Consider the following 91323-nt stretch of genomic DNA (forward strand, 5'->3'; position numbering starts at 1 on the left):
TATTAACGTATTGAATAGTTATGAACTATTCAATACGTTAATAATGATAAAGTAATAAATAGTGATTAAAATTCTAATGCTTAGCAGAGGTAAATGCTTAGGGAACATTTAAGCTTTGTTCATTCAGTTATTGCACAATAGTTACACGGAAATATAGTATGGATAATAAACAAAGTAATAATGATAAAATAGATAGCCCTATTATCTTTTGGAGTTCAATAGGCGTATGTATTGGCTGCTCTACAGCAGTAACAATGAAACTAGAAAGCTATGCACTTGTTTTATCTGGTGTCGCAGGTTAACTTATTGGTTTAGCTGTTGGCTATAATACAAAAAAAGCCAAAGATAAAAATAATTAAAACTCAACTGTCATACTTTTATTCGTATTTTATTAGACTTCTAATTAACTTCTCGTTATGCCAGATATATACCATAGAGGTACTGAAAATTGCAGGAATACTTTAAAGGATTAAGAAAAATAAAAAAAGATCGGATAATGTTCATGCCTATGAATGGCCGTGTACTTTCATTGTTTTTATTGGACTACTTTAATCACTAGTATATCCACCGATAGGCATAATTGCTTCAATTGGCATATATCTTTGGTTCTATTTATACAAAAAGTGGGATGTGGGCCGTGAGTTGTAATCATTGTTCATTAAAGCTAAGTGAACTTCCTGAAGTAAAGGAAATTAAAAGTGCATCACATACAGATGAATGGCTTGATTAAGTAAACCTCTAATAAATTAAATACATAAAATAAGCTTATGTTATTGGCCAATTCATAGTTTAGCCATCATTTTAAGTTGAGTTTATACGGGTCAGTTAATCTCATTTCACACATATCCTAAAATGGCTTTTAGCATTTGAGGCTTTACTTTTAGTGCATTATTTTTTGATTATAAGTAAACCTTTATAGTCAAATGGATATAAATAAATTTACAATAAAATAGCAGAATATCGAGCACTAAGTTTTGTGCCATTTAAACATACACTATAGAAATAGGTCATTATGCCCAATTATCGGTGGCTTTGTCTTTTTTGTGATAGAGGTAATTCAGAAAAAGTTGAAAATTGTGAGTTTTGCGGGACTAATCCGACAGCTACTGGTTGGGAGATAACTGCTCGAGAATTCGCTGATAAAAATATACTAAATAAAAAAGAATCATTTAGTTGTGAAATTTGTAGTAGCGGCGTTCACGAAGTAAATTATAGTGAGGATCCAGTTGAGTATTTTGAAACTAGAGGTAAGCAGCCTTTATTTAGAACTATGTTTATATTGACCAAGTGCAAAGGCTGTGAACACCAGTTGAAAAAGGAATACTCAACGCCATTACTTCGGAAAATATATAGATTTATATTTGGGCATGATATTAAGAGTGAATACTGGAAAAATAAATAATGTTAATAACCAGCATTTCAATAAAACTTAGCAAATAAACTCATTTTTTAAACTGTATGCCAGCATTGCTACATAAATTAAATAAGCGTTTTTATACTTCAATAAATGTTTGAGCCATGGATGAATTTTTGAATAAAAAATATTTATTAACACCGTTACTTACCCTTCCCTTTTTACTATCAAGTAATGCTCATGCCAATGATCTATTGAGCAAAAAAATTAATTACCAGAATAAATATCAGACCATGTTAAATAATTTAATATCTAAAGATATTCCCGGTGCCGTTCTCTTAGTCAAATCAAAAAATCATCATTTTTTAGGCAGTTCGGGTTATAAAGACTTAGATAAAAAGAATCCGATGACAACAGATGTTGTTATGCCAAATGGCAGCTCAGGTAAAAAATTAACGGCACTGTTAATAGCTATGTTGGCTGATGAAGGCGTCATTAACATTGATATCCCTATAACCAAATATCTTAAAAAGGCATTGTATAGTCAAATTGAATATTCAGAAAAAATGACTTTACGGCAGTTGTTAAATCATACGAGTGGTATTTTTGAATATAATGATGCTGATAATTATGCTTTTTTTAAAGAGCAATTTGCTCACAGAAACAAAGTCACTACAGATATGTTTCCTTTAAAATTCGCTTTAAACCAACCAGCCTACTTTAAACCCGGAGCAGGACATTCATATTCAAACACAGGTTATGCCTTGGCAGGTGTTATTCTAGAACAACTATTACAGCAGCATCCATCAAAATTAATAAGAACCAAAATTTTAACGCCACTAAACATGGCATCCAGCTACTCAAAAGGTGTTGAAGAACATAAACCTGAACTCGCTTCAGGTTATTTTATTAATGATGCTGATCCCGCTTTCCCATTAGAAATGAATGTTTGGATCGATACAAAAAAAATTATAGGAACAACTGCGACCTCTGATGCGCCGCTTGCTTCAAATGTAAATGATATGGCAAAACTTCTGAGATCTATTATAAAAAATAACAAAGTGGTTAATAAAAATGTAAGAGAGCAAATGATAGGAGAAAAGAATTTAATTAAGTCTTGGGGCCAACGTTTTTATCGTTCATCTGAACTTTATTATGGGCTAGGTATTTGGGTAGAAAAAGTTAATGGTCAAAAATTCTATCATCATGGGGGCACAGAGTTTGGCTATTTTACACAGAATATTTATATTCCTGATGGTGATGTTAGCATTACTGCTTTTGCAAACTGTGGGGTAAACGAGCGGTGCGAAAATGACTTTCAGAGTTTTACTTTTGAAGTTTTAGACTCATTTTTAAACATAAAATCAAGTATATGAAATTTAGAAATAAACAGACGCTTGATAGACAACTTGTAAGTAACAGGGTTACTTTATTGAGCTAAAATTTTTAAATATATAAGGCAAAGTAAAATATTAGAAGGTGATGTTTGACATTTTTATAGAATTTACCTTAAAGCTGAAGAAACACAAGATAGCAAAGAAAAAGCTATAAATTCATTTTATTGAGTAACTCATTAAATAAAACACCAATTACAATAGTCAAACACGTCTTCAGAACTCTGGTAAGATGCTCAAGTACTTAGATTACTGCCAATAAAACTTAAGTTAATGATATTAATAAATTAAAGTATGGAATAATAAAAAATGACGTTATACGCTTGGTTAACGCTCATTCACAGCAACAATGAGTCAAGCTAATGCGCCTCTATAATATGCCTTATAAACTTTAAAGGAGTTTAATTTTTATGGATAATTTTTCAATTACAAATATCATTATTGGTTTATGTTTTTTCTTAGTTACGTCTTAGTTATTTGTTAAGCGCGATAAAAATTCGCTCATATAGAAAGGCAACAAAGTTATAATTAGAGGTTCGGGTTTTTCTCCAGTTTTTAGTGCTGAGCATTGAATTCAATATCACGGCCATCTTTCTGATACAGGCGATGATAGCCACTTTTTTAGGTTTGCCTGCCGTAACTAATTTTAGATAATTTGCTTTAAATGCAGGGTTTGATTGTATCACGGACACAATTGCCATGAATTAAACAGTTCGGATCTGATGTCTTCCGCCTTAGGTTTTTTACTTAATAACTCCTCTTAATTGTCTAGAACCTCATTGTTAAAATAAAAAATGATTAAAAAGGTATTTATTTTCAATTGTTTAAATTATTTATTACCAGTACAGTGTTCTGATTATAAAAATAGATTTTAAACGAGTATTTCTTTAGGCTCGTTAGGTATTCAAATAGATAACATATGAATCAAAGTATATTTAGAGTTGGTAGTTACTTTACGGCAAGAATTACTAGGATTGAGCCACCGCTTGAGGCTGCATTCGTAGATTACGGAGCTGAGCGCCATGGCTTTTTGCCATTAAGTGATATTAATGGTTATGATAAATCACTACATAAAGAAGGTTCGATTGTTATTGTTTGCATAAGCAAAGAAGAAAATGGACAAAAAGGTGCTCTAGTATTTTCCCCATTAAATGCAGATTCCAATGTTGTTGTTCATGACCTAATAGGTATCAATACCAAAAGTTCAAGCCCAATCGTTCTGTTTGCACTTTGTTCCATCGCTATCGTTATTATTGCAATTGTAGTGGTCACGAGTACCTAATAAGAAACTATTCCGGTAATAGTTAATTTTAAATAGTGGTTTTATATTTACTTAGTTCATCGCAAGTTATGTTTGATAACTTTAGCGTAAAAGACTTAACTCAAACTTAGTGTCATTTATCAAGTAGAGTTAGCAATGTATTTCCCCCATCTATTAAACATAATGGGGAAAAACCGTATTATAAAATGGACGTAAAACGCTTGGATTACGTTTTTTCGTTAATTAGAGTCATTTATATTGGCTTTTTTGGCAGGTTACCATGCAGATTCCATCATTAGAAGATTGGGAAGGAGTAGCGAATTCAGATGATTTGGATGCAGCATACGCCTATAAGATATTTTTTGGTAAATCGACCTCTGATGTTCAGGTTGATTTCGCTAGAAACCCTATAGAAAGAACTGATGAACTCAGGTTTATGCCTAAAGTACCATTTCAGTATTATATTGTAGCTTTGAGGGATTTTGTACTTGATATTGATGAATTAGATGATTGGAAAAGTGATGCAGCTTCTTGCTTTATTTCATTGGCAGAAGAATTGTTAGAAAGCAAACCCGATTTTATCAACCCTATATATAATAAAATTGAATCTACTCTTGAGTTTATTGCTAACAATCAAAGTCTATATGATGCAGATGAAGATATTTACGGTATATTTAAATCAAAAATGAAAAATATTAGAACGCTTCGAAAACGTGCAATACAACAGATATAGATTGTAGTTCTATGAAATATTTTAGAAAAATGATTGAGCATTATATTCCAGTCCAAGATGATGAATGGGCTGATATTTGCAAAATATTTGACATCAAACATGTTAAAAAAGGAACAACGGTACATCACGCAGGTGAAGTATTTAGTGAAATATGGTTAATTAAAAGTGGTCTTGCCAGATCACATTTTAGTGATATGAATGGCAAAGATCATACTTGGCAACTTTATTTTCGCTGAAAAAGTAAACATGGTTTAAACCATTTTATGGACGATAGTGTAAGCTTTTCTGAAAAAACAGGATCAATGCTTAACTTTGAAATTCTTGAAGATTCAGTTTTTTATGTCACGTCTCTAAACAAGCTTAATAAGTTTATATCACGAGAACAAAAATGGGAGTTTTTAACGAGAATATGGATACACGACACCTATTATTCTGCTACATTTAAGCGTGTTCTATCTCTCATGTCTGAAACTGCCGCACAAAGATATGATCGTTTACTTGATGAATATCCTTTTATATTTAAACAAGTTAAGTCATATCAAATTGCCTCTTTTCTGGGAGTCGCTCCCCAAACATTGAGTAAATTAAAAAATGAATCTAGGTGAATGAATTTTAGTATTCAGTTGTCTACCATGTATTTTTTCAAGTGGAGAATGATAATGAATACCTTTGTAAAACTTAAAAGCCAATACGAACATAGCGACTCTATTAACACTTTAGAAATCAATAATGTAAGCAGTACCAATGAACCAAGTGGTTTGCATACATATATGATAGAAATATCACAAATTGGCGAACAACTGATCTTAATTGGCATTTCCTTTTTTCTTGTTGGTTTAATACAAGGTGCATTAATACCATCGGTAAAAAATTCTAGAATGGCACTTTCTGGTCATATGACTGCTGTTCAGTCCGGTATGGCCCTTGCGATTTTTGGAGTTATCTGGTCGCTAGTTGATCTGCCTTTCACTGTAGAAATATTTGTAGCTTATGCTAGTGCAACGGGATTCATACTTATTTGGCTGGGAATAACGATTGCCTCTGTAACAGGAGCAAGTAAAGCGCTTCCAATCGCCGGAGCTGGATTTTCATCAACTGCCGCTAAGGAGTTAATCGTTACAATTATGGTACGTGGGGGTTCAGTAATATCGCTAATCTCCTGCACTTTGTTAGCTTTTGGATTATTGCCAATTCTTTGGTAAAAGTATAAACAACAAAACTAATCAACCTCCTTGAATTTGATGCTTTGTTTAATCAGCTATCTGATAGGTGCAAACATAAAACAACTTAGCTAGATTAATAGTTTTTTATGATTTTCACTTGTCATGCTTATCAACACCATAGATACTGGAAGCGAATTGGTGCTCTTGAATAATAATTGAGGGTACCTAGCACTTAAACTAATAACATATAGGCACACATGCAAATTAGGTGTTGAGCTTATAGCATTCTATATTTGTTTCCAGGAGGAAATTTAATGCTTAAAGGAATGATCACAATATTCGGCATTTTTCTGTTAACAACATCAGCTCAGGCATCAGAGCCTCTATCAGTAGACCGGGCAGTTACTAACAGTTTAGAACTATCCTTTCCAAACGAAAGTAAAATTCAGCCTGAGATCAGTGATTTTGATGTATTGAACTATATCCTTATGAGTAATGAGGACGGTGAACGTTGGGTGGTGGTTACTATTAGAAACAAAGCAACTGGCACTCGAACTTTAAATCAAAAGCACCTACTTGGCTTATTGGCAAGTGGTGAGAGAGTTCACCCTCACGAGTTTAAGCAAGCATATTTAGGTAATGAAACAATATCTTTAACTCTCAATTTCGGAGAAAGTAAGTTTCCTGTGCTTGAAGTCTATTCAAGAGATAAAATATAAAAAACCTGGGAAGTCTACACATTGAAAAGGAATATTCTACTATCAATTCTAATATTAGTTTCCGTATTTTGTACGATAACACTTTACAATTATCATAATGAGAATACATCGGTAATTGAAATTGCTAGGAGTGATTCTCGCTCGTCGTTTATTGAATCTAAATTAGGCATAACCAGATACAAAGTCTTTGGCAATCAAAATAATCAAACTGTTATCTTAATCCATAGTTTTAACGGCTTTTTAGAATCTTGGGATCACAATGTGCCAGCATTAGTTCGCGCAGGTTATAAAGTCGTTACGTATGATCTTTTTGGCAGAGGGCTTTCTGATCGGCCAAAAGTAGATTACGACCTCGCACTATTTAGAAACCAATTGGATTTAATTGTTAAAAAATCCGGCTCAGGCAACCTACACTTAATTGGTTCATCATTCGGTAGTGTTATCGCAGCTGATTTTGCAAACAAGAATCCTGAACTGGTCAATAGCCTTATAATGCTAGGGCCTGCTGGCTGGCCAGACAAAAAAAATCAAAATAAATTACTCAATATTCCTATAGTCAGTGATTTAGCTTTTCATTATTTTGGCACACAGATCCTCAAGCCTAAAGTTAAAGCATACTTTATTGACCCATCAGAACATCATAATATGGTTAATACATGGAGTCGTTTTGCAAGCTATCCTGGGTTTACACGTTCAGCCCTCTCTACTCTACAGAATTCACCAGTTTTAGATTATACCTCTGGCTACAAAGCGTTAAGTAAACTCGATATACCAACACTGTTCATCTGGGGAAAACAAGATGTTAGTTTTCCTTTCTCTAATACAAAAAAACTTTCAAAATTAATGCCCAAAGCACAAGTGATAGGTATTTATAATGCTGCACATTGGGTAAACATAGAGCAGGCAAATAAAGTTAATAAAGCAATAATCGAATTTTTAAGTGTTAATAAGCATTAATCAAAGCTTTTCAACAGCCCTTGTGACAGCCATACATTAATATATTGAATTAAAACAACTGCGATGTTCTCAGGCGGATGACTTCCAATTAAACTTTGGCATAAATGACTAAAGTTATTTTTTTGATGTATTAATGACAGCAAGTTATATTCTTCTTCAGTCACTTTTTTATATTCAGTTATTTTTTCTGGGCTTCGCCATATCAGCCAAAACCTTGGTGTATTTACTTTTGCATTTGGTGGTGCTAAATCATTTTTTAAAGCTTGAAATGATTCGACCGCAGCAGTATGAAAAGTCACTAAATGCGCACTCGCATGTAAGTTTAGTGTTAGCAGTGGCCAGTCATTTTGTGCTATTGATTCTAATGCTGCACTTGAAAGTACTTTATCATCTGATGCATCAAATGCTTGCAATAACAACCTTTCAAACTGGGCAATATCAGACAAAATATCATGTTCTTTAAAAGGCGACGTTTTTTTCAAAAACTCAGGTAAGTTTTGTGAAAACTCTCTTAACGAATTATTGGTTGACGGGTAAGCTTTTAAATAGCCTAGTACCATCAAATCAAATAGTTCATCTCCAAGGTATTTTCCTAATTGTTCATGATCTTGTTCAATGACTTGGGTGAGCCTAATTTTATACGCACTTTGATATATTGATAAGCGTTCACTTGAGCTAAGCTGCCCTTGCTCTGCAATAATATCAATTAATTCATTCGGTTTATTTTGCAATAAGTGCATAAATTGATTTTGAATATCTGCCAAACTAGCCATGTTTCAATTCACCTTGCTCAAACCAAATATCATTTACTTGGGTTTTTGCTATCTCTAATTCTTTTAATAGGCTTTCTAAGGGCGGAATATTACCATCTCTTTCAATCATAGTACTGACAGGCCCAATTTGCTGTGCGTACTTGCGATACAATTGCCAAACAGGATCGGGGACATCTTCATCATGGGTATCAATTACATGTGTACCAAAATCTTGGTGCCCAGCTAAGTGGATTTGTTGAATACTCGATGCTGGAATCGCATTTAAGTATGCCATAGGATCAAAGTGATGATTTCTCGCACTGACATAAACATTATTAATATCCATTAAGAATTTACAGCCGGTATTTTTAGTTAATTGCGCCAAAAATTCCCATTCAGTCATTTCAGATGTTTTATAGGTGAGATAACTCGATACGTTTTCAAATATCATTTCTCGACCTAAGTAATCTTGCACTTTGGCGATTTGTGAAGATAAATGTGTTAATGACTCTTCTGTATAAGGCATAGGTAATAGATCGTGGCTATTGATCCCACCAACGGAAGTAAAACATAAATGATCTGATATCCATCTCGGTTCCACTTTTTCAGCCAGTTGTTTAAGTTTTTCTAAATATTGCAAATTTAAAGGCGCAACACTGCCAATAGACATTGAAACACCATGCATTACAATCGGGTAATCAGCGCGAATTTTTTCAAGGTAATGCCAAGGTTTACCACCTTCTACCATATAATTTTCAGATATGATTTCAAACCAATCAACCTTAGGCTGTGTTTGAATAATATCTTCAAAATGTGTGCTACGTAAACCGAGACCAAAACCTAAAAACTCTTTCATAATAACAACTTTTGTATGTTTATCTTTTGTCAGTTAACCTAACTTAGGCTAACTGATTTTATTATATCTAATGATTTTTCTATCATTAGCTATCTACAGAACCACCGATATCACCACATGATTTTGCAGGCATAGATACAAAGCCTGTGCCCTTACAAGATGCATGACCACTACAGGCATTATTTGGAGTTTTACAGTCGTTATGTCCGCCACAAATATTCACGTCATTACAATGAACAAGTTCAGATTTTGCTATTTTACCCACCCAAGCATCAGCAATTTTACCACCAACATCAGCACAAGCTTTTGAAGGCATAGCAACAAATCCTGTACCTTTACATGAAGCTTGTCCTGCACATGCATTACTTGCAGTTTTACAATCATTATGTCCGCCACAAACGTTGACATCGTAACAATGTACCAAATCTGTTGTTGCTGCAGAGTTAGCCGCTACAGATGTTGAAGGTGCTGACTCTGTTGCACTACAACCAACTAAACCTGCTACCATTGCAGCCATTGCTGCACCTGTAAATGCTTTCATTGTAATTTCCTCTTGTATTATTAATTTGTTCTCAAACACATATTGTTTAGTTTAAGAAAATACGGTGCTATCGCACGCTTATGATAAAGACCTGTAGCATTACAAATTACTTTCAGATTATTATAGTGTGTTAATAAAGCATGAGGGCATGTGTAGTGGCTAAATATATTTTTTAAAGGTTAAGTTTTTGATATTAAATTAATTTAATTTTTTCACTGCAAATGAGCATTCATTGATAAAAAGCTGAAATAAAATGTTAACCGCTGATATTTTTAATATCAAGGATACGAAATCAATAATTAAAATAACATTTTAATTCAGCGAAAAATGTAAGTGTTATATGCATACTTTTAGATATGAATTACATCGCATTATATCTCAGTTAATTCATTAATTTGCGTATTAGCAAGTTCCGTTATTTGTTCTGCTACTTTTTTAGCATGTTTTTGCACGCCTATAATTGTTGCCGAAGCAAACCCTGACCACTCACCGTAACCTACAAACCATAAGCTTTTATAATCATTTGAGTGAGAATCGTCTGATAATTGGTTTACATCTAAATTTAAGTTTAAACCAGATAAATGATTTAACTGTGTTTTAAACCCTGTGCACCAGATCACGACATCAATAGGTAAAGTATGATTAGCTGTAACTATGGCATTTTCTGTAAAATATTTGATATCTTCTTGCTTTACTAACACATCCCGTGATCGAGCATCTTTAACTGAGTCAACCATTACTATTTTAGAAAAGTCATCAGTATTATCTATTTCTTCCCCTTTAAGCGTTGCATAATAGCGCTTGGTTGAAAGTTCAAATAAATAACGCCCATCTAATTCATCAGCTAAATATTCCAAGGGCCTGTTAGTAAACCAAAATGTATTGGCAACTTGCGACACTTCGGCTAATACCTGAGAACCCGAATTACCACTGCCAATAATTGCAACATTTAATCCTTTTAAAAATTCGTTGTTTGTATATTCACTTGAATGTAATTGCTTACCTTTAAAAGCGGATAAACCTGAAAATTGTGGACTAATTTCACCTGAAAAATTTCCTGTCGCTGACACTAAATACTGTGTTTTAAAAGTACCTTGATCCGTTTCTAGCGTATATATATTATCGCTAAAATGTACATTTAATACACTAACCGGCCGCTTAACTCTAAATTGATATCTTTGTTCGTATTTCCCTAAATAATCAACCATTTCAGCCTTACTTGGGTATGCCTCTTTTGTATTTGGCATCATGTAACCAGATAAAGAACTATAAGCTTTAGGTGAAAATAACTTTAAGCTATCCCAAGCATGCTGCCACGAACCACCAAAGTGAGCGTTTGCATCTAAAATTAATGGATCAAAGCCTTTTCTTTTCAGATAATAAGCAGTTGAAAGACCCGCCTGCCCTGCGCCAATGATAATAACTTGCTCTACCATAACTTATCCTATAACACTGTCAGATTTATTAATAATTATAGTACGCCGCAATATATAAACGGCGTACTCTTTGGAGGAAAAAAACTAGCGCCATTGCTAAAAAATTAACTGATATAAAAATCCAGAACCTATCGCCATAGATAAGATTACAGTCAGAAATGCAATAATCATTTTATTATGGAAAATTGATTTCAGTAATACAACTTCAGTTAAACTGGCACCTGCACTACCAATAATTAGTGCCATAACAGCGCCAAGCCCCATACCTTTTGCAGCTAATGCAGCACTTAAAGGGATCACAGCTTCAGCGCGTATATATAGTGGAATACCAATTACTGCTGCAATAGGAATCGCTAAAGGGTTATTTTCGCTTGCAATACTTGCAACAAATTCAGTTGGCATAAATCCATAAATCATTGATCCTACTGCAATACCACCAATCAAATAAGGCAACACTTTCTTAAAGTCAGACCAAGTGCTGTTCCATATTTTACGCCATTTATTAATTGGTTTGGCATTTGTACCGCAACTTGATGCACAACTAGTTGTTTGAGGTGCAATATATGCCTGCGGTTTAATGTATTTTTCAAAGCCTAGCTTTTCTAATGAATATCCCGCAATAACAGATACACCCATTGCCATTATAAAATAAAATAGAGTAACTTTAAGTCCAAACGTCACAGCAAATAACCCAATAATAATTGGATTTAATAATGGGCTGGCAAATAAAAATACCATCATAGTGCCAAATCCTGCTTTAGCCCTCAATAATCCCTTCAAAAATAGGATCGTAGAGCAAGAACAAAATGGGGTGATTGCACCTAAAAACCCTGCAATTATGTAACCTTTGCCATTTTTACTACTTAAAATACTTTGAATTTTACTTGGTGGAATATATTCCTGTAAAACGCCAACTAGGTAGCTGATCAACAAAAATAATAAAGTTAATTCGACCGCCAAAAAGGCAAACATATTCAAAGCTTCATAAATCATTTCATTTGTAATAGTCATTTTACATATCCACAATTCTAAGTTAATCGAATTATAATATCTAAAATTAATATGTGTCAACATATTTCCATATAATTGGAAATAATGATTTTTGAGCAATGAATTATTAATGAAAGACGTAACTATCAGTTCTGGCTGTCGATTAAAATTAATTAATTAAAATCAGATCGATAAACTTAATATTAACGTATGGACAAACTGTAAAATAATAATTTTATATTGATACGAATAATTCATTATCACTTGATGAGTATAACCATAGGATTTTTGTTAAACCTTTTAACCTAACTGAAGCTAAATAATATGAAAATAAAAGTTCCCCAAATACAAACGTTAAATCACATTCTTCCAGAAGAGCCGTTGCTAATGATGGGCGCAGGTCCAGTGCCAATTCCACAAGCCGTCGCCAACGCCAATGGTATTGTGATTAACCATTTGGGTGAAACTATGGGTAAAATTGTTTATCAAATAAAAGATATGGCAGGTTATATCTTTCAAACCAGTTCACCGTGGATTGTGGGTGTTGCCGGTCCTGGATCTGCTGCAATGGAAATGGCTATTACTAATTTAGTATGGAAAAATACTAAGGTACTGAGTATTTGTAACGGTTTTTTCTCTAATCGTTTGGCTCAAATGGCACAAAGAGCTGGAGCTGAAGTTGAACACACCTCAATTATTGAAGGAAAAAGTGCCGATCCCATCACAATCCGAAAACTAATTGAAGAATTTAACCCTGAAGTGATCACTATCGTACAAGGTGAAACATCTAATACGACTTATAATCACGAACTTGTTGAAATCGGTAAATTAGCAAAAGAGTTTAATTGCTATTTAATCGTTGATGCCGTGTGTACTTTAAGCACTATGCCGTTGCAAATGGATGACTGGCACATAGATGCGGTGATCACTGGCGGTCAAAAAGGTTTAAGTTCAATTCCCGGTGTGTCACTTGTCGCGTTCTCTGATAGAGCATGGCAACGCATTAGTAATCGTGTTACGCAAATTCCTCAATGGACTTTAGATGCAATGTTAGCATCAAATTTTTGGCATCAAGACTCTTATCATTACACTGCACCTGTTTCAGGTTTATTAGCATTGCACGAGGCAATGAGGCTTATTTGCAATGAAACGTTAGAAAAAAGGTTCCAAAGACACTTAACGTGTTCAACAGCACTGCAAAGTGCAATCGAAAGTTTAGGTTTAGAACTGTATATAGAAGGTAAAAGTAGACTCAATTCTGTGGTTGGCATTAGATTACCTGAGCAGTTAGAATCAAAAGCTGTGTGTGAACATATTTCTAAAAACTATCGCGTTGAAATTGCCGGTTCTTTTGGCCCTCCCATTGTAAGAATTGGCCAAATGGGCGAACAATGTAGAGTACATAATTTATTTAGAACGATACATGCTTTTGGCTCTACATTTAAAGACTTAGGTGCAAAAGTTGATGTACCTGCTGGTATGGCCCAGTTAGAAAATATGTTACAAAAACACAAATGTATTTAGATTAAATTCTGAGATTGGGTAAAGAGACCTATTACAGGTCTTTTTATTTTTTTGAATACTACCATAACAGATTTATAGAAATTAAATATGATGTTGAAGCGATATAACTATTAAAAAACATTTTAAAAATGCATTTGAGTTATATCATTGTTAATTAAACTGACTGTGAAAATCGTACCTGTTAAAGAGGATTTAATATAAACAACACTTTAGTTATTTACTAAAATGAGCAAGCAAATAATCAATGGCTAACCGTGCTTTCATCGGTAAAAATCTTCTATCTTGATAAACTATCCAGCTTAGCGCATCTTTACGCCAATATTCATTTAAAACGGGTGTTAATTTTCCGGCCTTTATTGATGATAAAAAATTATGCTGAGGCAAATAAGCAATACCTAAACCTTGTTCACAAGCATTAACCACAACTTGAGCATTATTACTTTTCCACCTGCCTGTTACTTTAATATTTTCTTTATAATCTAAATTTTCAAATTGCCATTGATCGTTATTTGAAATAATACAACTGTGATTTTTTAAATCTTGTGGGTGTTGTGGTGTGCCATGTTCAGTTAAATAAGCATCGCTGGCAATGGCCATCATAGGATGTGTTAATAATTTTCTTGCAACTAAACCTGAATCCTCTAATTTGCCATATCTAATTGCAAAGTCGATACCATCTTCCACAAAATTAACTTTTCGGCTATTAAAGTCTATTTCTACCGATAACCTAGGGTGCTGTGTTGCAAATTCCATTAACACTGGTGCGACTTGTTGCTCTGCAAATGTGCCTGCAGCACTCACACGCAGTGTGCCCACTAACTCAAGTTGCTGTGTATTAACTTGCTCATTTGCTTGTTGTAGCCCAGTAACTAAGTCTCTACATTGGTGGTAATAATTTAGACCTGTTGGCGTTAAGCTTACTAATCGTGTAGTGCGCGCAAATAATGCACAGCCTAAACTTTTTTCTAATTTAGCAATTTGTCGACTCACATGACTTGTACTACAGCCTAGTTGCTTTGCCGCAGCAGAAAAACCTTGGCGTTCAGCAACGCATACAAATTCTACAATACCTTCGAAATTATCCATAAACTCATTAATTATTGCCATACAGCAATAGTAATTTGCCATTTCACCATATTGTTGTCAATTAGAATTAGGTCTATTATCAATGCAAGACAAAATGCCAATGCGGCGTCATTATTAAAGGACATCAATATGCAAAAGATATTAATCCCTGTTACAAATCATGCAGTGTTAGGTACTACAGACCAAGCTAACGGTACTTATTCACCCGAATTAACACACGCTTTAGATGTTTTTTTAGCAGCAGGTTTTGATTACGAAATCGCTTCGATTAATGGTGGTAAAGCTCCGTTATATGGCACTGATATTGAAAATGATTCAATTAACGATAGCATTTTAAGCAATGAAACATTTCAGTCTCGCATCAATAATACAATTGTTGTTTCTCAAATAAATATTGGAGATTATTCAGCAGTTTATTACCCAGGAGGCTTTGGCTTATTATCTGATTTAGCAGAAAATGAAGACTTTGCAAAATTAAGTGCACAACATTATGAAGCTGGCGGCGTTATTTCTGCGGTATGTCATGGCCCTGCTGGTTTATTACCAATTACGTTAAGTAATGGCGAAAAGTTACTGGCAAATAAATCTGTTACTGGTTTTACCCGTGAAGAAGAAATCGATTTTGGAACAATTAATGACATTCCGTTTTTATTAGAAGAATCACTTACGCGCACTGCCGCACGTTTTAGCAAAGTACAACCTTGGGGTGTTTTTGTGATTGAAGATGACCGTGTGATCACTGGTCAAAATCCATCAAGTGCCCACGCAGTTGGTGAAGCTGTTGTAAAACTTTTAACTAAGTAGCCTATTCCAGAAGTCTGCGCATTAATTAGCAATGTGTAAGACGATAAAACAGCATGTTGGTTTTTAAACTAACATGCTGTTTTTAAATCAATAAATTTTAGCCCTATTTATAGTACTTGCTCAAGAATAAGGCGTGTTGCATTTTCTTCACAAAGCGCATTGGTATTAATAGAAATTGTATTTTCATTAGGAATTGCAACAAACTGATTTTCCCCCAATAAGGTATGTAACAAGTCTGGGCATTGCACTTTTTTAGTGCCATTTCGCGAGGGGTTTTCTACTCTTTGTGCTAATACTTCAGCAGAGACATCTAAATAAATAGGCAGCATAGACCCGCCATAATCCGATATTATAGATTCCCACTTTTTCACAACATTTAAATCCGAATTTAAATCAAAACAGAATGTTATGATCAAGCCAGCCATCTTATTTTGACACGCTTTTTCAATTGCTTGCGATCTTAGCGAATCAATAAAATCAAAAAAGTCATCTTGTCCAAATTCAGGATACACCTCTAATGCGAGATCAACACTAAGGTGATTATGTAACACATTATACCCCAAGGCAGATTTTAAGCGTTTTGCTAAAGTAAGCTTTCCTGCACCGGGTGGGCCATGTAATACAATTAATTTCATAATTTATCCTAACGCTATAAAATCTGTTTTTGGTTCTGTTGATTTAGTTAAATTCACATTTTCATAGATTGATATGTAATAAATACGCTACTGCTCATTTAATATTGGCTTGATTTGAGGGTTTTATTGACCTTTTTTAAAGCCATTTTACGCTTTAAAGGTGAGAGGTAGTCAATAAATAGTTTGCCTTTTAAATGATCGATTTCATGTTGTAATACTATTGCCAAAAAATCATCAGTTTCTATAGTGACTTCTTTACCTTCGCGGTCTAAACCTTGCACTTTAACCTGAGTAAACCGTTCAACATCTGCATAATATCCTGGCACTGATAAACAGCCTTCTTGGCCTTTTTCAATGTTTTTACCACTGATCACTTCTGGGTTGATTAATATTAAAGGCTCATTTCGCGCTTGTGAAATATCAATGATAATAATTGCTTCACTGTGACCAACTTGCGTAGCCGCGAGTCCTATACCATCGGGTGTGTCGTACATAGTCTCTAACATGTCGTCTATTAAACCTTGTACTGAATCAATATTACTTATTTTTGTTGCTTGCACTGTTAATTTTTCATTTGGTGCTTTTAAAACTTCTAAAACGGCCATTTTACCTCAGTTGTTAAATCTTAATTGCCTCGCATTTTTTTACGATACGCATATAGGCAGCTAAATCATGCGATATGACCCAAAGAGTACATTTTTATTTATTTAGAAACAATTACATAGAGAACATAATATCGATTTTTTGCTAAAACCAGCCTGATTTATTAAAACACACCTGTTTGGTATCTTTTTTTATCTAAAAATAAGGGTGTTGATAAGCAATTATCAACACCCTTACTATCTTACCAATCACTTAAATTAATGTATGGTAACTTGTACATCTATCCAAGCGTTTGCGGTACCTAAGGTACCTCCTGTTTCTACTGGATAAATGCTAAAGCCATTCCAGGGATCAATAAAAGATTTATTAATTTGTAATGGCGCGTCATTAAAATCTTCTAACGCCCAATTAGAACTTCGCGAATTAGGTGTAGAGTCGAGCAATAATGAATTATGGTTGTACCAAGGCGCAGCATTTTCATCCATATAGTTTTGTAAATTGATTAAAATACCATTTTTTAATAACGGCGTACGTAATTGAAGATCGGGAGACGTATTTACTTCACTTTTTTGCATCGTACGATATTCAACCCAATAGGTTTTATCGCCATCACCCGATTTTATTTTAAGACCAATTGGACCAGGTGCATTGTGCCCTGCAGCTGTGCCATGATTAAACGTATAAATTCGGTATTTTCCAGATGTTGTGACCGTTGGTACATCAGATTCGGTGATCCAGTTGTTAAAATATCCTTTATACATCAGGTTCATTTCTTCTAATGAATGTGCTCCCATGCCCATTAAGCCAAACACATTACCATAGTTTGTAACTGTGTCATTGCTATTACCATTTAAAATGCTGCTACCTGCTTCGATAGACATTGAATGATGTAAACCAAGCGCATGACCAGTTTCGTGCGCAATTGTGCCAGCTTTGTATGTATAAATTTCCATTAATGGTGGACCTGCTTGCGAATTAATAAAGTAACTCGCTTCTGTACCTACTGGCGGAGCAGTTACCATAATAATAGTGCCATCGCCTGGAAAATTAGGATCAACACCCGCATTCACTAGTTGTTCTTTATATCCAGGATTCCATTTCGTTTTATCATAATTATAATAATCATGATTATTAGGCATGGTAATTTTTGACTTGATCTCCCAAGTGAAATCAAATTTACCGTAAGATTGCTGTGTAAAATAATCTTTTGTTTTTTGCATTTCTTCATTAATTTGCGCATTAGTGAAGGCTAGATCTTGATCTGGAAATCTGATTGGATATACCAGTACATGAACACCATTGTAATCATATCCATCATTACCTGGATCAACTGCACCCGGTGTTACACGACAATTGGTTGCGTTAAAATCTGCAACAACACTGGCGCCTTTAAATAGCCCTTCTAAATTAACATTATTCCAACCATTTTTAGGCTGTGTTAAAACTACACATTCAGTGTTGCCAACATGCGATGAACGAATACTGTCATCACCTGCACGAGGCCAACCGTCAGCACTTGCTGCCAATGTTAAATTACCCAATCCATGTGCTGAACTAAATGCGATGCTAGACACGTCTAAATTAAATGTTGAAACACTAAAGCCATACTTTTGTGAAGCAGCAGGGACACACACTGGGACACCATCTGTTAATGAACTTTCTGTTGTTGGTGATTCTGTGGCACAAATATCATTTAATACATCAGGGTTTGGAGTAGGATCAGGATCTGGGTTAGTTGTACCAGAATCAGTTGTTTGCACAGTCACCGTATTGCTCCAGCCCGACTTATGCGTAGTATTTTGTGCAAACATAGTGTAATAATAGGTTGTATTTTCAGCTAGACCACTATCTGTGAAGTTTGTTATGTTTTTGTCAACTGTCGCGATAGCATGCCATGCATTACCGGGGCTAGAGCGTTGAATTTCAAAACTGTCTTCATTATTTGAGTTATCAGCCCAAGTTAAATCAATGTTTGTTCCATTTGATGATGCTGCTAAGTTATTGGGTGCGGTCAAAACACCGGTATTATCACCACCATTACCGGGATCAGCATTATTAGTACGACAAGATGTAGCACCAAAATCAACTGCAAGCGATGCATTGTTACGATCACCTGACACTGCAATCATTAACCAGTGCTGACTTGGATTACTGATAATGACACATTCTTGATTTGTGCCTGAGGTGATAGAACGATATGCAGTACTATTGGAACCCGTATTAGGCCAACGTCCTAAATCTACATATAAACTCAAATCTCCTTCACCATGAGCTGCACTGATTGCAACGCTATTATGTTCACTAGCACCGCTTAAACTTAAATATGCCGTACCATTATTACTGACACAAATAGGCGTGCCATCACTAATTGAAGTAAAAGCACCTTCAATTGCACACATATCTGGTAAATCTGCCGCGAAGGCATTGTGTGATAACAGTATTAAAGAGCCAAAAAGACCTTTGGCTAGTTTTGACGAGGGTCGTATCATATTATTGTCCACCTTAGAGTTTATTATAATTTTTAATGCTTCAGCAATTAGATAAACGCAACAAAAACAAGTAAGTCACATAAATGCTACATAAACATCACAAATAAAACTAATTTGAATACAATATACGGTCAAATTTTTATTGATTATTTTTTGAAGAAAAAGTCAGATTGTAAATTAAACTGTAGTGCCAAATATCAATTTAAGTTAATTCATTTTTTTATACTTTAAAACAGTGTATTACGGTTATTTTTAACAGTAAATATTTCGGTTACATGATATCAAATGACAAAACATGATAACGCATGGTAAACAAATAGGAACAAAGGTTTTAAAAAAGGTATTTATGCTCAAAAATTATTTTTAAACTCGATATCATAACATCGAAATATTTCAGTTTTAGTTATCAAAATACCTAGCGTTGTAGGTCAGGATTTAGCCTGACTATTTAAAAGTGATATTAGACTTATGAAAGTATTAACCAATCCAGAAAAGCTAAAGCTTCTCCTACAAGTATGTGCTAATTATTTAAGAAGTATGTTGAAGTATTGTAAGAGCGAAAATTTATGCTGAGCTATAAAAATAACTAGCGCTGTAGGTCGGGCTTAAGCCTGACTATTTAAAAGTGATATTAGACTTATGAAAGTATTAACCAATCCAGAAAAGCTAAAGCTTCTCCTACAAATACGTGCTTAATATTTAAGATGTATGTTGAAGTGCTGAAAGAACTAAAGTTTATGCTGAGCTATCAGAGTAAAGGCTTTTTAGGCCGGGCTTTATACCTGACTATTTAAATATGATAGTTCAATCATAAAATCATTGATTAATACTGAAAATCTAAAGCTTCTCCTACTAATACGTGCTTATTATTTAAGATGTATGTTGAAGTGCTGAAAGAACTAAAGTTTATGCTGAGCTATAAAAATAACTAGCGCTGTAGGTCGGGCTTTAGCCTGACTATTTAAAAGTGATATTAGACTTATGAAATTATTAATCAATCTGAAAAGCTAAAGCTTCTCCTAAAAATACGTGCTTAATATTTAAGATGTATGTTGAAGTATTGCAAGAACTAAAGTTTATGCTGAGTTATAAAAATAACTAGCGCTGTAGGTCGGGCTTTAGCCTGACTATTTAAAAGTGATATTAGACTTATGAAAGTATTAACCAATCCAGAAAAGCTAAAGCTTCTCCTACAAATACGTGCTTAATATTTAAGATGTATGTTGAAGTACTGAAAGAACTAAAGTTTGTGCTGAGCTATAAAATAACTAGCGTTGTAGGTCGGGCTTTAGCCATAAAAAAAGCTACTTTGTTCACAAAGTAGCTTTGGATTTCATGCTTTGGGGAAGCAAATGAAATTTTATTTAAACTCGATTGTTACAGCCATACCGCTTTGCTGACCAACAATACTAAAGTATCTATTACCCGAACCTGGATTGTTAATTGTAATAGACTCAGTATTACCAACAGTATCTGATTTTTGATGATAGCTGCTTTGTGTCGCCCAATTACTTGAACTGTAATATAAGTTACCATTCCCGCTACCATGCTCTGTTTTAATTACAATGCTATTGGTACCTGATGGTACGTTGATACCATAGTATGCGATGGCATTGTCCCAAGAACCTGCTGGCACACACATATCTTGATCCGCTTGTACCCAACCAGATGTTGGACCTGTTGTAGCACATGCATCAGTTACAGACCCATCACCACCAGATAAAACCGTAGCCGTAGTTGATGCAGTACCAGTTGCCCCTTCACTATCAGTGACGGTTAAAGTAACTGTGTAAGTACCTGCAGTTGAGTATGAATGACTTGGATTCGCTATTGTGCTTGTATTGCCATCACCAAAGTTCCAAAGGTAAGCATTTATTGGCCCTTCGCTATCAGCAGACCCATCACTATTAAAGTTAACCAATGCATTCGCATTACCTGTATATGGACCATTCACTGAAGCAGTCGGAGCAATATTTTGATCACCTCCACCTGTATTACAACCTGCAGTGTCAAATTCAACTAAAATTGAAGCTGTACCATTTGAGTTTGATACTTTTAGATTACCCCAGTAATTAGAGCCACCCGTTACGTGAATACATTCACTATTACCCACATTAATTGAACTACCGTCATCATTATTAGTGCCAGTAGGCCAATTGTTGTTATCGTAATAGAGATTTAAATCACCTGAGCCATTCGCCGTTTTAATTGTCACACTGTCATGGCCACTGATATCGGCGATCCCTAACCAAATAGTATCAGCATCACCTAAACATGCCGCATCACCTGGTGTTAAATTACCACTTGTTATGCCATTTTCTGTCGCACACATATTAGGTACATTTGTAACTGGTGGCACGCCATCTTTAGAAATAGTCGCAGTTGTAGTTGCTGTGTGTGTTGCACCTTCGTTATCAGTAACCGTTAAAGTAACAGTGTAAGTATCGGCCACAGAATATGTATGACTTGGATTAGCTAAGTTGCTTGTTGTGCCATCGCCAAAGTTCCAATTATAAGAGTCAATTACGCCATCATTATCAACAGAGCCTGCACTAGTAAAGCTAATTAACGCATTTTCTTTACCAATGTAAGCACCATTTATATTGGCAACTGGTGCAGCATTTTGTACATCTCCAGAAATAGAATATGTATTATTACCGGCCATTAACGATACAACGCCTTTACAGGTATTTGATGAATCAACAAATATCATTCTATCGCCATCTTTCCACGTAGTACCTGTATAGCTTTCTCCGACATTTAATGTTGAATAAACAGTATCTGAACGCAGACCCGTAACATAGTTTACCCAACGAACTTCCATTGTTTCATTTGAATTATTAGTTACTGTGACATTAGTAGCTGTTGTGGTTTTGAAATAAGGTCTTTCTAGGCTACAAGCACCAATTTCATTCGCTGCTGGTAAAACATCTGCCACAACGTTGGCTACTTGAGCTGACTCAACAGAAAAATTTGCTGTTTGGCCTACAACACCAACACCAACACATTCTCTATTTTCACTCATCATGATAAAGCGATCATTTTCACGCCAAAAATTATTATTATATTCTTGGCCTTGGGTTAATAATGAAATGGCATCAGTTCCTGCGTCGCCAGTTACATTATTAATCCACATTAACCTTAGTGGCACTTGTGTATTATTAGTGACAGATAGGTTTGATGTTGATGCATCATCGACATAACGGACATACTTTTGTTCAAGAGCACACGCACCAAATGTATCATCTGCAGGCACTGTCGTAGGCGTTGCAACAACCGCTGAAGTCAGTGACGTAACATACGCATTGAAACCATCGCCAATGCGGTTAGCAACTTGTTTTAGGGTACTTCTATAATTTTGTGTATTTCCGGCACGTAATGCGTCAATAATCAAATCATATTCACTACGATGATTTGCACTCATATAATGAATCGCCATATAACCCCATTTATAAAGATCGGGATGACTATAGTCGGCACTAATAATATTATAAAAAGGTGGAATATCTTTATCATCAAGACCATTTAAAGTACGCGCATAATCTGTACCATTAGCGAGGAAATCAGCTAAACCTTCAGCTAATCCCGCATTATATGTAAATGTGCCAAAAGGCCCAAAAACATTATAGCGACCATCTAAGTAATGAATATATTCATGTTGTAGGTTGTAAACTTGACCAGTATAAGCACACGAAAAAGGTACCCAGCTATCTTCACAAATATGTGCAATAAATTTAGCCTGATTACCCGCATTAGCAGGCGTACCTTCTAAGTACATACCGCCATTATCAGTGCTTATGCCAAAATGATCGTTACCATTTGCTTTGTATTGTGCGCTAGATAAGTAAATATAAACATCTAAGCTATCATTATTATCATTTGGTAACGATGAATTCGCATTAGTATTAAAGTAATCGTGAAAAGCAGTATCTGTTTGTGTAATTTCATTACAGCTATTAATTAGCTGCTGTTGAGTTACTCCTGTTTGAGCCCGAAGATTAACTGAATTACACTGATAACTTTCAGTAAATGTTTGATCAATGGTTGCTGCATTAACACTTTGCGCTCCTGATAGTGCAAGTGCAACAGCTGTACTTACTGAGCTGATAATTTTAATCATAAACCTTTTCTCTCTATCAATTTTTATTGAAGTGAAGAACAACGACTTTCCTATGTCTGAAACAATTCTTTTTAGTTTTTAGAAAGTGCTTTTATGTACTTTCAATTTTTGCTCAATCACATAATGGTTTAGATAATCCTTCGCAATATAAAGTAGCTATATGCGTTATCAAATCTACGGCAACTATTCTGTGATGACGTCAAAGAATAAAAACCAATTCACATTTTATACAATATGCAAACATAAAATTAACAAGGTGTTAGCTCGGAGTAAACATCATTTAGGGTCAAAAGATATAAAATGATGATTCGTGATATCAATAGATAAACCAATTTAATGAAAATGCCATGTTTGTAGGTTTCAATTAATGTCACAGGATTTTTAATAGAGGATTTAAGTCGAAAACTTCAATACCATGTGCTGTTGTAACTGTATTTACAGATTAGACATCTTAAACATGCAATTTAAGGGTTTGTATACAGATTTAATAGAAGATGATTAGATTGATACGCTAAATAAGATAAGAAAGGACGATATAAACGCATTATATTAAATCTTATAACTGAAGAGGAGTCGCTAACCTGAGCTGCGGATTAGCGGGTTTGCCAATAACGCTATTTTATCGCCTATCTTCGTTGTTCTAACTCCCAATAGCCTGCTATTGGTTCGTTAAAACGCCTTGATAATCACTAAAATTTCGTCACTGGATCGTTTGATAAATAATAAGGTTTTATTTCAAATAGTTACAAAACTCTTATCCAAACCTCAGGTTAGCTAAAAAGTAAGATACCACATTGAATGATATCGGTATTTATAAGATAACAAGCGTGCTTTATTCTATTAATAATAAACTACTGTCATTATCATATGATTGGATTAAATAAATATATTGTTCATCATCGCTTAGGACAATATTAGGATAGTTATCTTTACTGTAGATCACCAATTGCGAAGTCTGCGTTTTAAAATCATAATAATAAATCGCATTTTTCCTAATTTTAACTCTATCCATAAAATAAATACCATTCGTAGTAACCACAAAGTCATTAATAGAATGTGGGCTACTGACATAAGTTCTGGATATGAGTTTAGTATGCTTATCTAGATCTCTATTGTAATGATAAATATCATAACTACCATTTTGACTATAATAAAAATCTTTTTCGCCAATATGCATTATGGTGTTCGCATTGTTTAGTGGCGAAAATTCAGTTAAAGGATAACCAGTATGATTCATATTTACAGCTATAGGCTTGTCATGATGCAAACCTGCTAAATAGATAGATTGGTTATTAAATGAAAAACGACCTGCGAATAGGTTTTCACCCTTAGCGCACAATGGCGTATCTTTACCCGTATTAATGTTTATTAACCGGCATGTATTATTCAAAGAGAGCAATGCGCGGTTACTACCTTGATCCCAGCTTAAACTCAGTGGCGCGCTATACTCTGGTTTTTCATTAAAATCAGATAAAATACTTGCTTGCCCATTTTTATATTGCCACAGTTGAACTTGATAATTAGCTTTAATAGACGCAAAAATTAAATCCCCATTCCCTATGCCTTCAATGGCGCGAATAGACATATTATTTTTTACAATCACTTGCGCAACACCATCCCCACCTTTGAGTGGATTATGATGTTTAATAATTTGTGTAGTGAGCGATGAAAGCCCCCAATCTTGTTGCATAATAAATTGTGATTTCCCTGGCACTTTAAGCGGCCAATAACCTATATATTGTTTGTCAGAAATAACCTCAGTCTGTTTATTTCTTAAATCAAATTGCGACAAGAATCCCTGTTCATTAATAAAATATAGGTGTTGGCTATCATCACTAAAGCTGAACCCCGTTCTCATTTCATTACTAGATACATCTGTGACTTCAATATCTCGCGTATTGGTATTCAGTAGATTTAATCGATAGCCAAATGCACCATCAGAGCGCATTAATGCGAGCCATTTTTTATCTGGCGAAATGGCTCCAGTTAAATCACCAAATGAATTTATCGCAGGCGAACTAATTTGTTCAGAGGTGTTTAAAGCGATATTGTATAAATAAAATCTTAACGGTGCTGTTGGCGTTTCTTTGGCGTTATAAAAGAACTCATTATTATTGAGCCAATTAATTGATGGCGATAAATTATGAACCGATAGTTCAATTCTGCGTGTGGCGTTTTTTGCAGTTAAACTATTTGAATCAAATTCAGCAATGTAAATGCCTCTAGAATCAGCTTGATATCGAATAAAAGCGATATACTTTTTATCTGGCGAAATACTAACAAAATTATCATTACTTAATGGGTCGTCTAACACTTTTGTTGAACTTGCTAAGTTATTCATGTGACTGGCATATAACTGCCATTTTTTATCTCTATTAACCCGATTAGCATAAATTAAAACTTGACCATCTTCACTTAGGGTTGGGCTTTGCTCTCGCCCCTCATGTGCAGTTAATTTTGTGATCTGATGATAATTAATAGGAATGAAAAATTGCAGAGCAACTAAATAAAATATAAAACTAAACACTAAGACACAAGCACTTATTATCATGACGCGATGATGTGTTAATTTAGAAAAATGTGGGGCTTTAGCAGTAACATTTTGCACGCTGTCACTATCTGTAACATTTGCATTATTATCTTGAATGCTTGCTTGCTCAAGTGTTTGACTGATCTGACCATTTAAGCGATATCCATTACCATTAGTACCTGTTACCGTATGAATATACTTATTATCTGGATCAAGTTTTGCCAACGCACGACGTAAACTATAGATATGATTATTGATAGTATGATCAGCTGTGACCTCACTGTTCCAGACATGCATTCGTAATTCATCTCTGGTAACCAACTGACTTTCGTGGCTTGCAAGGTAAGATAAAATTTTCATAGCCATTGATTGAATTTCAATAGATTCAGCTTCTAAACTTAATGTATCAGTCGCTGGTGCAACGGTTAGTTTTGAAAGTTGAAATGTTTTTTGAACATCTATCATTGTGTAATACGATTACCTCTCACAATTTATGAAATACAATATACACACCAAAATAGTGATTTAACACATTTATTTAACAAACTTATTACACTTTTTTCTTATAAGTTATTAGTCAATTTTTGTTTTCAAAAATTGCATATACCTATATCTCAACTAAAATCAGTTATATATTCATTTGGAGGTGTTATGTTTTTAGTCCGTATAGTTTATGCCAGTACTATCAGTGATGATTTCCAGGCCGAAGATATTGATAATATTTTACAAAAATCGAGAATAAATAATGCAAAGAAACATGTCACTGGATTGCTATGCTTTAATAGGAATTTTTTCCTTCAATGCCTGGAAGGCTCGCGTACTGAAGTGAATAAAATCTATCATAGGATCTTAAATGATCCTCGACATAATAATATCACCTTATTGAATTATGAAGACATCACTGAAAGGGAGTTTTCAAATTGGGATATGGCCTATTTACCAATTTCAGACGTTATTTCGCCTTTAATTATCAGATATTCGGGAACGAAGGAGTTTAACCCTTACAAAATGTCTGGTGAAAGTTCACATCGACTTATGATCGATTTACTAAAATATTTACCAAAAGAAGAGTAAAAGGTTATTCTTTTACTTTTAACGCAAGCGCAACGTGATCAGATAAAGATAAAAATACCTTTCTTGCATTTTTATGGTTAAGTTCAGAATAATCTAAGTTTTTTAGTGCTTCGTTCACATTTACAGAAATCATCAATGATAGCGTATTGTGGCTAGGTGGTATGTCTAAATTAATAGGAAAGTTTTTACCAAACGCATAATCTGATTTTGCAATTGTATAAACGATATTTGTATTAGATATATCTTTATTACCTTCGATAAATAAGCTGGAGCTTTTGATTTCTGGCAGTAATCCTAACTTTCCTGGCACTTTACCTAAAGTGTAATTCATCTGGCAGTACTTCGCTTTTGGCAATTTGTATACACCCAAATTAATCACATTATTTACTAATAAATTATGGCGTTGCTGAACGGGAATTTGTGTCGGCTTAGTAAAGCTCACGCCATGATTAGCATTAGCAACAGGTATTAACCAAGATAATAAACTTGTTTTATTATCCATTTGAGGTTTTAAATTAATTTGTGGACAGGCGATTAACTCAAAACTAAATGAAGAGAGATAAGCTTGGGTTAACTTAATAAACTCTCCATTGTGTGTTTTTAATATGTTATTTACTGCAGGGATCTTAAGTGTCACTTCTACTTGTGTAAAGTCATCACCATGCGCGAGTGCTAAATTATTGCTCGCTAAAACCAACCAGATAAAGCTAAGTTTTAACCATATATTTTTAAAAGTTTTTATATTCAAAACTAATTTCCCTAAAGCGAGATCTATTTTTTGAATCCAAGTAATAGATCTGACTTATTAAATTATAAACAGCATTAATTAAGGGTTAAATCTCGCGTTATTATCAGAGACCAAATGGGTAGGCCCTTTGTAGCATGCCATATAATATGGCCATTCATCAGTTGCGTAATAAGCGTAACTTCCATCGGGCCGAGTCATGCCATTACATTCATCTAATGGGCTTAAATCAGCATCATACTCATGGAAGTTCCAAGCATTTTCATTTGAATAATCGCCCGTTCCAATATATCTATAGCTGCTATTAACCTTAACCGTGCTATTACAAGTATCATCAGTACACTCCCAAGGTGACATAATTGGAAAGCCATCTAATGCATAAGCCAACACTACTCCAGGTGTTTGTGCTGGTAATAAAGACTCAGCACCTCCAACGGTTTCCCACTCAAAAAAGCATTTAGCACGCTCGTGAAAATGATATTCCCGAGTATGACCACCACAATAGTTTAATAAACCATCAGTTACAGGGTTTGCATAATTATCTGCTGAATTTTCATTTGGACCAAAAATTTGCAGGCCAGTTACCGTTACTGCAATTGGGCCCAATAATGGTAGTGATACTTGTTGTGATGTTAAGCTAGGGTTTCTTGGAATAGTCCAGTTTTTATTTATTGTTGAAGGAGTTGCACTACCTTGGCCTAAGTTGATCCAATCAAAATTGGTTGCACCGTTACTGCTTACATATAAAACCTCATCATCACATGTCACACTTAAGGTAGGCTTTAATGCATCACCAAAAAGGTCAGCGTTGGAATTACCGTCTAAATTATAATCAATATAATTATCTGGATTATTAGTATCAACAAAATGTATTGCTTCACTACAATTTGCGGTGTCTAATGGCGTATTATTATCATTGTCAGGTATTTGAATCTCTGAAGCTGCACCTGTTAAAAAGGTTTGCCACGTAATGCGTTCTGCACGATAAATAGCTGTATTTTCGACAACCATTTCCCAAACAGTATTTGATGGTAGGTTTGGTGTTACTTCACTGATATGTGCATTATTACTACTTCCAGGGCCCCCTGCATTAATTAGAATATTACCATTTGATAGCTCATCTACATCTCCCAAAGATTGTGTATATTTAGGTATGATGTATTCCCAGTTTTGTTCTGCAGTCATTTCATTGGTATTAAGGTTATAACGCACCGCCCTACTGTTATGAATACTACCAGCCAGTTCAGATTCATTACGATTATCAAAAATTAAAATATCACCCAAACTTGTGAACATAGCCGCATGCTGACTTGCCATCCAGCTACCAGTAGTTAATGCGAAAAAATTAGCAATATAATCAGCTGACGTATCTTTATCATCCCCTAAAATCCAGAGTATACTGCCCGTTTGATGATCAATATTAACCACCCAACTTTGCGAACGACTTGATAATAAAATTGTATCGTCATGAGCATCATAAAAAAGGGCGTTTGAATGGGTCCAATCTTTTTGACTATTATTTACGCGGTTTGCTAATACACCAGGAAACCTCTCCGTATCCATATGCTCTATTGATGACCATTGCCATACGGTATTGCCTTGCTCATCAAGCTCAATAATTTTATCGCCTTTAATTTGTTCATTATTGATAGTGGCAACTTCTGTGGTCAGTACTAATAAATTACCATTACTTAGCAAATTCACATCATGATGATATGTCGGTAAATCATAAGTTTTTAATATCTCACCTTTAGTGTTGATTATCCAAACTGCACGTGTGAGCAATAACATTAATCGACCATCACCGAATGACTTCACAACCGGAGATGTAGACATAGGAATATTATCACCATGTAAATACCATACATATTCGCCGTCTCCATCTACACCATAAAAAGTAGATGCGCCTTCGGTTGCAGCAAAAAAAGTAATGCCATCAAGACTATTTTCTTCATTTGTTAAAACTTCAACTAATGGCGCGTCAGCAGGTATATCACCAGTGGTATGTGTCACTATATCTGATTCAGACACTTGATTATTAGTATCTGTAATAATGGCTTGCAGTTTATATTGGCTATTTGCTCGCATTCCAACAATAGTAAAAATGTGCTCTTTACCTAGCTCGCTTTTAAGGGTCTGTTTAGCTGTTGTATTATCAGAACTAAATTCGATGATGACTTGAGCGTTTTCTTCAGTGGTAACACTCGCGATTGCCATTAAATTATTTTCGCTATGAGCAACAACACTTAAACTATTATCAGAAATTGGCGTTTCATTATCATTGCCAGTGCCATCTCCTGAACCATCATCAACAATTGGGTCAGGTACTATAACAATGTCTTGTTCTGAAGAAGATCCTCCACCACAGCCAGTAATTACAACTAGCAAGATTACATATAGTAATGATCTTCTGTAGTCATTTATCATCTGATTATTAGACTTTTCAAACAAAATACTTCCCCTAAATTACTTTAAATTTGTTCAATTTAAATAAAAAATTCATACAACAAATAATGTGAATACTCGTTAAAATAAATTCACTTGAAGATATAAACGCTTTAAAAGTAATTTGGTTGACACGACACTTTTATTATAAAATTCACTCAAAGGTATGTGTGGTTTGAATGAAAAATCATAACCCCCTTATTCAAACGTCCCATATAAACACAAGTTTGCTACAAGTTAAAAATACTGGTAACTTACTAATATAATGGAAAAAGAATTATAAATAACCGCTGAAAAAGTCAGTTTTATAAGGAAGATTAATGAAAAAGATATTAGGGCTTATACTTTTGCTACCATGTTTGAATGTAAATGCAAAAAATATATATGCGGATGTAAACATTACTCATATCACCCCAATAAAAGAAGATGCAATTTGGACGCGTAAAAAACAAGTTACACCAAAATACCCCATGAAACTCGCTAAATCCGGCATAGCTGGCTGTGGCATATTTAAAGTAGTCGTGGATGAACAAGGAGAAACTGATTCGGTTGAATTGATCTCAAGTATCCCTAAAAAAGTTATTTTTAAACCGAGCAAAAAAGTAATTAAAAAATGGAAATGGATTAAACCTGACAATGCAATTGCTAAAGCAGAAGAAAAAACAATTCGACTAGATTATTGTATGGGTGGAGCAAGTATTGAAGAGGCCCAAAAACGGTGTCAAAGTCATGCAAAGTTGAGTTGTAGTGTGTAAATATGTCAATTAAATTGAAAGAAAGCGATTAACGCTTTCTTTACTCATTATTAATTTTAAAAACTATTATAAATACGTGTAATTGAGCCACATATTTCAGCTCGTCTTGCCCCAGTTACTTGAGGGTCATTACCTGATAATCGATTTATGCACCTATGGGCTAACCAAGCAAACGCCATTGCCTCCATAAAATCACCACTTATACCCACATCATCAGTCACTTTAACTTGCCAATTGGGTAATGAGGTTTGTAAATATTGCATGATTGTTTTATTTTTAGCACCACCGCCGCATACCAAAAGGCTACCGAAAGGTAAGTGATTAATCGCTTCCATTATGGGTTCACAGGTTAAAACTACAAGTGTTGCCATAATATCTGCATCTGATATTTCGTGATTATACTGAGTTAATTTTAGTTCTAACCAGTCTAAATTAAACAGCTCACGCCCAGTACTTTTTGGTGCAGGTAAATCAAAGTAAGGTTCACATTTAAGCAACGCTAACAGTTGATAATTACATTGACCTTTAGATGCTAAACCACCATTTTCATCAAACCTTTTACCTGTCACTTTTGCGACCCAACTATCAAGTAACACATTGCCTGGCCCAGTATCAAATCCCGCTAAGGGAGCAGGATTAACGATTGAAATGTTAGCTATACCACCTATATTTAAAAATACTAAAGACTCATCATTAACTTTTGTCATTTGAGATACTAAACCTTGATGAAATAAAGGCACTAAGGGTGCACCTTGACCACCTAATGCAATATCCATAGATCTGAAATCAGTCACTGTTGTAATATTAGTATTTGCAGCTATTTTAGCGGCATCAACCAATTGCATTGAAAAAGCACTATTTCCTGTAGGTTGATGAAAAACAGTTTGCCCATGACAGCCTATCGCAATTATTTGGCTAGCAGTGATTTTTTGATTTTTTAAAAATAGATTAACGGCTTTAGCATAAGCCAAGCTTAACTCGCTTGTGATCTCACCTAAATTTTGCAGTGATGTATGTTGTGTTTCACATAAAGTGAGTACTTTTTCACGTAAATTGTTATCAAATGGAAATTCAGCCCCTGCAACAAAAGTGGTTTTATTTTCTTTAGAAATTGAAACCAAAGCGACATCTATGCCATCAAGACTAGTCCCTGACATGATGCCTATATAATATTTGTTTGTAGAAGGTTCTGTTGTATTGGTCATTTTCATATAAAATAGCAATCTCAAAGCAAGCGATGAATATAAATCTAATTTAGATTTTAGCCAGTTTATGGTTTTAAAAACAGGACTTTAAATGTCAGTTGTCACTGAAAGTAAAATAAAACAACAAAACGTACCATTAAGAGTACAAATTGCGCAAAAGCTCATGATAGATTTGCGTTTTTTTAATGAGAAACCTGTTTCAAGCAGCAAAGATCGTGCGCCTTTAACACTATTACCAGATTCAATTAAAAATTTAATAAAAAAAACGCACTTAGGTGGCGTAATTTTATTTTCAGAAAACCTAGTAAGTACAGAACAAATAATCAAACTGAACCATGATTTACAGCAAGCAGCTGCATCGTCTGAATATCAACTTCCTTTACTGATTTCAGTAGATCAAGAAGGCGGCCGCGTATTTAGAACTAATAGACAAGATACCTCTGCATTCACTGGCAATATGTCAATTGGCGCAACTTATAGTCAACATGGCTGCAAATATGCGGATAAAACCGCTGAAGTTATAGGAAATGAGTTAAACCACTTAGGGTTTAATGTTAATCACGCCCCTACAATAGATGTCAATGCAAACCCGAATAATCCAGTGATAAATGTCCGCTCTTTTGGCGAAGCTCCACAATTAGTTGCTGAACTTGGATTATCGCAAGTCAATGCGTTTCAAAAAAATATCATAAGTACCATAAAGCATTATCCTGGACATGGTGATACAGATGTTGATAGCCATACAGGTTTACCTGTTGTAAAACACGACCTTAAAACAATATATAAAATGGATATCGCACCCTTTAAATATATTATCGAAAATTCAAATCCCGCTATGATCATGACCGCACATATACAATATCCAGAATTAGATAATAGTGAATTTATCGCCAAATCTGGTGCTAAAATGCTAAAACCAGCCACAATGTCACGTATTATGATCACAGATATATTGCGCAACGAATTAAACTATCAAGGCATTGTTATTACTGATGCGTTAGATATGGCGGGCATTGCTGAATTTTTTAATGAACATGACGCAGTGATAAACACATTTAAAGCGGGTGTTGATATCGCTTTAATGCCAATAAAAATTAGAAATACGCAAGACTTAGCTAAGTTAGATTTACTTATTGATGCCATAGTCGACGCGGTAGAAAATCAAGAACTCAATAAACAAGAAATTGAAACTTCTTTTAATCGTATTCAAAAGCTTAAAATAGATTACAAATTAAATAGTGCATTTAATGAAGATATTAATGACTCAATAAATAAAGCAAAAACACAACTAGCTGATCCTCAAAGCCGACAATTAGAACAACAACTGGCGGACGATGCGATTACCTTAGTGTGTGGTGATAGCTATGTATTACCTATTACTGCTAATCACAAAATTCATTTGATCATGCCTGATAAAACAAAGTCTATTGCAATGGAACAGATGTTAAAGTCTCATTTAGGCAATGCAGCATTGATCACTTATACCAATATGAGAGATTTTGAATTAACTCAAGCGCAAGGCCAGATCAAAAATGCAGATATTGTGATCGGAAGCCATATTTCCCCTAAACAAAGTGCAGTTGAAATGGGTGGAATGGATGATTTAACAGCTAACTCAAAAATCAGTGACAATGTGGCAAGTCCACAAAAAATCTATGATTTATTAAAACTTGCTAAGCAATTTAATAAACAAACAGTTTTTGTCAGTTTAAGAACGCCATATGAGATCTCTGAATTTCAAGATGTAGCAGATATTTGTTTAGCAACATACGCTTATAATACATATCATGATTACAATTCAAACTTAATTAAAAGCCCAGCGTTAAATGCTTTATGTAGAGTCTTAACAGGTAAAATATCTGCAAAAGGCACTTTGCCCGTTACTGTGAATCTCTAGTATTAAACACACTAAAGCAAAAAAAGCCCGAATAAATCGGGCTTAAAAATCAGGGGAATAACGAAAAATAAATAATTTAAAATTAGTGTTGTGCTAAGTCCTCTTTGCCGATTTGGATTTGGCGAGGTTTAAGCGCTTCGGGTATTTCTCTTTCTAAATCTATTAATAACAGACCATTTTCAATATTAGCCGCCAACACTTTAACGTGATCACCTAATTGAAATGACTTTTCAAAATCTTGAACTTTAAGCCCTTGATGAACAAATTTAGATGCCGCTTTTTCAGTGGTTTCTTTTGTGCCTTTAACTGTTAATGCCTTGTTTTTAGATTCAATATTAAGTTCTGCATCTTTAAAACCTGCAACAGCTAATGTAATACGATATTTATTATCTTCAAATGATTCGATGTTATAAGGGATTGAACTTGTTTGTATTTCATTACGTGTCGCAGTGTCAATTAAAGAAGTTAATTGATCAAAGCCGATAAATGAGCGGTTTAATGGTGCAAAGTTTACTGTACGCATAAGATTATCCTCATTGAGCGATATTGATAATTTGACATTGAATTACCTTTAAAATTTAGCTCTTCATAATGAACGAGCTTTAGGTATAACTAGTGTTATATAGGACCCTTTCGGCATCCGGATTGTGAAACTGCATAATATTATGCAGTTTCGATACGCTAATAAAATATATTAACTATTTAATAAAGCTTTACTGCTAATTTCAATTTGGCGAGGTTTCATCTCTTCTGGCACTTCTCTTTCTAGGTCTACAAATAACAAGCCATTTTCAATATCTGCAGATAGAACCTTTACATGGTCACCTAATTGAAATTTACGTTCAAAGTTACGTTCTGCAATACCTTGATGAATAAAATTACGTTCTACTTCATCATTTTTAGCTTTAGTGCCCGTAACTTTTAAGCTATTATTTTCAGATTCAATTGCTAATTCAGACTCGGTAAAACCTGCTACCGCAATGGTAATTTGATATTGATTTTCTGCTACCTGTTCAATATTATAACGGGGAAAAGCTGATTTATTTTCACTGCTATTAGCAGCATCAATTAAAGAAGTAAGTTGATCAAAGCCGATGAATGAGCGGTTTAATGGAGCAAAGTTTACTGTACGCATAAGATTATCCTCATTGAGCGATATTGATAATTCGACATTGAATTACCTTAAAAATGTAGCCCTTCATAATGAACGAGCAATTAGTTTTCGTTTTTTTATATAGGACCCTTTCGGCATCCAGATGTCTGAAACTACACACTATTATGCAGTTTCATTAATATTTAAATTTTGTAGTTTTAAAGACGATTAGCTTTCTAGTAATTTACCACTACCAATTTTAATCTGGCGCGGTTTCATTGCTTCTGGAATTTCTCTTTCTAAATCGATATGAAGCAGGCCATTTTCCATATCTGCACCAATGACTTTTACATGGTCGCCTAGTTGAAATTTACGTTCAAAATTACGCTCTGCAATACCTTGATGAATAAAGTTACGTTCAACTTTTGCTTTGTTGGCTTTAGTGCCTGTTACTTTTAACGTATTGTTTTCTGATTCGATTGCTAATTCTGATTCGGTAAAACCTGCTACAGCCATTGTGATTCTGTATTTATTTTCTGCTAGTAATTCAATATTATAAGGAGGAAAGCCTGATTGCTTTTCATTTCTATTAGCTGCATCTATAAGTGAAGCTAAATGATCAAAGCCGATGAATGAACGGTGAAGTGGTGAAAAATCTACTGTACGCATAATATTATCCTCATTGAGCGATATTGATAATTCGATATTGAATTATCTTTAAAATTTAGCTCTTCATAATGAACGAGCTGTTTGGTGTAATAAATTATCTATATAACTTATGTACACTTTTAAATAGTTGGTTGGAACTATGTTTTACTTTGGGACCCTATCGGCGTCCTCTGATTAAAGATATATGGATGAAAAAATCACTTTCAAGGATAAAAAGTAAAAAAATAAATTTTTCTTAAAAAATCAGCATTATTAACGTAAAATGATTCCAGTTATTAATTTAAAACGCTAAGTAGAAAGAACAAAACTGTATGAAGACACCTAAACGGATCCAGCCTTTAGTTGATGAAGGCTTAGTAGACGAAGTTATCAGTCAGCTTATGAGTGGCAAAGAAGCAACCGTATATGCTGTACGCTGTGGTGACGAAGTACGTTGTGCCAAAGTATATAAAGAAGCAACAAAACGTAGTTTTAAAAAAGCAGCACAATATAATGAAGGTCGTAAAGTAAGAAGTAGTCGTCGTGCGCGTGCCATGGAAAAAGGCTCTAAATTTGGCCGTAAGCAACAAGAAGAAATTTGGCAAAATGCTGAAGTTGATGCTTTATATAAAATAGCTGATGCTGGTGTACGTGTTCCAGAGCCATTCGGTTGCTATGACGGTGTTCTTTTAATGGAGTTGATTACCGACGAAGAAGGTGATGTTGCACCACGTTTGAATGATGTAGAAATGCCAGCTGACCAAGCAATTGAAGATCATCAAATCGTAATGACATATGTAATGCGTATGTTATGTGTCGGTTTAGTTCATGGTGATTTATCCGAATTTAACGTACTGGTAGATGAATATGGTCCTGTGATCATAGATTTACCGCAAGCTGTAGATGCCGCAGCAAATAACAACGCCAAAGCCATGCTTAAGCGTGATGTACAAAACATGACAAATTATTACAGCCAATTTGCGCCTGAACTGGCTAAAACTCATTATGCTGAAGAAATGTGGGCGCTATTTGAAGCCGGCGATTTACATGCCGATTATGTGTTAACAGGTCAATTTGAGCATAGCACCAAAGCAGCGAATGTTGGTTCCGTATTAGATGAAATTAAAGCCGCATTTGAAGAAATGCAAGATAGAGAAGAAGCGATTGCAGCTAGTTTAGAAGACTAGTCTATTAATTTTGATATTTTTTTAAAATCTCTTTAAAAGTCTGCTTTTTTTGTAATACAACAAAAGCAGCTTCCAGTTTATTTAATAATGTTTCATTTACAGTTTTTCGACTCAAAGCAAAATAAACAGGGTTTGAATGGATCACAAAAGGATTTACAACAATGTCTTTAAATTCAGGATTATTATTTGATTGATAAAGAATATTAGACCGTTCTTCTAAAAACCCACTGATCCGTTTATTTCGTAATAAATATAGTTTCACATCATTATTTGGAATGCTAACAAAGTGAATATCCGAATAAGGATCTGACTCCAATAACGATTCAAATTCATCTCCATAATAAGCAACTCTTTGAATTGCAATTGGTTTGGGTAAATTCTTTAATTCATCTAATTCTTCAATAAAAAAAGCTTCAGATACTAACGTTGCCAACACTATTACTTCTTGCCTATGAGGACCAATAAAGTGAGCAAATTGCTTACGTTTTTCAAGATCTGAAACCCCTAACATCATATCGATTTTTCCTTGCTTTAATAAATCGATAGCTCTACCCCACGCCATATCAACAAAACGATATTTACAATCCGCTTGCTCTAACAATGCCTTAGCAAAATCAACATCCATACCATGCCACTGCATTTTGTCACTCACTTTTTTAGGTGAGTAATGCTCATAACGAACGGTTAATTCACATGCAAAAGCTTGTGCTGTTATCAAGTATACGATTAAAGCTAACAATACAGTTTTCATTGAATTAAAATATATCCATATAGGTATTTGATAATATTAGTTCAAATTATCAAACTCAACTGGATATATTAATAATTAAATTAATCTGAATTGAATATATTCAGCTGTTTTACGGTCTATATAAGTAACTTACATTTAAAGCAAAAATTTATAAGGAAGTCGTTTGAAAAGCATTTTAATACAAGTTATTGCTGCTATTATTATTTTTAATCTTGTGAGTATGTTTAAGGAATCATCTTTATTAGATGTATCTGGCGACTTACCAGCCCCCTATTTTTCGTTACCGATACTTGAAAATAAAGAAACAAAACCAGAACCTAAGCTATCAAATAGCACTTCATTAAACGAAACTTATAACAAAAATAACAGATTAGATTTAAGCCAATTAAAAAATCAAAAAACCGTTGTTTATTTTTTTGCGCCTTGGTGCAGTATTTGTAAAATAAGCATGCCTAACTTACAAAACAAAGTCTCAGATGGCTCGGTCAATGCCATCGCCATAGCACTGGATTTTGATAACTCAGAACAAGTAAAGGAATTTACAAATAATTTAGGGATCACATTTCCCGTATTATTGGGAAATCATCAAATACGACAAAATTACCAAATAGAAGCATATCCAACTTACTATGTAATAGATGAAAACCTAAAGTTATCAGCCCGGTCTATGGGATATTCGACCGAACTTGGCCTAACACTACGCGGCAGCTAATAAATAAAAAGGGGTCGGAGTTAATTAAATTATTTAAAGTTAAATTTTTTAGTTTAAAATGTGATTTTGATGACAATTACATCAAGTTAGATGCTTTTCCCTTCTATTTATGAGAGTTGAATCATTTATTTAATAGATTCAACTCAAAAGTTTGATTAATTAACTCCGACCCCTTTATTTGTTTTATACTTTACTTTTATTCTTAATAGTTTGTTTTCATGCAATTAAAGCGGTATTGGCTTAGTAAATTTTTCATTAAAAATCATGCTTCATTAGAAATTGGCACTCAAGGTGTTTTGCTAGATAATACACTCATAAATTGGCCCGACTTTGAGACGTTTCCATACATTGAATCTCATTTCTTTTTTTCGAGTCTTAATTGGCAAGCTAATGACATTCAATATCATTATAACTGGCTTTCAAAAAATACAGCAAGCAATGCAATAACCAATATATTAGATCAATGGGGTAAAATAAATAAAGCCGCATTAATTCATTTAGCTAATGCGATTAAAGCAAAAATGAGTCAAGGTTATTTACGCAAAAATACATTTACTAATATCAAAAATAGGGCCATTAAACAGCTGAAATTATGGCCTAAAGATATTGCATTATTCTCTTTTGATGAATCGATTCATAAATCATTAAAATTTTTACAATTAGTTGTAAGCTGGAGTGAACAACATTTAGTTGCTTTTCAAAAAAACTATATAGATAAACAAAAAGCAGTTTATTTAGATTACTTTCAATCAATTGAATCAAACCCTTTAACTGATAGACAACAAACTTCTTGTATTACTGATGAACAAAACAATTTAATTTTAGCCGGTGCAGGTACTGGTAAAACAAGTACGATGATAGGCCGTGTTGGTTATTTATTGAAAAGTGTTCAAGCGAAAGAATCTGAATTTTTACTACTCGCATTTGGTAAACAAGCTGCTGACGAAATGAAAGTTCGTATTAAAGAAAAACTAAACCTTTCATCAATTAGATTAAATACATTTCATAGTTTAGGTTTAAATATTATTACATCGGTTGAATCTAAATCACCGAATATTAGTGAATTTGCATCCAATGAAACTAATAAACAAAACTGGATCCAAGCTCAATTTAAACTATTACTGGCCCAAAGTGAATTCAAGTTAAAGGTTCAAAGTTATTCTCAAGCATATCTAAACTCGAATAAAGATTTAGATGGCAATATTGAAGAAATTTCTAAAAATTTAAGTCAATTGATCGGCTTATATAAATTAGCGCTATTTGATAAACAACAATTCCAGCATCGATTGTCACAAAATAAAGATCAAAGCCAAATAAAATCTGAGCTTGAATTATTATCGCCTATCTATCAACTTTATCAAAAACACCTTTTAGACTGTAACGAAATAGACTTTGAAGATATGATCATCAAGGCAATTCAATACGTCGAATCAAACCGGTTTAAATCAAACTGGAAACATATATTAGTAGATGAATTTCAAGATATTTCAGAACCTAGAGCCAGGCTAATTAAAGCATTAAAAACGCAAGTATCAGGTTCTTCCCTATTTTGTGTAGGCGATGACTGGCAAGCAATTTATAGATTTACAGGAGCAGATATTAGTTTAACAACGCAATTTGCAAGTTACTTTGGGCCAACCCAAATCACAGCTTTAGATAAAACCTTTCGATTTAATAATAGTATTAGTGATTTTGCCAGTAAATTTGTAATGCAAAACCCGAGTCAATTACATAAAGAAATGCTCACACATACCCAAGTTAAAGAGCCAAGAGTTACATTACATCAAGGTGACAGTGAAGATAAATTAAGTCATGTATTAACAGACATTAATGATAGTACGTCATCTAAGCAGTCTGTTTATATTCTATCGCGATATAAGTTTAATTTACCTAATAGACATAATTTAAATCAGTTAAACGTTAAATTTAAAAACTTAGATATAAAAACAGATACTTTTCATGCCAGTAAGGGTAAAGAGTCTGATCATGTGATTATATTAGGCCTCAATAACGGTAAATATGGTTTCCCATCACAAAAGCCAATTTCCCCATTATTAGATTGTTTACTGCCTAAAGCGGAAGAATTTCAGCATGCTGAAGAGCGACGACTATTTTATGTCGCTATTACTAGAACAAAACACGCAGTACATCTATTAAGTGACATAAAAAAGCCGAGTCAATTTATCACTGAATTATTAGAAAAAGATTATATGATTAATTACAATCAAGTATCTGACACTTCATTAAAAGAAGCCGTATAAAATGGAATTTTTTTACTTAAAAGACAAGCCTGAGTTTATACCACAAATAGCACACTGGTATTTTAAGCAATGGGCTTATTTAATGGAGATACCGAGTGTTGAAATCATTAAAGACAAACTTAAAACACAATTGAATTGCTCAAAGATACCACTGGTATTACTCTTAATTGAAAATGAAAAATTACTAGGTACTTGTCAATTAAAGTATCATGAAATGGACATTTATCCAGAGAAGGAGTACTGGCTAGGTGGTGTTTATATATGTCATAGGCAAAGAGGTAAAGGGTTAGCAAAAAAGCTTGTCATAAAGGCTAAAGATATTGCAAAATCACTCGGTGTAAAAACTTTGTACTTGCAAACAGAAAACCTTTCAGGTGGTGTGTATGCCCAACTTGGCTGGCAACCTATAGAGCAAATAACAAATAAGGGAGATCAAGTATTAGTAATGCAATGTGGTCTTACTTCAGAGGATAAATAAATGATAAGTCGCCCCCCCCTTCTATTTTTAAGTAGTCTTGCTGTAAATACACAAGCAATAGCAAACAGCCTGCCTCCATTGCCTGAACCAGTAGCAAATAATGCAGTAACCAAAGTAATCACTAAGCAAGGTGAATATTTACTTAGTTTTATGGGTTTGGCTGAGAAAAAAAATCATACAGCGATTCATAATAAAACTTGGGCGCTTAATATTTCCAAACCTGATCAACAGTGGCAAATAAAAAAGCCCGTACCAAGCTCACTTACATTAAAAGGACGATTAGCATCAGTTGCGACTAGTATTGGTTCTGATGCATATATTTTTGGTGGCTATACAGTTTCAATAGATCATCAAGAAGTTTCTAGCCCTGATGTATTCAAATTTGATGTAATAAATAATGAATATACGCAATTAGCGAATATGCCTGTACCCGTAGATGATAGCATTGCTTTGGGCTATTTAAATCGCTATATCTACCTTGTCAGTGGTTGGCACAATGATGGCAATGTAAACCTAGTACAAGTTTACGATACAAAAACAAATACTTGGCAACAAGCCTCCCCCTTTTTAGGCAAGCCCGTATTTGGTCAAGCTGGGGCAATTAGCAATAATATCATGCTCGTATGCGATGGCGTTTCTATTAAAGCTCATAAAAATAAACGAAGAAGCTACCAAGGCATAGCCCAGTGTTTTAAAGGCACTATAGATAAAAATAACCCATTAAAAATAGACTGGCGTATGGTTGAACACCCTACTAAAACGCCTCGTTATCGCATGGCTGCAACAAGTGTGAATAATAAAATCGTAATGCTAGGGGGATCTACAAATCCATACAATTATAACGGCATTGGCTACGATGGTACACCATCTCCAGCAAGCAGCGAAATTTGGCTATTTGATTTAAAAACGCAGCAATGGCAAATTGAAAATAATAATTATACAAAGACCATGGATCACAGAGGCCTCATCTTTCATAATGACAGGTTAATAACACTTGGTGGAATGGATAATAATCAGAATGTGATTTCAGATGTTGTTATAAGAAAATTAAAGTGACAAATCAATAATAATTAATATTGTAAAGCCCATTTACAGGGCTTTACAATGACGTTAAATCAATATTACTTAACACTTTGAACCATAGCTAAGGCCATTGCTTCAGCTACTTTAATACCATCTATACCAGCAGATAAAATACCACCAGCATAACCAGCACCTTCACCCGCCGGATATAAACCTTTCGTATTTAAACTTTCAAATGACTCTCTATCACGTGTAATTTGAATTGGAGAAGATGTACGCGTTTCAACAGCTGTTAATGTTGCATCCTTCATTGAGAAGCCTTTTATTTTACGTTCAAAAGCTGGGATCGCTTCGCGTATTGCTTCAATTGCGTAATCAGGCAAAGTTTCACTTAAATCACAATAGGTTACGCCAGGTTTATAAGATGGGATGACCTCACCATGTTCACCACTTGCACGACCCGCTAAAAAGTCACCTACAAGTTGGATTGGTGCATCATAACTACTTCCACCAATTTTAAAGGCGTTTTCTTCTAGTTTACGTTGAAATTCTATACCAGCTAAAACATCTTCTTTCCCATCTACTAATGGGTAATCACTTGGGTCTATACCAACAACAATTGCACTATTTGCATTTCGTTCATGACGTGAATACTGACTCATTCCATTGGTCACTAAACGTCCCTCTTCAGATGCTGCAGCCACAACTGTACCACCTGGACACATACAAAAACTGTAAACAGAGCGACCATTCTTACAATGATGAACAAGTTTATAATCAGCAGCACCTAAAATTTCATGTCCAGCGTGAATACCAAATCTTGCATCATCAATAACAGATTGTTCATGCTCAATTCTGAATCCAACTGAAAAAGGTTTTGCTTTAATATAAACACCTTTATCGTGGATCATTTTAAAAGTATCACGGGCACTATGGCCTATTGCTAAAGCAACAAAGTTAGTATCAATTTTTTCACCACTGGCTAATGTTAAACCAGTCACTTGTTGACCATCACCTGACTCTTCCATATGGATATCATCAACACGCTCGCCAAAACGAATTTCTCCGCCTAACGCAATAATATTAGCGCGCATTTTTTCAACCATAGTTACTAGCTTAAAAGTACCTATATGTGGTTTACTTACATATAATATTTCGCTTGGAGCTCCCGCATCTACAAATTCATTTAATACTTTACGGCTGTAATGCTTAGGATCTTTTACTTGAGAATATAATTTACCATCAGAGAAAGTACCCGCACCACCTTCACCAAACTGCACGTTTGATTCAGTATTTAATATCTTTTTACGCCAAAACCCAAAGGTATCCTTAGTACGTTGTCTTACTTCTTGACCACGTTCTAAAATAATAGGTTTAAAACCCATTTGGGCCAAAATCAAGCCAGTAAATAAACCACATGGTCCCATACCAATTACAACTGGGCGCTGACTAAAGTTATCTGGAAGTTCTGCCACAAATTTGTAAGTCATATCAGGACTGACTTTAACATTATGATCTTTTTCAAACGTCTCTAATAAAGCATCATTAACCGATGTTTCAACATCAAGTGTATAAATTAGCGTGATAACATTTTTTTTGCGTGCATCATAACCACGTTTAAAAACCGTAAAATCAATTAATTGATCATCAGTAATATTTAATTTTTTAAGTACGGCTTGTTTTAATTCACCTTCTTGGTGATTCAAATCTAATTTTATATCGGTTAAACGCAGCATTGAGGATCTCATTGAAAAAATTGCAGCAGTATTTTACCTTATTGCGCTAGATATTGCCTACAATAATACACAAGAGATTGAATTAATATTTTAGCTAGGTATCATGCCCCTCTATTTTGCATATACCTATTAGGAAATAACACCCAATGGCCTTTGTAGTAACCGATAATTGCATTAAATGTAAATACACTGATTGTGTAGCAGTTTGTCCTGCTGATGCTTTTTTTGAAGGTCCAAACTTTTTAGTGATCAATCCAGACGAATGTATCGATTGTGATTTATGTCCAGTTGAGTGCCCTGCAGGTGCTATTTATCAAGAAGATGAAGTACCGGAAGATCAAAAAGACTTTATAAAATTAAATGCTGAATTAGCTGAAATTTGGCCAAGGATCACCGAAGTTATCGCCCCACCTGAAGATGCTAAAGTATGGGACGGTGTAGAAAATAAAATAGAGTTCTTAATTGTTGAAAATGAAGAATAGGCTAAATAACCGTAGAAATAAAATCTTCTAACGTCTTTAAGCCTAGTTGAGCTTTTACTTCGTCATCACAACACTTTCCAACTAAAGCTTGGCCAATAGGTGATTTAGGTGTGATTACAGTAACATTTTGTTGTTCAAGCTGGGTAACAAATCCACCAGCAAAGGCAGCAATGAAGAACCAATGTGATTTAGTGACATCTTGCTCAAGTTGGACTAAATGACCTAGGGTAATTGCCGTATCGGCTTCAATTTCTTCAACAATATGCTTTTGTGTTTTTAACACATGAAAAGCTTTAATCGCCGTTTCAAACTCATCAACGCGTTTAGATTGACCTTGTGCTAAATACCCCGCTTCAATGGCAATGGTATCGTATTGGGTTTCAGCAACCGACTCATCATTAACAGCTGCATCACGTGCATTTGTTGCGGCTTCAATTGCATCTTTTAATTCTTGTTCTAAATGAGTAATGATCTTACTAATTAACTGCAGCTTATCCATTGTTCTCTCGATTCAAATAATACGCCATCATTATCCCCCAAAAAGGGGTCGGAGTGAATTAAATGAATAATTTTTTAATTCACTCCGACCCCTTTTTTAATGTTAATGGGCTAAATGATAAACCTTATAAATCAAACCATACTTTCAACTGTATTTTATTCAAACAAAGGACAACTGAAATGATGGCTGCAAGATGGTCAATCGACGTAAAGTTTGGTCACAAACCAGATGTAGTTAACTCATTATCTCAATGGTTTAATGGTTTAATGGTTTAATGAAATAGGTTCACAAATTGGCTGGGTTAAAGGGAAGTATTCAGAGTTGTAGAATGAAAACCAATAAAGGGGTCGGAGTCAATTAACGATATTTTAAATTAATTCACTCCGACCCCTTTTTATTTTGGAATAAAAATTTAAGTTTATCGGTCTAGTAACAAGGCTGAAATTTCAATCTGAAAGCCTGTTATCATTTCATATTAAAATAGTGTTTATTTATCCTATTTTAAAAGCACTTCATCGTATCTAATGTTTCTTATTTATATTCATTAACGCATATTTATCACAAGCAATGAGGAATTACTTTCTTCAACTAATCACTAAAAGAATTATTAAAGGGACTCAATATGCGATTAAATCAATTGGCACTTATTACTTCATTAAGCTTTCTACCTTTAATTTCCAATGCACAAACTTCAATAAATCCAAAAGGTGAGATTAAAGGTGAAGAAGTATCTTATAAAGTCGGCGAGCGATTCATCATAAAATCAACAATTTTAAATGAAGAACGTCAACTACTTATTCATTTACCTGATGATTATAATAAATCTGACAAGAGCTACCCTGTTATATTTGTTTTAGATGGAAACAGTCATTTTAGACATGCCACAGTTGCAACTAATATATTAGAACAGCAAAACAGAATGCCACAAAGCATTATCGTTGCCATTCCTAACAACCAAGGGACACGAGGTCGTGATTTAGGCGCTCAAAAAGATATTTTTTTAAAGTTTATATCTGATGAAGTCATTCCATATACTAATAAAAACTATAGAACATCAAATCACAAAACCATTTTTGGTCACTCCATGGCGGGCGCTTTTGTAATTAAAGCACTTGCAAGCAAACCTGATTTATTTGAAAACTATATTGCCGCAAGCCCATATATGTTCCCGAACGATAAAGCACTATTCACAGCTTTTGATAAATTATTTAAAAATAAACAAAGCCTTAATAAATCGCTCTACTTGACGATGACAGATGTAGCGGCTGAAGGTGTGGAAGTTACTCAAGCGTTAGATAAATTTGTTGATTTAATGAAAAAACAAGCGCCTGAGTCTTTAAACTGGCACTATGAATTTATTCCTGAGCAAGTACATATGACAACACCTTATTTAACTTTGTATCAAGGTGCCTCTTTTGTATTTTCTGACTACCATACACCTATCTATACACAATATAGTGAGTTTGATAAGAATGGTGGTATTAAAGGCTTGCAAAAGTTTTATGAAAAGCGAAGTGCTAAATATCAAGTCTCTGCCCAAATACCTGAACGCACAATTCGTCGTCTTGGGTATAACTTTATGGAAGCTAATCCAAAAGAAGCTGTTGAGATATTTTTACAAAACTCTAGAAGTAACCCAGAGTCGCCGGGTGCAAAACTTGCTTTAGCAAGAGGATATGAAAACTTAGGTTCAAAGGACAAAGCACTCTCAAGCTTTAAAGAAGCAGTTAAAATAGCCCAAAAGACCTCACCACAAAATGTGCCTTTTTTACAAAACCAGGTTGAAAGATACCAAAAATTAATTGCTGAATAATTAAGCGCTTTAAATTTTTGACTATTTTATAATTCGAAAAAGTGACCAAAATAAATCAGCCGCTTTAGGTTTATATGGCTGATTTATTTAATGCTTTAACTTACCACCTCGCTAATTCACACAATTTATTAACTGACTTTAAGTTTCGGGTTGTCGCTAAAACATCAAGTTTCTTTTCTATAAATACATTCGACAACTTAGTTTTTCCGTAGCCATTTGGGCAATGTAAATAAATGCATTTATCACCCAATACTAATTTTTCAGGCGCTTTAACATACGCCATTAATCTATTTACAGCCGATTTATCAGGCTGTTGAGATAAAAAAGTAATCAGCATTTTAGTGCCATCAGCTTCTAAGTCCACTTCACCAAAAGGAAGGTTAGCTAACACTTTTTCAAATTCATTTAATGTTCTGATATCTACTGGTACTTCAAAGTTGTACTTAGTTTTTATCGCATCTTCTATTATTTTTTGAATATCCGCAACTTGGTCTATATCTGAGTCAAAGATCACATTGCCACTTTGAATATAAGTCAGTACATTTTCAAAACCTAAGCTTTCATATAATGACTTTAATTCTTTCATTACAATTTTTTTTTGACCACTTACATTAATGCCTCTTAGAATTGAAATATATTGGGTCATGATTAGTCCTTTTTAATCCATTGACCCTTTGCATTTTTAATAAAATTACCTGAGGCTGTTTTTTGAATTGCTTTTTCTCCAGCTAAAGCCGAAATCTGACCCAAAGTAATTTTATTTTTACGGGCCAATGAGATATACAAGTCTTTACGTTTTTTATTCACTGAATTTACAAGGCTGGCAACTTGCGCATTATTTTTAATCGCGCCTAAATAGCCATCAGGCATTTCACCCACTAAACCTTGTTTTTTAGCGTCTTGAAGCGTTAATGCTAAAGCTGAAAATGACATACTTAGCATGATGATTAAAAAAGAGGTGTATTTAATTAATTTATTCATGTTTTATCCTTAAAATATTGAGCTATCTTCACTAAAAATATCATCAAGTTCTTTATCAACTTTTACACGAATTTCATGATCTATTTTCAGGTTTAAGTTAATTGTTATTGGTTCTTTCGCGCTTACTTCAACCTTGTGGGTACATGCGCTTAATAGAGTAACAGCTAAAAAACTAGCTATTAATGCCTTCATATTATTAGTCCTTTTGTTGTAATTTTTGGATAATTTCACTTTCCATATTATCAGCGATCCTTAATGACTTAATTAAACCGAGTAAATCATAATTGATATTTAAGTTTAAATTCACTTCATTATCTAAATCTGGGTTTCGCCCTTTTATTACTGTATCAAGTAACATTCTGCCATCATCATACATAAATACATCAGCATTTAATTGATGATAATGTACGTTTTCTAAAGCATCAAATGCTAAAGCAAGCTCTGTACTTGTTTGCTTTAAAGACTCTACACCTGGGTTATCTTTAATTTGAATCACACCTTCACCGACATTGAACAGCTTGCCATTTTCAATTCTAATGTATTCATCAATAAATAGCGGTAAATTACCAGACACTCTACCTGTTACTATGATCCCTTGTTGCTTTTCAAGTTCAATTATTTTATTTAAATCTATTTGTTCTAACTTTAAAGTCACAGGATTGTTTGCATCTAGTGGCCACTTTAACTCTGGTATCTTGAAACTACCACCAAAAGCATCAGCTTTAACATCCAATAAGTTTATATTGAGTTTATTTGATTCAAAATTAATCGATGAAGTAGCAAGTAATTCAGAAATGGGTGTACCAGAGTCAAGACTTCCTAAGCTTATATTATTAGCGATATCATAAGTTGTAATTTTTTGATTTTTTAATTCAAAATTTTGTTGCCAATATAAACCCTCAAGCCAAAAGCCATTTACTTCGCCAATCACATCCTTAACATTAAACTGCAAATTCAGCTCATTTTTAAATACATCTTTTATATCTGTTAGCTGGCCTTTAAGTTGGTAATCTATTGTTCCATTAATAAGCGCTAAATCTGGTTTATGTGCAATATTTAATTCTAGTAGACTAGGAATACTCAATTGTTCCATAGATATATTAATATACGGCTTGTTAATATCACCTTGTATCGCATAATTTGCCAAATTAATATCATCTAGTACAAGCGTTCCCGCTACTTTCATATTTTCTAAAGTACCATCAAGCTGTGATCTGATGACTAGCTGTTCTGTTTTAATAATATTTTTTAAAGCTCCGTTTAGCACCATAGTTTCTAAATTTAACGCTAAACTCAAACCTGTTGTAAAGGCATATTCTATCTTACCTTTAAGCTCAGTTTTAATTTGAGGAATATAAACAGACTCAGCTCTTAAATTCTTTAAAATGATATTAGAGGCAGGATAAAAATCTATAAAAAAACCACCTTCACTTTTATTTAATTGACCCAACATTTCGATATTAGCTGCATCTTTCGCTATCTCATTAGATATATTGAGTTCAGCGTTAACATCAAACTTTGTATTAAGCCTGTCAAAATTTAAGCTGGTAGAAAGTCCTTCCAGCTTTATTAAACTTGATTGTTCGTTATTGGAGATTTTCAATTTAATTGTATCTAAGTCAATAATTTGTTGTTCAAAATCAACCTTAAAACTCCCCTGAGGATTAATAGCAATTAACTCTTTTTTATTATTACTGAGTAAATCGGTTAAATATTCCGGTACTTGCGCTCCCTTTAGCAATGCAATTACAACATTATGCTCAAAGCTTAGGCTTGCAGTACTTTGTGGAGCAAATACTAAATCAATGTCATTTTCACCTATTACACCTTGCCAAACTGTATCGTGTTTTAGCCTAAAAGGTCCGCTATTTAATATGCCCACTTCACTGTCTACAACGATACTTTCTGTCTGTTGCTTTATAGTCAGTAGGTTTTTTTTCCAATTAAAATGAGAGCTGACTGTACCTTTTACATTTAAGTACTTTTGTATTTCTGCTGGCAAAGTAAAACCGTGAGCAGATAAAAATTCAATTGATGGCTGCACATTTAAAGTGATTTTGCCATCAATTTCATTATTAATGATGTTAAGCGAACCATGTAAAGCTTTAGTTTTTGATGGTGTTAATAGGTGGATTTTATAATCATTATCAGCAGCGACAAAACTGCCTGTATAAACTAATTTTGAATTAAAGGTTTTATAGGTGAATTCATTAATATTAATGGTAAAAGGTAAGTTAAAGTCACTCAATTTTTTAAAGAATGAATGAAGTTCAACAAGCGGATTCGATGCTGCCTCAGATTTTTTAAACTCAATCGGCTTTAAGCTTTGAACATCAACTGAGTTTAAATTAATACCCTTAAATTTAATCCCCTCTTGATATGACCAATCAATTTTTCCATGACTTAAATTGACATCAAAAAGCGCATGGTTTAAACATAATTTATCAATCATGACATCTAAATTAGACGCTAGTTTCACCTCAAAGCAAGAGACAGCAATATTGTATGGCGCAAGATAAGGTTTAACAAAATGAAGCATTAATGCCTGCCTATTGCTAAACACTGCAGTGAATATAACAATACTCATAATTACACAAATAAAACTTAATTTTAACCAGCGTTGCATGCGATCCATTTCTTTTATAAAACCGTGAGTTATCAGCAGCCAAAATGATACTGCTTATCTAAGGTAAAGTAGATATTTTTTTATAGTTACTTTATAAATGTAATATTTTCTCAAAAAATTAAAATAGATTTAAAATCTTCTAAAAACATTGATTTTAATCAATTAATTAATCTCTTATTACAATTTGCTTTGTACTTATAATATCTACTCTTATAAAATAATAATGTAAGTAATTATCATTTTTAAAGGTATTTAATATATGACATTAGTTGATTTGACTAAAAATCAAAAAGCAAAAATCATCGCACTTCCTCAAGATAAAGTGCTTGCTACCCAACTATTGGAACAAGGATTCGTACCAAATTGTGAAATTTCACTGGCACATAAGGCACCATTAAATGGCCCTCTCGCTTTTAGATTAAATAATACAAAAATGATAGTGCAACAGCATTTAGCGAAACAAATCATTGTGGATGTTATTTAATGTCTTATTATGATCATTATGCATTAGTTGGTTTTGCCAACTCGGGAAAAAGCACCCTTTTTAATTTATTATCTGATGGTAACCAAAAAATAGGTAACTGGTCAGGCGTAACAGTTTCGGTTAAAACAAGTAACATAACTTTACCTAGCAATACAGCAAAACTTTCTGATTTACCAGGTTTAAGTTCTTTAACAAAAAGAGACTCTCAAGGGAAAGACTTAAGCATTTCACATGGCTTTTTAGCAAAGCAAAACATCGACTGTATTGTTAATGTTGTAGATGCCACTCAGTTACAACGCCAATTGTATTTAACAACACAATTACTTGAGTTAGGTATTCCTATGATCGTGTTATTAAATAAAACCGATCGTAAAGAAGCTACCCCAGTTAATCTTCAATGTTTATCAAAAGAATTGGGTTGCCCTGTTTTTGAAATTAGCGCCCAAAATAATACATCATTAGATAATATTCATGCTGCTTTAGGGAAAGCTTCAACACAAAAAAATCATAAAATGATATCTCATGAAAATAAAGAAAACAGTGACGTAGAATGCTCCCTTAAGGATGATTGTGCCTGTCATTTTGAAGACGAACCTTTAGCTGTTATCCATCAGCGTCACCAATTTATTAAAGATACATTAGCCAATACAACATCAGTGCAATCTACACAATTAAGTTTTACCGACCGTATTGATAATTTTGTATTGCATCCTATTGCGGGCATTCCAATATTTTTAGCAATGATGTATTTATTGTTTATGTTTGCAATAAATGTAGGCAGCGCATTTATCGATTTTTTCGATATCCTAAGCGCTACACTATTTGTTGACTACCCGCTTCATCTTTTATCGCCATTTGAATTACCACAATGGCTGATGACCATAGTGGAAGGTGTCGGAAGTGGTATTCAAACCGTCGCTACTTTTATTCCAGTTATTATGTGTTTATTTATTGGCTTATCACTACTAGAAAGCAGCGGTTATCTTGCAAGGGCGGCTTTTGTTGTTGATAGCTTGATGCAAAAAATAGGATTACCAGGTAAAGCGTTTGTTCCTTTAATTGTTGGTTTTGGCTGTACTGTGCCAGCTGTAATGTCTGCAAGAGTACTTGATAGTGAAAGAGAACGTATTTCTACCATTATGATGGCCCCTTTTATGTCATGCGGTGCAAGGCTGCCTGTTTATGCTTTGTTTGCAGCTGCATTTTTTCCAGACAACGGGCAAAACTTGGTTTTCCTTTTATATCTTATAGGCATAGCCGCCGCGATATTTACCGGCTTTTTATTAAAGAAAACCGCCTTATCAGGCGACAGCTCAATCAATATATTAGAACTGCCTTTGTATGAGATGCCTAAACTTACTCAAATTAGTGCGCGCGTATTTTCTCGCACTAAAGGCTTTGTAACTGGCGCAGGAAAAACAATTGTTATTGTTGTTTGTTTATTAAATTTCTTTAATTCAATCAGTACAGATGGCAAATTTGGTAATCAAGACAGCGAACAATCAATTTTAAGTGCAGGCGCAAAAATTGTTATGCCGATACTGGCTCCTATGGGAGTTAAAGAAGAGAATTGGCAAGCAGGAGTAGGTATAATTACAGGTATTTTTGCAAAAGAAGTGTTAGTAGCAACATTTAATAGTCTATATTCTCCAAGTTCACCAGAAGTTCCAGCAGAGCCATCAATAAGTGACAGTTGGTTTGAAGCAATAGCTTCAATTAAAGCAAACTTATTAGGCATAGAAGTTGAAGACCCTCTGGGTATGCATGTTGGTGACTTATCAAACCTAGATGTTGTGGCCCAAGAGCAAGAAGTTGACTTAACAACTTACAGCATAATGCAATCTGCTTTTGTTGGGAAGCTTGGTGCATTTAGCTATTTACTGTTCATTTTGCTCTATACGCCTTGCGTAGCAGCTATGGGCGCTATAAAAAATGAAGTAGGTAGTCGGTGGGCTGGATTTGCTGCTACTTGGAGCTTTGTATTAGCCTATTGTGCTGCAACCCTTTGTTATCAAATAGGTAACTTTATCAATCACCCAGTATATGCACTGACAACAATTCTGGTGGTTTTGAGTGTGCTATTTTTTGTTTACTTTTGGCTAAAATCTTATGGTTCAAAAATTTTAACCATACCTGTTGCGGTAAATTACTCATAATTTATTAAAAGGATTAAGCTAATATAAAAACCGCTTTTTATTCAAATAGCGGTTTTTCAGTTTATAAGCTAATTAACGCGATATACACGCATTTTAAGTTTTAACTTTTTAATTATTGGTTCAGCTACCCCTTCAATAAACCCAAAGGCGATACCTGATAAAATACATACACAAGCCAACAGCTTAGTCATGCCTATTTGTTCATTATAAAAAATGGCTGACCCTAATAGCGCAAATAGTGGCACTAATAATGTCAGTGGTGCCATAGTGCTCATAGGATAGTGTGCTACAAGCTTATTCCATAACCAATAGCCTAATAAAGTAACTGGATATGCTTGAAATAGAACAGAAAAAACACTCAAGTAATTCATATTATTTATCAAAGATACAAAAACCGAAGTGCCATTTAGCATAAGAGATAATGTAAATAATGGCACTGGAGCAAAAACACAAGACCATACAACAAACGCAAACATATCGTTAATTGTTACTTTTTTAATGATTAATCCAACTAAACTAAAGCTCACTGATGCAAAACAAGCAAACAATATCCCTATTAAAGTGACAGACCCATCTTGTAATGTAAAAATCAATGATAAGCCAAATATAGAAATAAACAGGCCTACTTTACGAAATATAGATAACTTTTCTTTTAAAATTATGACGCCTAATAAGACAGATATAAATGCACTTGATTGTAAAATTAAACTCGACATACCAGCAGATACCCCCAAATATATTGATAAGGTCAACATGCCCCATACCCCGACACCAAACGTCAGTCCATAAAGTGCTAATACTGACCATGATACCCGTGGTTTTTTAATAAAAAATATCGCAGGAATCGCTGCAAAGGTGAACCTTAACCCGGCTAAAACTAGCGGGTCCATACCTTCTACCCCGAGCTTAATTACTGAAAAATTAAACCCCCACATCCATGCCACAACGATGGCAATTAATATATGAACTCGTGACATACCCTACTCCCTTATCTCTAAAAATATATTTGATTAGTATGCGAAATTCACAAATAATAAACAGATGCAATTTTTAGATATTTTTAGAGTACAATTTGCCTGCTAAATACCTTCTACTTTCAAAAGAGATCATTTCTGACATTGAGCTAGGTAAATTATCCTTAGGTCAACGTATGCCTGCAATTCGTAAGTTTTCAAAAATACGAAATATAAGCAATACAACAGCAATTAACTGTTATCAAAATTTGCAAGAGCTTGGTTGGCTTCAAGTAAAACCACAATCAGGTTATTTTGTGACACAACCTTTTGGTAAAAATAAAATCCCAGAATTTCCCCTGTTTGAAAGTAAAGTTAGCCTACCAAAACGCATAACACCTTTGATAGAGGCGATGAACAGTCCTTTTTATATTTCTTTGATATCACCTGAATTGATACCATTTGATGTGCTTAATAGATGCACTAAACAAGGAAATACTAGAAGTCAGCATTTATCTCATTTATACCCTGACTATCAAGGGCAGCCTAATTTACGACATGTTTTGAGTAAACATTTTTCTGACAATTACTTTTCCTTAAATGCGAATAAATTAACTATTACCAATGGCTGTATCGATGCAGTTAAAACCGCAATTGAAGTGACAACGAAACCTGGTGATGCCATTGCAATTTCATCTCCCTGTTTTAATGGTTTAATTGAGTTACTAGCGAGTTTAGATAGAAAAGTGATAGAGATCCCCTGTTTTGATGCTCAGTTAGACTTAATTCAATTAGAACAACATCTAAAAGGTAAATCTGTTAAAGCATGTTTATTTAATAGCAACCATATCAACCCGCAAGGTATTAGTTTTAGCGCACAACAAAAACAAAAACTTGCAAAACTAGCAGAACAATATCAAACACCAATCATAGAAGATGATATTTATCTAGAGCTCAGCCATAGTGCTCATAATCCACTTCCCATTAAACATTGGGATAACTCTGGTTGGGTTTTATGGTGTGGTTCAATCTCTAAAACCCTCTCACCTAGCTATCGTTTAGGTTGGTGTGAACCAGGTAGATTTTTCGAACAATACTTATTAAATAGAAGTATACGAAATTACGGTGTTAACTTAGTTGTACAAAACATGTTATATGAATTTATTTACTCAGGGCAATATGCAAAACACTTAAAAAAATTAAAAATAAAGCTAAATCAAAATGTACGAGATTATCATAAATTCCTTAGTCAAAACTTACCTAAAAATGCACGAATAAGTACGCCTCAAGGTGGACTAGTGCTATGGATACAAATAACTAATTTAAACGCACAAGCATTATTAATAGAAGCAGCAAAACATAAAGTATATTTCAGAGTAGGCAATGAATTTAGTACTTTAGATTTATATAAAGATTGTTTACGTATTAATATTGGTTGGGCGATTACAGATATACCAAAATCTAATACTGCAAATAATCCAAATTCTATCAGGTGTAAGCAACTAGCCACTTTGTGTCATTTAATAGTTCAACAAATAACTAGAGATTTTTAATCACTCTCATCGTAGATATAGTTCATTTAATAAACTAAAGTAAGAGTTACCATAGACTTTTAGCGCTGAAAATATTGAATTTTATAAAAAATAATTTATTAATTTATTTTCTTTTAATTTTTTTGGCAATCACGTCAAACGTTTGTTTTGCTAAAACTTCTAATCTTATCAATGAATATTCAGTCAAAAAGTTAACTGAAGAAGATGGTTTTATATCCTCTGAAATTTACTCAATTATTCAAGATCAGCAAGGGTTACTCTGGTTTGGAACCGCTGAAAATGGTGTAATGAGATACGATGGTCGTAAAGTCACCCTATTTGAATTTGACAGCATGAATTCAAATGGACTTTCGCATAATGATGCTGGCAACTTAATGTTAGATCGCAATGGCAATATGTGGGTGGGAACTTGGGGGGGTGGCGCAAATATTTATAACCCTAAAACAGGAAAATTTGAAAGTTTTCTGCACAGAAAGGACAATAAATCATCAATTTCATCAAATCGAATTCAATCATTATTTCATGATAAAGAAAACAAAATCTGGTTAGGATCATACAATCAGGGCTTAAATCTATATTTAGGGAATAATCGCTTTAAAAAGTTTAAGGCAGATAAAAATGAACGCTCTAGTTTATCTCACAATAGAATATGGGATATTGAAGAAAAAGATAAAAATACGCTTTGGATAGCCACTAGTTTTGGATTAAATTTATTTAATAAATCTGATAATACATTTTCTCACTTTCTCCCCGACCCAGACAATAAAACACCTACTGGTAAAAATGAAATAAGAAATATTTTAAAAACCTCAAAAAATAAAATTTATATAGGGACACAGCAAGGCCCTTTTATTTTTAATGAGAAAACCCAGAAATTTATTGCTTTGACCTTAGATAAAAATGAAAACCTAGGCCAAGTAAACTCAATGATAGAAGATCACCAAGGCTATATTTGGTTTGTAACAAGCAATGGCGTTTTTAGACAATCACAACTTAGCAATTCACTCGAAAAGCTAGAGCTTGATGATAATAATGGTCTTAGAGTCATTTTTGAAGATAGCTCTAAAACCATTTGGATCACCAGTGAAATTCAAGGTATTTATAAATTAGTCCCTCACCGTAAATTTAAATCAATTAACAATCCAGAATTAACTGCACCCAATGGGATCATCGCAGACAAAAATGGAGATGTTTTAATTGTTAATTCTGCATCTCAGATATATAAATGGCGCACATCAGAGCAAAGCTTAACATTAATTAGTGATTCTATTTTTAGTGAAAAAAATGGTTTTGGTGGTAACCAACTGCTAGAAAGACCAATCATACTGCCTGACGGTGATCATAGTTTTTGGATAGCACAAGATGAAGGGTTAGCGAAATTTAATATCGATACAAATAATATTCAATTTATAACTTATCCAAAATCAGTAAAAAACCATGAAGAATTTAGAGAATTACGGGCATTGAATATTGATGAACATGGCAATTTGTGGATTGGTACATATAAGAACGGAGTATACATTTATGACCCTAAAGCTGATAAATTTAAACATTTAAACTACGATTCAGGTTTATCCCATCCCGAAGTTTTAACTATTTTTAAAGATAGTGATCAAAATATGTGGGTTGGCACTGGTAATGGGGTCAATATCTGGCAAGAATCAAAACAAAAATTTAAATCTTATCAAGATAACAACAAAGATCCGAAGAGTTTATTAGGGAATATAGTGCAAGATATATATCAATCTACAACGGGTGATATTTGGATTGCGACTCAAAAAGGGCTTAATTTATATCAAAAAGAGTCACATACTTTTAAGCATTTCAATAAAGATAATGGACTAGCAACATCTTTAATTCGCGCTATTGCAGATGATAAACACGGCAATTTATGGGTTACAACAAATAAGGGCATTTCTCAAATCAATGTCTCTTCAGACATGGTAGTTAATTTTGATAGCCAAAATGGTTTATCCGGTTCTAATTTTTATGCTAATAGTTTTGTAAAAGGTAATGGTGAGGTACTTTTCACAAGTAGTCCTAGAGGCATTGAATATTTTACGCCCTCTAAAATTGAAGAAAACAAAGATGACTTTAATCTCATTTTAACAGGGTTTAATAAGATGGGTCAGCTAGTCAAACTTGATAAACCATACTCCTATGTTACTGATATACAATTAACTCATCTTGATTATATTTTCTCATTTGAGTTTTCTGTTTTAGATTATATTTCACCTAACAAAAGCCAATATGCTTATAAGCTTCAAGGTTATGACGATAATTGGATTGACATAGGAAATCGTAACATTGCCTCTTTCACAAACTTAGATGGAGGTAGCTATACCTTTTTAGTTAAAGCAACTAATAGTAGTGGAAAATGGGGAGCCAAAGTATTATCTATCAATTTAAAAGTCTCTCCACCACCATGGCAAACATGGTGGGCTTACGGTATATATCTAGCGATAATCATATTTATCGCCTCAACAGCAATTTACTTAAAAACACGATTACAAAAAAATGAAATTTTAAGACAAAAACAATTTGTTACTCAACTTGAAGAGCAGGTTTCTGAAAAAACAGCATCACTTGAAACACAAGCAGTAGACCTGACTAATGCTTTAAAAAAAGCGGAAGAAGCTACGCAGTTAAAATCTGAATTTTTGGCGAATATGAGTCATGAAATAAGAACCCCAATGAATGGTGTCATAGGCATGCTCGGCTTACTGAAAAGTAGCCAACTTTCAACAGAGCAAGAAAATCGAGTCAATATTGCTTTTTCAAGTGCTAACTCACTCTTAATACTGATTAATGACATTTTGGACTTTTCAAAAATTGAAGCTGGACGTTTAGAGCTCGAGTATATCAATTTCGATTTAATAAATTTACTAGAAAAATTAGCTCAATCAATGGCCTTACTCGCTCAAAATAAAGGTGTAGAAGTGATTTTGGATGTGGCAGATATTAATCAGCAATATATCAACTCTGATCCCAATAGAATAAGACAGATACTGACTAATATTTTAAGTAACGCAATTAAATTTACTGACCATGGTGAAATAGTCATTACGGCAAAGTTAACACCCGATTCAAACTCTCAAAACATCTTATTAAAATGTTCAGTTAAAGATACTGGTATTGGTATACCCAATAACAAAATTAGCATGTTATTTGGTGCCTTTAATCAAGTTGATGCTTCTACTACTCGAAAATATGGTGGTACTGGGTTAGGTCTTAGTATTACAAAGGAATTATGTAAACTACTTAATGGTGATATAACAGTCTCGAGTGAAGTTGGTAATGGCAGTTGCTTTGAAATAACGTGCTTAGTTCAAAAAAGTACTCAGATCGATATCAAACCTAGGTGTGAAAATTATTCTAAACACCATATTTTGATTATTGATAACAATACCACCAATCGAAAAACAATGCGCCGACAATTAGAATCATGGGGTTCTACGGTTGATGAAGTCTCTGATAATACACAATCATTAAAAAACTATGCTAGCAGCCTAAATGATTTGGATATTGCTGATTTCAATATCGTGTTTATAAATATAGATTCTCAATTGCTTGATAATTCTGAATCAATAAAAGTTATTAAAAATATTATTAATAAAAACAATATGAAAGTGATTCTCATGACCACAATAAATGAACAAGTTAATGAGCACATACTTTCTAAATTTAATACGCAGTTATATTTATCAAAGCCTGTGACAACAACAAGCTTACGTAATGTAATACAAAAAGAATTAACTTCAACTGATGAATTAATTTCGGAAAAAGAGCTCGATAAATCAGAAAAAGCGAAGCATTACCATGCTAATTTTTCAGGAGTTCATATCATGCTTGTAGAAGATAATAAAGTTAATCAAATGGTTGCTTTGAGCATTCTCAATAATTTAAGTATAAAAGTTGATGTAGCTAATAATGGTATTGAAGCTATGCAATTATTAGAAAACAAAAACCTATATTCTCTTATAATAATGGATTGTCAAATGCCTAAAATGGACGGGTATGAAACGACTAGAAGAATTAGAATGGGTGAAGCCGGAGTTGAAAATGCGACAATACCAATAATAGCAATGACCGCCAATGCTATGTTAGGCGATAAACAAAAATGTATAGATGCAGGTATGAGTGATTATTTAACTAAACCCATTATTCCCATCAATTTAGTAGAAAAATTAAAATTGTGGGTCGACAAATAACTAAAATTATCGAATACGACTTTATATTTACAATCTTAAGAACTTATCGGTCAACGACTGTCCTTTTCAAAAAACACAAAAGCCACTGCATTATTATTAAGTCATCAGGAATATTATTTAACGATTCAACCCCTTTATCTAAAACCTGTTTTGGGATCCTATCTTTTCGTGAAAGCATTAAAGCCTTTGAATAATTACGGCTAAATTCTGGGTGGCCTTGTATACCTAAAATATGTTTATCAATTTGAATCATGTAATAAGGGCAAAATTGATTACCCATCAATACCTCAGTGTCTTTTGGCAGTTTGATGACTTGGTCTTGATGACTTACAACTAAATTTACTGAGTTTAAATGAGGTTTCATCCAAGGTTGTTTTTTTATTACTTTTGAAGTGGTTACACCTATTCCCCAACCTTTATCCGATTTTTCAACTAATCCACCTAAAGCCTGTGCTATTAATTGATGGCCAAAACAAATACCAACAAAGGGCTTTTTAGCGATATACAAAGCATTTATGAATTCAAGTAATTGTGTGATCCATTCATGATTTTCATAAACACTATATTTACTACCTGTGCTCATATAAGCATCACATTCATTTATATTCGTTGGGTATTGCCCTTTTTCAACATCATAAAACGAAAGTTTTAGATTTTTAAGGTCTGAGTTTGCCTTAATGATAGTATTAATAAACATATCTTGGTAATCAGCAAACTCATGTTGTAACTGTGATTGCACGTGGTCACATATTAAAATACCTATTTTCATAAATATTTATATTTCACCATTTAAAGCATTGATAAATATGTCAGTATATTGTTTTTCACTAAACGGAATTGGATTGCCAGCAGCACAAGGGTCATTAAATGCCATTTTGCCGATTAAACAAGCGTCTTTGGCTGTGATGTCGATATCACTGAGTGTATGTGGAATACTAAGCTGTTGGCGAAATGTGATCACCCAAGCAATAAAACTATCAAAACACGCATCTTTTAATCCGATATAACGGGTTAATCTTCTTATTCGGCCCTCTATTTCAGAACGATTGGCTTTTAATACATATGGCATCAATATGGCGTTTAATAAACCATGATGGCAATTATAAAGTGCACCCAGAGAGTGCGCTAATGCATGCATTGCGCCTAAACCTCGTTGAAATGCTGTGGCTCCCATAGTTGATGCCACCATGCAATGTGCTCTAGCTTCTAGGTTTTGTCCGTCGAGTGTTGCTTTTAATAGATTATCTTTTATTAACCTAATGGCTTCTAATGCAATGCCTTGCGCCATGGGGTGATAGCTCTGTGCACAATATGCCTCCAACGCATGTGAAAAAGCATCCATTCCGGTTGCCGCCGTTAAATGTGCAGGTAAATCTAATGTAAGCTCGGGATCTAAAATCACAATACTGGGTAACATATTTGGATGAAAAATTAGGCGTTTTACTTTTGCTTCAACATCAGTGATCACAGAAGCGCGACCTACTTCAGAGCCTGTGCCTGATGTTGTAGGCACTGCAATTACTTGTGCCATATTACTCGTATTTACGCGAGTCCAATTGTCATCTTTATCTTCAAAATGCCATAACGGTAATGTTTGTCCGACCATTAACGCAACTGATTTTGCAGCATCAATGGCTGAACCACCTCCAAATGCAATAATACCATCATGGTTGCCATAATTAAATGCTGCTACACCATCTTTTACATTTTGCTCAGTTGGATTACCAACTATATTGCTAAAAATATCACAATGCATATCGTGATCATGAAAATTACTCAAAACCTTAGCTACCATATGCTGCTGTGCTAAAAAGGGATCTGTAATAACTAATGGTTTTTTCATGCCTAAATCTTTACATAGATTAGGTAATTCACCTATTCGCCCTACTCCTTGCTTTATATTGGTAGGGTAATTCCAATCTGCCTTTAAATGATCAAGCTTCATAGTTATGCCTGTATTAATTTAAATTTTAGTTTTTAAGTAAAATGATTTTGGCCGGGTTAATACACCATAACCTAAAGTAGATAAAGTACAGCCTCTGCCTGAGTTTTTAACGCCAGTCCATGCAAGTGAAGGGTCAAGATAATCACAGCGATTCATAAAAAAAGTGCCAGTTTCTAGCTGTTCGCCTATGGTGATAGCGCGATCAGTATCTTTAGTAAATACAGATGCTGTTAATCCAAATTCAGAATCATTCATTAACTCAATGGCTTGTTTGTCACTACGGACTTTCATTATGCCAACTACCGGACCAAAACTTTCTTTGGTCATGATATCCATTGTATGATCAACATGCGTTAATATTTGCGGCGCGAGGTAGGCACTGCCTTCTTTGTCTAAAGGAAAGTTTTCGGGGTTAATATGGGTTTTCGCCCCTGCTATAACCGCATGATGTATTTGCTCGCGAATAAAGTCTGCAGGCTTTGAATTTACCATAGGCCCAAGTGTTGTATCTACATCAAGCGGTGAGCCTAGCTTATATTGTTTAACTAGCTCGGTTGCCTGTTCGACAAATTCATCAAATATCTGCTCAGCAACATATATTCGCTCAATGCCACAACATGATTGCCCTGAATTAAAAAAGGCACCATCTATACAAGTCTCAACCGCATGTTTAAGATGAGCATCATCACATACATAAGCTGGATCTTTACCGCCAAGCTCTAACCCTAATCCCATAAAATGACCATTACAGGCATTTTCAATGGCCTTGCCACCCGCCACTGAACCGGTAAAAGAAACATAATCGACTTTGTTTTGTTTAATAATGACTTCAGTATTACCATGGCTTAAGTGTAAATATTGAAATACACCTTTGGGGAAATTGGCTTGTTCAAATGCTTTTTCAAATTGCTCAGCACATAAAGGTGTTTGTGAGGAGTGTTTTAATATTACGGTATTTCCCGCCATTATCGCAGGAATAATGCTATTAATAGCCGTTAAATAAGGATAATTCCATGGCGCTATTACAAATACAATGCCTAATGGCTCTCGCTTTATATAGCTTGTTATATTTTTATTGGATGAAATCTTAATTGTTTTTAAACTATCTTTTGCAATATTGATCATATGACGAGCACGTTGGGCCATACCTGAAACTTCACTTAACGCATATTTGATTGGGCGACCCATCATATAACTTAGCTGTAATGCAATTTCATCGCTATTTTCAATAAAAGCATTCACCATAGCAAGGCACATTTTTTTACGTTGGTTTAAAGTTGTTTTTTTCCACTTTAATTGCGCTGATTTGGCAAGTTTAAGTGTTTGGCTAATATTTTGTGAATTTGCTAACACGCGCTCTACATAAATAGAGTTATCAATTGGTGTGCGTGTAACTTGAAGATCTTCATCTGTATTTAACAGCATATACTACCTCAGATAATTTCAAAATATCGCTCGAGTTCCCAGTCAGAAACATGCTTACGGTACTCTCTTTCTTCCCATAATCGTGTTTGAGCAAAGTGCTCAACAAATTCTTTACCAAATAGTTTATTTGCAGCTTGTGAATTTTTGAGTTTCTTTGCCGCCTCACTTAAAGACGGTGGTAATGTTAAAGACTCATGATGTTTTTGCTCATACGCGTTGCCTTCAACTTGTGCTTTGGGCGCTAACTTTTCTTTAATGCCTAATAAGCCAGAGCCTAAAGCCGCAGCCAGAGCAATATAAGGATTTGCATCTGCAGCTCCGAGTCGATATTCAATTCTTTGAGACTTTGCAGTACCCGGTATTAAACGCAGTGCCGTAGTACGGTTTTCGACACCCCAAGTGGCATCTAAAGGTGCCCAAAGCCCAGGTACCATTCGGCTATAACTATTAACAGTAGGTGAAATCATGGCTAAAAATTCAGGCATATACTTTTGTTGGCCCGCTAAAAAATAACTTTGTAACTCACTCATATTAAATGCTTTAGATTCATCATAAAAAACAGAATCGCCTGCTAAGTTTTTTAAAGAGATATGAATATGACCACTTTGCCCTGGTAATTTATTTGACCACTTGGCCATAAAGGTCGCCATTAAGTGGTTTTGCTGTGCCCAAACTTTAATAAAAGTTTTAAATAATGCCGCTTTATCTGCTGCATTTTCAGCAATATCATGATTAATAGCAGCCTCTAATACTCCCGGCCCAGTTTCAGCATGTAATCCCTCAATTGGAAAATCCATCGCTTCACCTAATTGCAAAATTTGCTGATAAAGATCTGCATGAGTGCTATTTCTTAAAATGGAATAACCAAAGTTACCTGGTGTTAAAGGTTTTAAATTTTTGAAGTTTTTTTCTCGTACTGACTCAGGTGTTTCATCAAACATGAAAAATTCATATTCAAAAGCAGCATTAGCAACAAAACCCATTTCTTTTGCTTGAGATATCACACGATTTAAAACGTTTTTAGGGCAAATACTCGCTGCAGCATCACTAAATTGTGCAATAAATAACAGCATATTATCTTCAAGAGGCAGTTCACGGCAAGAACTCGGAATAATTTCAACTTGTGCATCAGGGTAACCAGTGTGCCAACCCGTATAAGCGGTATTATCATAAAGCTGATCGTTTGAATCCCATCCTAAAATGACATCACAAAAGGCAAAACCACACTCTAAAGATGAAAAGAACTTTTCTTTACTCATGTACTTTCCGCGCATCACACCATCAATATCAAATAACCCAACCTTGATATAAGACAAGCCACGTTGTTCAACAATCTTTTTTGCATCAGCAACTGTTTTTACCATTCTTGGTTCTAACATAACATTCCTTATAAAAAGGGGTCGGAGTCAATTAACCTGTTTATCATCAATATGAATTGGTCGACCTTGCTTAAATTGACCAATTTTCACGTCTAATGTTTGCTCTATTTTCGTTTTAAATTCTTCACCACCAAATGGATAATTATGTATTAAACACTCTCTTATATGATGAAGTTGTTCTGAAGGAATTTGCTGAGTGAATAATTCACGATAATTATTTAACCGACTTTGCTTTGATGGACCTAATTTTAAGTATTCGTCGTGAGGTGTGATGCATTGAATGGTTTTTCCTATACCATTATGCTGATAGCTTGACCAAGTATATTCCTCTGGTGAATCTACCATTTTAGCTCTGACCGGGTTAAGTTCTATATATCGCTGGCAAATTAGAAGGTAGCGTTCACTATCTATAAGGCTTGCTTTATGTCTACCCTCCCATAAAGTACCAGTGCGATTATAAATACCATTTATATATCTAACATATTTACGTCCAACACTTTGCATTACTTTTGAAATGCCTTCATGATCGCTTGGTGTCATTAATAGGTGAACGTGATTGGTCATTAAAACAAAGGCATGAAGTTTTACCTTATATTCAATTAAAGCTTCGCTTAACGCCTTTATGTAAAAGCCATAATCGTCATCACAAAAAAAGCAGGCTTGTTTATTATTGCCACGCTGTACAATATGACTTGGTACTCCTGCTGCGTAGAATCTTACTTTCCTTGGCATGGCTCATTCCTGAACATCACTTCATAAAATGAGTATAGTGCAGATGGGGTGTTCTGAAAGGGGAAATCAAATTAATTGACTCCGACCCCTTTTTTAATTTACAAGCCTTTTTTGTATAAAAGCCGACAGTTTGGTGAGTAAAGCTGGTTAAATGCGCATTTTTACAGCCCTTTTCTCTGGCTTCTGTTGATACTCATAATGAGTCAATCCACAGCCAACCAAAATTGTCATATAGGATATGATTTTAAAAATTAAATTCAATATACAATAAGGCTTGGGGATTCATTATGTTAATTTAACTATTTAATTGTTAAACATATAATCGAATGATAAGGTAGCTATTGTACATTTTTATATATTTTTCAAATAAAAACAATTATATATAGATCAAACAACTCACCTCACTATGGATATTAGCCTCACAAAAATGATTAAACATTGGATCATCACTTTAACCTTATTTTTATGCTTCTTACCTGCAACATCTCTGGCAAGTAATAATAAAAAATCGCCCAATATTATATTTATTGTTGCTGACTATATGGGATATGCCGATACAGAGCCTTATGGTGCAACTGATATAAAAACCCCCTCACTCAATGCATTAGCTTCTCAGGGGATTAAATTTACCAATCATTATGCCGCAGCTTCATCTTGCGTACCTTCTCGTGCCTCTTTAATGAGTGGAAAATATCCGTCAAAAGTATTACAAGGGTTTGAACATAAAAAAGGCAGAGGTTTACACTCAAAAAATAATAATTTACTTAAAGGTTTAAAATCTAATGGCTATAAAACAGCTTTAATTGGCAAGTGGCATCTTGGGCAAGAAGAAAATTTCAGTCCTAATGATCATGGTTTTGATTATTTTTTAGGGTTTAACGCTTGGACATTAGGCTACCATAATCATTTAACTTCTGACGGTGAACCTGGCTTATATCGAAATAAAGAACTTGTAAATGAATCTGGATATCTCACTGATATTTTTACGAATGAAGCGATGCAATTTATTGATAATAATAACAAAAATCCATTTTTCCTTTATCTTTCATATAATGCTGGATTACCGCCATATCAAAAGCCGGATCTGGAAAAGTCTAAATGGGACACCGGGTGGGATGCAAATAAAGCCACTCGTTCTGATTATGTTTCAATGATTGAAAGCATGGATTTTGGCATTGGTATGGTGTTAAACAAGTTAAAAAAATTAAATCTTGATGACAATACCCTAGTCATATTTACTTATGATCATGGTGGCCGACACCTTGTTGATTCGGGCCCTTTGTTTCATGGCTTCGGTACTTTGTGGGAGGGTGGCATACGTGTTCCGCTCATAATGCGCTGGCCAAATAAATTAAATGTAAATAATACTTTCCAAACTCCTACAATAGCCATGGATCTCACTGCAACTATGCTAGATGCTTCACAGAGTAAATATGTTGCGACTTCCTTAGATGGCACCAGTTTACTCGAAATCATTGCACAGCCAGACAATTATGTTGATCGTAGTTTATATTTCAAAGGTCGAAAAATGAAAGCAGTTCGTAAACACAACTGGAAATATATTGTTGATGGATACTCTCAACTACTTTTCAACTTAGAGACTGATATCAGTGAAAAACAAAACATTTTTCATAAACAGATCAAAAAAGCGAATCAACTTAAGCAAGAACTTGAAAACTGGGAAGAGAGTTTAGAATCCTATTAATTTTACAATTACGATTAAAAAGCAATGGAATATTTATTTCATTGTGAAGTATTATTGTCAGTACACGCTAGTTTAGTTCAAATCAGCCCATAGGCTGATTTTACCTCACTCAAATTAAGCTATTATATCTTCATAATCTTTTGAAGCCATTACAGGAATAAATTCTGTAATAGTATAAGTTGCAGCACCGCTAATTATAAAAGGATCTGATTTTAGGATTGACTCAAGTAACTCCCTACTTTCGTGCTGCGATATTAAAATTCCTCCATTTCTTGGCACTTTACGACCACCAAACATTAATTTATTAGATTGATATTCTTGTTCAAGATAATGTTTATGTTTACTCGTTAAGTTAGCTGTTATTTTATTCATATCCGTAAAAATCATATCTACTAAAAACATATTTCCCTCGCTTTTTTAACTAATTAATATAATATCGCTACTTATTTCGTAGCATACCGCTACTATTTTAGAAGCGCAATACTTATGATAACTCCATTACCAAATAATTCAGTTAAAGGTTCAACATCAGGAATTGCTATCATGGCTCTTTTTGATCTTCTAGGCAGAAAATGGAATATGAGAATTATGTGGGAGTTACGTAATAAATCATTAAGTTTTAGAGCGCTACAAGAGCAATGTGGAGGAATGTCCCCATCTGTACTAAACACGAGAATAAAGCAACTTACAACAGCAAAGTTGGTTGCTTCAGAACCATCAGGTTATGAGCTAACCACTTTGGGTGTATCTCTTATGCAAACGTTAGATCCTCTGAGAGACTGGTCTAGACAATGGGAAAAAGAGTGCCAATAAATACCTTATAAATAACAAATAATATTATGAAAAATAGCAGGTGTTTTATGTAAGTTTCGATAGCCATGTATTTGGTTGCCACTAAACTTAGTACTATCTCCCGCTTTTAGTGCTTTCCAGTGATCATCAATATAAAAAGCCATTTCTCCTTGAAGCACTATTATATGTTCAAATACATTTTTATTGTGCGGCTCAGACATATGCTCATGATGCGGATTTAAAGTAATTTCAAAAGTTTCCATTTTTATTACTGCATCAAACTCAAAAATTGTTTTAATACTAATGCTTTTAGGGTTATCAGTTTTATTAACAACGGCTTCAGAGATTGAATCAAACAAAACCTGTTCAGTCAAAAAATAAGATAAAGGTAATTGAAATCCACTGGCAATTTGCCATAACTTAGAGATTGTAGGACTTGACTCTCCTCTCTCAATTTGACCTAACATGGCTTTTGATACGCCTGTATTTTTAGCACAGGTATCTAAACTCCACCCTTTTTGAGCTCTGGCATATTTTAGGTTTTTAGCTAAATGAACATTTACATCAGTAATAATTTTAGTCTCAGGCATATCTACAAATTATAAATTGAAATCACTTGTGCGTTATAACATACAATGTTAGCTTAGTCTTGTGCGTTTTAACGCACAACCTGAGAGGTTATTGACAATATTGAGACTAACATGCTAAAAATTCAAAACATTTTAAACTGGTCTACCCCAGGATTTATTGCCGTATTAATTGGCATGACCAGTTCTATTGCCTTTATTTATCAAATGGTTATTAATTTAGGCGGCGACTCCGCTATCGTATCTAGTTGGCTTTTAGTTTTAGGTTTAGCTATGGGCATTACTTCTATAGGGCTATCTCTATATTATAAAATACCTCTGCTAATTGCTTGGTCCACTCCCGGCGCCGCTTTACTTATCACAAGCACACAGGGTTTTAATATCAGTGAAGCTATCGGCGCTTTTATTGTGTGTGCCGTACTTATTTTTATCTCAGGTTTCAGTGGCATATTTGAAAAAATAATAAACAAAATTCCGCAACCAATCGCCAATGCAATGCTGGCAGGCATTCTTGTAAATTTCGGTATAGAAGTATTTAATTTGTTTGAACAAAACCTTTTAATAATTGCATCTATGTTAATGAGTTACCTAATAGCCAAAGCTTTTATGCCCAGATTCGCCATGTTGATAGTATTAATCATAGGTGCAAGCGCTGCGTATTTTGGGAATTTAGTTAACTTAAGTGATTTTCAGTGGCAAATGAGCCAATTTCAATATACGTCACCTAATTTTAATCTAGCCGCTATTATCAGTATTTCATTGCCTTTATTTATTGTTACTATGGCGTCTCAAAATGTGCCAGGTATTGCCGTTTTATACGCCCATGGTTATCAACCTAAGATTTCACCTATTATTAGCATTACAGGTTTTACCAATATATTAATTGCCCCTTTTGGCGGTTATGCAATTAATTTAGCGGCAATCACGGCTGCAATTTGCATGAGTGAAGAGGTAGATCCGAACAAAAAAAAACGTTACTGGTCTGCGGTATTTGCCGGTATTTTTTATATTATTATGGGACTATTTGCAGCCAGTTTAATAAATATATTTGATGCTTTGCCTTCGGCATTAATTTTAGCTTTAGCCGGCATTGCTTTATTTTCAACGATTGCAGCCAGTTTAAAGCAAGCTTTATCGCAACCTAGTTTATCAGAAGCGACTATCATTACATTTTTAGTGACAGCATCTGATTTAGTATTATTTAATATAGGCTCTGCATTATGGGGCATTATTGCTGGAGCCATTACTTTAATGCTTCAACAGAGTGCAAATAATAAAACCCCAAAATAGAAGTAAAGGAAGTCGCCAAACAGTAAAATAACAAGTCAGCTTATTTATTTGAAAGTAAAGCCTGACATTGTTCAGGTTTTATTTTTATCTTTTTTTTCATTGGTTTTTTTATCGATTTTTTTGCTGGCTTGGTAAATTGATTTCGCCACCAATTTAGTTCTTTACAACCATTGGTATCAGCTACTTGCTTTTGATTTTTACAATCGTTACTTTCTTTAGGGCATCTTAGCCTTACATGAATATGATAACTATGCCCCCACCATGGCCTAACTTTATTTAACCAACCATCGTCAATAAATGCCATATCACACAATTTCTGCTTTATTACTGGGCTTACAAATATACGTGCGACTTGCTCACTTTTGGCCGCCACTTTAATTAAAGTGATATGATCTGGATCCCAGATAGCAGTTTTGACTGTAAATTGTTTTTTATTGACTACATCCAATTTTTCAACAGTTTCTCTTTGTTTTAATGATAGCTTTTTCTCAAAGCTTCGAAGCCAAATATCTACATCTAACCCTGTTTGATGACTCGCATGTCCTGATTTAAAATTTCCGCCTCTGGGCATAGACATATCTGCGATTAATAAATCGTCTAGCCCTTGTGCTTTTGTCGCTATTGCTAAACTTTGAATAAAATTAATCAGGTTTGGATGACCATAAAAACGATTACGAGACGTGCGAATTACTTGAAAACCCTCCCCGGTTTCAGGCAAGACTGCACCACCCAATAAACAGCCATTATTATAAGTACCAACTGCATCAGGTTTATGATTACTCACTGTAGAGAAATCCTGCCATGAAAAGGAAAATGCGTGATTAACACTTAATACCATTATCAGAATTAAGTTTATCTTACAAAAAGAATGATAAAACATATGCCAATTTAAAAGGTAGAAAACTATTAATGATCATAGTTTATCTACAGTGATTATCTATCCATTCACTCATCACTACATGAGTTTTAATTTTTACAATGTCGATTTGTGCATCTAAGTGCTCTCGTATTTCATGAATTCGGCGCATTGAGTCTGCTTGTACATATACCAATAAGTCCATATCTCCGGTTATGCCACTACAAGTGATCACTTCAGGGATCGCTTTAAATACATGTACCACATCTGAGCATCTGGCACACTTATGCTGGATTTCAAAATACACTGAGACACCTTCTTTTTGTGATTCACTCAGTAATACTTGATAACCACGAATAATACCGTTTTGCTCTAATTTCTTTATACGCTCAGATACTGCTGAACGCGATAAGCTCACCGATTGCGCAATATTAGAGATACTTTCTCGAGCGTTAACTCTTAATTGCGCTATGATTGCTTCATCAAATTTGTCCATTAAAACCTCATAAAATCATAATGACGGCATAAATACTAATTACCGTCATTTTGTCGGTCAAAATTACTTTTTGTATAATAAGCATGACACATTGTCATCGGCTTGATGCGTATACTAACCCTATTAATATCAAGATGGAAAGCATGATGAAACATGAGTCAAAAAAAATAGGTCGTTGGCAAGGCGCGGGGTTAATGGCAACAACTTTATTAGGTACGGGCGTATTTATCTTACCGCAAATGACACTTAACATTGCGGGTGAAGGTGCTATACTTGCTTGGTTTCTGCTCACATTAGCGATCATTCCTGTTACTTTAGTTTTTGCAAAATTATCAGCAAAACTACCACATAATGCCGGTCCAGCATATTTTGTGGAACAAGCTTTTGGTCCGATTGCAGGGCGAACAATTGGTCTTATTTTTTTATTTGTTGTGCCACTCGGTGCGCCAGCTGCTATTTTAATGACCTTTCAATTTGTCGGTTCACTGATTGAATTAAATGGCTTAATTTTACTACTTACTGAGCTTAGCGTATTGCTGCTACTTTTTATGCTAAATTATCGTGGTATTCAAATATCAGCCAAATTGCAATTTATGCTTACCTTAGCAATTGTATCTGTGGTTGTTATTTTATTTGGTCTAAGCCAATCAAATTCAAGCATGCTTTTAGCCAGTGATTTACCAAAAACAGATATGAATTTAATTATGGCTGCTGCTGGATTAGCGTTTTGGAGCTTTTTAGGTGTAGAAGCCATGAGCCATTTAGCTAATGATTTTGAAAATCCTAAGAATGATCTGATACCGGCGATGATGATTGGTACTATTTTAGTGGGATTAATTTACCTCGCTTGTACACAAATTATTATTGAAGTACCTACAACAACGGAGCTAGCTATGGTCGGTATTTTTGATAGTTTATTAGGTAATTTTTTTGGTAATATTGGAGCTCAAGTTATCGGTGTTTTAGGCATTGCTGGCGGCCTTGCCACGGTAAATGTATATACCGCAAGTGTGGCACGTTTAGTCTGTAGTTTTAGTAATGATGGTGTTCTACCCAGTTATTTTTCAAAGTTAAACGCCCACCATGTACCTGCTCGCGCTTTATCTGGTGTATTAGTTATTATGGGATTTGTTTTAACAACTGTATTTGTTACAGGTCAAGACATTGAAGAATTGATTTCATTAGTTAATGGCGTATTTGTTGTTATTTATCTCGCTTCTATGTTGGCAGCCTTTAAGCTCTTAAATAAAAAATACATACCTTTAATTATCCTTGGGAGTTTATTTTGTTTAATGCTTGCATGGGGCTTAGGTTGGCAAATGATTTACGCTGCGGTATTAATCACTATCACGGTGCCTTTCTTATGGTGGCAACAATTATCACAGGTTGATAAACAATTGTCTGTGTAACATTCTGTTGCATCTTAGCCATCAACACAAAGGTAATAACTTCTTATTTAGTCACTATTTAGTTAATATGCATAAATAATCAAAAAAGGCACTTTAGGTGCCTTTTTTATGTTTTGTGAATTAGTGTATAAGCCAATGATACACTTTGTTACAGATGATGGATCTTGTTACGTCAAATAATCTGCTCATAAATATAATGACATGGCGTTTAAAAATTAAGGAAATAAATACCATGAACATAACTTTGAATAAAATCACTATCGCAGCCCTAACAGTATTAAGCACAAGTTTTACAAGTAATCTATTTGCAGCAGATATCTCTCACTCTCTTAGAAATACACAACAAGACAACACAACAGAAAACTATTTTGAGCTGGGTTTAGGTTTGGCTACAGGTGCAGGACCAACAGTTGAAGAAGATAAGGACAATGAATGGGCAGGCGGATTTCTAATTGTAAACGGTAGTTACAATTGGCGTGGCTTCTTTATTGAAAAGTTTGGTGAAAGCACAGATCCATTAGTATTAGGTTACAACGCTTATTCGAGTGATAACTGGTCATTTGATATTGTTTTAGCACCAAAAGGTCGTGGTATTCAAGGTGGTGAAAATGATAGATTTCACGATTTAGATGATCGCGATTCAGCCACTATGTTTGGTGGTCGTCTAACCGGATATATTGATGACAACATTGTACAATTTTCAGTTAAACATAATATTGGTAGCAATCATAATGGCACAACTGCATCAGCTTTAATTGGTCGTAATTGGCAAGTGAGAAATTGGAATTTTCATGGTATGGCTGGGGTACAATTTTTTGATGCTAAATTAAATGATTATTACTTAGGGATCTCTGCAGAGGAAGCCGCTAGAACTGATTTTGATGAATATACAGCTGGCTCAAACTTTAATCTAACAGCAGAGGTTGGCGTAACTTATCCTATAACAGAAGATTGGGTATTTCGCTCTACCGCACGCTTTGCACAATTTTTAGGAGACAAAACTGATAGCCCTATTTTTGTAGATAAACGCGATAATGCGATGTCACTTTCAACTAGCATTAGCTACGTTTTTTAGAGTATTTGATTATGAAAAGGACATTTTTAGCACTTATAAAACCTTTTAACTTTTATTTATTATCCGCTATCACTTGTTTGCTAATGTCATTCACATCAAGTGCATCAGAGTCAAATGCAAGTCTAGTTGTGACACCTAAAAACTGTGTTGCTTTGCATAAAGGCCAAAAATGCTACTTAGAAGTAACCTTTGATTGGCAAGCTAAACTAAACAATTACTGTTTAGTAAACAATACTCGAAGCCAAATTATGAAATGTTGGTCAGATAAAAGCTCTGGCCAATATAGCTTTGATTTTCAATCAACACAAAGTAATGACTTTAGCTTACAACTACAAGATTCAAATACAGATGTTGCACATGCTCAAATAGTGGTAGCTTGGGTATACAAGTCTAAGAAACGTTCAAAATCTAGCTGGAGACTATTTTGATAGATATGCCCCCTATGCAGCATATTATGTTAGTGGAAGATGATATGTCACTTGCCGAATGGTTTAGTGACTATTTAACAGAGCATGGATATCTTGTAACTTTAGTTAATAGAGGTGACTTGGCGATTGAGCTAATTGCCTCAGATAAGCCAGACTTAGTTGTTCTAGATATCATGTTACCCGTAAAAGATGGTTTTGATGTATGTCGGGAAGTAAGAGATTTTTATTCTGGCCCTATTTTAATGATGACAGCAAGAGATCATGAGATGGATGAGATCTTAGGTCTTGAATTAGGTGCAGATGATTATGTTACTAAACCAGTAAAACCGCGTGTATTGTTATCAAGAATAAAAGCACTCTTTCGTCGTGCAAATATTCAATCAGCACCTTTAGTTGACGATAGTAACACCCTATGTTTTGGAGAATTTGCGATAGATTATCACTCTCGCACTACAACATTATCAGATGAAGTGATCGCAGTTTCATCAAACGAATTTGATGTACTTTGGTTATTAGCACTAAAAGCCAATACATTAGTGACTAGACAGGAGCTAGTTACTGAACTGAGAGGCATAGAGTACGATGGTTTTGATCGCTCCGTAGATATTATAATTTCTCGATTACGAAAAAAACTGGGAGATAATGCAACCACACCTTATCGAATCAAAACGGTATGGGGAAAAGGTTATTTATTAGCAAAAGATGCTTGGACTAAATAACCGGAGTTCATTATGAAAAAACTAATTTTATCTTTAATACTCATTGTTATTTTTTCCATCATAGGGCTAGGCTGGGGGTTAGATAATTTATTTGCACAATATCAAACTAAAAATGAAATAGACGAGCTAAAACCTTATAAACAAATCACGACAGCTTTAGCACAAACTTTAGATGAACAAAGCGATATACAAGCATTTGTAAGTCAATGGCAAAAAACCAATGATTTAAAAATTAGCTTAATTAATTTAGAAGCTTTCCCTTTACCGCAACCTTTACAACATAGCTTTAAATCGGGTAAACCGCTCACTTTAGAGTCTGATAATGATATTTTGATCCATGTTGTATTACCAAAACATCAGCATGTTTTGGTATTAACTTTACCCCAATTGATAAATGAGCATGACAATAGTCAACTACAGCTGATATTCACCTCTATATTTTATATCACCTTATTACTGATTTTATTTATTTGGTTATACCCTTTAATTAAACATTTACGACAATTGGGGATCACAGCCAAAGCCTTTGGAGAAGGTAAATTAGAGCAAAGGATCACAATAGATAAAACATCATATATTGCTGGTATTGAAACCGAGTTTAATAAAATGGCACAAAGAATTGAAACTTTGATCAGTGATAATCAATTACTGGGCAATGCTGTTTCTCACGATTTACGTACTCCGCTTGCACGACTTAGATTTGGTATTGAGGCTTTAGAAGAAACTAACAATCCAAAATTGCGTGAAAAATATCAAAAGCATATTAGCCGCGATGTTGATGAAATGGAAAAATTAGTTGCCGTTTTATTAAACTATGCGCGATTAGATCAAGCTATGGTTGCAATTGATAAAAGAAAAGTTGTCATTCAAGATGTAATAAGTGATTGTATTAATACAATTAACCCTAAACACATTGAAATTGAATTTATACCTAATAAAAATTTAACTTTGTTGGCTGATATCAATTATCTATCTATGTTGATTAATAACTTATTAAGTAATGCAATCCAATATGCAAGCACAAAAATAGTTGTAAAAGTAATTCAAAACGACAATATAATAAGTTTAATCGTTGCCGATGATGGCCAAGGTATTGAACAATCAAAGCGTCAAGAAATACTTAAACCTTTTACCCGTGGTGATAATGCTATAGATAAACAAGGTTATGGTATGGGACTTGCGATAGTAACGCGAATTGCACAGTGGCATGAAGCAAATTTGAAAATAAGCCAATGTATAAACCTTGGTGGAGCTGAATTTAGCATTATTTTTAAAGGCTGAATTTTATATATTAAACATAAAGAAATTAAAGAGGAAATAGCGTACGATTTTCTCTTTAATAAAAATATTAGCCCATTGCATAGAGTATCAAATCCTGAAATATCAAAGATAACTCGAATAAATTTTCGATATTTATTTCTGAGAATCATGACTGGTTTTTACTACCATGGCTACAAGTGACTCTAAACTTATGCCAAATTTATTATCTGAAATACTAACATGATAAATAGCAATTAAAATAAGCAATAAAAAATATATAAATGCTTATAAGCTAGGTTTAATCAGATATAATTTATACTTAAATTTATTTATCTAAACATAGTTAATATTACTATTTACTTTATTACACTTATCTCGTTTTAAAGGTATAGTACTGACATACTTAGGATAGTAACTACATATTGAAAATGCCCCATGAGCAAAACTCGCAACAAACTCATTCGTTACAATAATATTGAAGTACAAAGTGCTTTTGATAAAGAGGCCGAGCTATTAGTTCAAGTACAAAATGATGAACTCGATCAATGTCTGATGTTGTGGCAAGCAAAAAGTCCTACACTTGTTTTACCTGCAGGTAATAAATGGCCAGAGTCAAACACATTAAAAGAAGCGCTCAATGAAAATGATTGGAACTTACTTTCTCGAAAAACAGGTGGTGCACCCGTACCGCAATGCCCTGGCGTTATAAACCTATCCCATATCTATGTTTGGCCAGAAGAGCTGCCTTATTCTATTACCAAGGCTTATCAAGATTTATGCGAAATATTAAATGCATTTTTTGAAGGTTTTGGACTAAAGAGTGAAGCTCATGCAACTGAGTTTTCATATTGTGATGGCGACTACAACCTTAATATTAATGGTAAAAAAATAGTTGGCACCGCGCAGCGTGTAATTCTTAAAAAAGGTGGCGGTAAAGTAGTATTATCCCAAGCGTTTATTTTAATCGATGCATTACTAGATGAATTAATTAAGCCAGTAAATTTATGTTATGAAATATGCGAAAAAACAGAACGTGTAAAAGCACAAGTACACACATGTTTATTTAAGCATATAAACGAGCGCCCAACATTAGATGAGATTTATCAAAAAATAACCCAAGAATTTATAAAACATAAATAAATCAATACCATTAAAAAGGGGTCGGAGTTAATTAATTTAGGAACAAACAAATGTACCTAAATTAATTAACTCCGACCCCTTTATTTTCTTTAATCTAAAAGCTATTCAATTTCAAAGTATTCTGGATAAAGTTTTTTAAGTTCAATTTTCATATTTGGATTTTTTTCGGCTATCTGCAATACCATTTGTTTTGCTTGCACTGCTTCACCCTGTTTAATCAAATCATCAATATTTTTCAAAATAGCAGGATCTAAACTGATAGTGTCTAAATTTATAGCACCGCTACTTCGCATTTTTAACGCCTTAGATTTTTGCATCTGTGAAGGGGCTTTATATTCTCCCCCCTGTGTCTTTATAGGACCTTGTAATGTTGCTGATCCTTTTGAATTCATAGGTGCTTGTTGCATTTCATTTATTTCAACTTTGATCTCTTCTATTGCTTGATCAAATACTTGTTCAATTGCCTTTTCTGATTCTTTTTCGGAAAATGATGTATCTTGTACTGGAGATACTTGCTTTTTAAACTGCGGTGCCGATTCTATTTGTAAATTATTTTTATAAGCGGGTTCATTTTCAAAATATAATAATGACACTAAAACCATAGATGCTGCGGCAGGCATCATATATCGCCACTTATGAGAATATTTAACTTCACTTGTTGTCTTTTTTGCCTCGTTTAAAATCGCTAAATCGATGTCTTTAGAAGGCGTTTCAGTAGCACCAAGTTTGTAGAGTTTATCTAATTTTTCGTTGTCAATTTCATTCATAAACAGAGCCCTTAAATTTACTTTTTATGCATATTTTTAGTTTCGAATATGCATATCGAATTCTGCTTTTTATTGTTTCTTTATCACAGTTTACAATGTTAGAAATTTCTAGCAGATCAAATCCAGCTTCTTGTTTTAAAATAAAGGCTTCTAATTGCACTGCAGGTAATGCTTTTATACACACTTTAAGCTGTTTTATAACATCTTGCTCAGCTAAAGTATCAGCAAAATTATTATAAGAACCAGAATCAAGCTCATCCATGTCATTAATATCAGAACTCACTAAAGTGAATCGCCTATATTCATCAATTAATAAATTATGAGCAATATGGTAAACCCAAGTAGTGAATTTAGCGCTATTTTGGTAATTGTCTTTTGCCTTAATGACTTTATGCCATACATCCTGATATAGCTCTTCAGCTTTATGACTATCTTTACATTGGCGATTAAAGTAACGATATAAAGGCCCTTTGTGCTTTAAATACAGCATTTCAAAAGCCTTTATATCTCCTGCGACGTATCGCATCATTAAATCTTCGTCACTAATCATTTTATCCTTAAATTATTTTTTATTTACAATGCCTCTGCTGCTCTCACTAACTGAATAAACTCTGCTCGGTAGCCAAATTCATCCACTCCTTTATTTAGCTTAGCAAGCGCAATCACATCTTGATAAGTAAAATCTTGCATATATTTACCACCTTTTAATAATTGAGCAAAACCAGATACAGCAGCAGAAAAACCTAAACTATTACTTAGTTGCTCACTGTCAGTTTTAATATCTGAACGCATAATTACTTTTGATAATAGGTTACTTTTTTCACTACTCGGTGCTTTGTATCTCAATTTAATAAATGCCAATTCATTTGATTTTAGGTTTGATTCTTTTACTTGTTTATTTTGATAACGTAAATCATCTATTTGTTTATTTTTAGAGTCAGCTAAGGTGATTTCATATAAAGCAGTGACAGTATGCCCTGCGCCCATTTCACCTGCATCAACTTTATCATTATTAAAGTCTTCTTGTTTTAATTGTCTGTTTTGATAACCAATTAATCGATATTCGGCAACTTGATCTGGGTTAAATTCAACTTGAATTTTCACATCTTTAGCAATTATTTGCATAGTAGAAGATATTTCATCCACTAACACTTTTCTAGCTTCATTAATATTATCGATATAAGCATGATTACCGTTGCCAATATCCGCTAATTGCTCCATTAAGGCATCATTATAATTACCACGACCAAAACCTAGCGTAGTCAAAGCAATGCCTGATTTTCTATTCTTTTTAATGATCTCTTTTAAGGCATCAATAGATTGTGTGCCCACATTAAAGTCGCCATCAGTCGCTAAAATAACACGATTAACCCCATTCTTTTTGAAATTTTGATGGGCCAACTGATACGCTAATTTTATGCCTTGGCCGCCATTAGTTGAGCCTCCTGCTTGTAACTTATCTAATGCCATAGATATTTCATGTATCTCATTACCTTTAGTCGGTTTTAATACAACACCTGCAGCGCCAGCATATACAACAATAGAAACAGTATCATCTTGGTCTAGCTGTTTAGATAACATCAATAAACTGCGTTTTAATAAAGGTAATTTATTTTCTGAATTCATTGAGCCCGATACATCAAGCAAAAACACTAAATTAGCATCTTTTAGCGCTGATTTTTCAATCTCAAATCCTTTTAATCCAATTTTAAGCAATTGTCTATTTTGATCCCAAGGAGAAGCTGCAACTTCTGTATATAAGTTAAATGGCGTATTTACCTTTGAAGGCGCTTGATATTGATAATCAAAATAATTTATAAACTCTTCAATTCTTACCGCATCAGATGGTGGTAGTTTTCCCAAGTTGATCATACGTCTACTATTAGTATAACTACCTGTATCTACATCTATTGAGAAAGTAGACACAGGCTGAGTTTTAGTTAATTTAAGTTCATTTTCTGGATCATCACTGTATTTTTCTGTATTTGGGGTTTCAGTATGAATGGGTGCAATTATTGGTGGCGGCAAAACGATTCTTTGATGATAAGCTTGACCAGGTGCCACACGCATTAACATGGCCTTAGCTTTAGGTCCTGATGCCCTTTGCTTTGTTACTTCAATATCACTGGCCATACTTTCTGTTTTTATTTCTTTAGATTCAGTTATTTCTATTTTTTCGCGCTGCTGATTATCCTTTTTATCATTAACAACATGCTGTTCATCATTGTTTTTTGTTTGCGGACTACAGGCACTCATCAAAGATAATGTAATACCTGATAGTAAAATTGATTTTGTTAAAGCTGTGTTCATAGTCATAACCTTTAAAATTAAATTGTATTACTGGTATAAACGTCAGCTTTTTTAAAAAGGGTTAAATTATTTTATATTTTTTAAATAAACTGAGCTTTAAAATAATTTTTTTGGAATAAATATCTGATTACTTGGATGGAATATTCCCTAAGCAATATGGTGATTAATTGGATGATAAACCCAATACACTCATTTAAATGATCTCTAAGTTCTAGGTTTTGGTTTGAAATTAATATATATAAGCTACTGTTAAAAATAATAAAGGAACCATTTAGGTTCCTTTTTTCATTAATCTGAATTTATTTTGTGATGATTCGCATTAAATAAACCCTTTTAGTAGACTCTTATTATGAATTGAAGGCTTTATTTGAAGTGATTCTGGCAAGTCCTTTAATTACTCTATAAATAGACCAAACCCACACACCTAAAAGAATAAAATAACCAATAACAAAAAATACTGTTATAAATCCGATTATCCAAATCCCTAAACCCCACCAAAAGGTGTTAGTTATATTAGTATAATGATCTTCAAATAATGTGCCTTTAGCTTCATCTTTTTTGACCATTGCCCAAACAGCGCCAACAATCCATAAAATACCCGTAAACAAACCTGCTACCATCAGGGCATATGCTATAAGAGCATTCGTTTTAGCGGCATCATCTTTTATACTCATTGAAGTTGTAGCGTATTTCTGACATTATTTTCTCCTTGGATTGTCAGTTGGTTAAAGGTCATTACCTATCATATGAAGCATTCATTCAGCTTCAATCGATAAAAAATAAAGTAACAGTATTCAATGAGGTAGTAAACTTAACAACCGTTATTTACTTAAAAATTCACTAAAATCTTATCTACTCAGCAATGGCAATTTATTAAGATCCATAACTGAATAATTTAAAAGTGCAATCCGCTGTAAACGAACTGATAATCCCCCATAGCTAAAATATTACGCATTTAAGTGCATATACCAAAATGAACGAAAAAAGTGTCTCTTCGAACCAAATTTTCCGCAGTAACGTGGGGGAGAGCTCAATTTTAGAGATATTCGAATTAAGGAGGAACGCATTTTCCTCGTACAAAAATTGTGATTTATTTTTAATCCAGAAGTAATTCCAAAACATGAAAAAAACTTAATTATTAATTTATGTTTATTTCAAAATAAGTCTGTTTTAAATGAGTAATTATTCCAAAAACTTACTTTTAATATCTGTAGTAGGCATCATACATCTATCAGTTTTGCCAAAAAGGCTATACCTATTTCGGGCAAGTAAACGATAAAAATAATCTCTAAACGGCCTAGGTAACAATTTAAACACTCTGAACAAATACCAATATCCAGATAAATCTTTTGTAATTTCTAATGCCGCATCAGTTCGATAAAAGCATTTATTATTTTTAATAAGTAAAAAAGTATCAATGCCCACATCTTTAACATTATATTTAGCAATTAAATCATGTGCAGCTTCACTTTGCATAGGAGAAAAAAGAAACACATTGTTATGATCTCGTTTAATAATAAAGTTGACTGAGTAATTGCAAAACTTACACACGCCATCAAAAATAATAACATTTTGAGTGTTCATACCTCTCCCAACAATATAGTTATTTGATAAACACTCTTTATCATTTGTAATAGCTAATTTAAACTGATTGATCGTATGCTTTTGATATCCATTCAATAACTTCTTCGTCTACGTCAGATAAACTATTAAGCTGTATTCTGTGAGTACACATAGTACCAAATGGGCCTGAAGCTTCTAAACAGCCTTGTATTTCAATACCTTTGAGTTTCAAACCTAAGTCTATTCTGGTTTTAGTCGCGGGCTTAATTAAAGCAAACTGTTTTTTTCTAATTAAACTGACACTTGCTTTTTTTGGTGTAATTACAATATCATCACCCAATTTTTTTATTTCTGATACTAGCATTTCATAAATAGGCTTTAGCAATTCTTTACCTTTATATTGTAGTGAAAGTAAATCTTCAGAAGGTTCTGTTTTTTCCCTAAATAAAGTCACAATCGTATTTGCAAATCCATGAGTCACATCATGCTCTGTTTTTAAATAAAGCACAGCTTTTGAATGTTTCTCAAAATGCTCTTTAGTCAATAATTGAAACCATTCTTCTAACTTCTTTCCCGTTTTCTCAGGCATATTATCAATCATTGTTTGCAGTGCTTTATCCATTTACGCCACCTTTTTATTTGAAAAATAGTATCCAATTCAGTATCGCAATAAGCATAGCGCGTATTGCCTCAGTGGTGTAGTTTAGTATATGGCTTACAATTTAGGTCTGAGGCTTGCTATAATCTGTGCATCTACCCAGTAAATATCTCCCTTGTCACCACCATAACCTCTATGAAAGAAAAAATACTTGCCATCAGGTGATACACTACCGTAGGCTTCAGCAAATTCTGTATTTATCTTTTCACCTAAGTTAATGGCTTTACCCCATAAACCACCTTTTTGTCGAAAGCTAATATAAAGATCAGCACCGCCCTGTCCACTTTCTCTTTGATCATCCCAAATCAAATAAGACTCATCTGGCGCAATAAAAGGGTGGGCATTCCATTTGCCAAATTCTATATTCATCGTTTTTGGCTGTTCATATTTACCGTCTATTAATCGAGAATAGCGAATTGGTGTTTCTGATGCCTCATCAAAATAGTAAGTGCCTTTAGATGAAACCGTCAATCGCATGATCCTTAGATCATCAAATGGCATGCCAAGACTTTTCACTTTTGACCAACCAGAATGTGTTCTTTCCCTATATTTTTTTCCCAAATATAAAGTATTACCATCAAGTGAAACAAAGGGTTCACCCGCTCTAGGCGGCACAACTGATTCAACCCATTGGTTATTTTTATATTGCATCACAACCAAGGTATTATTTTTATTTTTCCCGCCCCTTCTTCGAAAATAAAATTCCTTTAGATCAGGTGAAAAAGCTGCTTCCGCTTCCCTATGTTCTGTTTTAATTAATTTAGGAGCAAATAACTGGGGTATTAAGCCCGGTGGTTTTTGCCCGAGATAGGCGTTTTCTATAACTGAAAAATCATCTTGGCTATAACTTTTATTACCGACAGCCATAATAGCTAACAATAGAATAATCGAACGACAAATATACTTCATAACTTCCCCTTGTTTTAAAATCAATGAATAATTTGACTACGTAGTATTTGATTGAACAAGTGAGCAGTTTAAGCATTCGACTTTAAAATACTTGACGTCATTATGATTTATAACTGATTTTGTTCTGATATCGATAAACATCTGATTACTTAAATATAATTTGAAAAATATTAGGGTTGTAGTTGATAAAATTAGTCATAAAAAATAGATGGTACAAATCTATTGGAGAAAATTACCTGATCACATAGAAATGAAGAGTACATTCTAGCCACTTATTTTGGTTTTTCTTCATTAAGCAGCATTGTCATATATTTTGTAAAGCGTCTGTGCCTGGTATCAACTTTCTTTGCACTTGTTAAGCCGTAAGCGATAACATAACGGTTTGATTTATTGAGTTTTTCAAAAAAGCATTTTGCCCTAGATTGATTTTCCAATTCAGCTAAAAAATCATCAGGCACTTTAATTTCACTTATCACATAAGCGCTTTGCCAACGACCATCAGCTTTAGCTGCACGAACATGCACAAGACCAGATTCTTGCATTCTTTTTGCAGCGATTAAACGCTCAACATGCTCTGTATTCCTTTTAGACCAGTTACTATTTATTTTCCTTGGTGTTATACGTTGGAGATAAGCTTGGTCATCAATTGATTTTTTTATACCATCAATCCAACCCCAACATAAAACTTCTATCACCACATCATTCCAAGTAACACTTTGGACCTTTGTACTTTTTTTAAATATCTTTACCCACAACTCACTTTCGGTTGCATGATTCAACTTAAGCCAATCACCCAAGTTTTCAGGTGTTGGAAATGTCATGATTTTTAATGGATCTACCTCAGGCATAAAATTAAGCTCTCTTAAAAAATTGTAGCTGCGGATTTTCTTTATCTTTTGCTATCTTTCAATATTATTTTTATAAAGTTAAATCAACTTTGACAGCCAATGCATTATATTAGGTAAAAAATTGTAATGTGCTTCATCGATCAATACTATAGGGCGATTTAATTGTGAGAAGGTAGTTTTAGTATTTTTAGGAATAAAATCAGGATCGGGTTGTTGATAACCATCAGAGCAAGATACCACTCCAACTAAGAGGAAGCCTAAAAAAATCACCTTTTGTATCAATTGCATTTAAATATTCCATATGAATCACCGCATCCCGAGATAAAATATACTAACGAGCTAAGTAACGCTTGCTAATATTGTAACAAAAAGTGGAACAGAACAAGGTTTACATTTTCCTTCTATTTTATGTATAAGCTTTTAAATTGACCTTTTCTCGATCGATTGCATTTTTTTCGTGGTTAATTAATTTTTGAAACTCTTCTTTATTTACAATAGTTTTAGCCTCAGAATATTCGAAATCTAAATCAGGTAATACATGATTGAATACTAATTTAGCGCGTTCCATATGAAAATCAGACGTGACTAAAATACAACGGCTAATAGCGTGTTGTTCTAATATCGGTTTAGCTAACTTAGCATCCTCTAATGTAAAAGAACTAAACGCGATTTCAATAAAGGATGATGGGGGAATACCCTTTAAAATTAAATATTCTTGTAAATATTGTCCGTGAGGGATATGCGTTAAATTAAAATGTTCGCCAAAACCACCGGTACAAAGTAATTTGCATTGCCCTGCTTTTTTATATTCTTCAAGTGCTATTTTTGCTCTTGAAATGGCGATAGGTAATAAGTTTCCATCTTTATCATTTGGAGAACCTAATATCACTATTGCACTACTCATATTTTGCCCTAAGTTGATTTAGTTTTTTGTGCTGTAACAAGTAAATTTACAAGTGTTTTTTTGAAAAGTATACATGTACTTTGCAATAGAAAAAGCCCTAATTAGAATCTAAAATATGGAGAATGCTCACAGACGTACCTATTCATCACTTTCATAACAAAAAATATCACGCGGCCTAAATAGACTTAACTCTGTGTTTTAGTATAGGTTTGCGATATTCCTTTTCAGTCATAAAAACTTGTCTATATTGATTTATTGCCTAAGTATTGAGATTGAAAAAATCTAAGTAACAAACTAAATAAGATAATGTTATAAAATGGCGCTCAGAAACCTAATATTTACTTTATAGATATTTAAAACAATATACTATGAAGTAAACGTCCTTCAACACTTGCTGCAATAACAGCTGAAATGACAGTACCAATGAAAGCACCAAACATGCAACCAATATGAAGCTGTTTATTGTGCTTATAAATTGCCAATATGCCAATTAAAACTGTGACAATAACTAAGATGGCAAATAAATGAAGCCAAGTTAAACTGCCAGTCGGCATTATAAAAAAAGAACTAAAAGAAGCGATTAGCATTAAAGCCACCCAATACTTGCCATTTAATTTATGTAAATGAGTGCCTTTTTCTAATACTAAATTTAGAAAACCAAGAATGATTGAAAGAATAACGACAAGTAAATGTATCTGAATTGGCAGTGCGATATCCATATGCGTTCTAAATTCCTAACGCCTCAAAGATTGGCGTAACAATACTTGGCTAAAATAAGTAATAAAGGAGCACAAGCCAAGCATTCTGAGCCCTTTTAAAATAATTGATAACTTTATTGCGAAAATACATTGATACATTTTCACCTTGCTTAAGCTTTTTAGATTGTCAGTCCGATTGTATTGCTTTTTATATTAGAATCCTTCTCTGGCTTTAAGCTCTGAAAAGTCACTCATTACCCATTTTTTGTAACCAGGACGTTCATTAAGTTTTTCGTACCAACTACATACTAAATCAGGCAATTTAACAGTTAACCCTTGTGAGATTAACCGATAGATCACAGCACCAACTACTATATCAGCTAGGCTAAAATTGTCTCCTGCTAAATATTCTGATTGAGATAATTGCTTCTCAATTGCCTGCAAGCAGTTTATACATGTATCCAAATCTTTATTTACCGTTTCCATATCTCGTTTATCTTCAGGCTTTCTATAATATCCCCAAAAAGTTCCCATAAATGCGGGTTGAAAAATTGTTTGTGACCAATCTAACCACCTTTCACTTAATGATCGCTCATAAGGACAAGCAGGATACCAACTCTCGTTTCCATAGCTTGCTGCCAAATACCTTAAAATTGTATGTGATTCCCAAATAGATTTGCTGCCATCGATCAGTACTGGCACTTTTTGAAGTGGATTCAACTTTACAAACTCACTTTCATCTAAGCCACCAAAGCGACCCCCAAGCTCAATATGTTCATATTTAACATTCAATTCTTCTAACAACCAAAGTACTTTTTGAACATTAAATGATGTTGTGCGACCGAAGAGTTTCAATATTATTTCCCTTTAACTTATTGAATTTTTTATATCAGTCGATGCTGATTTGAAGTACAAATAGGAGGAGCCATTAATTTTAACCACTTCCTGTTAAATAAAAAAGGCGAGATTTTAAATCTCACCTCTTTTAAGTTTTATGTATTTTAAGCCAACGATGTTCCTTTAGCTAACACCATTTTTATATATGAAGCTAAATACATGATTGAGTATTTGTTTCTGTATCGCCTTTCTATTTACACCTTCTCGATCATTACACAAAGATACACCTTTTACTTTTCGGTCAGAATCACATTTATCAATATATACAAAATGTCCGGCCCCCTGTTCAATACCAACTAAATTCGCGCCTTGAATATGATCCGCATAGTATTTTGAATGTGTGTTATAAGGCAAAAAATCATTTTCTACAGAGCCAAGAACCAAAGTTGGCACCTTTATACTCTCAAGGCTTGTTTCGCTAGCCGCATGACCTAAGGCCGGATCGAATGCTATCACTACAGCAACTCGTTCGTCTCGCATTTGTGATTGTAGTAAACCAACTTTATTTAACATTTCTTTATTCATTGGCTTACGTTTTTTATGCTTCCCAAAATCACAACCTTTATCACCTTTTGCCATTTCTGTAGCGCAATAAACTTCCGACTTACCGGCTTCTAAATTTGCTCCCGCCATAGCTAAAGATGTAAACCCGCCTGAAGAATGCCCTAACATTATTATTTTGTCTGTTTCAAGTGAACGATTAAATAGACCTGTTTTAGATAAACTATCGATCGCAAAGCTCACATCTTGTGGTCGCTGCCAAAAACGCATAACCGTACTTGGATCAATCGTCTCAGGACCATAAACCCAAGACTCTCCAAAATGTGCAATGCCAGCAACAACCCAGCCTTGAGATGCTAATGCATATCCCAACCAGTTCATTTCTCGAGGAGACCCAAAAGCACCATGTGAGATAATAGCAACCCGTTTACTGTCTTGCTTTTGTGATAGACAAATCGTTGCTTCACAGGATTTTGAACCACCTTGATACCAAAACTTAATCTTAGCTGGACGATTTAATTGCTGATTAAAAAAGTCGACTTCTGTTGTCTTAAGTTCAGTTATGTCGCTAGCAAAGACTGGTGTACTGCCAATAAAAGCAAGCAGCATAAGAGTAATATAATAAAATTTTGTTGTTTTTAAGTTCATAGTTATCTCTCTTTATTTTTCCTTAAACATTCTATTGTTCAACTATAACTTCAGGATTAAATTAAGCTGTGCAGAAAGTGCGTTTTATGAAAAAGCGCCTCTTCATTCAAAGTTTTATAATTTATCTCCTAATTAAGCTGCTATAGTGCGCCATCATCTACAGCAAAATACAACTCGGTTTTAAGTGCTTCAGGATCCGTATCCATAGGGTTATTCAGATATAACTGTACAATTTGTTGATCTTTGAGCTTAATATTATTAGGTAAAACCCATTGAGCATAAACTTGAGAAATGGTTTGCCACATACAATAGTGCGGACCTGTATGCGTGAAACAGGCCCATCTTCCACCACGCCATTTAAAAAATGCTAGCTTTTCACTGTGAGCAGATAGACCTTCAACAAAACCTGCAAAAAATCGACTTTCAGTTTGTTCCCCTGCCCATGGGTTATCAACTGATACACCAATAGGCTGTAACTGCGTATAATTTAATGGCTCAGCCATAGTAGCTAATTGACCGTATAACTTTCCAGCTACTACGGAAAAGGATTGTTCATTAAACCCTTTACCATATAAGCCTAAAATTTTTTGCTCCGGTAACGTTTTCCAAACAGGTTCAATTTTTTGGTCCGTTAATATTTTTTTAGGCTTTAAGCTTCCTGCACGCTCATTACTAGGCAATTTTCCTTGAATTACATCACTTGGCGTAACAGAGAAGTTCTTTTTAAACGCGCGAGAAAAAGATGATGGAGAATCATAGCCGACGCTCATAGCGACATCTATAATATTGTGGTTACCTTGTTTGATTAAGTGCAGTGCCTTTTCTAGCTTATGTCGCTGAATAAATTCGCCTAACTGGTAACCTGTTGCCGCAAAAAATATGCGATTAAAGTGATATTTAGAGAAGCCAGTATAACTTGCCAGATCATCCAAACTGATAGTCTTGTCGCTGTGATTATAAATATATTGCCCGACCTGGCTAATGATTTTTGCGTTCTTATTACTAAAGGTTTCTATCACAAGTTCTCACCTAATTTCTATCTTCCATGTTACTTATATCTATTCATTTCACTATTTATAATCATTGATTCTGCTACAAAGTATTACGCCTATCTGTAATACTTTATTGAGCAAATATAAAGAAGGTAGCTCAATGGCTTTTTATAATAGCGCACATCCATACTACTGCGGTATAAATTTACATGCACGCCTTTTATATGCCTGTATCATTGATTTTAAAAGCAAAATTATTATCCACAATAAAATTAAAACTGACAGCTCTCAACTCCTAGCATTACTGAACCTTACATTGGCAACCTTGTTATCTGTGTGAAATGTATGTATTACTGGTACTGATTTTGTTTTAGGCCACGCTTATACATGACAAATTCGTTGGGTATTAATGTTAATTACAAAGCTGAAGCTGCTGTTTTACATTTAATAGGTGATGATAAAGCGATGAACGATATCAATAAGTTACAGAAACGTATGAGTAAAACCAAGGCATTATCGGTTTTACTCATAAACTTGGTCGCTTTATGCTGAAAAATAAAACTGCATTCGATAAAGAAAAGTTTTTAAAGAATTAAGTCGCGCACTAACACAATTGACTGTGATCCGACTCATATGTGTTATATGCGCATTATAAATTTCTCTTTTTATACAGCTACTAACTATGATTAAATTTTAACAAATTTAAGAGTCATTCGATCTGACTCACCGATTTTTGTGTAGATCTCTTTGTCTTTTTCTTTCAGTGCAAGGCTAGGAGGTAGTGTCCAAACGCCTTTCTCATAGTCTTTCGTATCTTTTAGGTTAGCGTTTATTTCTGAACTAGCTACTAATTTAAACCCAAACGACTCAACTACACTGATAAGATCTGATTGTTTCCAACGTCCACGTTTCGAAGAAACTTCACGATTTTTTGTAGAGCTTTCAGCTTCTCTGTGTTGCACAATCGCCAAAACACCACCATTTTTCAATATCTTCCAAGACTGCTTTAGTCCATTATCTAATCTTCCTTGGTTTTGCCAGTTATGCATAGTACGCGTAATAAAAACAAAATCTAACGACGCTTCATCTACAGGTAACCCCTCAACGGCTGGCAACCAAGTGCCAATAGCGTTATTCCCGTATAAGTTTTGTTCATTTTTTATTTTCTCTGGATAAGCAGAAAGTTTTTTTGCCCAATCAGGCCACTTGCCATAGTAAGCAGGGTTGTGTTGCAATCCCACATACCTTCCCTTATCTTTCAATAAAGGTGCAAGTATATGTGTATACCAACCGCCGCCAGGTGCGACTTCACCAACTGAGGAAGTTTCATTAATTTCAAAGAATCGTAACACTTGATCAGGGTTACGGTATTTATCTCGTTTGATTTCTTCCACTGTACGGTGTGAATTATTGTGAACTGCTTGCCATATAGCATCTTTATTACTTGATTCAGCCAATACATTTTTAGCATTAATAGTTAAAAGTAAAAATGTTACGCCTACAAAAAATCTATGTTTACCCATCTTCTATCTCCTTATATTAAATATTTAGTGTTAATTTAGATTACCAGTGCGTATCGCCACATTAAGCGGATATTTATAGTTGGCTAAGATAAATGAGGCACGAACACGAGCTAAGTGTTTTGTCCTTGTTTAACAGGTTGATAATCATTGAGCCTCCTCCAAAGTATCGCGTTTATACGTAATACTTTAGTGACCAAACATAAAGGAGTAAGCTCAATGAACTTTTATAATAGCTCACATCCATATTACTGTGGAATAGATTTACATGCACGCCTTTTATATGTCTGTATCATTGATTTACAAGGCGAAATTATTGTTCATACCAAAATTAAAGCTGACAAGTCTCAACTTCTCTCATTACTTGAACCTCACATTGACAACGATGTTTTCGGTGTGAAATGTATACATTACTGGTACTGGGTTTGTGATTGGAGTCAGCAGCAAGGCATTGATTTTGTTTTAGGCCTGGCTTATACATGACAAATTCGTTGGGTATTAATGTTAATTACAAAGCTGATGTTTTACATTTAATAGATGATGATAAAGCGATGAACCATATCAATAAGTTACAGAAACGTATGAGTAAAACCAAGGCTCTATCGGTTTTAACTTATAAGCTTGGTCGCTTTATGCTAAAAAATAAAACTATATTCGACGAAGAAAGGTTTTTGAAGAATTAAGTCACGCACTAACACAATTGACTGTGATCCGACTCATATGTGTTAGTGAGTTAATTACCAGTTTATCTGAGCAAAAACTAAAAACAATGCTACATAGTTAAACGTCAATACAAACCTAAACCAAGTTGGAAGCATTCTTTTAAAGAAATACAAAGTAGTAAAAAATATAAAAGCCATACATGGAACAACTACAAAAAAAACGGCAAACCCACGAGCCATTCCAGCTCCAGCCGCATCATTTCCAGTGCTGTAATCATCGAAGAAATAAATTGAGATTAAAATCCAAGCGACTAATTGTAATATTAGGATAGCAAATGCTCTTCGGGGAGTTCTTGATCCTTCAGCAACTTCCATATTGACTCACTAAGCCCATTTAAGGGGCTGATAATAGTTTGCTAAAATCGTGTAGCGTAGCGAAACCGAGCAAACTGTTAGCAGTCCCACTTTAAATTCTTGATAATCATTGAGCCTC

86 protein-coding genes and 3 pseudogenes are annotated in these 91323 nt (G+C 34.1%); 38 read left to right on the forward strand and 51 right to left on the reverse strand.

Annotated features, from left to right (window positions below; translation table 11 throughout):
* Positions 1-158: 158 nt before the first annotated feature.
* From KO527_RS23470 to KO527_RS23480, 3 genes are all read left to right on the forward strand, one after another.
* Positions 159-302, forward strand: a complete 144-nt coding sequence (locus KO527_RS23470; RefSeq protein WP_216042674.1) for a hypothetical protein — start codon at positions 159-161, stop codon at positions 300-302.
* Positions 303-1012: 710 nt separating this feature from the next.
* Positions 1013-1402 (forward strand): hypothetical protein, encoded by a 390-nt coding sequence (locus KO527_RS23475; protein ID WP_216042675.1) that lies wholly within the window; start codon positions 1013-1015, stop codon positions 1400-1402.
* A 128-nt stretch (positions 1403-1530) separates the two neighbouring features.
* The gene (locus KO527_RS23480; RefSeq protein WP_216042676.1) at positions 1531-2730 is read left to right on the forward strand and encodes a serine hydrolase domain-containing protein; all 1200 of its coding nucleotides are present in this window, start codon (positions 1531-1533) and stop codon (positions 2728-2730) included.
* Between the two features lie 491 nt (positions 2731-3221).
* Here the strand turns inward: KO527_RS23480 and KO527_RS23485 are convergent.
* Positions 3222-3482: pseudogene (locus KO527_RS23485) on the reverse strand (hypothetical protein); the annotation flags it as partial.
* 185 nt (positions 3483-3667) lie between these two features.
* Between KO527_RS23485 and KO527_RS26505 the strand changes: the two are divergent.
* The 7 genes from KO527_RS26505 (at position 3668) to KO527_RS23515 (ending at position 7581) form a co-directional block, all read left to right on the forward strand.
* The gene (locus tag KO527_RS26505; protein WP_216042677.1) at positions 3668-4030 is read left to right on the forward strand and encodes a S1 RNA-binding domain-containing protein; all 363 of its coding nucleotides are present in this window, start codon (positions 3668-3670) and stop codon (positions 4028-4030) included.
* A 259-nt stretch (positions 4031-4289) separates the two neighbouring features.
* The gene (locus KO527_RS23495; protein WP_216042678.1) at positions 4290-4742 is read left to right on the forward strand and encodes a hypothetical protein; all 453 of its coding nucleotides are present in this window, start codon (positions 4290-4292) and stop codon (positions 4740-4742) included.
* 11 nt (positions 4743-4753) lie between these two features.
* Positions 4754-4978 carry a hypothetical protein gene (locus KO527_RS26185; RefSeq protein WP_252734045.1) on the forward strand — a complete coding sequence of 75 codons (225 nt, stop codon included), beginning with the start codon at positions 4754-4756 and terminating at the stop codon, positions 4976-4978.
* 27 nt (positions 4979-5005) lie between these two features.
* Positions 5006-5347, forward strand: a complete 342-nt coding sequence (locus KO527_RS26190) for a hypothetical protein (RefSeq protein WP_252734046.1) — start codon at positions 5006-5008, stop codon at positions 5345-5347.
* A gap of 54 nt (positions 5348-5401) precedes the next feature.
* Positions 5402-5944 carry a hydrogenase gene (locus KO527_RS23505; RefSeq protein ID WP_252734054.1) on the forward strand — a complete coding sequence of 181 codons (543 nt, stop codon included), beginning with the start codon at positions 5402-5404 and terminating at the stop codon, positions 5942-5944.
* 275 nt (positions 5945-6219) lie between these two features.
* Positions 6220-6624 (forward strand): hypothetical protein, encoded by a 405-nt coding sequence (locus KO527_RS23510; RefSeq protein ID WP_216042679.1) that lies wholly within the window; start codon positions 6220-6222, stop codon positions 6622-6624.
* Between the two features lie 21 nt (positions 6625-6645).
* Complete coding sequence (locus tag KO527_RS23515; RefSeq protein WP_216042680.1) at positions 6646-7581, forward strand: alpha/beta hydrolase; 936 nt, start codon at positions 6646-6648, stop codon at positions 7579-7581.
* On the opposite strand, the gene KO527_RS23520 is transcribed toward KO527_RS23515, so the two are convergent.
* The 5 genes from KO527_RS23520 to KO527_RS23540 form a co-directional block, all read right to left on the reverse strand.
* Positions 7578-8354: a DNA-binding domain-containing protein gene (locus KO527_RS23520; RefSeq protein WP_216042681.1), complete on the reverse strand. Its 777-nt coding sequence runs from the start codon at positions 8352-8354 to the stop codon at positions 7578-7580. The genes KO527_RS23515 and KO527_RS23520 overlap by 4 nt on opposite strands.
* On the reverse strand, positions 8347-9192 hold the full coding sequence (locus tag KO527_RS23525) for a DUF692 domain-containing protein (protein ID WP_216042746.1): 846 nt from the start codon (positions 9190-9192) through the stop codon (positions 8347-8349). Before KO527_RS23525 ends, KO527_RS23520 begins: the two co-directional genes overlap by 8 nt.
* 82 nt (positions 9193-9274) lie before the next feature.
* Positions 9275-9730 (reverse strand): hypothetical protein, encoded by a 456-nt coding sequence (locus KO527_RS23530; protein ID WP_216042682.1) that lies wholly within the window; start codon positions 9728-9730, stop codon positions 9275-9277.
* A gap of 371 nt (positions 9731-10101) precedes the next feature.
* On the reverse strand, positions 10102-11166 hold the full coding sequence (locus tag KO527_RS23535; protein WP_216042683.1) for an FAD-dependent oxidoreductase: 1065 nt from the start codon (positions 11164-11166) through the stop codon (positions 10102-10104).
* A 96-nt stretch (positions 11167-11262) separates the two neighbouring features.
* Entirely contained in the window at positions 11263-12177 is a 915-nt protein-coding gene (locus tag KO527_RS23540; RefSeq protein WP_216042684.1) for a permease, read from the reverse strand.
* A 303-nt stretch (positions 12178-12480) separates the two neighbouring features.
* Here KO527_RS23540 and KO527_RS23545 point away from each other — a divergent pair, with 303 nt between their 5' ends.
* Complete coding sequence (locus tag KO527_RS23545; protein ID WP_216042685.1) at positions 12481-13680, forward strand: alanine--glyoxylate aminotransferase family protein; 1200 nt, start codon at positions 12481-12483, stop codon at positions 13678-13680.
* Positions 13681-13893: 213 nt separating this feature from the next.
* Here the strand turns inward: KO527_RS23545 and KO527_RS23550 are convergent, their stop codons facing one another.
* Positions 13894-14766, reverse strand: a complete 873-nt coding sequence (locus KO527_RS23550; RefSeq protein ID WP_216042747.1) for a LysR family transcriptional regulator — start codon at positions 14764-14766, stop codon at positions 13894-13896.
* A 129-nt stretch (positions 14767-14895) separates the two neighbouring features.
* On the opposite strand from KO527_RS23550, the gene KO527_RS23555 reads away from it, so the two are divergent.
* Positions 14896-15570 carry a type 1 glutamine amidotransferase domain-containing protein gene (locus KO527_RS23555; RefSeq protein ID WP_216042686.1) on the forward strand — a complete coding sequence of 225 codons (675 nt, stop codon included), beginning with the start codon at positions 14896-14898 and terminating at the stop codon, positions 15568-15570.
* Between the two features lie 107 nt (positions 15571-15677).
* Here KO527_RS23555 and KO527_RS23560 read toward each other — a convergent pair whose 3' ends face one another.
* From KO527_RS23560 to KO527_RS23580, 5 genes are all read right to left on the reverse strand, one after another.
* Positions 15678-16205: an AAA family ATPase gene (locus KO527_RS23560; protein WP_216042687.1), complete on the reverse strand. Its 528-nt coding sequence runs from the start codon at positions 16203-16205 to the stop codon at positions 15678-15680.
* A gap of 98 nt (positions 16206-16303) precedes the next feature.
* Entirely contained in the window at positions 16304-16810 is a 507-nt protein-coding gene (def, locus tag KO527_RS23565; RefSeq protein WP_216042688.1) for a peptide deformylase, read from the reverse strand.
* A gap of 255 nt (positions 16811-17065) precedes the next feature.
* Entirely contained in the window at positions 17066-19297 is a 2232-nt protein-coding gene (locus KO527_RS23570) for a hypothetical protein (protein WP_216042689.1), read from the reverse strand.
* A 1360-nt stretch (positions 19298-20657) separates the two neighbouring features.
* Positions 20658-23417 carry a collagenase gene (locus KO527_RS23575; protein ID WP_216042690.1) on the reverse strand — a complete coding sequence of 920 codons (2760 nt, stop codon included), beginning with the start codon at positions 23415-23417 and terminating at the stop codon, positions 20658-20660.
* Positions 23418-24249: 832 nt separating this feature from the next.
* A complete protein-coding gene (locus tag KO527_RS23580; protein WP_216042691.1) occupies positions 24250-26412 on the reverse strand; it encodes a winged helix-turn-helix domain-containing protein in 2163 nt (720 codons plus the stop codon).
* 186 nt (positions 26413-26598) lie between these two features.
* Between KO527_RS23580 and KO527_RS23585 the strand changes: the two genes are divergently transcribed.
* Positions 26599-27021: a BLUF domain-containing protein gene (locus KO527_RS23585; RefSeq protein WP_216042692.1), complete on the forward strand. Its 423-nt coding sequence runs from the start codon at positions 26599-26601 to the stop codon at positions 27019-27021.
* 4 nt (positions 27022-27025) lie between these two features.
* Here the strand turns inward: KO527_RS23585 and KO527_RS23590 are convergent, their stop codons facing one another.
* Together KO527_RS23590 and KO527_RS23595 are read right to left on the reverse strand one after the other, a co-directional pair.
* Entirely contained in the window at positions 27026-27769 is a 744-nt protein-coding gene (locus KO527_RS23590; RefSeq protein ID WP_216042693.1) for a hypothetical protein, read from the reverse strand.
* A gap of 78 nt (positions 27770-27847) precedes the next feature.
* Positions 27848-30217, reverse strand: a complete 2370-nt coding sequence (locus KO527_RS23595) for an aryl-sulfate sulfotransferase (protein WP_216042694.1) — start codon at positions 30215-30217, stop codon at positions 27848-27850.
* A gap of 314 nt (positions 30218-30531) precedes the next feature.
* Between KO527_RS23595 and KO527_RS23600 the strand changes: the two genes are divergently transcribed.
* Entirely contained in the window at positions 30532-30966 is a 435-nt protein-coding gene (locus KO527_RS23600; protein ID WP_216042695.1) for an energy transducer TonB, read from the forward strand.
* A gap of 56 nt (positions 30967-31022) precedes the next feature.
* Here the strand turns inward: KO527_RS23600 and KO527_RS23605 are convergent, their stop codons facing one another.
* Positions 31023-32177, reverse strand: coding sequence for an anhydro-N-acetylmuramic acid kinase (locus KO527_RS23605; protein ID WP_252734058.1), 1155 nt, complete (start codon positions 32175-32177; stop codon positions 31023-31025).
* A gap of 85 nt (positions 32178-32262) precedes the next feature.
* On the opposite strand from KO527_RS23605, the gene KO527_RS23610 reads away from it, so the two are divergent.
* Complete coding sequence (locus KO527_RS23610) at positions 32263-34068, forward strand: glycoside hydrolase family 3 protein (protein ID WP_252734060.1); 1806 nt, start codon at positions 32263-32265, stop codon at positions 34066-34068.
* A gap of 82 nt (positions 34069-34150) precedes the next feature.
* On the opposite strand, the gene KO527_RS23615 is transcribed toward KO527_RS23610, so the two are convergent.
* The 3 genes from KO527_RS23615 to KO527_RS23625 form a co-directional block, all read right to left on the reverse strand.
* Positions 34151-34591: an Hsp20 family protein gene (locus KO527_RS23615; protein WP_216042696.1), complete on the reverse strand. Its 441-nt coding sequence runs from the start codon at positions 34589-34591 to the stop codon at positions 34151-34153.
* Between the two features lie 171 nt (positions 34592-34762).
* Positions 34763-35203, reverse strand: coding sequence for an Hsp20 family protein (locus tag KO527_RS23620; RefSeq protein ID WP_216042697.1), 441 nt, complete (start codon positions 35201-35203; stop codon positions 34763-34765).
* A gap of 186 nt (positions 35204-35389) precedes the next feature.
* A complete protein-coding gene (locus KO527_RS23625) occupies positions 35390-35830 on the reverse strand; it encodes an Hsp20 family protein (protein ID WP_042143341.1) in 441 nt (146 codons plus the stop codon).
* A 311-nt stretch (positions 35831-36141) separates the two neighbouring features.
* Here KO527_RS23625 and KO527_RS23630 point away from each other — a divergent pair, with 311 nt between their 5' ends.
* The gene (locus KO527_RS23630) at positions 36142-36996 is read left to right on the forward strand and encodes a PA4780 family RIO1-like protein kinase (protein ID WP_216042698.1); all 855 of its coding nucleotides are present in this window, start codon (positions 36142-36144) and stop codon (positions 36994-36996) included.
* A gap of 4 nt (positions 36997-37000) precedes the next feature.
* Here KO527_RS23630 and KO527_RS23635 read toward each other — a convergent pair whose 3' ends face one another.
* The gene (locus KO527_RS23635) at positions 37001-37747 is read right to left on the reverse strand and encodes a transporter substrate-binding domain-containing protein (protein WP_216042699.1); all 747 of its coding nucleotides are present in this window, start codon (positions 37745-37747) and stop codon (positions 37001-37003) included.
* 163 nt (positions 37748-37910) lie between these two features.
* Here KO527_RS23635 and KO527_RS23640 point away from each other — a divergent pair, with 163 nt between their 5' ends.
* From KO527_RS23640 to KO527_RS23655, 4 genes are all read left to right on the forward strand, one after another.
* On the forward strand, positions 37911-38459 hold the full coding sequence (locus KO527_RS23640; protein ID WP_252734062.1) for a TlpA disulfide reductase family protein: 549 nt from the start codon (positions 37911-37913) through the stop codon (positions 38457-38459).
* Between the two features lie 218 nt (positions 38460-38677).
* Entirely contained in the window at positions 38678-40720 is a 2043-nt protein-coding gene (locus KO527_RS23645) for a UvrD-helicase domain-containing protein (protein WP_216042700.1), read from the forward strand.
* Between the two features lies 1 nt (position 40721).
* Positions 40722-41198 carry a GNAT family N-acetyltransferase gene (locus KO527_RS23650; protein WP_216042701.1) on the forward strand — a complete coding sequence of 159 codons (477 nt, stop codon included), beginning with the start codon at positions 40722-40724 and terminating at the stop codon, positions 41196-41198.
* Positions 41199-42254 carry a kelch repeat-containing protein gene (locus tag KO527_RS23655; RefSeq protein WP_216042702.1) on the forward strand — a complete coding sequence of 352 codons (1056 nt, stop codon included), beginning with the start codon at positions 41199-41201 and terminating at the stop codon, positions 42252-42254.
* Between the two features lie 65 nt (positions 42255-42319).
* Here the strand turns inward: KO527_RS23655 and KO527_RS23660 are convergent, their stop codons facing one another.
* Positions 42320-43957 carry an NAD(P)/FAD-dependent oxidoreductase gene (locus tag KO527_RS23660; protein WP_216042703.1) on the reverse strand — a complete coding sequence of 546 codons (1638 nt, stop codon included), beginning with the start codon at positions 43955-43957 and terminating at the stop codon, positions 42320-42322.
* 146 nt (positions 43958-44103) lie between these two features.
* Between KO527_RS23660 and fdxA the strand changes: the two genes are divergently transcribed.
* Positions 44104-44439 (forward strand): ferredoxin FdxA, encoded by a 336-nt coding sequence (gene fdxA, locus KO527_RS23665; protein WP_216042704.1) that lies wholly within the window; start codon positions 44104-44106, stop codon positions 44437-44439.
* Position 44440: 1 nt separating this feature from the next.
* Here the strand turns inward: fdxA and KO527_RS23670 are convergent, their stop codons facing one another.
* Positions 44441-44938, reverse strand: a complete 498-nt coding sequence (locus KO527_RS23670) for a hypothetical protein (RefSeq protein WP_216042705.1) — start codon at positions 44936-44938, stop codon at positions 44441-44443.
* 62 nt (positions 44939-45000) lie between these two features.
* On the opposite strand from KO527_RS23670, the gene KO527_RS23675 reads away from it, so the two are divergent.
* The gene (locus tag KO527_RS23675) at positions 45001-45213 is read left to right on the forward strand and encodes a hypothetical protein (protein ID WP_216042706.1); all 213 of its coding nucleotides are present in this window, start codon (positions 45001-45003) and stop codon (positions 45211-45213) included.
* Positions 45214-45560: 347 nt separating this feature from the next.
* Positions 45561-46751 (forward strand): alpha/beta hydrolase-fold protein, encoded by a 1191-nt coding sequence (locus KO527_RS23680; protein WP_216042707.1) that lies wholly within the window; start codon positions 45561-45563, stop codon positions 46749-46751.
* A 100-nt stretch (positions 46752-46851) separates the two neighbouring features.
* On the opposite strand, the gene KO527_RS23685 is transcribed toward KO527_RS23680, so the two are convergent.
* Genes KO527_RS23685 through KO527_RS23700 form a run of 4 tightly spaced genes read right to left on the reverse strand, consistent with a single transcriptional unit; the run spans position 46852 to position 50271 of the window.
* A complete protein-coding gene (locus tag KO527_RS23685; protein ID WP_216042708.1) occupies positions 46852-47397 on the reverse strand; it encodes a DUF1697 domain-containing protein in 546 nt (181 codons plus the stop codon).
* A gap of 2 nt (positions 47398-47399) precedes the next feature.
* Positions 47400-47732 carry a YdbL family protein gene (locus tag KO527_RS23690; RefSeq protein WP_216042709.1) on the reverse strand — a complete coding sequence of 111 codons (333 nt, stop codon included), beginning with the start codon at positions 47730-47732 and terminating at the stop codon, positions 47400-47402.
* A gap of 9 nt (positions 47733-47741) precedes the next feature.
* Positions 47742-47924, reverse strand: a complete 183-nt coding sequence (locus KO527_RS23695) for a YnbE family lipoprotein (protein ID WP_216042710.1) — start codon at positions 47922-47924, stop codon at positions 47742-47744.
* 4 nt (positions 47925-47928) lie between these two features.
* The gene (locus tag KO527_RS23700) at positions 47929-50271 is read right to left on the reverse strand and encodes a YdbH domain-containing protein (protein WP_216042711.1); all 2343 of its coding nucleotides are present in this window, start codon (positions 50269-50271) and stop codon (positions 47929-47931) included.
* A 346-nt stretch (positions 50272-50617) separates the two neighbouring features.
* Between KO527_RS23700 and KO527_RS23705 the strand changes: the two genes are divergently transcribed.
* Positions 50618-50842 carry a FeoA family protein gene (locus KO527_RS23705; protein WP_216042712.1) on the forward strand — a complete coding sequence of 75 codons (225 nt, stop codon included), beginning with the start codon at positions 50618-50620 and terminating at the stop codon, positions 50840-50842.
* Entirely contained in the window at positions 50842-52998 is a 2157-nt protein-coding gene (gene feoB, locus KO527_RS23710) for a ferrous iron transport protein B (RefSeq protein ID WP_216042713.1), read from the forward strand. The genes KO527_RS23705 and feoB overlap by 1 nt, the downstream gene beginning before the upstream one ends.
* 68 nt (positions 52999-53066) lie before the next feature.
* On the opposite strand, the gene KO527_RS23715 is transcribed toward feoB, so the two are convergent.
* The gene (locus KO527_RS23715; protein ID WP_216042714.1) at positions 53067-53975 is read right to left on the reverse strand and encodes an EamA family transporter; all 909 of its coding nucleotides are present in this window, start codon (positions 53973-53975) and stop codon (positions 53067-53069) included.
* 95 nt (positions 53976-54070) lie between these two features.
* On the opposite strand from KO527_RS23715, the gene KO527_RS23720 reads away from it, so the two are divergent.
* Positions 54071-55504 (forward strand): PLP-dependent aminotransferase family protein, encoded by a 1434-nt coding sequence (locus tag KO527_RS23720; protein WP_216042715.1) that lies wholly within the window; start codon positions 54071-54073, stop codon positions 55502-55504.
* Between the two features lie 122 nt (positions 55505-55626).
* Complete coding sequence (locus KO527_RS23725) at positions 55627-59715, forward strand: hybrid sensor histidine kinase/response regulator (RefSeq protein WP_252734063.1); 4089 nt, start codon at positions 55627-55629, stop codon at positions 59713-59715.
* A gap of 43 nt (positions 59716-59758) precedes the next feature.
* Here KO527_RS23725 and KO527_RS23730 read toward each other — a convergent pair whose 3' ends face one another.
* Genes KO527_RS23730 through KO527_RS23750 form a run of 5 tightly spaced genes read right to left on the reverse strand, consistent with a single transcriptional unit; the run spans position 59759 to position 65196 of the window.
* Positions 59759-60484 (reverse strand): GMP synthase, encoded by a 726-nt coding sequence (locus KO527_RS23730; protein ID WP_216042716.1) that lies wholly within the window; start codon positions 60482-60484, stop codon positions 59759-59761.
* 6 nt (positions 60485-60490) lie between these two features.
* Positions 60491-61660, reverse strand: a complete 1170-nt coding sequence (locus KO527_RS23735; protein WP_216042717.1) for an iron-containing alcohol dehydrogenase — start codon at positions 61658-61660, stop codon at positions 60491-60493.
* A gap of 18 nt (positions 61661-61678) precedes the next feature.
* The gene (locus tag KO527_RS23740; protein WP_216042718.1) at positions 61679-63085 is read right to left on the reverse strand and encodes an aldehyde dehydrogenase family protein; all 1407 of its coding nucleotides are present in this window, start codon (positions 63083-63085) and stop codon (positions 61679-61681) included.
* An 8-nt stretch (positions 63086-63093) separates the two neighbouring features.
* A complete protein-coding gene (locus KO527_RS23745) occupies positions 63094-64464 on the reverse strand; it encodes a glutamine synthetase family protein (protein WP_216042719.1) in 1371 nt (456 codons plus the stop codon).
* Positions 64465-64491: 27 nt separating this feature from the next.
* Positions 64492-65196 carry a transposase gene (locus KO527_RS23750; protein ID WP_216042720.1) on the reverse strand — a complete coding sequence of 235 codons (705 nt, stop codon included), beginning with the start codon at positions 65194-65196 and terminating at the stop codon, positions 64492-64494.
* Between the two features lie 427 nt (positions 65197-65623).
* On the opposite strand from KO527_RS23750, the gene KO527_RS23755 reads away from it, so the two are divergent.
* Positions 65624-66901 (forward strand): sulfatase-like hydrolase/transferase, encoded by a 1278-nt coding sequence (locus KO527_RS23755; RefSeq protein ID WP_216042721.1) that lies wholly within the window; start codon positions 65624-65626, stop codon positions 66899-66901.
* Positions 66902-67015: 114 nt separating this feature from the next.
* Here KO527_RS23755 and KO527_RS23760 read toward each other — a convergent pair whose 3' ends face one another.
* On the reverse strand, positions 67016-67303 hold the full coding sequence (locus KO527_RS23760) for a YciI family protein (protein ID WP_216042722.1): 288 nt from the start codon (positions 67301-67303) through the stop codon (positions 67016-67018).
* Between the two features lie 84 nt (positions 67304-67387).
* Between KO527_RS23760 and KO527_RS23765 the strand changes: the two genes are divergently transcribed.
* Positions 67388-67714 (forward strand): helix-turn-helix domain-containing protein, encoded by a 327-nt coding sequence (locus KO527_RS23765; RefSeq protein ID WP_216042723.1) that lies wholly within the window; start codon positions 67388-67390, stop codon positions 67712-67714.
* Positions 67715-67719: 5 nt separating this feature from the next.
* Here the strand turns inward: KO527_RS23765 and KO527_RS23770 are convergent, their stop codons facing one another.
* On the reverse strand, positions 67720-68283 hold the full coding sequence (locus tag KO527_RS23770; RefSeq protein ID WP_252734065.1) for an XRE family transcriptional regulator: 564 nt from the start codon (positions 68281-68283) through the stop codon (positions 67720-67722).
* 111 nt (positions 68284-68394) lie between these two features.
* On the opposite strand from KO527_RS23770, the gene KO527_RS23775 reads away from it, so the two are divergent.
* A complete protein-coding gene (locus tag KO527_RS23775; RefSeq protein ID WP_216042724.1) occupies positions 68395-69570 on the forward strand; it encodes a benzoate/H(+) symporter BenE family transporter in 1176 nt (391 codons plus the stop codon).
* Between the two features lie 40 nt (positions 69571-69610).
* Here KO527_RS23775 and mepA read toward each other — a convergent pair whose 3' ends face one another.
* Positions 69611-70450, reverse strand: coding sequence for a penicillin-insensitive murein endopeptidase (gene mepA, locus KO527_RS23780; RefSeq protein WP_216042725.1), 840 nt, complete (start codon positions 70448-70450; stop codon positions 69611-69613).
* A 40-nt stretch (positions 70451-70490) separates the two neighbouring features.
* Positions 70491-70922, reverse strand: coding sequence for an Lrp/AsnC family transcriptional regulator (locus KO527_RS23785; RefSeq protein WP_216042726.1), 432 nt, complete (start codon positions 70920-70922; stop codon positions 70491-70493).
* Between the two features lie 146 nt (positions 70923-71068).
* Here KO527_RS23785 and yjeH point away from each other — a divergent pair, with 146 nt between their 5' ends.
* From yjeH to KO527_RS23815, 6 genes are all read left to right on the forward strand, one after another.
* Positions 71069-72331, forward strand: coding sequence for an L-methionine/branched-chain amino acid transporter (gene yjeH / locus KO527_RS23790; protein ID WP_216042727.1), 1263 nt, complete (start codon positions 71069-71071; stop codon positions 72329-72331).
* A gap of 232 nt (positions 72332-72563) precedes the next feature.
* Positions 72564-73406 carry a MipA/OmpV family protein gene (locus KO527_RS23795; protein WP_216042728.1) on the forward strand — a complete coding sequence of 281 codons (843 nt, stop codon included), beginning with the start codon at positions 72564-72566 and terminating at the stop codon, positions 73404-73406.
* Between the two features lie 11 nt (positions 73407-73417).
* Entirely contained in the window at positions 73418-73834 is a 417-nt protein-coding gene (locus tag KO527_RS23800; RefSeq protein ID WP_252734066.1) for a DUF3019 domain-containing protein, read from the forward strand.
* A gap of 5 nt (positions 73835-73839) precedes the next feature.
* Positions 73840-74553, forward strand: coding sequence for a response regulator (locus KO527_RS23805; RefSeq protein ID WP_216042753.1), 714 nt, complete (start codon positions 73840-73842; stop codon positions 74551-74553).
* A gap of 12 nt (positions 74554-74565) precedes the next feature.
* Positions 74566-75834, forward strand: coding sequence for an ATP-binding protein (locus KO527_RS23810; RefSeq protein ID WP_216042729.1), 1269 nt, complete (start codon positions 74566-74568; stop codon positions 75832-75834).
* Positions 75835-76248: 414 nt separating this feature from the next.
* A complete protein-coding gene (locus KO527_RS23815; protein WP_216042730.1) occupies positions 76249-76953 on the forward strand; it encodes a lipoate--protein ligase in 705 nt (234 codons plus the stop codon).
* A 101-nt stretch (positions 76954-77054) separates the two neighbouring features.
* Here the strand turns inward: KO527_RS23815 and KO527_RS23820 are convergent, their stop codons facing one another.
* The 14 genes from KO527_RS23820 to KO527_RS23885 form a co-directional block, all read right to left on the reverse strand.
* Complete coding sequence (locus KO527_RS23820) at positions 77055-77720, reverse strand: hypothetical protein (RefSeq protein ID WP_216042731.1); 666 nt, start codon at positions 77718-77720, stop codon at positions 77055-77057.
* Positions 77713-78270: a sigma-70 family RNA polymerase sigma factor gene (locus KO527_RS23825; protein WP_216042732.1), complete on the reverse strand. Its 558-nt coding sequence runs from the start codon at positions 78268-78270 to the stop codon at positions 77713-77715. The genes KO527_RS23820 and KO527_RS23825 overlap by 8 nt, the downstream gene beginning before the upstream one ends.
* A 23-nt stretch (positions 78271-78293) precedes the next feature.
* The gene (locus tag KO527_RS23830) at positions 78294-80030 is read right to left on the reverse strand and encodes a VWA domain-containing protein (protein ID WP_252734067.1); all 1737 of its coding nucleotides are present in this window, start codon (positions 80028-80030) and stop codon (positions 78294-78296) included.
* Positions 80031-80377: 347 nt separating this feature from the next.
* On the reverse strand, positions 80378-80704 hold the full coding sequence (locus tag KO527_RS23835; RefSeq protein ID WP_216042733.1) for a hypothetical protein: 327 nt from the start codon (positions 80702-80704) through the stop codon (positions 80378-80380).
* Between the two features lie 508 nt (positions 80705-81212).
* Entirely contained in the window at positions 81213-81614 is a 402-nt protein-coding gene (locus KO527_RS23840; RefSeq protein WP_216042734.1) for a DCC1-like thiol-disulfide oxidoreductase family protein, read from the reverse strand.
* 58 nt (positions 81615-81672) lie between these two features.
* The gene (locus KO527_RS23845) at positions 81673-82215 is read right to left on the reverse strand and encodes a DUF4287 domain-containing protein (RefSeq protein WP_216042735.1); all 543 of its coding nucleotides are present in this window, start codon (positions 82213-82215) and stop codon (positions 81673-81675) included.
* Between the two features lie 93 nt (positions 82216-82308).
* A complete protein-coding gene (locus KO527_RS23850) occupies positions 82309-83160 on the reverse strand; it encodes a hypothetical protein (RefSeq protein ID WP_216042736.1) in 852 nt (283 codons plus the stop codon).
* 272 nt (positions 83161-83432) lie between these two features.
* Positions 83433-84008, reverse strand: a complete 576-nt coding sequence (locus tag KO527_RS23855) for a YdeI/OmpD-associated family protein (RefSeq protein ID WP_216042737.1) — start codon at positions 84006-84008, stop codon at positions 83433-83435.
* A 78-nt stretch (positions 84009-84086) separates the two neighbouring features.
* A complete protein-coding gene (locus tag KO527_RS23860; RefSeq protein WP_216042738.1) occupies positions 84087-84296 on the reverse strand; it encodes a hypothetical protein in 210 nt (69 codons plus the stop codon).
* Positions 84297-84414: 118 nt separating this feature from the next.
* The gene (locus tag KO527_RS23865) at positions 84415-84912 is read right to left on the reverse strand and encodes a YdcF family protein (RefSeq protein WP_216042739.1); all 498 of its coding nucleotides are present in this window, start codon (positions 84910-84912) and stop codon (positions 84415-84417) included.
* Positions 84913-85265: 353 nt separating this feature from the next.
* The gene (locus KO527_RS23870; RefSeq protein WP_216042740.1) at positions 85266-85631 is read right to left on the reverse strand and encodes a DUF2306 domain-containing protein; all 366 of its coding nucleotides are present in this window, start codon (positions 85629-85631) and stop codon (positions 85266-85268) included.
* Between the two features lie 192 nt (positions 85632-85823).
* Positions 85824-86465 carry a glutathione S-transferase family protein gene (locus KO527_RS23875; protein WP_216042741.1) on the reverse strand — a complete coding sequence of 214 codons (642 nt, stop codon included), beginning with the start codon at positions 86463-86465 and terminating at the stop codon, positions 85824-85826.
* Positions 86466-86630: 165 nt separating this feature from the next.
* Positions 86631-87656, reverse strand: a complete 1026-nt coding sequence (locus KO527_RS23880; protein WP_252734068.1) for a hypothetical protein — start codon at positions 87654-87656, stop codon at positions 86631-86633.
* Between the two features lie 140 nt (positions 87657-87796).
* On the reverse strand, positions 87797-88675 hold the full coding sequence (locus KO527_RS23885; RefSeq protein ID WP_216042742.1) for a helix-turn-helix domain-containing protein: 879 nt from the start codon (positions 88673-88675) through the stop codon (positions 87797-87799).
* A gap of 133 nt (positions 88676-88808) precedes the next feature.
* On the opposite strand from KO527_RS23885, the pseudogene KO527_RS23890 reads away from it, so the two are divergent.
* Positions 88809-89244: pseudogene (locus tag KO527_RS23890) on the forward strand (hypothetical protein).
* Between the two features lie 90 nt (positions 89245-89334).
* On the opposite strand, the gene KO527_RS23895 reads toward KO527_RS23890, so the two are convergent.
* Positions 89335-90171 (reverse strand): methyltransferase domain-containing protein, encoded by an 837-nt coding sequence (locus tag KO527_RS23895; protein ID WP_216042743.1) that lies wholly within the window; start codon positions 90169-90171, stop codon positions 89335-89337.
* Between the two features lie 216 nt (positions 90172-90387).
* Here KO527_RS23895 and KO527_RS23900 point away from each other — a divergent pair.
* Positions 90388-90851, forward strand: a pseudogene (locus KO527_RS23900) (hypothetical protein).
* Between the two features lie 54 nt (positions 90852-90905).
* Here the strand turns inward: KO527_RS23900 and KO527_RS23905 are convergent.
* Positions 90906-91205 carry a hypothetical protein gene (locus tag KO527_RS23905; protein ID WP_216042744.1) on the reverse strand — a complete coding sequence of 100 codons (300 nt, stop codon included), beginning with the start codon at positions 91203-91205 and terminating at the stop codon, positions 90906-90908.
* Positions 91206-91323 lie beyond the last annotated feature (118 nt).

Source organism: Pseudoalteromonas sp. C2R02 (genome assembly GCF_018860845.1).
Lineage (GTDB): Bacteria > Pseudomonadota > Gammaproteobacteria > Enterobacterales > Alteromonadaceae > Pseudoalteromonas.

What these genes read in the sequence shown, in the direction of transcription:
- KO527_RS23470 (WP_216042674.1), top strand. Translation starts at nt 159, where the DNA reads ATGGATAATAAACAAAGTAATAATGATAAAATAGATAGCCCTATTATC.
- KO527_RS23475 (WP_216042675.1), top strand. Translation starts at nt 1,013, where the DNA reads ATGCCCAATTATCGGTGGCTTTGTCTTTTTTGTGATAGAGGTAATTCA.
- KO527_RS26505 (WP_216042677.1), top strand. Translation starts at nt 3,668, where the DNA reads ATGAATCAAAGTATATTTAGAGTTGGTAGTTACTTTACGGCAAGAATT.
- KO527_RS23495 (WP_216042678.1), top strand. Translation starts at nt 4,290, where the DNA reads ATGCAGATTCCATCATTAGAAGATTGGGAAGGAGTAGCGAATTCAGAT.
- KO527_RS26185 (WP_252734045.1), top strand. Translation starts at nt 4,754, where the DNA reads ATGAAATATTTTAGAAAAATGATTGAGCATTATATTCCAGTCCAAGAT.
- KO527_RS26190 (WP_252734046.1), top strand. Translation starts at nt 5,006, where the DNA reads ATGGACGATAGTGTAAGCTTTTCTGAAAAAACAGGATCAATGCTTAAC.
- KO527_RS23505 (WP_252734054.1), top strand. Translation starts at nt 5,402, where the DNA reads ATGAATACCTTTGTAAAACTTAAAAGCCAATACGAACATAGCGACTCT.
- KO527_RS23510 (WP_216042679.1), top strand. Translation starts at nt 6,220, where the DNA reads ATGCTTAAAGGAATGATCACAATATTCGGCATTTTTCTGTTAACAACA.
- KO527_RS23520 (WP_216042681.1), bottom strand. Translation starts at nt 8,354, where the DNA reads ATGGCTAGTTTGGCAGATATTCAAAATCAATTTATGCACTTATTGCAA.
- KO527_RS23530 (WP_216042682.1), bottom strand. Translation starts at nt 9,730, where the DNA reads ATGAAAGCATTTACAGGTGCAGCAATGGCTGCAATGGTAGCAGGTTTA.
- KO527_RS23535 (WP_216042683.1), bottom strand. Translation starts at nt 11,166, where the DNA reads ATGGTAGAGCAAGTTATTATCATTGGCGCAGGGCAGGCGGGTCTTTCA.
- KO527_RS23540 (WP_216042684.1), bottom strand. Translation starts at nt 12,177, where the DNA reads ATGACTATTACAAATGAAATGATTTATGAAGCTTTGAATATGTTTGCC.
- KO527_RS23545 (WP_216042685.1), top strand. Translation starts at nt 12,481, where the DNA reads ATGAAAATAAAAGTTCCCCAAATACAAACGTTAAATCACATTCTTCCA.
- KO527_RS23550 (WP_216042747.1), bottom strand. Translation starts at nt 14,766, where the DNA reads ATGGATAATTTCGAAGGTATTGTAGAATTTGTATGCGTTGCTGAACGC.
- KO527_RS23555 (WP_216042686.1), top strand. Translation starts at nt 14,896, where the DNA reads ATGCAAAAGATATTAATCCCTGTTACAAATCATGCAGTGTTAGGTACT.
- KO527_RS23560 (WP_216042687.1), bottom strand. Translation starts at nt 16,205, where the DNA reads ATGAAATTAATTGTATTACATGGCCCACCCGGTGCAGGAAAGCTTACT.
- def (WP_216042688.1), bottom strand. Translation starts at nt 16,810, where the DNA reads ATGGCCGTTTTAGAAGTTTTAAAAGCACCAAATGAAAAATTAACAGTG.
- KO527_RS23570 (WP_216042689.1), bottom strand. Translation starts at nt 19,297, where the DNA reads ATGATACGACCCTCGTCAAAACTAGCCAAAGGTCTTTTTGGCTCTTTA.
- KO527_RS23575 (WP_216042690.1), bottom strand. Translation starts at nt 23,417, where the DNA reads ATGATTAAAATTATCAGCTCAGTAAGTACAGCTGTTGCACTTGCACTA.
- KO527_RS23580 (WP_216042691.1), bottom strand. Translation starts at nt 26,412, where the DNA reads ATGATAGATGTTCAAAAAACATTTCAACTTTCAAAACTAACCGTTGCA.
- KO527_RS23585 (WP_216042692.1), top strand. Translation starts at nt 26,599, where the DNA reads ATGTTTTTAGTCCGTATAGTTTATGCCAGTACTATCAGTGATGATTTC.
- KO527_RS23600 (WP_216042695.1), top strand. Translation starts at nt 30,532, where the DNA reads ATGAAAAAGATATTAGGGCTTATACTTTTGCTACCATGTTTGAATGTA.
- KO527_RS23605 (WP_252734058.1), bottom strand. Translation starts at nt 32,177, where the DNA reads ATGAAAATGACCAATACAACAGAACCTTCTACAAACAAATATTATATA.
- KO527_RS23610 (WP_252734060.1), top strand. Translation starts at nt 32,263, where the DNA reads ATGTCAGTTGTCACTGAAAGTAAAATAAAACAACAAAACGTACCATTA.
- KO527_RS23615 (WP_216042696.1), bottom strand. Translation starts at nt 34,591, where the DNA reads ATGCGTACAGTAAACTTTGCACCATTAAACCGCTCATTTATCGGCTTT.
- KO527_RS23620 (WP_216042697.1), bottom strand. Translation starts at nt 35,203, where the DNA reads ATGCGTACAGTAAACTTTGCTCCATTAAACCGCTCATTCATCGGCTTT.
- KO527_RS23625 (WP_042143341.1), bottom strand. Translation starts at nt 35,830, where the DNA reads ATGCGTACAGTAGATTTTTCACCACTTCACCGTTCATTCATCGGCTTT.
- KO527_RS23630 (WP_216042698.1), top strand. Translation starts at nt 36,142, where the DNA reads ATGAAGACACCTAAACGGATCCAGCCTTTAGTTGATGAAGGCTTAGTA.
- KO527_RS23635 (WP_216042699.1), bottom strand. Translation starts at nt 37,747, where the DNA reads ATGAAAACTGTATTGTTAGCTTTAATCGTATACTTGATAACAGCACAA.
- KO527_RS23645 (WP_216042700.1), top strand. Translation starts at nt 38,678, where the DNA reads ATGCAATTAAAGCGGTATTGGCTTAGTAAATTTTTCATTAAAAATCAT.
- KO527_RS23650 (WP_216042701.1), top strand. Translation starts at nt 40,722, where the DNA reads ATGGAATTTTTTTACTTAAAAGACAAGCCTGAGTTTATACCACAAATA.
- KO527_RS23655 (WP_216042702.1), top strand. Translation starts at nt 41,199, where the DNA reads ATGATAAGTCGCCCCCCCCTTCTATTTTTAAGTAGTCTTGCTGTAAAT.
- KO527_RS23660 (WP_216042703.1), bottom strand. Translation starts at nt 43,957, where the DNA reads ATGCTGCGTTTAACCGATATAAAATTAGATTTGAATCACCAAGAAGGT.
- fdxA (WP_216042704.1), top strand. Translation starts at nt 44,104, where the DNA reads ATGGCCTTTGTAGTAACCGATAATTGCATTAAATGTAAATACACTGAT.
- KO527_RS23670 (WP_216042705.1), bottom strand. Translation starts at nt 44,938, where the DNA reads ATGGATAAGCTGCAGTTAATTAGTAAGATCATTACTCATTTAGAACAA.
- KO527_RS23675 (WP_216042706.1), top strand. Translation starts at nt 45,001, where the DNA reads ATGAATAATTTTTTAATTCACTCCGACCCCTTTTTTAATGTTAATGGG.
- KO527_RS23680 (WP_216042707.1), top strand. Translation starts at nt 45,561, where the DNA reads ATGCGATTAAATCAATTGGCACTTATTACTTCATTAAGCTTTCTACCT.
- KO527_RS23685 (WP_216042708.1), bottom strand. Translation starts at nt 47,397, where the DNA reads ATGACCCAATATATTTCAATTCTAAGAGGCATTAATGTAAGTGGTCAA.
- KO527_RS23690 (WP_216042709.1), bottom strand. Translation starts at nt 47,732, where the DNA reads ATGAATAAATTAATTAAATACACCTCTTTTTTAATCATCATGCTAAGT.
- KO527_RS23695 (WP_216042710.1), bottom strand. Translation starts at nt 47,924, where the DNA reads ATGAAGGCATTAATAGCTAGTTTTTTAGCTGTTACTCTATTAAGCGCA.
- KO527_RS23700 (WP_216042711.1), bottom strand. Translation starts at nt 50,271, where the DNA reads ATGCTTCATTTTGTTAAACCTTATCTTGCGCCATACAATATTGCTGTC.
- KO527_RS23705 (WP_216042712.1), top strand. Translation starts at nt 50,618, where the DNA reads ATGACATTAGTTGATTTGACTAAAAATCAAAAAGCAAAAATCATCGCA.
- feoB (WP_216042713.1), top strand. Translation starts at nt 50,842, where the DNA reads ATGTCTTATTATGATCATTATGCATTAGTTGGTTTTGCCAACTCGGGA.
- KO527_RS23715 (WP_216042714.1), bottom strand. Translation starts at nt 53,975, where the DNA reads ATGTCACGAGTTCATATATTAATTGCCATCGTTGTGGCATGGATGTGG.
- KO527_RS23730 (WP_216042716.1), bottom strand. Translation starts at nt 60,484, where the DNA reads ATGAAAATAGGTATTTTAATATGTGACCACGTGCAATCACAGTTACAA.
- KO527_RS23735 (WP_216042717.1), bottom strand. Translation starts at nt 61,660, where the DNA reads ATGAAGCTTGATCATTTAAAGGCAGATTGGAATTACCCTACCAATATA.
- KO527_RS23740 (WP_216042718.1), bottom strand. Translation starts at nt 63,085, where the DNA reads ATGCTGTTAAATACAGATGAAGATCTTCAAGTTACACGCACACCAATT.
- KO527_RS23745 (WP_216042719.1), bottom strand. Translation starts at nt 64,464, where the DNA reads ATGTTAGAACCAAGAATGGTAAAAACAGTTGCTGATGCAAAAAAGATT.
- KO527_RS23750 (WP_216042720.1), bottom strand. Translation starts at nt 65,196, where the DNA reads ATGCCAAGGAAAGTAAGATTCTACGCAGCAGGAGTACCAAGTCATATT.
- KO527_RS23755 (WP_216042721.1), top strand. Translation starts at nt 65,624, where the DNA reads ATGATTAAACATTGGATCATCACTTTAACCTTATTTTTATGCTTCTTA.
- KO527_RS23760 (WP_216042722.1), bottom strand. Translation starts at nt 67,303, where the DNA reads ATGTTTTTAGTAGATATGATTTTTACGGATATGAATAAAATAACAGCT.
- KO527_RS23765 (WP_216042723.1), top strand. Translation starts at nt 67,388, where the DNA reads ATGATAACTCCATTACCAAATAATTCAGTTAAAGGTTCAACATCAGGA.
- KO527_RS23770 (WP_252734065.1), bottom strand. Translation starts at nt 68,283, where the DNA reads ATGCCTGAGACTAAAATTATTACTGATGTAAATGTTCATTTAGCTAAA.
- KO527_RS23775 (WP_216042724.1), top strand. Translation starts at nt 68,395, where the DNA reads ATGCTAAAAATTCAAAACATTTTAAACTGGTCTACCCCAGGATTTATT.
- mepA (WP_216042725.1), bottom strand. Translation starts at nt 70,450, where the DNA reads ATGTTTTATCATTCTTTTTGTAAGATAAACTTAATTCTGATAATGGTA.
- KO527_RS23785 (WP_216042726.1), bottom strand. Translation starts at nt 70,922, where the DNA reads ATGGACAAATTTGATGAAGCAATCATAGCGCAATTAAGAGTTAACGCT.
- yjeH (WP_216042727.1), top strand. Translation starts at nt 71,069, where the DNA reads ATGAAACATGAGTCAAAAAAAATAGGTCGTTGGCAAGGCGCGGGGTTA.
- KO527_RS23795 (WP_216042728.1), top strand. Translation starts at nt 72,564, where the DNA reads ATGAACATAACTTTGAATAAAATCACTATCGCAGCCCTAACAGTATTA.
- KO527_RS23800 (WP_252734066.1), top strand. Translation starts at nt 73,418, where the DNA reads ATGAAAAGGACATTTTTAGCACTTATAAAACCTTTTAACTTTTATTTA.
- KO527_RS23805 (WP_216042753.1), top strand. Translation starts at nt 73,840, where the DNA reads ATGCCCCCTATGCAGCATATTATGTTAGTGGAAGATGATATGTCACTT.
- KO527_RS23810 (WP_216042729.1), top strand. Translation starts at nt 74,566, where the DNA reads ATGAAAAAACTAATTTTATCTTTAATACTCATTGTTATTTTTTCCATC.
- KO527_RS23815 (WP_216042730.1), top strand. Translation starts at nt 76,249, where the DNA reads ATGAGCAAAACTCGCAACAAACTCATTCGTTACAATAATATTGAAGTA.
- KO527_RS23820 (WP_216042731.1), bottom strand. Translation starts at nt 77,720, where the DNA reads ATGAATGAAATTGACAACGAAAAATTAGATAAACTCTACAAACTTGGT.
- KO527_RS23825 (WP_216042732.1), bottom strand. Translation starts at nt 78,270, where the DNA reads ATGATTAGTGACGAAGATTTAATGATGCGATACGTCGCAGGAGATATA.
- KO527_RS23830 (WP_252734067.1), bottom strand. Translation starts at nt 80,030, where the DNA reads ATGAACACAGCTTTAACAAAATCAATTTTACTATCAGGTATTACATTA.
- KO527_RS23835 (WP_216042733.1), bottom strand. Translation starts at nt 80,704, where the DNA reads ATGAGTATAAAAGATGATGCCGCTAAAACGAATGCTCTTATAGCATAT.
- KO527_RS23840 (WP_216042734.1), bottom strand. Translation starts at nt 81,614, where the DNA reads ATGAACACTCAAAATGTTATTATTTTTGATGGCGTGTGTAAGTTTTGC.
- KO527_RS23845 (WP_216042735.1), bottom strand. Translation starts at nt 82,215, where the DNA reads ATGGATAAAGCACTGCAAACAATGATTGATAATATGCCTGAGAAAACG.
- KO527_RS23850 (WP_216042736.1), bottom strand. Translation starts at nt 83,160, where the DNA reads ATGAAGTATATTTGTCGTTCGATTATTCTATTGTTAGCTATTATGGCT.
- KO527_RS23855 (WP_216042737.1), bottom strand. Translation starts at nt 84,008, where the DNA reads ATGCCTGAGGTAGATCCATTAAAAATCATGACATTTCCAACACCTGAA.
- KO527_RS23860 (WP_216042738.1), bottom strand. Translation starts at nt 84,296, where the DNA reads ATGCAATTGATACAAAAGGTGATTTTTTTAGGCTTCCTCTTAGTTGGA.
- KO527_RS23865 (WP_216042739.1), bottom strand. Translation starts at nt 84,912, where the DNA reads ATGAGTAGTGCAATAGTGATATTAGGTTCTCCAAATGATAAAGATGGA.
- KO527_RS23870 (WP_216042740.1), bottom strand. Translation starts at nt 85,631, where the DNA reads ATGGATATCGCACTGCCAATTCAGATACATTTACTTGTCGTTATTCTT.
- KO527_RS23880 (WP_252734068.1), bottom strand. Translation starts at nt 87,656, where the DNA reads ATGAACTTAAAAACAACAAAATTTTATTATATTACTCTTATGCTGCTT.
- KO527_RS23895 (WP_216042743.1), bottom strand. Translation starts at nt 90,171, where the DNA reads ATGGGTAAACATAGATTTTTTGTAGGCGTAACATTTTTACTTTTAACT.
- KO527_RS23905 (WP_216042744.1), bottom strand. Translation starts at nt 91,205, where the DNA reads ATGGAAGTTGCTGAAGGATCAAGAACTCCCCGAAGAGCATTTGCTATC.